General features: G+C 51.8%; 82 protein-coding genes (2 of these 82 only partly in view). 39 read left to right on the top strand and 43 right to left on the bottom strand.

Going from position 1 to position 115,343, the window contains the following annotated elements; translation table 11 throughout:
• The 6 genes in view from ACO08I_RS09345 to ACO08I_RS09320 are tightly spaced (at most 56 nt apart) and all read right to left on the bottom strand, a layout consistent with a single transcriptional unit that may run on beyond the window.
• Nucleotides 1-424 carry the 5' portion of a DUF1697 domain-containing protein gene (locus tag ACO08I_RS09345; protein ID WP_421949150.1) on the bottom strand. It extends 128 nt beyond the left edge of the window, so the window shows 424 of its 552 coding nt (coding positions 1-424); the start codon lies at nucleotides 422-424; its stop codon lies off the left edge, out of view.
• A 6-nt stretch (nucleotides 425-430) separates the two neighbouring features.
• Entirely contained in the window at nucleotides 431-2,671 is a 2,241-nt protein-coding gene (gene bglX / locus ACO08I_RS09340) for a beta-glucosidase BglX (protein WP_421949149.1), read from the bottom strand.
• Between the two features lie 16 nt (nucleotides 2,672-2,687).
• Nucleotides 2,688-3,731 carry a hypothetical protein gene (locus ACO08I_RS09335; protein WP_421949148.1) on the bottom strand — a complete coding sequence of 348 codons (1,044 nt, stop codon included), beginning with the start codon at nucleotides 3,729-3,731 and terminating at the stop codon, nucleotides 2,688-2,690.
• A 3-nt stretch (nucleotides 3,732-3,734) separates the two neighbouring features.
• Complete coding sequence (locus ACO08I_RS09330; protein ID WP_421949147.1) at nucleotides 3,735-4,409, bottom strand: tetratricopeptide repeat protein; 675 nt, start codon at nucleotides 4,407-4,409, stop codon at nucleotides 3,735-3,737.
• 56 nt (nucleotides 4,410-4,465) lie between these two features.
• On the bottom strand, nucleotides 4,466-5,323 hold the full coding sequence (locus ACO08I_RS09325) for a mechanosensitive ion channel family protein (RefSeq protein ID WP_052516038.1): 858 nt from the start codon (nucleotides 5,321-5,323) through the stop codon (nucleotides 4,466-4,468).
• Between the two features lie 21 nt (nucleotides 5,324-5,344).
• Nucleotides 5,345-6,373, bottom strand: coding sequence for an ATP-grasp domain-containing protein (locus tag ACO08I_RS09320; RefSeq protein ID WP_282780730.1), 1,029 nt, complete (start codon nucleotides 6,371-6,373; stop codon nucleotides 5,345-5,347).
• 203 nt (nucleotides 6,374-6,576) lie between these two features.
• Here ACO08I_RS09320 and ACO08I_RS09315 point away from each other — a divergent pair, with 203 nt between their 5' ends.
• The gene (locus ACO08I_RS09315; RefSeq protein WP_345894643.1) at nucleotides 6,577-7,794 is read left to right on the top strand and encodes an MFS transporter; all 1,218 of its coding nucleotides are present in this window, start codon (nucleotides 6,577-6,579) and stop codon (nucleotides 7,792-7,794) included.
• Nucleotides 7,795-7,807: 13 nt separating this feature from the next.
• Here ACO08I_RS09315 and ACO08I_RS09310 read toward each other — a convergent pair whose 3' ends face one another.
• Nucleotides 7,808-9,130, bottom strand: a complete 1,323-nt coding sequence (locus tag ACO08I_RS09310) for a serine hydrolase domain-containing protein (protein ID WP_421949146.1) — start codon at nucleotides 9,128-9,130, stop codon at nucleotides 7,808-7,810.
• A gap of 241 nt (nucleotides 9,131-9,371) precedes the next feature.
• Between ACO08I_RS09310 and ACO08I_RS09305 the strand changes: the two genes are divergently transcribed.
• On the top strand, nucleotides 9,372-10,523 hold the full coding sequence (locus ACO08I_RS09305) for a PDZ domain-containing protein (RefSeq protein WP_421949145.1): 1,152 nt from the start codon (nucleotides 9,372-9,374) through the stop codon (nucleotides 10,521-10,523).
• On the opposite strand, the gene ACO08I_RS09300 is transcribed toward ACO08I_RS09305, so the two are convergent.
• Genes ACO08I_RS09300 through ACO08I_RS09280 form a run of 5 tightly spaced genes read right to left on the bottom strand, consistent with a single transcriptional unit; the run spans nucleotide 10,524 to nucleotide 14,617 of the window.
• Nucleotides 10,524-11,516 carry a YihY/virulence factor BrkB family protein gene (locus ACO08I_RS09300; RefSeq protein ID WP_282780724.1) on the bottom strand — a complete coding sequence of 331 codons (993 nt, stop codon included), beginning with the start codon at nucleotides 11,514-11,516 and terminating at the stop codon, nucleotides 10,524-10,526.
• Nucleotides 11,503-11,919: an acyl-CoA thioesterase gene (locus ACO08I_RS09295; RefSeq protein ID WP_421949144.1), complete on the bottom strand. Its 417-nt coding sequence runs from the start codon at nucleotides 11,917-11,919 to the stop codon at nucleotides 11,503-11,505. Before ACO08I_RS09295 ends, ACO08I_RS09300 begins: the two co-directional genes overlap by 14 nt.
• A gap of 14 nt (nucleotides 11,920-11,933) precedes the next feature.
• Complete coding sequence (locus tag ACO08I_RS09290; RefSeq protein ID WP_421949143.1) at nucleotides 11,934-12,800, bottom strand: fructosamine kinase family protein; 867 nt, start codon at nucleotides 12,798-12,800, stop codon at nucleotides 11,934-11,936.
• A 3-nt stretch (nucleotides 12,801-12,803) separates the two neighbouring features.
• Nucleotides 12,804-13,538, bottom strand: a complete 735-nt coding sequence (locus ACO08I_RS09285) for a LytR/AlgR family response regulator transcription factor (RefSeq protein ID WP_044222596.1) — start codon at nucleotides 13,536-13,538, stop codon at nucleotides 12,804-12,806.
• Nucleotides 13,535-14,617, bottom strand: coding sequence for a sensor histidine kinase (locus ACO08I_RS09280; RefSeq protein ID WP_044222598.1), 1,083 nt, complete (start codon nucleotides 14,615-14,617; stop codon nucleotides 13,535-13,537). Before ACO08I_RS09280 ends, ACO08I_RS09285 begins: the two co-directional genes overlap by 4 nt.
• 220 nt (nucleotides 14,618-14,837) lie before the next feature.
• Here ACO08I_RS09280 and ACO08I_RS09275 point away from each other — a divergent pair, with 220 nt between their 5' ends.
• From ACO08I_RS09275 to ACO08I_RS09260, 4 genes are all read left to right on the top strand, one after another.
• Complete coding sequence (locus ACO08I_RS09275; protein WP_044222600.1) at nucleotides 14,838-15,248, top strand: 6-pyruvoyl trahydropterin synthase family protein; 411 nt, start codon at nucleotides 14,838-14,840, stop codon at nucleotides 15,246-15,248.
• Between the two features lie 59 nt (nucleotides 15,249-15,307).
• Nucleotides 15,308-15,904, top strand: a complete 597-nt coding sequence (gene folE / locus ACO08I_RS09270) for a GTP cyclohydrolase I FolE (RefSeq protein WP_044222602.1) — start codon at nucleotides 15,308-15,310, stop codon at nucleotides 15,902-15,904.
• Nucleotides 15,905-15,955: 51 nt separating this feature from the next.
• Complete coding sequence (fabD, locus tag ACO08I_RS09265) at nucleotides 15,956-16,834, top strand: ACP S-malonyltransferase (RefSeq protein WP_421949142.1); 879 nt, start codon at nucleotides 15,956-15,958, stop codon at nucleotides 16,832-16,834.
• Nucleotides 16,835-17,068: 234 nt separating this feature from the next.
• Complete coding sequence (locus tag ACO08I_RS09260) at nucleotides 17,069-17,626, top strand: YqgE/AlgH family protein (protein WP_421949141.1); 558 nt, start codon at nucleotides 17,069-17,071, stop codon at nucleotides 17,624-17,626.
• A 104-nt stretch (nucleotides 17,627-17,730) separates the two neighbouring features.
• On the opposite strand, the gene ACO08I_RS09255 is transcribed toward ACO08I_RS09260, so the two are convergent.
• Entirely contained in the window at nucleotides 17,731-19,095 is a 1,365-nt protein-coding gene (locus tag ACO08I_RS09255) for a peptidoglycan DD-metalloendopeptidase family protein (protein WP_282780713.1), read from the bottom strand.
• 333 nt (nucleotides 19,096-19,428) lie between these two features.
• Here ACO08I_RS09255 and ACO08I_RS09250 point away from each other — a divergent pair, with 333 nt between their 5' ends.
• The 3 genes from ACO08I_RS09250 to ACO08I_RS09240 all read left to right on the top strand — a co-directional run bounded on the left by ACO08I_RS09250 (nucleotide 19,429) and on the right by ACO08I_RS09240 (nucleotide 21,784).
• Entirely contained in the window at nucleotides 19,429-20,610 is a 1,182-nt protein-coding gene (locus ACO08I_RS09250; RefSeq protein ID WP_421949140.1) for an AIR synthase-related protein, read from the top strand.
• Between the two features lie 116 nt (nucleotides 20,611-20,726).
• Complete coding sequence (nth, locus tag ACO08I_RS09245; RefSeq protein WP_282780709.1) at nucleotides 20,727-21,371, top strand: endonuclease III; 645 nt, start codon at nucleotides 20,727-20,729, stop codon at nucleotides 21,369-21,371.
• A gap of 89 nt (nucleotides 21,372-21,460) precedes the next feature.
• Nucleotides 21,461-21,784, top strand: a complete 324-nt coding sequence (locus ACO08I_RS09240) for a DUF3817 domain-containing protein (protein WP_282780707.1) — start codon at nucleotides 21,461-21,463, stop codon at nucleotides 21,782-21,784.
• On the opposite strand, the gene ACO08I_RS09235 is transcribed toward ACO08I_RS09240, so the two are convergent.
• On the bottom strand, nucleotides 21,772-24,297 hold the full coding sequence (locus ACO08I_RS09235; RefSeq protein ID WP_421949139.1) for a BamA/TamA family outer membrane protein: 2,526 nt from the start codon (nucleotides 24,295-24,297) through the stop codon (nucleotides 21,772-21,774). The genes ACO08I_RS09240 and ACO08I_RS09235 overlap by 13 nt on opposite strands.
• Before the next feature lie 30 nt (nucleotides 24,298-24,327).
• Between ACO08I_RS09235 and ACO08I_RS09230 the strand changes: the two genes are divergently transcribed.
• Entirely contained in the window at nucleotides 24,328-25,083 is a 756-nt protein-coding gene (locus tag ACO08I_RS09230) for a TrmH family RNA methyltransferase (RefSeq protein WP_421949138.1), read from the top strand.
• Nucleotides 25,084-25,339: 256 nt separating this feature from the next.
• Here the strand turns inward: ACO08I_RS09230 and ACO08I_RS09225 are convergent, their stop codons facing one another.
• Nucleotides 25,340-26,458, bottom strand: coding sequence for a peroxiredoxin family protein (locus ACO08I_RS09225; protein ID WP_421949137.1), 1,119 nt, complete (start codon nucleotides 26,456-26,458; stop codon nucleotides 25,340-25,342).
• Between the two features lie 1,254 nt (nucleotides 26,459-27,712).
• On the opposite strand from ACO08I_RS09225, the gene ACO08I_RS09220 reads away from it, so the two are divergent.
• The 7 genes from ACO08I_RS09220 to ACO08I_RS09190 all read left to right on the top strand — a co-directional run bounded on the left by ACO08I_RS09220 (nucleotide 27,713) and on the right by ACO08I_RS09190 (nucleotide 37,252).
• Nucleotides 27,713-28,540, top strand: a complete 828-nt coding sequence (locus ACO08I_RS09220) for a transposase (protein ID WP_421946533.1) — start codon at nucleotides 27,713-27,715, stop codon at nucleotides 28,538-28,540.
• Between the two features lie 54 nt (nucleotides 28,541-28,594).
• Complete coding sequence (locus ACO08I_RS09215; protein ID WP_421949136.1) at nucleotides 28,595-29,152, top strand: reprolysin-like metallopeptidase; 558 nt, start codon at nucleotides 28,595-28,597, stop codon at nucleotides 29,150-29,152.
• A gap of 6 nt (nucleotides 29,153-29,158) precedes the next feature.
• On the top strand, nucleotides 29,159-30,037 hold the full coding sequence (locus ACO08I_RS09210; RefSeq protein WP_421949135.1) for a hypothetical protein: 879 nt from the start codon (nucleotides 29,159-29,161) through the stop codon (nucleotides 30,035-30,037).
• Between the two features lie 12 nt (nucleotides 30,038-30,049).
• A complete protein-coding gene (locus ACO08I_RS09205; RefSeq protein ID WP_421949134.1) occupies nucleotides 30,050-30,898 on the top strand; it encodes a tetratricopeptide repeat protein in 849 nt (282 codons plus the stop codon).
• Nucleotides 30,899-30,917: 19 nt separating this feature from the next.
• Nucleotides 30,918-31,574 (top strand): SprB repeat-containing protein, encoded by a 657-nt coding sequence (locus ACO08I_RS09200; RefSeq protein WP_421949133.1) that lies wholly within the window; start codon nucleotides 30,918-30,920, stop codon nucleotides 31,572-31,574.
• Nucleotides 31,575-31,865: 291 nt separating this feature from the next.
• Nucleotides 31,866-34,994 carry a gliding motility-associated C-terminal domain-containing protein gene (locus ACO08I_RS09195; RefSeq protein ID WP_421949132.1) on the top strand — a complete coding sequence of 1,043 codons (3,129 nt, stop codon included), beginning with the start codon at nucleotides 31,866-31,868 and terminating at the stop codon, nucleotides 34,992-34,994.
• A 545-nt stretch (nucleotides 34,995-35,539) separates the two neighbouring features.
• A complete protein-coding gene (locus ACO08I_RS09190) occupies nucleotides 35,540-37,252 on the top strand; it encodes an FG-GAP-like repeat-containing protein (protein ID WP_421949131.1) in 1,713 nt (570 codons plus the stop codon).
• Between the two features lie 440 nt (nucleotides 37,253-37,692).
• Here the strand turns inward: ACO08I_RS09190 and ACO08I_RS09185 are convergent, their stop codons facing one another.
• The 4 genes from ACO08I_RS09185 to ACO08I_RS09170 form a co-directional block, all read right to left on the bottom strand.
• Entirely contained in the window at nucleotides 37,693-40,566 is a 2,874-nt protein-coding gene (locus ACO08I_RS09185) for a T9SS type A sorting domain-containing protein (RefSeq protein ID WP_421949130.1), read from the bottom strand.
• Nucleotides 40,567-40,621: 55 nt separating this feature from the next.
• On the bottom strand, nucleotides 40,622-47,476 hold the full coding sequence (locus tag ACO08I_RS09180; protein WP_421949129.1) for a LamG-like jellyroll fold domain-containing protein: 6,855 nt from the start codon (nucleotides 47,474-47,476) through the stop codon (nucleotides 40,622-40,624).
• Nucleotides 47,477-47,518: 42 nt separating this feature from the next.
• Nucleotides 47,519-48,703 carry a hypothetical protein gene (locus ACO08I_RS09175; RefSeq protein ID WP_421949128.1) on the bottom strand — a complete coding sequence of 395 codons (1,185 nt, stop codon included), beginning with the start codon at nucleotides 48,701-48,703 and terminating at the stop codon, nucleotides 47,519-47,521.
• Nucleotides 48,704-48,858: 155 nt separating this feature from the next.
• Entirely contained in the window at nucleotides 48,859-52,917 is a 4,059-nt protein-coding gene (locus ACO08I_RS09170) for a response regulator (RefSeq protein ID WP_421949127.1), read from the bottom strand.
• 158 nt (nucleotides 52,918-53,075) lie between these two features.
• Between ACO08I_RS09170 and ACO08I_RS09165 the strand changes: the two genes are divergently transcribed.
• The 7 genes from ACO08I_RS09165 to ACO08I_RS09135 all read left to right on the top strand — a co-directional run bounded on the left by ACO08I_RS09165 (nucleotide 53,076) and on the right by ACO08I_RS09135 (nucleotide 68,008).
• Nucleotides 53,076-54,155, top strand: coding sequence for a hypothetical protein (locus ACO08I_RS09165; protein ID WP_282774605.1), 1,080 nt, complete (start codon nucleotides 53,076-53,078; stop codon nucleotides 54,153-54,155).
• Between the two features lie 383 nt (nucleotides 54,156-54,538).
• On the top strand, nucleotides 54,539-56,428 hold the full coding sequence (locus ACO08I_RS09160) for a hypothetical protein (protein ID WP_421949126.1): 1,890 nt from the start codon (nucleotides 54,539-54,541) through the stop codon (nucleotides 56,426-56,428).
• A gap of 491 nt (nucleotides 56,429-56,919) precedes the next feature.
• Nucleotides 56,920-64,266 (top strand): GLUG motif-containing protein, encoded by a 7,347-nt coding sequence (locus ACO08I_RS09155; RefSeq protein ID WP_421949125.1) that lies wholly within the window; start codon nucleotides 56,920-56,922, stop codon nucleotides 64,264-64,266.
• A gap of 93 nt (nucleotides 64,267-64,359) precedes the next feature.
• Entirely contained in the window at nucleotides 64,360-64,716 is a 357-nt protein-coding gene (locus ACO08I_RS09150; RefSeq protein ID WP_282774112.1) for a hypothetical protein, read from the top strand.
• Nucleotides 64,717-65,174: 458 nt separating this feature from the next.
• Entirely contained in the window at nucleotides 65,175-65,615 is a 441-nt protein-coding gene (locus ACO08I_RS09145) for a quercetin 2,3-dioxygenase (RefSeq protein ID WP_421949124.1), read from the top strand.
• A gap of 198 nt (nucleotides 65,616-65,813) precedes the next feature.
• Nucleotides 65,814-66,971 (top strand): hypothetical protein, encoded by a 1,158-nt coding sequence (locus tag ACO08I_RS09140; protein ID WP_421949123.1) that lies wholly within the window; start codon nucleotides 65,814-65,816, stop codon nucleotides 66,969-66,971.
• Nucleotides 66,968-68,008: a nucleotidyltransferase family protein gene (locus ACO08I_RS09135; protein WP_421949122.1), complete on the top strand. Its 1,041-nt coding sequence runs from the start codon at nucleotides 66,968-66,970 to the stop codon at nucleotides 68,006-68,008. The genes ACO08I_RS09140 and ACO08I_RS09135 overlap by 4 nt, the downstream gene beginning before the upstream one ends.
• Before the next feature lie 361 nt (nucleotides 68,009-68,369).
• Here the strand turns inward: ACO08I_RS09135 and ACO08I_RS09130 are convergent, their stop codons facing one another.
• The 5 genes from ACO08I_RS09130 to dusB all read right to left on the bottom strand — a co-directional run bounded on the left by ACO08I_RS09130 (nucleotide 68,370) and on the right by dusB (nucleotide 74,719).
• Nucleotides 68,370-69,890: a glycoside hydrolase family 32 protein gene (locus ACO08I_RS09130; protein WP_421949121.1), complete on the bottom strand. Its 1,521-nt coding sequence runs from the start codon at nucleotides 69,888-69,890 to the stop codon at nucleotides 68,370-68,372.
• Between the two features lie 97 nt (nucleotides 69,891-69,987).
• On the bottom strand, nucleotides 69,988-70,866 hold the full coding sequence (locus ACO08I_RS09125; protein WP_421949120.1) for a carbohydrate kinase family protein: 879 nt from the start codon (nucleotides 70,864-70,866) through the stop codon (nucleotides 69,988-69,990).
• An 11-nt stretch (nucleotides 70,867-70,877) separates the two neighbouring features.
• Complete coding sequence (locus ACO08I_RS09120) at nucleotides 70,878-72,197, bottom strand: sugar porter family MFS transporter (RefSeq protein ID WP_044222660.1); 1,320 nt, start codon at nucleotides 72,195-72,197, stop codon at nucleotides 70,878-70,880.
• A gap of 87 nt (nucleotides 72,198-72,284) precedes the next feature.
• A complete protein-coding gene (locus tag ACO08I_RS09115; RefSeq protein ID WP_421949119.1) occupies nucleotides 72,285-73,706 on the bottom strand; it encodes a CCA tRNA nucleotidyltransferase in 1,422 nt (473 codons plus the stop codon).
• Nucleotides 73,707-73,723: 17 nt separating this feature from the next.
• Nucleotides 73,724-74,719, bottom strand: coding sequence for a tRNA dihydrouridine synthase DusB (gene dusB, locus ACO08I_RS09110; protein WP_282781248.1), 996 nt, complete (start codon nucleotides 74,717-74,719; stop codon nucleotides 73,724-73,726).
• A 150-nt stretch (nucleotides 74,720-74,869) separates the two neighbouring features.
• On the opposite strand from dusB, the gene nhaD reads away from it, so the two are divergent.
• Nucleotides 74,870-76,279, top strand: coding sequence for a sodium:proton antiporter NhaD (nhaD, locus tag ACO08I_RS09105; RefSeq protein ID WP_282781246.1), 1,410 nt, complete (start codon nucleotides 74,870-74,872; stop codon nucleotides 76,277-76,279).
• A 344-nt stretch (nucleotides 76,280-76,623) separates the two neighbouring features.
• On the opposite strand, the gene ACO08I_RS09100 is transcribed toward nhaD, so the two are convergent.
• The 6 genes from ACO08I_RS09100 to ACO08I_RS09075 all read right to left on the bottom strand — a co-directional run bounded on the left by ACO08I_RS09100 (nucleotide 76,624) and on the right by ACO08I_RS09075 (nucleotide 80,208).
• Nucleotides 76,624-77,661 carry a helix-turn-helix domain-containing protein gene (locus ACO08I_RS09100; RefSeq protein WP_421949715.1) on the bottom strand — a complete coding sequence of 346 codons (1,038 nt, stop codon included), beginning with the start codon at nucleotides 77,659-77,661 and terminating at the stop codon, nucleotides 76,624-76,626.
• Nucleotides 77,662-77,871: 210 nt separating this feature from the next.
• The gene (locus ACO08I_RS09095) at nucleotides 77,872-78,396 is read right to left on the bottom strand and encodes a DNA-3-methyladenine glycosylase I (RefSeq protein WP_421949118.1); all 525 of its coding nucleotides are present in this window, start codon (nucleotides 78,394-78,396) and stop codon (nucleotides 77,872-77,874) included.
• Nucleotides 78,397-78,402: 6 nt separating this feature from the next.
• Nucleotides 78,403-78,924, bottom strand: coding sequence for a hypothetical protein (locus tag ACO08I_RS09090; RefSeq protein ID WP_282781242.1), 522 nt, complete (start codon nucleotides 78,922-78,924; stop codon nucleotides 78,403-78,405).
• A gap of 10 nt (nucleotides 78,925-78,934) precedes the next feature.
• The gene (locus ACO08I_RS09085; protein WP_044223170.1) at nucleotides 78,935-79,318 is read right to left on the bottom strand and encodes a RidA family protein; all 384 of its coding nucleotides are present in this window, start codon (nucleotides 79,316-79,318) and stop codon (nucleotides 78,935-78,937) included.
• 104 nt (nucleotides 79,319-79,422) lie between these two features.
• Entirely contained in the window at nucleotides 79,423-79,617 is a 195-nt protein-coding gene (rpmF, locus tag ACO08I_RS09080) for a 50S ribosomal protein L32 (protein WP_044222668.1), read from the bottom strand.
• 39 nt (nucleotides 79,618-79,656) lie between these two features.
• Nucleotides 79,657-80,208: a YceD family protein gene (locus ACO08I_RS09075; RefSeq protein WP_152605088.1), complete on the bottom strand. Its 552-nt coding sequence runs from the start codon at nucleotides 80,206-80,208 to the stop codon at nucleotides 79,657-79,659.
• Nucleotides 80,209-81,226: 1,018 nt separating this feature from the next.
• Here ACO08I_RS09075 and ACO08I_RS09070 point away from each other — a divergent pair.
• Nucleotides 81,227-88,819, top strand: a complete 7,593-nt coding sequence (locus tag ACO08I_RS09070; RefSeq protein ID WP_421949117.1) for a gliding motility-associated C-terminal domain-containing protein — start codon at nucleotides 81,227-81,229, stop codon at nucleotides 88,817-88,819.
• 379 nt (nucleotides 88,820-89,198) lie between these two features.
• On the opposite strand, the gene ACO08I_RS09065 is transcribed toward ACO08I_RS09070, so the two are convergent.
• From ACO08I_RS09065 to ACO08I_RS09055, 3 genes are read right to left on the bottom strand one after another with little or no spacing between them, the layout of a single operon-like run.
• Nucleotides 89,199-90,980 (bottom strand): hypothetical protein, encoded by a 1,782-nt coding sequence (locus tag ACO08I_RS09065; RefSeq protein WP_421949116.1) that lies wholly within the window; start codon nucleotides 90,978-90,980, stop codon nucleotides 89,199-89,201.
• A 60-nt stretch (nucleotides 90,981-91,040) separates the two neighbouring features.
• The gene (locus ACO08I_RS09060; RefSeq protein WP_421947395.1) at nucleotides 91,041-92,126 is read right to left on the bottom strand and encodes a hypothetical protein; all 1,086 of its coding nucleotides are present in this window, start codon (nucleotides 92,124-92,126) and stop codon (nucleotides 91,041-91,043) included.
• Nucleotides 92,126-92,779 carry a hypothetical protein gene (locus ACO08I_RS09055; RefSeq protein WP_421949115.1) on the bottom strand — a complete coding sequence of 218 codons (654 nt, stop codon included), beginning with the start codon at nucleotides 92,777-92,779 and terminating at the stop codon, nucleotides 92,126-92,128. Before ACO08I_RS09055 ends, ACO08I_RS09060 begins: the two co-directional genes overlap by 1 nt.
• Before the next feature lie 302 nt (nucleotides 92,780-93,081).
• On the opposite strand from ACO08I_RS09055, the gene ACO08I_RS09050 reads away from it, so the two are divergent.
• The gene (locus ACO08I_RS09050) at nucleotides 93,082-93,864 is read left to right on the top strand and encodes an enoyl-CoA hydratase/isomerase family protein (protein WP_421949114.1); all 783 of its coding nucleotides are present in this window, start codon (nucleotides 93,082-93,084) and stop codon (nucleotides 93,862-93,864) included.
• Nucleotides 93,865-93,956: 92 nt separating this feature from the next.
• Here the strand turns inward: ACO08I_RS09050 and ACO08I_RS09045 are convergent, their stop codons facing one another.
• Entirely contained in the window at nucleotides 93,957-94,952 is a 996-nt protein-coding gene (locus tag ACO08I_RS09045) for a UPF0236 family transposase-like protein (protein WP_081969018.1), read from the bottom strand.
• Nucleotides 94,949-95,176, bottom strand: coding sequence for a hypothetical protein (locus ACO08I_RS09040; RefSeq protein WP_044220747.1), 228 nt, complete (start codon nucleotides 95,174-95,176; stop codon nucleotides 94,949-94,951). Before ACO08I_RS09040 ends, ACO08I_RS09045 begins: the two co-directional genes overlap by 4 nt.
• A gap of 119 nt (nucleotides 95,177-95,295) precedes the next feature.
• Between ACO08I_RS09040 and ACO08I_RS09035 the strand changes: the two genes are divergently transcribed.
• The 4 genes from ACO08I_RS09035 (at nucleotide 95,296) to ACO08I_RS09020 (ending at nucleotide 98,563) form a co-directional block, all read left to right on the top strand.
• Nucleotides 95,296-96,888, top strand: a complete 1,593-nt coding sequence (locus ACO08I_RS09035) for a GMC family oxidoreductase (RefSeq protein WP_421949113.1) — start codon at nucleotides 95,296-95,298, stop codon at nucleotides 96,886-96,888.
• 99 nt (nucleotides 96,889-96,987) lie between these two features.
• Nucleotides 96,988-97,731 carry an outer membrane beta-barrel protein gene (locus tag ACO08I_RS09030; RefSeq protein WP_282775541.1) on the top strand — a complete coding sequence of 248 codons (744 nt, stop codon included), beginning with the start codon at nucleotides 96,988-96,990 and terminating at the stop codon, nucleotides 97,729-97,731.
• 195 nt (nucleotides 97,732-97,926) lie between these two features.
• Nucleotides 97,927-98,346: a hypothetical protein gene (locus tag ACO08I_RS09025; protein WP_044222685.1), complete on the top strand. Its 420-nt coding sequence runs from the start codon at nucleotides 97,927-97,929 to the stop codon at nucleotides 98,344-98,346.
• 25 nt (nucleotides 98,347-98,371) lie between these two features.
• Nucleotides 98,372-98,563 carry a CsbD family protein gene (locus ACO08I_RS09020; RefSeq protein ID WP_044222688.1) on the top strand — a complete coding sequence of 64 codons (192 nt, stop codon included), beginning with the start codon at nucleotides 98,372-98,374 and terminating at the stop codon, nucleotides 98,561-98,563.
• Between the two features lie 69 nt (nucleotides 98,564-98,632).
• Here the strand turns inward: ACO08I_RS09020 and ACO08I_RS09015 are convergent, their stop codons facing one another.
• From ACO08I_RS09015 to ACO08I_RS09000, 4 genes are all read right to left on the bottom strand, one after another.
• On the bottom strand, nucleotides 98,633-100,972 hold the full coding sequence (locus ACO08I_RS09015) for a hypothetical protein (RefSeq protein WP_421949112.1): 2,340 nt from the start codon (nucleotides 100,970-100,972) through the stop codon (nucleotides 98,633-98,635).
• Entirely contained in the window at nucleotides 100,917-101,939 is a 1,023-nt protein-coding gene (locus ACO08I_RS09010; protein WP_421949111.1) for a hypothetical protein, read from the bottom strand. Before ACO08I_RS09010 ends, ACO08I_RS09015 begins: the two co-directional genes overlap by 56 nt.
• 31 nt (nucleotides 101,940-101,970) lie before the next feature.
• Entirely contained in the window at nucleotides 101,971-102,840 is an 870-nt protein-coding gene (locus ACO08I_RS09005; protein ID WP_282780228.1) for an alpha/beta fold hydrolase, read from the bottom strand.
• Between the two features lie 78 nt (nucleotides 102,841-102,918).
• Nucleotides 102,919-103,914 carry an NYN domain-containing protein gene (locus ACO08I_RS09000; protein WP_044222701.1) on the bottom strand — a complete coding sequence of 332 codons (996 nt, stop codon included), beginning with the start codon at nucleotides 103,912-103,914 and terminating at the stop codon, nucleotides 102,919-102,921.
• A 300-nt stretch (nucleotides 103,915-104,214) separates the two neighbouring features.
• On the opposite strand from ACO08I_RS09000, the gene ACO08I_RS08995 reads away from it, so the two are divergent.
• The 8 genes from ACO08I_RS08995 (at nucleotide 104,215) to asnS (ending at nucleotide 111,638) form a co-directional block, all read left to right on the top strand.
• On the top strand, nucleotides 104,215-104,985 hold the full coding sequence (locus tag ACO08I_RS08995) for a Bax inhibitor-1/YccA family protein (RefSeq protein ID WP_052516048.1): 771 nt from the start codon (nucleotides 104,215-104,217) through the stop codon (nucleotides 104,983-104,985).
• A 121-nt stretch (nucleotides 104,986-105,106) separates the two neighbouring features.
• On the top strand, nucleotides 105,107-105,442 hold the full coding sequence (locus tag ACO08I_RS08990; protein WP_421949110.1) for a TraR/DksA family transcriptional regulator: 336 nt from the start codon (nucleotides 105,107-105,109) through the stop codon (nucleotides 105,440-105,442).
• Between the two features lie 370 nt (nucleotides 105,443-105,812).
• Entirely contained in the window at nucleotides 105,813-107,189 is a 1,377-nt protein-coding gene (radA, locus tag ACO08I_RS08985) for a DNA repair protein RadA (protein ID WP_282780232.1), read from the top strand.
• Between the two features lie 33 nt (nucleotides 107,190-107,222).
• Nucleotides 107,223-107,627, top strand: a complete 405-nt coding sequence (locus ACO08I_RS08980; protein ID WP_282780233.1) for a thiol-disulfide oxidoreductase DCC family protein — start codon at nucleotides 107,223-107,225, stop codon at nucleotides 107,625-107,627.
• Nucleotides 107,628-107,630: 3 nt separating this feature from the next.
• A complete protein-coding gene (locus ACO08I_RS08975; protein WP_421949109.1) occupies nucleotides 107,631-108,524 on the top strand; it encodes an RluA family pseudouridine synthase in 894 nt (297 codons plus the stop codon).
• 160 nt (nucleotides 108,525-108,684) lie between these two features.
• Nucleotides 108,685-108,960 (top strand): hypothetical protein, encoded by a 276-nt coding sequence (locus ACO08I_RS08970; RefSeq protein ID WP_282780237.1) that lies wholly within the window; start codon nucleotides 108,685-108,687, stop codon nucleotides 108,958-108,960.
• A gap of 252 nt (nucleotides 108,961-109,212) precedes the next feature.
• Nucleotides 109,213-109,881 carry a porin family protein gene (locus tag ACO08I_RS08965; RefSeq protein ID WP_421949108.1) on the top strand — a complete coding sequence of 223 codons (669 nt, stop codon included), beginning with the start codon at nucleotides 109,213-109,215 and terminating at the stop codon, nucleotides 109,879-109,881.
• Nucleotides 109,882-110,183: 302 nt separating this feature from the next.
• Nucleotides 110,184-111,638, top strand: coding sequence for an asparagine--tRNA ligase (gene asnS / locus ACO08I_RS08960; protein ID WP_421949107.1), 1,455 nt, complete (start codon nucleotides 110,184-110,186; stop codon nucleotides 111,636-111,638).
• A 63-nt stretch (nucleotides 111,639-111,701) separates the two neighbouring features.
• Here asnS and ACO08I_RS08955 read toward each other — a convergent pair whose 3' ends face one another.
• From ACO08I_RS08955 to ACO08I_RS08940, 4 genes are all read right to left on the bottom strand, one after another.
• Nucleotides 111,702-112,190: a DUF4199 domain-containing protein gene (locus ACO08I_RS08955; RefSeq protein WP_282782203.1), complete on the bottom strand. Its 489-nt coding sequence runs from the start codon at nucleotides 112,188-112,190 to the stop codon at nucleotides 111,702-111,704.
• A gap of 62 nt (nucleotides 112,191-112,252) precedes the next feature.
• Nucleotides 112,253-113,341, bottom strand: a complete 1,089-nt coding sequence (locus ACO08I_RS08950) for a hypothetical protein (RefSeq protein ID WP_421949106.1) — start codon at nucleotides 113,339-113,341, stop codon at nucleotides 112,253-112,255.
• 95 nt (nucleotides 113,342-113,436) lie between these two features.
• Nucleotides 113,437-115,149 carry a sodium:solute symporter gene (locus ACO08I_RS08945; RefSeq protein WP_421949105.1) on the bottom strand — a complete coding sequence of 571 codons (1,713 nt, stop codon included), beginning with the start codon at nucleotides 115,147-115,149 and terminating at the stop codon, nucleotides 113,437-113,439.
• Between the two features lie 67 nt (nucleotides 115,150-115,216).
• A protein-coding gene (locus ACO08I_RS08940; RefSeq protein WP_421949104.1) for a hypothetical protein crosses the window boundary here: on the bottom strand, nucleotides 115,217-115,343 show its 3' portion. Its footprint extends 143 nt past the window's final position; 127 of the gene's 270 nt are visible here — the last part of the coding sequence; its start codon lies beyond the right edge, outside the window; its stop codon occupies nucleotides 115,217-115,219.

The following is a 115,343-nucleotide window of genomic DNA, read 5'->3' as shown; positions in this document are numbered from 1 at the left end:
GGCAGTGCAAGTACACGGCTTTGCCCTTAAGCTCGAAGTGCTCATCGGGGAAGGACAGTCTGGTAAAGGCCTTAGCCGCCTCCGCTTCCGGGACAGTCTCCAAAAAGGTCACCAACATACGGGCAGGATCAGCGGCCGCAGCTTGCGGAAATGGGTTGCCCACTGCCACATGTTGCAGCTCCTCTGAGCTGACCACCAGCGTAGGGACCTCAAAACCGTATGCTTCCAGGATTTTCCCCTTAATCGCAGCAGCGAGGTGTCCATCAGGGGCAGCCGGGCTTTCGAACGTAATATTCCCACTTTGGATGTAGGTTTGCACGTCGCCCAGCTTCAGGTCGCTGAGGTGTGCCCGCAGGTCAGCCATCTTGATTTTCTTTTGCCCGCTGACATTAATGCCACGCAGCAAAGCGATGTACTTCGGCATAGCTGGTTATTTCCATTCAATAGTCGTCTGTAGCAGGTCACTGGAATTCGGGCCCACCATGATGTCAAAAGTGCCAGGCTCGGTGACAAATTGGCCATCAGGCATGTAGAAGCCCAGCTCTTGTGGGGTCAGCCGGAAGGCAACCGTTCGGCTCTCGCCGGGTTGGAGCATCAGTTTTTCAAACCCTTTCAGTTCCTTGGTGGGGCGCACCACGCTTGCCGCCCGGTCCCGGATGTAGAGCTGAACAACCTCTTCCCCGGCCCGGTCGCCGGTATTGGTTAGCTTAACCGTTACCTCTACGGATTGCCCACGCAGATTTGTCCGGAGGTTATCGTAGGCAAAGGTAGTATAGCTTAGCCCATAGCCAAATGGGAAAAGCGGGCTCAGGGGCGAGTCGATATAATGGGTGTAAAAGACATCTCCCTTAGTATTGGGGCGGCCGGTATTGTGCATGTTGTAGTGGATGGGGACCTGTCCGAGATTTCGGGGGAAGGTCATTGGCAGCTTGCCACTCGGGTTGTAATCGCCGTAAAGTACCTGGGCGACGGCATGGCCGGTTTGAGAACCCAGTTGCCACGCTTCCACAATTGCCGGGATGCGCTCTGCAGCCCAGGGAATGGTCAGTGGGCGGCCATTGTTGAGCACCAGCACAACGTTGGGATTGTTTTCGTAGACTTTTTCCAAAAGCTCCTGCTGCAGGCCCGGCAGGCTGATATCGGTACGGCTGCGGGCTTCTCCGCTCATAAAGCCATGTTCACCGAGTACCATGATGACGACATCGGCATTTTGAGCGGCCTCAATCGCTTCCGCCATACCGGTCCGGTCGGTGGTGTTAACTTCGACAGGGGTGACGAAAGTGGGCTCGTTGGCCCAGAGCTTTGGCCCCTCTGCAAAGGTGACTTCATTGCCCTCATAGGCAGAAAGCCCTTCTAAGACGGAGACAGCGGTGCCATCATCGGAGCCGATGCGCCAGCTGCCGAGGGGGCTGGTTTTGTCATTGGCGAGCTGTCCGATCAGGGTGATTTTAAGGCCTTCCTTTTTCAGGGGGAGCAGGTTGCCTTCGTTTTTGAGCAGTACAATCGACTTCTTAGCCATATCCAGGACTGCTTCCTGATGAGCCTCATTGTAGAGGAGTTCTTCTTCCCGCTCCTCGTTACAATACCGGTATGGATCTTCAAACAGCCCTAGCTTATACTTTGCGCGAAGGATACGGCGCACGGCGTCATCAACCAGGGATTCGCTAACGGCACCGGACTCCACGAGGTCCTGCAAGTGATTGATGTAAGCGTAGGACTCCATATCTATGTCGGAACCTGCCGTGACAGCTTGCTTGGCTGCAGCCTTCAGGTCTTCAGAGTAGCCATGTTCTTCCATCTCGGCAATAGAGGCCCAGTCCGAGACCACCACCCCATCGAAACCCCAATCGCCTTTCAGCAAATCCCTTTGCAGGTAGCTGCTGCCGGTCACCGGCTGTCCGTTGAGGAGGTTGAAGCCATTCATAAAGCTGCCCACGCCTGCCTCGACGGCGGCCCGGAATGGAGGCAGGACGGTGTTGTGCAGGGTTGCCGTACCTATGTCTGCGGTGTAATAATCCAGGCCAGACTGGGCAAACCCGTAGCCGGCAAAGTGTTTGGCGCAAGCCATGATGGTGTTGTTGGCGCTGAGGTCTTCGCCCTGAAAACCCTGGATTCGCGCGGCAGCAATAGCACTGCCGAGGTAGGTGTCTTCCCCACCGCCTTCCATGACTCGGCCCCAGCGGGCATCACGGGAGATGTCCATCATGGGGGCAAAGGTCCAGCTGACGCCGGTTGCTGAAGCTTCAGTGGCAGCCATACGGGCGGAGGCTTCAATGGCTTTCAGGTCCCAGCTGGCGGCTTCTGCCAATGGGATGGGGGCCAGGGTCTTGTAGCCGTGGATAATATCGGAAGCGAAAATTAACGGAATACCCAGGCGGGACTCCTCAACGACCAGCTTTTGCATCGCCCGGACTTCCTCCACGCCCCGTACATTCAGTACGGAGCCTACCCGGCCATTGCGGAGGTCTTCGTATTTACGTTTGGCATTTCCGGCGGAAGGGGCAGGCCCTGTGGCTTCCCAAAAACCGCTGTATTGATTCATTTGCCCTACCTTTTCCTCCAGCGTCATTTTGGAGAGCAGGTCCTCGATAAATTGATCCATATTGTCGGTTTGTGCCTGTGCAGCGCATAGCCATGCTGCCGCCAGTATAGATAGGAGTGTCTTTTGCATAGAAGTAACCTGGTTTTTATGAAATTGGTATTAGAGCCGATGCGGCGAGTAGTTTTCCTGAACTTTTATGCCATACTTCAATCCGGCACTTTATGTTTTCCGGATTGGGTAAAGCAGTGATGGGTAAAGATAGTGACAGCGGCTTAGAGATCGGGAATTGGTGAAATTTATTCCCTGAAATAACGCCGATTAATTCCCGGCGGACTTCTACCCGGCCGCTATCATCAGTATAGTCTGAGCGGGGGGGCAGTAATGGTTGGCCAGCGGGATCATAGAACCGGGCTTTTACAATCGTCCGGGTTTGGTTGGTGATTTGCCCGGCAATGGAAATATTTAAATATACGGTGCCATCCCGGAAAGAACGGGAAAAATTAACCTCTTCAAGGCGTGCTTCTGCACTGGCAACAGGGGGCAGAAAAGCTTTGGTATTCAGCTTGTCCGTGGAAAGTTTCAGCGATTGAGTTGTGCGCTGTGTGGATTGCCTGGCAGGAAGGCTAAGCTCTGCGGAGACCGCATCGAGGATTTGCTGGGAAATTTTGAAGTTTTTTAAACCGCTGATGATTTCTTCTTTGGAAGCCAGCTGGCCGATATCTGCGTATGCTACTCCTGTGCCAGATTGCGGTATAATAGCAGCGGGCTGATCGTTGTCTTCTGTTTCGAGAAGTTCATAGCCTGCCACAATACCGGTTGCGAGGAGGGCGCCAAGGACAGCGGCATTTTTGGGGTTGCGCAAAGCCGTTTTTCCATACTGTGCCAACTGCCGCATTTGGGCAGGCGTAGCGTTTTTGGAAAACCGGATCGCCAGTTGGGTATTGGAGCTGATTTGCCCTATCCGCTGCAAGTCATCAGCAGAAGAAATGACCGTCCGCCTAATGGCCTGATTGCCGAATGGGCTGGCGTTGTTCACTACAATGGCTTTGTCGCTTTCTGCTGTGACGATATACCGGGCCAGGTCATCCATGTTTACCGGGCCAGGCGGGGCTGCTGTTGGGGCTCCACCGCCACCGCTGCAAGCCTGCAGTAGGAATGCCGTAAGCAATAGTAAAAAGGGTAGTCGCATAGGTTATCGGTTTTTGCAATACTGTTCGATTAAGGCATCGGCAACAGGGAAGCCCATCTGCTGTACCTCTTTCCAGTCTGCGCAGGCCTGATGTAGATCCTGGTAGAAGTGGACATACAAATAGCCACGGTTCGTAAGTGCCAACGGGTGGTTGGGGGAAATGCGCAGGGCTGTATTCAGGTCTTCGAGGGCTTGCTGCCAGTCCGGGGCAGGCTGCTGCATGAGCAGGGCGGCCCGCTCAACGTATGCCTCTGTGAATGCCGGTTCTTTTTGAATCACCTGAGTGAAAACGCGGATAGCCTCCGGAGCTTTGCCTTCCCGGCGCGTTTTGATGCCGAGGAGGAACAAGTCGATTTTCTCCCGGTGAGCGGTATCGAAAGCTTTGGCCTGTCCGTCAGGGTCTTTTTCCCAGGCTTTGAACTGTTGCAACAGCTGTTCGGCTTTTCTGGTGAGCTGTTGCCGTTCCACTTCCAGTGATTCAGCATCGGGCCTGGGGGCTTGCCAGATTTCTCCATCCAGTCCCCGGACTTCGGCACTGAGCTGACGGGCGGCAAAGGCAACCGGCAGCCATTGCTGTTGCTCGGCACTGAACTGTAACCGCTCAACGGCCTCTTTCAGCCGGCCATCTCCAAGGATAGCCCTGATGGTTTTTGAATTGGGAAGGTTGGGGCTTTGCATAGCCTGTATTTTGCATCGCCATAATACAAAATTCCTGGTAATTTTTAGTGCCCTGTTCAGGCTGTGCCTTTGATATAGTTGACGACCCGCCGTACCGTTTTGCGGCGGATTTCCCGCTCCAGGTCCCGGTTGATCTCGCGCAGAACGTACTGGAACTTCAGGCTCACGCTGTCTTTGCGGATATCCACGACCTTGAGGTTGTAACTCTGGGGCTCAATATGGGCTTCGTATTCCTGAATAGACCGGATGAGGTCTGACTCCAGTTCTTCTACGGTCTCAATGGCCGCCGTCAGGACTTCAAACTCGATGCTTACCTTTTTGATTTCGCGCCGGGTGTAGTTGACAATTTCGCTGGAAAAGACTTTGTTGTTGGGAATGAAAATCACATCATCATCTTCATTGAGCAGAGCAATTTTGGTGAGGTTGATATCTATAATTTTCCCCTTGTGCTCTCCGATTTTTACATAATCGTCGATGGTAACCTCCCGGGAAAAGCTGATAATAATACCGCTGATAATTTCCGACACATAGTCTTTAGAGATGATGGCAATGGCAGCTGCCACAATACTCAGGGTCGTAAAAAGGGTCTTCAGGTCAATATTCCAGAAACCCAGAATAGTGATCATAGCCGCGCCGGTGAGCACGATGTAATAGATGTTGCGTAAGCCCAGCAGGACGTTATCGTTCTTAGAAGAGGGGAGTTTTTTGTTGCGGCGGTACAGGTAACTCAGGATAGCTACGGCAAGGCTTGCACTCAGAGCGAAGACAATGAACCCCATCACCAGGCTGGCATGGGCTGCCCACGGATCATCCAGGTAAGATGCGGCAGGAAGGTTGATCCGAATAGCAATAAGTGCAGCAAGCAGCAGAGCTCGAAGTGTTACCTTCAACCCTCCCTTACTAAAAAAGGGCATAATCAATTAATTGTGATACCCTTAGAACGTTGCCGTCTGCGGTTGAGTTGTGCTTGCCTGCATGTATCGGGCCAACTGATGAGCAGCCCGCCTGACCATGGGCTTGCCAGAGAGGTCTTCCATAGGCTTAATTCCACCGATGCTCAGGGTATTGACTTCCGATAATACCCGCAGGCCTTCATCGTTGACCAGGGTATCCATGCCAAACATAACGATGCCTTTGGGCAGCAGCACTTTGGATAGCTCCCTGGCCATCCGGCGCTCCCGCTCGTCCGGCTCTGACAATACTGCCTGTCCGCCCTGAGCTGCATTACAGAGCCAGGAACCCTTGGGGGGCATACGGAGCACCGCGCCCAAAATCCGCCCGTTGACGACTACAATGCGTTTGTCGCCCTTTTTGACGTTTTTCAGAAAGCGCATGCCGAGGAAGCCGCCCTGTTCAAACCCGGCTTCCAACACCTGCCGATAGGACCGCAGGCTGACCGGTTTAGGCTCATTGTAGACCTTGCCGTTCTTGATTTTGAGAATGCCTTGCCCGCCGTAGCTATGCAGGGGCTTCAGTACGATAGGGTAGCGCGACTGCATTTCCCATACGTCTTCCATAGACTGGCAGAGCTGTACATCCGGGCTCCACTGCGGGAATTGGGTCAGAAAAGCCTTGGTACTGGTCTCCATGATACCGGAAGGGCGGTTGAAGATGCGTTCTTCAGGATACACGGAGCAAAGGAATTCAAAGAAGCCCTCGGGGATAGGGTGAGGCAGCCGCAGCCATATCCAGTCATAGTCATTGAGGTCGGCGGGAACAGTCTCCTGCTGAAACCGATAGGCAGCATGATCAAAGTGCATCTCCCCGTCTAATGCCCAGGCGCGGACCTGAGTGGAAGTGTAATCGTTGAAGAAAGCAGCATTAGCCGAATTGCCCCGGCTGGCCACGTGGACGTGAGCAATGCCCGATTGCCGGCGAAGGGCGCTGCACAGGGCGTAGACGGAATTATGCTCCGTGTGGTTGCGGTGATCGGTGAGGACCAGCACGCTTAGTTTTCTGTTCATTGTTATCATTTGCGCATTGATCACGCAAATCGGGGTCAAATTGTATTACTTTCCGGAAAAAAGCAAGCAAAAAACACAAGGAATTAGTTAGGGTAGAGCATTAACAGGAGAAGGCTTTTGCCATACCTTTGTCAAACCTGCCTTGCCACCGCTCTTTCAGCGGGAAGGGCAGTGGGTTTCGTTAGGCCAAAAACTCCAAACGGATTCAAATTCCGTACCTTTCACCAAAAGGGAAATGCATGAAGCAATCGCCACTACTCGTTTTGTTTGTTACCATTTTTATAGACCTGCTGGGCTTCGGGCTGATCATCCCTATCCTGCCAATTTATGCCAATGAATTGGGGGCTTCGGGTATGGTTATTGGTCTGGTAGCAGCGAGCTTTTCCTTTATGCAGTTTCTGGTGGCTCCCTTTTGGGGGAATCTGAGTGACCGCAAAGGCCGGAAGCCCATCCTGCTCATCAGTATTTTTATCACCGGATTGGGGTATGTGATCTTTGCGCACGCTGCCAGCCTTTTTCTGCTTTTTGCCGCTCGTATTATTGCGGGTATTGGCTCAGCAAACATTTCCACTGCCCAGGCTTATATCAGTGATATCACACCGCCCGATAAGCGGGCGAAGGCCTTTGGGATTATCGGTGCAGCCTTTGGGTTGGGCTTTATTTTCGGGCCGCCCCTGGGTGGTTTTCTGAAAAGTAACTTTGGGATTGAATACGTGGGCTACGTTGCCGCCGCGCTTTCCGCTATCAATCTGCTGATGGCCTACTTCCTGTTGTCAGAAAGCCTGGAGGAGCCCAAATCTGAGACGGGCCCGCTATTCGAGAACCCGCTGTCTGATTTCCGCTATGGATTAAAAAAACCGGTGGTCAATGAGCTGCTGATCATTAATTTTATTTTCATCACGGCCTTTTCGCTCATGACGGTTTCGGTCACCCTGCTGTGGGAGGAACACTACGGGCTGAATGAAGAGCAGGTGGGGTATACCTTTGCTTTCCTGGGGGTCATCACAGCCATCGTTCAGGGCGGACTGGTCGGCTGGGCCTCGAAGACCTTCGGCGACCGCACTCTGCTGGTTGCCGGGTATGTACTGATGTTCTTTGGGCTGACGTCTTTACCCTTTGTACCCGTTCAATACTTTATCCCTCTTGAACTGTTGGCCATCGTACTGATTGCGCTGGCGAATGGCGCACTGACACCTACCATCACCTCCCTGTTATCGAAGAACTCCTCGGAAAAAGAACAGGGGCGTATTCTGGGGCTGGGGCAGTCAGTGGGTTCCCTCGGTAGGGTAGTAGGCCCATTTCTGGGGGGATGGCTGTACGGGCTGCATTACCAATACCCCTACATCGGCAGTGGTTTCCTGATGATCCTTTGTTTGCTGCTGGCCGTGCGGTTGGTCCGGGGGCGTTTGTCGCCAGGGTAACGGTTCACCGTGTTCATTGCTTAATGCCCATGTTTTCCCGGTCGCCTTCTATTCCGAAACCGATGACCTCTTCCTGCTCATTCAGGAAAAACTCCCAGGACAGGTTCTGGCCTTTGAAGTAGAAGGTCGTGTCAGAGGAAGGGATGAGCTCCTCTTTTCCCGGAATCGCGTCAGGCCTTAGAAAAAGCCTGCCCTCTGAAGTGGAGATATGGATGAGCCCAAAATTGGAAAGGTAGCTTCCGATATACTTGTCGTACAGAGCGGTATCAATATTATACCTTAATCTTTTTTGGGGCAACACGTAGGGCTCCCCTTTGCGGATAGCCCGGACTATTTCGTACACCGCCTGATGGTAAACATTTGATCCCACATGCAAATAAATGAGGGTTTGCTGGTCGCTTAACTGGCGCTGAAAGCTTGCCCGCATGCCCGGGCCGTCACCTACGTGATAGACCTCCTGTAGCGTATCGCAATTCACGATCCGCCATCCGAAGCCATAGTTGCTGTAACTGCCGTCTTTCAGCCTCATGCATTTAAAGCCTTCCTGTAATTGTGCCTGACTTAAAGGTTGCCCGTTATATAGTGCCTGATCGTAGAGGAATAAATCTGTGGCTGTAGTAGCCACCGTCCCCGTACCATATGGCCGGAAGAAATGGTCTGCGGTAATCGGCTTCCCTTTTAGGCTGTCCGGTAAAAAAGGCGCTGTTTCTTGGGTATGGCGCATACCAATGGGCTGAAAAATCCTTTGTTCCAAAAAGGTCCCGAAGGGAAGGCCTGAAACGCTTTCCACGATTGTAGCCAGCAGAATGTAATTGGCGTTATTGTACTGAAAGTTGACACCCGGCGCACCTGCTTCCGGCTGATGCCGCGCGACAAGGTCCAGAATGCCCGGATTGCTCATCACCGTGGTGGTGTCTGCATATTTTAGTGCAGTTTCTAAAAAACGAGGCAGCCCACTCGTCATGGTGAGCAGGTGCCGTATGGTCACACTTTCATACGGGAGCTCAGGTATGAATTTGCGGACAGGGTCCTCATACCGAAGCTTCCCTTCGGCTTCAAGGAGCATAACCGATAGGGCGGTTAAGGATTTGCCCACAGAGAACACAGGTAGGGCCGTATCTTCAGTTAGGGGTTGACTTTCTCCGTCTACGTGCAGGTCTCCATAGGCCTCATTGAACAACACTTTGCCTTTTTCAGCAATCAGTATTTGTCCGTCAAAAAAGTCTTCTTTGGCAAGGAGGTGCATAACCGAATCGAGCGCTACGGTCCAGTCCTGCGCGATAACTCTGGTGCCTCCAATCAGTATACAACCTAGTAAAAGAGCTCTGTACATCATTTCCACTGTTCGTCGTTTTAATTGTATTCCGCCTTTATGGATGAGAAACAGTGGCTGTTTGGCGTGTAAGCGATACTTTGCCTGTGCCTGAGAGCAGGACAAAACAGCTGGAGGACATTAGAAGCCTTCTTAATCAAGGCTGAAATGAAACACTGGATTTTGCAGCAGAATCAGGAAGCGAGGGCTTTGCAACCTAAAATAAATGGCCCTGTCTTTCGATTATGAAGACAATTTAAAAACTATGAAAACCGCTACTACCCTTCAACTCATACTGACCCTTTGCCTGCTGACCCTGCCTTCCCTAAATGCTCAGGGCACTCAATACCGCCTGAGCAACCGTTATGAGGCAATGGGGCCGGATAATGACGCCTACATGGGGGTTTACCTGAATTCGATTGGGCCGGAGAAAGCCCGGGCGCTGGGCTTTGAAAACCTGTACGGCAGCTACATTCGGAAAGTGATCGCTGGTACGCCCGCCGACCGGGCCGGGCTGCGGGCACTGGATTACATTTATGGTGTGGATGCCTATCGTACAGGAGCAGAGCAATCCCTTTCCGATATTCTCGACCGCTATAATGCCGGCGATCGGGCCAAGCTATACGTACAACGGGGCACCGGCCGGGTCAGGCTGGATATTATTTTCGGCAACCGGAATGAAGAACGCCGAAGTATCTCGGTTACCCCCTGCCAGGACCCTTTCCTGGGCGTGATGAAAATGAGCAAAGCGCCTCAAAAGGATGGAATTGTCATTCAGGTGGTAAGGGGCTCCACTGCAGATGAGATGGGGCTGGAAAACGGAGATGAAATTCTGCGCATCAATGGCTATAAAATCCTGGACTGGACCGATCTGACCTACGCCATCAATGATACAGAAGTAGGCTCGGATATTGAAATTGTAGCCTGGAGGGGCAGAGGCCGGATCGAACGTTCTCATCCCATTCAGTCGCGTTGCGCTTATGAAGAAAACAAGGCCACAGCTACCGTACGTACTACCGAAAAGCAGGAGAATAAGTACTTCGACACCTACATCAAGGACAGGAACGGCCGTAAACTGCTCAGTCAAAGCATGGACCGCAACGATGTGCAACAGGCCAACCGGCAGTATGGGCTTGGTCTTAAAACAGATCAGTCCCTGCCGGTCAGTAACTTTTACTTTGGTGCCGATTTTGATCAGAAGGTACTTGAGCTGAGCTTCGAATTACCAGGTAGCGGCCCAACTCGGGTAAAGGTATTCAATACAAGGGGGCGGGTCGTATACGATTTCGACCTGGGCAGCTTTTCCGGAACCTTCAGGGACCGGATCAACCTCCTGAAGAATGGCTCTGATAATTACTTCCTTGAGGTCACGCAGGGTGGGAAAAGTCAGGTCAGGAAGATAGAAATCCGGCAGTAATCACACCTCTTTGGCCGGGATGCGCTTTTTTAGGTCGCGGTTGACGGCAATGCTCGCATTCAGCTCAAAGCCAATGAGCAGGATGAGGGAGTTGATTTGTATCCAAAGCATCAATGCGATGATGGCACCGAGCGAGCCGTAGAGCTCGTTGTAGGTGTTGAATTCATTGACATAAAAAGAAAAGGCCAGAGATGAGATGATGCATAAAATAGTCGCCAGCGTAGTCCCCGGCGAAAAGATGGCAAACCGCCGTTTGGCAGCGGCCCCATACCGGTAGATCAGCGCAATGCCCATGTAAAATACCAGCAGAATTGCCAGCCAGCGCAGCAGCTGAATGGTGATATTGGTAAAGCTGTCCAGAGCGATAAAGTCATTCAACAGCCCAAGCAGGAACTCGCCCAGGATAATCAGTACCACTGCAGCAATCAGCAGCACACCGATCAAAAAAGTCAGGCCTATTGCGATGAAGCGCTTTTTGAAAGCATTCCTGCTTTTGAAGGTTTTGTTGTAAGACTTGTCAAAGCCGCGCATCAGCGCAATCATTCCGTTGGAGGCAAAGTAAATGGCAAAAATAAAACCAATGCTGAGGAGCCCAAACCGTGGATTATTGGTGATGTCGTCCACGAAGGAGAATAGGCGTTCACCCGTCACACCGGGCAGGATGCGCTGAATCTCGGTACGCAGATAAATATCAAAATTCTCTCCCTCCGGCAAGTATTGTATCAATGCCCATTTGAAAATAGGGATGAGGGTGAAGAATGCAATCAGGGACGGGAAAATGGAAAGAAAGAAGTTATAGGCAATGGCATAGGAACGGGTAAACAGGTCATTGCGCTTCAGCTCATTCTGAATGAATACAATCACATCGTACAGGGGGACCTTAAAAAACCCCGGTAGAGAGTTGTGCTGCGACCATTCGATCACCTGCTTGACGATGGGCAGGTTGAACAACCATTGCTGTATGGCTTCTATGTCTATTTTAGGCTTCTTCAAAGTAAGGCTTCAATTGGTTGACCAACAGTTCAGGTGCCGGAATGGTTTTGCCCGACTTCGCATCCACAAAGCACAGCTTTACGGTAGCCCCGTTGACTAGCTTGCCGAGCTCATTGAACAACTCCATGTGAAAGGTGATGAAGCGCTCCGGTCGTTGCCGCAGCGTTGTCCGGATGGTTAGTAGCTCATCGTAATGGGCTGGCCGTACGTAGCGGATGTTCATGGTAACGACTGGCATGAGTATGCCTTGTTCTTCTTCCATAGCTTTGTAGGTCAGGCCAAGGGACCGCAGCATTTCCACCCGGCCTATTTCGTAGTATTGCGGGTAGTTGCCGTAGTAGAGGTAACCCATCTGATCGGTTTCGCCGTAGCGTACCCGCTTTTTGAATTCGTGGCTGTACATGTTTTTGTCGTGCATTAGCGGGCCCATCGGTTGACAATTTCCTGCACCGAGCCGGTATAGCTGCGGCCAAACAAATTGACATGGACCAGTAGATAGTAAAGTTGGTAAAGGCCGGCGCGTTCCCTGAATCCGGGAGCGGTAGGGTAGGCTTGCTCGTAGGCTTCGTAAAATGCCGGAGCGAACCCGCCAAACAGCAGCGACATGCCCAGGTCCATCTCCCGGTGGGCATAGCTGACGGCCGGGTCAATCAGGACCGGGTTGCCATCGGCGGCGGTAAGAAAGTTGCCGCTCCAGAGATCGCCGTGGGTCAGGGCAGGTGGCTCCTGGGGGCAAAGGTCGGGCAATCGCTCGTACAAGCGGCTGAATTGCGCCTCGGCTCCCGGCCATAGCAAATATTGCTGTGTAGCTGTCCGGACTTGCGGGCGCAGGCGTTCTTCCCGGTAAAAGTCGGCCCAGTTGGCATGCCGTTGGTTGCGCTGCGGCAAGCTGCCGATGAAGTTGTCCCGGTCAAGCCCAAAGGTGTCGGCGGTATGTTGATGCAGCCTGGCCAGCCCTTCGCCAAAGGCCTGCCAAAAAGCCGCAGTAGCCTTTCCTTCCTCAATGAACGCCAGCAAAAGATAGCTTTGCCCGTCCACCGTGCCCTGCCGGATCACTTCCGGTATGCTCAGCGGGCCCGCCTGCCTAAGCAACTGTAATCCATAGGCATCGGCAGCCATCATGGCACCGGCCTGAGGGGCATCATTGACCTTCAGGAAGAAGTGGCCCTTTGAGGTCTCCAGGCGGTAAGCAGCATTAATACTCCCACCACTCACCGGCTGGCTGCGCTCCACTGGCGACCCGGTAGCTTGAATACAGGCTTGCAGAATGGCATCTGACAGCAAAATCTACAAGCGGTTTTTATTGACAATATCGAGCAGTTCGTCCCGGTAGTTTTTGCCGATAGGGAGATGCTTAGCCTGTCCCTTCTCCACCACTTCCACCATATTGCCCACCACGGCATCAATGCGCTCGATGTTTACGATGTAGCTTCGGTGAATGCGCTTAAAGGTGCCCTGAGGCAGTTTGTCTTCCAGGCTCTTCATGGTCTGCAGAGTGATGACCCGGGAATTTTCCTGCCGGATGATGACATAGTCCTTTAGCCCCTCGATGTAGATGATATCCTGGTAGTGGATTTTGACCAGTTTCTTATCGGCTTTAACGAAGATGTAGCCGGGGTCATCGGCAGCAGCGGGTGCCGTTTCGGCCGCATTGCCTTTTCGCTTCAGTTCAATCTGCTCGATGGCTTTGTTGGTGGCTTTCATAAAGCGCTCCAGGGAAATAGGCTTCAGCAGGTAGTCCAGTGCATTGAGCTCAAACCCTTCAATAGCGTAATTAGGATAAGCGGTGGTGAAGATGACGACCGGTGGTTTGTTCAGCGTTTTCAGGAAATCCACGCCGGTAAGCTGCGGCATCTGAATATCGAGGAACATGAGGTCAACGTCTTTAGACTTTAGTGCTTCGTTGGCTTCCAGGGCGTTGCTGCACTTTTGGACAAGGGTTATTTCCGGAATCTTTTCGATGTAGGTCTCCAGCACGTCCTGTGCCAGCGGTTCATCATCGACAATGATTGCATTGATCATACTTCCAATTTTTTGGTATGAGGCTCGATGTCGAGCATGAGGTTTACAGCGTAAGTGTTGGGGCTGTCTTCTATGTCTAGTTCGTAGTGGTCCGGGTACAAAAGCTTGAGGCGCCGGTGGATATTCACCAGGCCGATGCCACCACTGGGGCGGCTGGGGTCCCGGCTGGGCGGCGCATCCGACTTGCTGTTCTCAATGTAGAAATGTACGTTATTTTCATCAACATTCAATACGATATTCACAAAGCCTTCGTCAATGCGGCTGCTCAGCCCGTGCTTAAAGCTGTTTTCCAAAAAGGGGATGAACATCAGGGGCGCGATCTTTTGGTCGCTGATGCGCCCGTTGACTTCAAAGTTGATTTGGGCGTTTTTGCCCTGCCGGATGCGCTCCAGGTCGAGGTAGTTACGAATGTAGGAGACCTCCTTGCTCAAGAGGACCTGCTTTTCGTTGCACTCGTAGAGCATGTAGCGCATCATTTCCGAAAGTTTCAGCACAATTTCCGGTGCCTCGTCCGACTTTTTCAGGGTCAGGGCATAAAGGTTGTTGAGGGTGTTGAAAAGGAAGTGCGGGTTGATCTGCGACTTTAGAAAACGCAGCTCAGACTGCATGGTTTGGGTCTGCAACTCTTGTTTTTCGCGCAAGTGCCGCAGCCAGTCGGTGATGATTTTAAAGACGGTTGAAGAACCGGCAATGAAAAAGGTCAGCAGAAAGTACCAGTTCATATTTTCCAGCAGGTCGGCCTGCAGTTGAGGCAATTTGCTGAATTTGAAGTAAAATACGAGCACTTTCAGGGGGGTGATGATCAGCGTGGCAAGGATAAGCAGCCCGCTGTAGGTCAAAAATTTCTTTTTGGTCAGGTAATTGGGGATAAGGTAGAGGAGGTTGAAGTAAACGATGACACCATAAAACAGGATATTGATTACTTCATTACTTAGCGTAAACCAAAAGCCTTGCCGGGTATTTTCAAACACCGTCAGCAGCAGCAGCACCATCAGCCAAAACAAGCTGTGGTATACTTCACGCCGTGTGAGTACCTGGTAGATACGGTCAGCTCTGGAGGTCTGGAAATGTTTTTCCATAGTTATTGCTGCAAGTCTGCTGGTCGTTATGCTTTCCGAAAATGCATTGCCAATATACGGCTAATGCCCGTTTGGCATCAAAAAATGTAGACAGATTAAGGCTGGTCATCGACTTTGTGCGGGCAGGGCACTAAAGAAACAGAAATATTTGTACTTTTGCGGTTCTGTTTCAACAGGCTTTGAATGCCGCTGAAAATCGATAAAAACTGCAAAAGCCACTATGGTTTATCTGACTAGAAGAGAGCGGTTTAATGCCGCCCACAAACTATGGGTCGATAGCTGGAGTGAGGAGAAAAACCAGACGATGTTTGGCAAATGCTCCAATAAAAACTGGCACGGTCATAACTACGACCTGTTCGTAACCGTCAAGGGTAAACCGGACCCGGTCACCGGATTTATCGTGGATGTCAAACAGCTGAGTAAGCTCATCAAGTCGTCGATTGTGGATAAAGTAGACCACAGCAACCTTAACCTTGATGTTGATTTCATCCCCGAAGGTATGCAACCAACAACTGAGAACCTCGTCATCCTGTTCTGGCAGCAATTGGAGCCCCTGCTGGAAGGCTGTCAGCTGCACTGCATCAAGCTGTACGAGACCGAAAACATCTTCGCTGAATACTATGGCGAGTAGCCTTGCAGACAACCCTTTGCTGTTATCGGCGTTCTTCTTAGGAATCAACTCAAACAGGCATGTCTTTTCACAAATCAGAGGAATACGATCAAGCAACTACCGAAGCCCTGACTGGGCTTTACCAGGCTGCCATTGGGCAATTGGGGGAGGATGTAAGCCGCGAAGGGCTCGTCAAGACTCCGGAGCGGGCTGCCAAAGCTATGCAGTTTCTCACACAGGGCTATGAACAGGACGCAGAACAGATACTGAAGTCTGCTATGTTCCGGGAAGAATACAGCGAAATGGTCCTGGTAAAAGATATCGAACTGTACTCCCTGTGCGAGCACCATCTGCTGCCATTTTTTGGAAAGGCGCATGTGGCGTATATTCCCAACGGCTACATCGTGGGATTAAGCAAAATTCCACGGGTGATCGATGTGTTCGCCCGGCGGCTGCAGGTACAGGAGCGCCTGACGGATCAAATTCTGCATTGCATACACGAGACCCTCAACCCACTGGGCGTCGCTGTAGTGATTGAAGCCCGCCACATGTGCATGATGATGCGCGGCGTACAAAAGCAAAATTCAGTAACGACCACCTCTGCTTTTACCGGCGAATTCCAAAGGGCGGAGACCCGGGCAGAATTTTTAAACCTGGTCAGTGCCGATTTGCATTGAAAGAAGGCTCCTTCAGGAGCATAATCAGAAAACTTCAAAACGAAATCAACCATGAAAGCCTACGTTTTCCCCGGCCAAGCTTCCCAGTTTGAAGGTATGGGCAAAGACCTGTACGAAAGCAGCGACCTGGCTAAAGAACTGTTTGAGCAAGCCAACGATATTCTTGGTTTCCGCATTACGGATGTAATGTTTGAAGGCTCCGCTGAAGACCTGAAGCAGACGCGGGTGACTCAGCCTGCGGTGTTCCTGCATTCCATTGTGAAAGCCAAAATGGCAGGAGACGAGATGGACCCTGGTGCAGTAGCCGGGCATTCCCTGGGCGAGTTTTCTGCCCTCGTAGCCGCCGGTGCCCTGAGTTTTGAAGAGGGGCTCAAGCTGGTACAGGGGCGTGCCCAGGCTATGCAAAAAGCCTGTGAAATGCAGGAAAGCACGATGGCTGCCATCATTGGTATGGAGGACGAAGTCGTAGAGCAGATTTGTGAGGGTATCGATGAGATTGTGGTCGCGGCCAACTATAACTGCCCTGGCCAGCTGGTGATCTCCGGCTCTGTGGAAGGTGTGAATCAGGCGGTGGAGGCACTGAAGGAAGCGGGGGCCCGCCGGGCGCTCGTACTGCCGGTAGGTGGGGCCTTTCATTCTCCACTAATGCAACCCGCGCAGGACGAACTGCAGGCGGCTATAGAGGAAGCGGTCTTTCAGCAACCGGTATGCCCCATCTACCAAAATGCCACCGCTACTGCCACAACCGACCCGGAAGTCATCCAAAAAAACCTCATCGCTCAACTGACAGCCCCCGTACGCTGGACGCAAACCATGAAGAACATGATCGCGGATGGCGTCACCGAGTTTATCGAGGTCGGTGGGAATGGAAAGACGCTCCAGGGTTTTGTAAAGAAGGTAGACCGGCAGTTCCCTACAAGTGCTTTGTAGTATTTAGAGCCTGTTTGGACTTTAGTAATCGGGCTACGAACAGCACTTTTTTTCTTATACTTCGTTCCGAAAATCCTCATCCGTACGGACTCCGGTTTTCGTACCTTGTCTAACCAAAAAATTGCAAGTTCTCGCCTAGAAGACCAAAATCCCAACAGGCTCTTAAAAAAAATGAGTCCCGGCTGAACCAATTCCCGTCTCCAACGGGTTCTTTTGTAACGAAAGCACAATTTTATGGTTAGCAATCAAGTGAAAAATGGCCAGATCCTACTGGCAGAGCCCTTCATGTTAGATCCGAATTTTAAGCGCGCTGCGGTGCTGCTCTGCGAGCATGGCGAGGAAGGCAGCGTGGGGTTCATCATGAATAAGCCACTTGATATGCAGATTGATGCTCTGGTCGAATCCTTCCCGGAATTCGACTCCCGTGTTCTTTACGGTGGGCCGGTGCAGCGCGATACCATCCACTACCTGCATACGGTTGGGGATTTGCTGGAAGGCAGCCGCCCGGTCGGTAACGGTATCTACTGGGGCGGTGACTTTGAGAAACTGAAGTTTTTAGCGACTTCTCAGCTCATCGAGCCTAAAGATATCCGCTTCTTCGTTGGCTATTCTGGTTGGTCGGAAGGTCAGCTCGATGATGAAATGACCCTCGGCTCCTGGGTGGTGGCAGACATGCACGCCAACTACCTCTTCAATATGAATTCCGGCAAGGTATGGGAGCAGGCGATGTACAATAAAGGTGATGCATACACGGTCATCGCCAATATGCCGGAGTTTGTTAGCTGGAATTAGCCTCTTTTACTTACACCCGCCTTCCCTAAAAAGAATAAGCCCCCTTCGGCTGCCAAAATGGTACTGAAGGGGGCTTCGTTTTGTTTTGATGGATCTTGTTTTTCTTACGGGTTATCCGCACCGGTTGCTTCATCGGTTTCTTCTGAAGCCACCTTATTCGGTTTAGCATTGATCAGCAGTTCCATGTAGCGGTCGCGCTGCAGCCCAAACTGAGACAGCTCTGAATCCGGCAGTGGCTTAGCAGGTGGGAATTTCATATTCAGGTGGTTGACCTGCTTGCCGTCCTTCCAGAAGCGGAAGCAAACGTGAGGGCCTGTAGCCAGACCGGTAGAGCCCACATAGCCAATGACCTGCCCTTGCTTCACATGTGTGCCCACACTGATACCTTTGGCGAACTTTTGCATGTGCAGGTACTGCGTTTCGTAGGTTTTGTCGTGCTTGATCTTTACGAAGTTGCCATTGCCTTTGGTGTAGGAGGCACGGGTAACCACACCGTCACCCACCGCGTAGATAGGCGTGCCGTAAGGCGCAGCGTAGTCGGTGCCATAGTGCGGGCGGCGGCGCTTCAGGATAGGGTGGAAGCGGTTGAGGTTGTAGTAGGAGGAAATCCGGGAGTACTTCACCGGCGACTTGAGGAAGCCCCGCTTCATCGGGCGGCCTTCCAGGTCATAGTACCCTTCGTGTGCCCCATCTTCGCTCTTGTAGTAAATAGCGTGGTATTCGTTCTCGCCTGTTTTGTAGTAAGCTGCGTGGACGGCCCCGATGCCTACTTCTTCGCCATCGATAAACTCGCGGTCAAAAACGAGTTTGAACTCATCGTTTTTCTGCAGGTGGTGGAAGTCAATCGACCATTGCAGCGCGCCTTCCATTTTAGCAGCCAGCTCGTAGCTCAGCCCCTGTCCGACGATGGCGTTCCAAAGGGAAGACTCCAGCTTGCCAGCTACAGAGCCCTGCTGCGTTTCCACAACACGCTCCTTACGCTCCACCTTGTAGTCACCGGAGAGCTCGAACACCACATACTCGTAGTCGTTGGGCTCATAGACCATGTAAAGCGGCTGCTCTGCGCCCGGCTTGGAAAGAATTGTATAAGGTTTGCCTACCCGAAGGTGGCGAACATCAAAAACATCCTCCATATTGGCGACCAGCTTCTCAATCGAAGGGTAATCGAGCTGCTGACCCAGGAGGATGTCGGCTAAGAATTGTCCGGATTGAATGGTGTTTTCCTGCAATTGCAGCGTATCAATAGCAAAGCCGTACTTCATGGTAGGGACTACTGCCGGGAAAGCGCTAAGCTCCACCGGTGCTTCCGCTGAAGAAAGCGAAGCCCGCAGCCCTTTTTTGCTATTCAGTTGAGTAGCGGCATAAAAAATAGCCGTGCCCGCGAGGAGGACGGCAATTGAGATCGCTGAAATATGTATAGTGCGTTTATGCTGTCGGTAAAAGTGGTTAATCGATTCTGTTAGATCCACGATGAAGTAGGTTTGATGAATAAATGGTGTGCTGTAATTACGGCATACCAAGCCAGTATTGGGGGTGAATACGGTAAATAGCTACTAATTTTTGGGACGAGAACCATGGGATCAAAAGGTGCTGAATATTTTTTGCACCTGCAAATATAGAAGCGGCGGCAAGTTACGCCTAATATTAATTGTTAAAATTACAAAAAATGGAACTTTTTGTTCAGCTCCCCGTATAAAAACTTTTGCGCCACTTCTTTTTCTCCAACTATTTATATCCTTTTTGAACGCTTTTCTAATCATTTCTACGGAATTCCCTACCTTTGCGGGAAATTACCAAACCGGATGGCAGACCAATCGAAATACGGGCTACGGGGCGTCTCAGCAACCAAAGACGAAGTGCACGCCGCCATAAAAAACCTGGACAAAGGCTTATACCCGAACGCTTTCTGCAAAATCCTGCCTGATGTGGCAGCCGGTAGCCCGGAGCATTGCACCTTGATGCATGCCGATACCGCTGGCACCAAAGGCAGCCTCGCTTACCTCTACTGGAAAGAAACCAGCGACCTCTCCGTTTGGGAAGGTATTGCACAGGATGCGATGGTAATGAACCTTGACGACATGGGCTGTGTCGGCTGCACCAGCAATATCCTGCTCTCCTCAACGATTGGCCGGAATAAAAACCGGATTTCGGGCGATGTCATCAGCACCATCATCAACTTTACCTCCGCTTTTGTGGAGGAGATGCGCAGCCACGGCGTAGACATCCACCTCGCAGGCGGAGAAACAGCCGATGTCGGGGATATCGTACGCACCATTGATGTGGGCTATACGGCTTTCGCCCGGATGAAGCGCAGTGACCTGATTGTGAATGACATTCAGCCCGGCGATGTGATTGTTGGCCTCGCCTCCTACGGCCAGGCTACCTACGAAAAATCCTACAACGGCGGTATGGGCAGCAACGGGCTCACAAGTGCCCGCCACGATGTTTTCAGCCACCGTTATGCTTCCAAATACCCGGAAAGCTACGACCCCACACTGCCTGAAACCGTCGTCTACGTGGGCTCCAAGGGCGTGACGGATGAAGTCAGTATCGGGAACGGGCAAAAGATGACAGCCGGCAAGCTGGTCCTGTCGCCTACCCGGACCTACCTCCCCGTGATCGCTCAGCTGTTGAAGCATCTGAAGCCTTCCATACACGGCATGATCCACAATACCGGCGGAGGGCTGTCCAAGGTGGTCAAGTTTATTAATAACGTGCGGGTCATCAAAGACAACCTGCTTCCCTTACCGCCCCTCTTTCAGATGATCCGCGAAGAGTCCGGTACCAATTGGAAGGAAATGTATCAGGTCTTCAATATGGGGCAGCGCCTGGAAGTCTATCTTCCGGAAAGCGAAGCTCAGGCGGTCGTCGATATCGCCAAACAGTTTAATATTGATGCTCAAATCATTGGGCGTGTTGAAAAGGCCGATCAGCCAACGGTAAGGGTGGAAAGCCCCTACGGTACTTTTGAATACGACCATTAATGGATAACACCAACCCCAAGATCCTCAAATGCCGAAAGATTTCAGGTAGCGGGCAAAGGCGAAAATAGAATCGAAGCGTATTTGCCGCTACTAAAACACCATCACTTTGAACAGGCATGAGAAGAGTTACTAAGCAACAGAAAGTCAAAGCTATTACAGAGATTCTGGAATCTTACTACCCTGAAGTTCCAGTCCCCCTCGATCACAAAGACCCCTACACCCTCCTGGTAGCCGTATTACTGTCGGCTCAATGTACCGATGAACGGGTTAACCGCATTACGCCCTTGTTGTTTGAACGGGCGGACAACCCCAAAGATATGGCACAGGTGCCTGTCGATGAAATCCGGGAGATTATCCGCCCCTGTGGCCTTTCTCCCCGCAAATCAGCGGCCATCAGCGAACTGTCAAATATCCTGGTAGAAAAATATGGAGGAGCGGTGCCCGAAGAGATGGAGGCGCTGGAAGCATTGCCCGGGGTAGGTCACAAAACGGCCTCCGTGGTCATGTCCCAGGCTTTCGGAGAGCCTGCCTTCCCGGTCGACACTCACATCCACCGCCTGGCTTATCGCTGGGGGCTGAGCACTGGTAAGAATGTACAGCGTACGGAATATGATCTCAAACGACTTTTTCCGAAGGAGCTATGGAACAAGCTGCACCTGCAAATCATCTTTTTCGGAAGAGAGTACTGCCCGGCAAGGGGGCACGACCCAAGGGAATGCCCGATTTGCAGTCAGTACGGCCGCAAAACCCTGTTTAAGTAAAAGTTAGCGATTGCAATAACCCGGTCATTTAGGGCATAGGGTAGTAACCAACTCCGGGCTTGGCTGTTATTGTGGAAAAAAGAGATATCATGTTCAAAAAATATTTCGGAACCACCATACAAGCCCTTCGCATATTGGCTTTATGGGAAGGCGTTTCCTTCCTGCTGATCTTGTTTTTTACTATGCCGCTTAAGTATATGGCGGGTATCCCTGAGCCCAATCTCGTGGTTGGAATGGCACATGGCTTCCTTTTTATTGGCTACATTACGATAGTGATATTGGCCCGGTCAGAATACAGGATGAGCCTGGGGCAGACTTTTTGGTCGCTGCTTGCTTCCATTGTGCCATTCGGGACCTTTGTGGCGGACAGCAGAATCTTCAAGCCCATACAGCAGCAGGTTCAGAACGGGTAGCCAAAGCCAAGGTTGAAAGCCACGATATCCCCAAGGCGCAGGTCCACGCGGTTCCCGTCCGCCCGAAAGTCCCGGAACCAGTAGTTCTGCCAGTTGGCAGAGCTGCCGGGCTCGTTGGGGAATGGGGCGGCATGCCGGAGTTTTACGCCCATGTCCAGCCGCAGAATGAAGTAGGAAAAGTCGAGCCGCAGCCCAAAGCCACCGCCTATGGCAATTTGCCGGTAGAAAGGTTCATTAGTATAGGAAACCCGCTCCCCGGATTCCTGGTCCATACAGGTATAGGTTGTGCCCCTTAGTAAAAACTGAGAACCGCAACGGTTAGGGTCCCGCCGGAGCGTCCACACATTCCCGGCATCCAGGAAAAATGCCCCGTTCATCAGCCAGAATATTTTGAACCGGTATTCCAGGTTGGCTTCCAGCTTGAAGTCGCCGGTCTGGTAGAGCCGGGTGTTATTCGCACTCCGCACCGCCAGCGTATCTTCATAAGCACCCGGGCCCAGCCCGCGTGGTGCCCATGCCCTTATGCTGTTGGGCCCTCCGGCAAAGAACTGCTTTACATAAGGTACATCGGTGGTGTACCCAAAGGGCCGGGCTACACCAATAGAGAAGCGGGCAGCAAAACTGTGGCTGGGCCGGCTTTGCCAGTACCGCCTCAGGTCAATCTGCGTACGGGCGTATTGTGAAAAATCCACGCCCTGCCCACCGCCCAAATTGAGGCGAAGGGTGTCCGGCTCAAGGGAAAAGCTATTGTAAATCGCATTGCCTGCCCAGATTTCCGCACCCGCCAGCTCCAGATTAAAGCCCAGGTAGTAAGAATTGCCCCGGCGGTTGGGCCGGGAGTTGTACACGTAGTTCATGTCCCGGAAGAGCAGGCTGACAAACAGCTGCTCTCCAAAGGAGCGCTCCAGGAAGGGGTTGAAGGCGAGCAGGGAGTCAAAGTTCGCTTCAGTCGTAGGCAGCAGATAATCAATACCCACATGGTTGAGGATAAACCGCTTGTTGGTGGCTGGTTGGTGGTCAAAGCCGTAGGTGCTTGTGAAAAGGTTGTACTGGTAAAAATCCAGGATGAGCAGATAGTTGTAGTTGGCGGATACGCGGGTGGACGCATTCTCCTGAAGCGATTGGTAAAAGCCTTCCCTGAAAAAGACCGACGATTCCTTTTTGCCCAGCCGGGCCCGGTCGAGCCGCCGCCAGATGCTCAGGTAATCAATAAACCGGGGCAGGTAGAGGTTGGTCTGCAAGCCGAGGTCCACCGTATTCCAAAACTGCCCGGCAGAAATGGCTTGGGGAGCCGGGTTGAATTCCACACCGGCGTTGAAGTCCGTGATCAGGAGCTCCGCCCCTCCAAATACATTCCGGTGGCGCAGCGATGGGCTGACCGTAGTGCCGATAAGGTTGCCAATGCCCGTAGCACTCCGGCTGGCGTAGTTGAACTCCAGGTCGGCACCTACTTCCAGGCGCTTGTTTTGCGTCAGTTCAATGCGGATGTCCAACCGGTCCGGATAGAGCGAATCAATGTTTTGCTTGATCCGGACGAAACGGAATACCCCCAGGCTGTTGAGCTGTTTGTTGGTCAGGTCATAATCGTCCTGACGATAGAGTTTGCCCTGCTTCAGGTAGATGGATTCCACAACAGTGCCCGGGTCTACCCGAAAGTAAGGGTGGGAAGTGCGCAGGTGAATGTTGTTGATCAGGGTATCCATTAGGGTGGAGTCGCCCTGTCCGGGGATGTAGTCGAGAAAGACGCTGATATCGTCAATATGATATTGCTGATGCACCGTATCTTCTGCGGGGGGCAGGACTTCCAGCCGGAGCGCTGCCCGTTGCCCTTCCACCGTGGTATCTGCATCAAGGGGCGCAAAGTAATTGCTGAAAAAGTAGGCATAACCGTGATTGCGCAGGTAGCTGGTAATGCGCTTCCGTTCCTGATCGTACAGTTGCCCGTCAATTGCAGACCCCGGCTTCAGGTAGCTGCGGGGGGCTATGGAGCGCAGGATGCTGTCCACCGTGGGGTCTTTACAGGCAAACACAATAGTATCTACCCGGTACTGCTCATTGGGGGTGACGTGGTAGGTAATGTACATTTTTTTGCGCCTGACCAGTGGGTCAGAATAGACCTCGGCATCGAAATAGCCCTTGTACTGCAGGTAGTACCGCATAGATTGTTCGGTGGCTTCACGCAGGGATGGATCGTAAATCGCCGGGGGCTCGCCGATCACCCGCCGCAGCAGCCGGTCAAACTTGGTCGTATCGCCGGGCCCGTTGGTGACGAAGTAAAACCACTCCCGCGGCATGAAAAAGAACCGGTTGTTTTTGGTCTGCTTGTACAAGGTGGACAGCTCGTACTTCATATTGCGCTCCCGTTCCAGCTTGTCATCCGCATGCAGCTTGATGCTGTTGCCGCGCAGCAGGTATTCATCCGCCGCCAGGTACCTGGAGGAGTTGCAGGATGAAAAAAACAGCAGTGCCAGAACGGCACCGATTAAGTATATTGTGCTTTCACTGCTACGCATGGGCATTTTGATCAACAGCCAAAAAACGTTATGCCGGTTTCTAAAAATACGATCAAATATATACAATCACTCCGCCAGAAGAAGTTCAGGCAAAAGTATGATAAATTCGTTGTAGAGGGCGATAAGATGGTCCGCGAACTGCTGGAACACCGCTCTGAATGGGTGGAAACCCTCTTTGCGCTGCCCAATTGGATGGAACATTTGCCCCCGCAGCAGTGGCCGCCCGCCCTGCAAGCCATCACCGTCTCTGAAAATGAACTCAGTCGCCTTTCCCTGCTCAAAACACCGAATCAGGCGCTGGCGCTCGTGCGGCAGCCTCAGTATGAGCTGAATGCTGATGCCCTCAACGGTCAGTTAGCCCTGTTTCTTGATGACCTACAGGACCCCGGGAATATGGGCACACTTTTGCGCCTGGCCGATTGGTTTGGTATTTCAACGGTGATTTGTTCGCCGAATTGTGTGGAGGTCTTCAACCCCAAAGTCATACAAGCATCCATGGGGGCATTTTTGCGGGTCTCCACCATCGTCGCAGACTTTGGAGCCGTTCTGAACGCCGCACCCGACCTAACGATCTTCGGCGCGGATATGGAAGGGGGAAATATTTTTCAGGCCGATCTGCCCAAAACCGGCGTCCTGGTCATCGGTAATGAAGGCGCAGGCATCACTCCGGCAGTGATGGAAAAGGTGACGCACCGGGTGTCTATCCCCAGAGGAAAGGGCGGTGGCGCAGAGTCGCTCAATGCGGCGGTGGCAGCGGGGATTATTATTGGTGTGCTGCTGAATTAGGCGGGGGCGGCTGGGAAAGGCTAAGCCGGCGGCTGAGGTTCAGGATAAGGTTGAGCAGACCAGGGGAGGGCCTTCATAGGGAACGACCGCTTTGCGATCGACTCGGGGTGCTGCCGGATAGCATGCTATCCACCCTCTGAAGCCACTGCTTGGTACTCAACCTCAACCTGATCCTTAACCTGCTCCAACGCACCTCCAAAAAAAGCCATCCAGGCAATACCCGAATGGCTTTTATCCAGACTAAATTACAGCCTGCTTACAGGAGTTTTTTCAATTCCGCTTCGATTTGTTCCGCACCACGGACGCTGGTAGAAACAATCCGGCCCTCCTTGTCAATCATGAAGGCACGCGGGATGCTGCGCACATCGTAGAGGGCGGCAGCATCAGACTCCCACTTTTTCAGGTCGCTCACATGGTACTCCCACTTCAGGTTGTCCTGTTCGATGGCTTGCACCCAGCGTTGCTTCTGGTTTTGCAGGTAGGTTTCGGCCTCCATTTCGGAATTCAGGCGGCTGCGGGTACGGGAATCCAGCCCGTCCAGAGAAACGCTAAAGACCGTAAAGCCCTGATCCTTGTACTTGTCGTAAACGGCCACCACATTTGGGTTTTCCCGGCGGCACGGGCCACACCAGCTTGCCCAAAAGTCGAGCAGGACGATCTGCCCGCGAAGGTCGGACAACGCATATTCTTTCCCGTCCGGGCTCTTCATTTTGATGTCCGGCGCCATTTGGCCCACCTGAATCAGTTCCTGTGCCTGCTGCTGCATGTACTGACGCTCCACGGCGGTGAGGAAAGCACCGTAGTTGGCACCCATCTCCGAGTTGGGGATGGCTTCATTGAGGCGGCGGAGGGCATTCTTTTGGGTATCCAGAAACTGCCCGTTGGAGCCCAGCGAGCGGTAAGCGACAAAAGCGCCCAGCACCGGGTTGGAAACGGAATCGACGAAATTCTCAATATCCGAAGCCTGATACTCCCGCTTGAAGAGGCTGTTCATGGTATGCGCCAGGATTTTGGAATCCGGAGCCCCCTCAATATCGAAGTTAAAGGTTTGGATATCGTTGAGGTCGCCCTTGAGCGTGACCTGCTTTTCGCTCCCGTCAAAGACGAGGTTGAAATTCTTGGCACCAATGCGCATTTGGTAAACCCCCGCCTCAATGCCTTCCGGGAATTCCATTTTGAACTGCCCGTTGGCATCCATATCCGCTTTCGCTAAAACATTACTTGCTTTGCCGATCTTCACCTGATCGAGGTAGACCTGCATATTCGCTGCATTCTCAATCTGCCCGTCGATAACGGTACCTTTGACCTCAGGGGCACACTGCCAGACGGCCAGGGACAGGAGGGTTGCCATTAGGGTAATTCCAATATTCTTCATGCTCGGTACGAGTATTTTGATTCGGTAATAATTACTAGCTTGCGTTGAGGCTTTAGGCTGATTTTCAACGCCACAAAGATAAAAATAGTATGGAAAATTGGGATTATGGGCGGATAAATCGGTGGGGTGGGGGGCTGCTCGTGTCATCCGGCTGAAATCCAAATGAACGCTAACCACCATAATGATAATGGCATTGAAGAATGGTGCACCTTTGGTCTGGTTTTTTTTTGTTCAGTCTCTATTTGGCTTTCAAGTCATAAGCAGAGCGGGCTTGAAACGTTCCCTTTTCGCTGACCAGAAACCAATTAATGCCTGAAAGTGTAAGAGCCACAATGTTTTTTTTGAAAAAAACACTCAAAAATTTTGGAATCTCGCGGGGGGGGGGGTAAATTTACCATTGTTAGTAAACTACATAGAGTTACAGAAGCAACTAAGACTTCTGTCTCCTGTATGCACAACGCATATTCGCGCAAGCGCTTAATCATCTATTGCACATTTTTATCTGGGGAACAAAATCGGTAAAGGGTATGGCTTCTGTCGTCAGCATGGTTTACTATGTCTGATAAATGTCTGCTCGTTCAATAAGAGATAGGATTACCTGTTCGCGGGTATAAAGCTTATCCTTTTGGCTGATGCATTTAGAAGCTGTCTTGATGGTTAGATTGGTTTGGAATAAAGCATCAATAGCGTGCCTCTGGGTACGGTATTTGTTTGATCCGTTGATGCCCTACTTTGAACCTTTCTGCCAGGGTTAGCCGTTCAGGTCTAGGGTAAGATTTCTATGCCTGGAACCTTAATAATTCGGTTCTTACATGGATAGATGTGTACCAATGTTAGGGTTGTCAGATGGTGAATTAGATTAGCATTATTTGTACGGTAATCCCGGCACAAAGATTAAGTATAAGGTTCAGAAACGGTCTTCCGTAAGGACTGAACTGTTAATGCGTCCCTGTATGCACAAGTTGGTGCATACCTGACATAATATGGGCGTAAACCAAGTTGTCGCAGCTGACGTGGATTTTTTTAGGTAAATCTTTCGATCGATAAGTGCGACCCCGCTGGGGTCGATTCCAAGATCTAAGCTTGTTTTTACTGATGTACGACCCCCAATAGGGGTCGAATATTAATGCGAATCAAGAGCAAACTAAAACGTAGAAGCAAGTTGATTAAGTTTGTGGAATGCGACTTCTACAACTTATCGAGCTATACTTCTACGTGTGCGAAATATACGAACAAAAACTACAATGGTACTGTATGCGGCACACAAAAAACCAGTCACCGCCTAAGTTTACAGACTCTGAGCTTTTATGCAGCTACCTTTTTAGCCTTGCCTACGAGCGCAAAACAAGGGTTAAGGACGCCTATGAGTATATAAAACACCATTGGGCTGACTGTTTTCCGGAGCTTCCAAGTTACCAGGCTTATAACGCCCGGCTTAACCGCCTAGCTAGTGCATTGCCTCATTTGGTAGCCCATTTAGCTGCCCGTTATTCTTTTGCCTGCACAAAAGGCAGGGCTTCTTTTTTGCTTACTGACTCCATGCCTATCATAACGTGTAGTGGCAAAAGGGCTGGCAAGGTAGCCAGAGAGCTATGCGACAAAGGCTATAATTCGACCAAAAAGATGCACTACTTCGGTGTTAAGCTGCACGGGCTTGGTTTTTCACGCTCTGGTGCTCTACCTGTAATAGAGTCTATGCAAATTGGGCCGGCTTCAGAACATGACTTACAAGCACAGCGGCAGTTGTTGGAACAGTATGCCCATTTCCCAATTTTTGGGGACAAAGCCTTTAACGACAGCGAACTGGAGCTAATTTGCCAAGACCAGGGCGGAGAGTTGATGTGCCCAGTCAAATATAAGCGAGGGCAACCTCAGCAAGACAGGCAGCGCCACAAGGCGGCTGACGACCTTTATTCAAAAGCTGTTTCTAAGATTCGGCAGCCTATTGAATCCTTTTTTAATTGGCTTATCGAACATACTGATATTCAGAGAGCTAGCAAAGTTCGGTCATTGTCAGGGCTTATCGTCCACATCTTCGGCCGTATCGCAGCAGCTCTAATTTTGATAACTCAGCTAAATTGACATTTAGCTCTTGATTTGCATAAAGCATATGTTTTACCTTTAAATCTAGGAATAATGGCTAATAAACAATCAGTATCTCCGTTTCAGGCAAGCTTATTAGAATCCAGCATGATGGAAAGTTATTATGTGGATCATGCTAATATGTATGAATTAGAAAAGGATACTATTGCTGATGCTGTTGAAAAAGTATGGATTACCTATTGTTTAGCTGCGTTTCAAACATACGTCTGGAGAAGAGATAATGATCCAAAATCAGAGGTAGACAAAGACACTGAGGATCATCCTGGCTTTAAATATTCAGGTTTAAATCTAGGCATAACTAGAGGTGACTCCTCCCTTGATAGCTTAGCTGTAGGTGGGGAGGATAGTTACATTCCTTTTGAAACATTAAGGGATTATGGTTCAAGTGGAGCGGTTAACTTTGACTTATCAGAATATACTGGCAGAAGTATTGCTCACGAAATCGGGCATCAATTTGGGTTAGGTCATTCTGGGAATTCGAGTCTAATGAATGCTTCTTTGAATGATACCAACAACGATGGTGAATTCTCTTCTAAACATATCAACTTAATCAGAAGCCGGAAAAATAGCCCTGGTACCCGGCCAAATTAAAAAAAAATGACTTTGTACTATCTTGTTGGTTTTTGTGTTTTAAATTTAAATTGTTCAATTATGAATTTGGCTCGCATTCTTTTTGCAATATCATTTTGTTGCACAATAATTATTGGATTTGGTCAAGATGGCATCAAAATTGAATTAGAGTTACCTGAAGAGGTAGGTTATCTGGAAAACCTCCATTTGAAATATAGCTTTTCTTATACAGGGGTCGAACCAATTAGCATAAATAATCCTGTGTATAATTGGGAATTGTTTATTAAGGATGAGACATCTTCAGATGAATACTTGATCTTTACAGGTAACAATTATAAAACTTCTGATGAGGGAGCCAACACAGGTATTAGTAAGTATAGCAATGGATATATTTATAGCGATGTTTTCGAGGCAGATTTGCTAGGTGTCTTCAATAAAACCGGTTTAGACATTTGCCCACAAAATGATAGGTTTACTTTAGAACCAGGTAATTATATTTTGAAACTAGTTTATTATCCTTCGGAAGATGAGAGCGAAGCCATCATTAGACAAGAGGAATTAATCGTCATAGACTATAAAGAGAGTAAGGAAAAGGAAGCTGCTGCATGGTTGGAGCGATTACCTCATCCTTTGTTTCTTACCAAAAGACAATTATCTGCATGTCGATTCTGCGATTATGAAGCTATTCTTCTAGCTGAAAGTTTTATCAAACGGTTCCCAAATTCGCGTTTTGTAGCATATGCACATTGGCTTATTGCTTTCAATACGGGAGCAATATACCGTAAACTTAGAATCGCTATAGATAAGACTAATAAAGATAAAATAAAATACCATAGCGAACAAGCAATAAAGAAAGAAAAAGGCTTCTCACGAGAGCTTATGGTGACGAAGGTTTCTATTCTTTGAAAAACGATAATTATGTACAGGAGGAATTTTGTCATACTGTTAATACTGTTACCATTTGCCACAATTGCACAAAAACTAGTTGTTAAGCTTGAATTACCTGAAGAGATAGGGTATTTAGAGCCAATAAATTTGAAATATTCCTTTTTGTACAAAGGAGAGGAAGCTATCAATATAAACAGTCCTTACTACAGTTGGGATGTGTATATCAGGCGAGAAGATCACGATGCGGAATGTTTGATTTATTCGGGGGGGAACCTTCTTATTGGTGGGCAAACCATTTCTTACGTGAATTGTGAGCCAGGTTTATCTTTTACGCACATATTTGAAGCAGACTTGGTGCATTGTGATTTCAAAAAATCAGGGTTAGACGTTTGCCCCCCAAATGAAGGATTTACCCTAAAACCAGGGAAATATGTATTGAAGTTGGTTTACTACCCCTTACAAGAAAAAGAACAAGCAATTGTCAAAGAAGAGGGGTTGATAGTTGTAGACTATAAGGAAAGCAAGGAAAAAGAAGCTGCAGCATGGCTGGAAAGCTTATTTCATCCATTGTTTCTGTATGAGAATGGATTGCCAGGTTGTCGCTATTGCGATGATCAGGCAATTGCCTTGGCAGAAGAGTTTATTCGGCGTTTTCCTGAGTCGCGCTTTGCTGCTGATGCCCACCTTAGAATAGCGGCTAAAACGGAAACATTCCATAGGCGATATGATATAGAATACAGCAAAGAGGATTACGATGAAATCATCTACCACTACGAGCAAGCGGAAGCTAAGAAGACTGGAATCATGAAAGAAGTAATGATAGAAAGAGTCTCTGAAAAACTACGAAAGCTCAAGTTTTTACGTAAGCGCGACTACTAAACCACCAAAATAATCCACCATGCCAATCTCTAACGCCAACCTCGTTTTTATTTTTATTTTGCTATTATCTGGCAGTACACTTAGGGCTCAGATTAACGTGTCGTCTAGTGATATCTGCGTCTGTGATGGGGCTCCACAGCAGCCATTTTCTGTTGCGGCAGAAGGAAGTGCGGGCCCGTTTTTTTTCATTTGGTCAGGGCCTGATGGTTACGCTTCCACCTTTAAAGAGCCATCTGATATTACAGCACCTGGACCTTATGAGCTGAAGGTGTATAATGCCTTTGGCTGTTCATTTTCCTATCAGTTCCTATTGGAGGCCTGCCCCGGCCCCACCTTCCAATTCGATATCGCCCCCCCTTCTGATTGCGGAGTAGACGACGGCCATATAAATCTTACCCTTACCGGGGGCACACCACCATTCACCTATCAATGGTATGTCAATGGCAGCCCTTCTGTGACTTCGGAGGATTTTGAGGATGCGGAAGAAGGGCAGGCTTACAGCGTAGAGGTCACGGATGGAAATGGTTGTGTGCATTTCGCGGAAACACCCGAGGTAGAACAGTTGCCGCCGCTTTCTTTAGAACTGTCATCGGTGTCAGGCGCCTGTCCAGGGCTGAGCAATGGTGCTGTTGAGGTAGCCGCCAATGGCGGTGCGCCACCCTATCAGTTTCAGTGAAGCAATGGGGCAAACACCACAGTAGGAGAATTGGAGGGACTGCTGGCAGGCAGCTATTCGGTGGCTGATACCGATGGCGTTACCTCACAAAAGGAAAAAGCCTTCGCGCTCCTTTGCAGAAACTCGGTTTGACCAATTGTGGCAAAATCCCGCCTTGCCGTATCGCCACGGAAATACTACCTTTACGCTGCATTGTTGATGATGCCCTTTCGCGTAAGCGCTCCTGTATACGGGGTTAGAATTGTGCTGTGCCAAGGGGCACAAATTTGTCAAGCAAAAAACTTTACCTGAATGATTCATTTTTACTACCACACTCTCTTGTTTCAAAACCTTCGTAAAGCCCTGCTGCCCTGCCTCCTATTGCTCATCGCCCTGAGCCATGGGGTAGGGCAGGTGCCGGAGTTTAGGGTGTTTACTTATAAGGGAGGGGAATCTACACCATTCTTTGTCTCTAGTACCCAGTTGTTTTACATGGATTTGGATGCCTGCAATGAAGGACCTATTCTGACCACAACAGAAGAAATTGTTTCTGCATTAACACCTAACCAGAATACCAATATTTACGCATTTGCTAGTGGATATATGCTAGACCCTTTTATCTATCAAGAGGATCGGACGCGGATGTATATTACTGGGACCAACTGGGAAATGGGAAATATGGGTACTTACACAGCAGATTGGGGCAATGACTCCTCCATCCACGCCCTGGCATCCGGCCTGGACTCCATTGTCTACAGCGGCGGCCATGCTCTAAAGGCTTACAGCCCGATGGACGGCACGGAGTGGGATATTGGCCCGTTCCCTCCTTTTGTCGGGCAGGCCCGGAGCATGACGCTACGGGAAGGGGAGCTTTATATGACGACTACGGAAAATGACCTGGTCCGCATCAACCGCACGGCCCCGGAGCAGAGCGAGCTGCTGCACAGCTTCCCGGACAGTGTGGGGCGCATAGAGTCGATGTCGACTTACCCTTTTGCCTGCGACAGCATCGTCACCTATGCTTTTGAGCACATTGGAGATGATTTTGGCCCCTCGGTGCTGCATGTGCTGGACTTTACAGACTATTCCCTCAGCCCCGTTTGCACCATAGGTTATTTCATCACAGGCACTGCCCTGCCAGAGGAAGTCATCATGCCCCCCTGTGATCTCTACGCAGATCTGGATATTGACGACAGCAGTAGTGAGGGGCTGGACTTTGCGCCGGCGCCTTCCTGCCGTGGCCCCATCCCTTTGGCCGATACGGACCTGCAGGTGTACGGGCAAATCCCTATAGATTCTATCACGTTGCGGTTGTCCGGCGTACTGGACCCCGGTCAGGAGTACCTGCAGGGCAGCCCGGCGGCACCGGTTACCGTAGCTGGCAATGGGGGCACCGTGCTCACCCTGCAGAGCAACGGGGCAACTTTCGCATCGCTGGAGGCCGCCCTGAGCGCGCTGGCCTACTACAATGATGCCCCTGCGCCTACCTACGGGCCCCGCACGGTTGAAATCATTGTGCATGCCTCCATTTACCGGGGCAGCCCCTCTTATGTCTACCTACAGCTGGACGATGACTTCCTGGAGGTAGCTGCAGAGGTTTCCCCGGCCTGCTTTGGGCAGAGCGATGGCATGCTTGCCCTGTCCGCTTCCAATGGGGAGGCCCCTTACGCCTACGCGTGGTCGGACGGCGGCAGCGGCGCATCACGGGCGGGCCTTGCCACGGGCGCCTATGCCTACACCCTGAGCGATGCCCGGGGCTGCACCTCGGCAGATACCCTCCTAGTCCCGGAAAACGATAGCCTTTGGGCAGAGATTAATGCCGCTTCGGACTTCGTCTGCGGCGAAAACGGCCTGCTGGAAGGCAGCGCAACGGGAGGTACCGCGCCCTATACCTACGCGTGGGAGGGGGCTTTTACAGGGCCGGTGCTCGAAAACGTAGGCGCAGGCACTTATACCTTGCAGGTCGAGGACAGCCTGGGCTGCCTGGCGGCCACGGCCTATACACTCGCCGGTGCGGACACGCTTTTCACTTTTGATACGCTTACGGCCTGTGCCGGAGGCGAGCTGGCCTATGAGGGGCAGGTATACACCACAGATACCGTGCGCTGCGACAATAGCATTTCTTCATTTGGCTGTGATTCCATACACTGCACCAGCCTCGTCTTTCGGGATACCTTCCGCTTTGCCGAGGCATTCACGCTTTGCCCGGGCGATGCCCTGGAATGGCAAAACCAAACCTTCACCACCGACACCGCCCTCTGCCTCACCTACACCACCCAGTACGGCTGCGACAGCACCCACTGCCTGGAGCTGCGCTACGAGCGGCGGGAAGGGAGCCTGCAGGCGGATATCTGCCCCGATGGGGCCTACGCCTTCGGCGGGCAGCTGCTCACCGTGCCCGGCACCTACCGGGATACGATTAGTGACGGGCAGCCTTGCGACAGTGTGGTGGTGCTGGAACTGGGCCTTCATCCGGAGCCGGCTTTGTCCATCAGTCAGTCGGGCAGCCTCTGCAACGGCGGCAGCGCAACGCTTACGGGCAATGGCAGCGGCACCTTCATTTGGAGCGATGGCACCGCAGGGCCTGCACTGAGCACCACGGCCTCCGGCACCTACGCCGTCACCCTCACCGATGCCAATGGCTGCACCGCTTCCGACAGCCTGAGCCTTTCGGAAAACAGTATAGACTTCACCTTTACGTTGGGCTATCCGGGCTGCCCGGAGCCCGGTGCCGGTCAGTTGCGGGTGGACAGCATCTGGGGCGGTGCGCCGCCTTACAGCTATCAGCTCAATGATGGCCCGGTACAGCCGGGCCCGGTATTTTCCAACCTGTCTGCACAGCCTTATACGATTACGGTAGCCGATGGCAGCGGCTGCGCCCGTGCCCGTCAGGCAGCCCTGCCGGCAGCCACGCCCCTGCAGGTGAGCCTGCCCGCCGATACGAGCATCCGCCTGGGGCAGGAAGTGCGCCTGCTGGCCGCTACAAATGCCATCAGCTTTGACATCGCCTGGGACCCGCCCACGGGCTTGTCCTGCACCGATTGCCCGGTGCCCCTGGCTCAGCCGCCGGCCACCACGGCCTACACCGCCACCCTGACGGACAGCCTGGGGTGCACCGCCACCGCCCGTACCACCATTTACGTGGATGCGGCTGCGCCGGCCTACCTGCCTAATGCCTTTTCGCCCAACGGCGATGGCCGCAATGATCTGCTGACGGTCTATGCAGGCACGGGCGTCGCAGAGGTCCGCCTGATGCAGGCCTACAACCGCTGGGGCGGTCTGGTCTATGAGGGGCAAAACTTCGCTCCCGGCTCAGGAGGCTGGGACGGCGTTCATAAGGGCGAGTCTGCGCCTTCGGGCGTTTACCTTTGCCGCCTGCGCCTGCTGTTGCTGGATGGGCGGGAGGTGGAGATTGGGGGGGAGGTTTTGTTGGTGCGGTAGGGGAGGAAATGTAAAACTGCAAAACGCGAAATGCAACCCATACGGGCCTTCGGAAATGTAAAAGTGGCGAGCGGTGCCGGTCGGCTGGGCTTTTGGGAGGCGGCCGCAAAGCGGCCGTGCTTTTGGGAGGCGCAGGCTGGTGCTCGACCTTAACCTGAGCCTCAGTCTTTTCCTGGCAATCTGAGGTTGAAATTGGTCTATGGGCAGTCTGTGCGAGGATTAGGTTGAGTCCTATGCGTTGCCTTCTCAGCCCGACCGTAGACGGTCTCCTGCCTGGAGGCGAGCAGTGCCGTTGGTTCAGTCTTGGATATTGAGCAGTGCCGGTCGGTGGCTCTGCCGGGAGGCGGTCGCAAAGCGGCCGTTGCTCTTGGGTGGCGCATGCCGGTGCTCAACCTCAGCCCTTTCCTGGGCGGTGCAAGGTTGAGGCTGGTCTAAAAACGTCAAAAATCGTATCGCACGAGTCAAAATGTAGGGTTTTGAGCCTAATGGATATCCTTTCATTAACGAAGTTTTGCTACTTTTCAGAAAAGTGAAATGCAGGACTTATGGTTCGTTTATGTTTTTTGCTGCTTGCTTTGATGGCAAGGCTGCTGCCTGCGCAGCCCATTTTCTTTGATGGGTCCGTTGGTGCCGGCATTGGGCACCCTGGCCGTAACTTTGGCGTCGCTTTTGGTGATTACGATGGGGATGGGGCCGATGATATCTACATCTCCCGCCACAATGCGCCCAATCTGCTTTACCAGGCTATCGGCAACGGACAGTTTGCGGAAGTGGCTGCGGAGGCAGGCATTGCGCATGTGGGGACGACCAATGTGAGTGCCTGGGGCGATTTCGATAATGACGGGCACCTCGATCTTTACCTGGGTAACCGGGATGAACCTAATATTTTGTACCGCAATAATGGCGATGGCACCTTCACCGATATTAGCGTAAGCGCAGGGGTCAACTCCGGGCATCGCACCCGGGCGGTCCTCTGGGGAGATGTGGACCGGGATGGGTATGTCGATTTGTACGTAGCCAACCTTGCCGCGCCCAATTACTTGTACCATAATAACGGTGATGGGACCTTCACGGATATTACAGTGGCTGCCAATGCTCAGGATTTCGGTATCGCCATGGGCTCTCTGTTTTTTGACTACGATAACGACGGTGACCTCGACCTTTACCTCACCCACGATGCCAATCAGCCCAATATCCTGTACCGCAACGACGGCACCGGCCACTTCGAGGACGTCTCAGTGTCTGCCGGGGCCAATATCGCTGCTCAGGGCATGGGCGTAGATTTTGCGGACATCAACCACGATGGCTTCTTCGACCTTTACATCACCAATCTGTATGAGAACGTCCTGCTGCTCAGCGATGGGGATGGCACCTTTACGGAAATCGGCAGTCCGGCCGGAGTGGATGACCTGGGCATGGGCTGGGGGACGGTCTTCCTGGATTACGATAACGATGGCCACAGCGATATTTATGTGTCCAACGATACCTACTTCGCCCCATTCGATAATCTGCTGTACCGTAATCTGGGGAATGCGACTTTTGAAGTCGTCAGTGAAGGTACGCCCCTGTCGAGCCCGATGGCTGGCTACGGCGTCGCTACGGGTGATGTCAACTCCGATGGGAAACCAGATTTGCTGCTCGTCAATGCCGGGTCTCAGGACGGCAATCAGCTTTTTCTGAACAGCACCGAAAACGGGCACCACTTCGTCAAAGTACGCCTGCGGGGTACGGAAAGTAATGCCGCCGCTATCGGCGCGCGGGTCACGGTGGAAGCCAACGGGCAGGCGCAAATGGATGAAGTCTGCGCAGGCATGGGCTATGCCTCCCAAAACAGTTTCACCTTACACTTCGGGCTGGGGGACGCCACGCTTATCGACCGGTTGTCCATCCGCTGGCCGAATGGGGCAGTAGAAACTTATGAAGGGCTTGCGGTTGATCAGCATTACCACATTACAGAAGGGGAGGGCGTAACAACATCCGCCTTTGGTCGAAGGAAGGCTATACCTGGACTTCGGGCGTGGCCTAATCCTATACAAGATGAGTTTTGGATAGAATACGCTATGCCCAACCGGTCCGGAATATTGCAAATGCAAGTTCTCGATATTCAGGGGCGATGTATAGCCACCTTGCCATCGTCGCATACTGGCGGCTCAACCGGGCGGTTTCAGGTATCGGCATCAGGCTGGCCGGCTGGCTTATACCTTATTGTATGTTGTAGTGAAGAAGGGGTAGCGCTTAAACGGATTGTGAAACAGTAAGTGTATGGTAGTCAGCTGTAACGCCATAAAGGGACAGAAGCGCACAGAGGTCTCCCGAAATAATTGAGTACACTTAGATCGGTTTGCTTCGTATTCACGGGGAAAAGGAGCCGCAGCAATTTTTTGGTTACTGCAGCTCTTGAAAATTCCCCATAAAATTAGCTTTAGGTAGTAGTGGGCTGATAGCCCATTGGTTAAGCATAGGGGGGATTATGGAGCAGTAGTGCATGATGTACCAGTGATATGCACCGGTGTAATCCAATCTTTTTAGTAAAGCACTTTTCGCTTTTTTCGGTGTGACAAATTTACGGTCCGGGCCTTCACAGCTAAAGGAACTGAGGGGGGAGAATGGATGCAAAACGAGTGAATATTGGAGCAATGCAGGTATTACCAGTTTTTGATTTCCTGGTAGTACCTGCATTTTTAGCACCTCTGAAATCTTACCGGCTAATCATCAACCGCTTTGCATCCGGGTACCCATCAATTTTTAACCAGTAAATGCCTGCGGGCAGCCCGTCCACATCCAGTTGATGCTGCGTATCTCCATGAGGCAGTGCCCATGCCCTCACAGCCCGCCCCAGCCCGTCCATCAGGCGGGCCTGCGCCGGTGCTTCCAGCGGGGCGCCCAGCGATAAAGTAACTGACCGGTAAGCCGGATTGGGCCAAAGCGCCAGCTGCCCTGTGCCAGAAGCACCAGTAAGCTCCATGGCCGGGCTGCCCCCAAATTCGGTGCTGTTAGAAGCGCCTATGGTGCTCACCGGGCCAATAACGGCGGTAGCCGCTCCGCCAGGCGTGCTCGTGAAAGCCCCAAAGCCCACTTCCACGCACTCCTCCAGGTGGTCCTGCATCTGTGTGATCAACTGCCAGCCACTCCCGCCGGGGATGCGATAGAAAGCCTGTAGCAGGCCGTTGTGCCGCCGCATGCCCAGCGTTACCGGGGTTGCTACCGCCTGAAAGGGCGTAAAGCTCTTGCCGCCGTTCGGCTGCAGGCGGCTCTCCCAGCGCAGCAAAGGCGTCAGGTTGGTAAACAGCCCGGCCATGGGCGACCCGGCCGCGCTGCTGTTGCGCATGAATATGCCCGCATACGTACCCGGGCCCACCGACTGTACCTCCGCGCGGATGCCGGACCCTTCGCACAGCTCCTGCACTACGCCCGCCAGCTGGTCCGTATTTCCGGAAATGGGGTTGTAGCCCGGGCTGTTGAGGGTGAAATGCCCTTTGGACGGGTCGCCCGTGGCACAGGGGTCGTAAGCATAACTGCTGCTGCCCGGCACCATGCCGATATCGGCTGTGCCCCAGGGCGGCGGGATGCTCTCGCTGATGAGCACTTCCACCTGCGCCGTGCAGCTGCTGCTGTTGCCATGTATATCAGAAGCCGTCAGCTCTATACTCTGTATGCCCAGGCCGCTGCAGTCAAAAGCCGTTTGGCTGATCATCAGCGTGCTGTAGTCCAGCCCGCAGTTGTCGCTGCTGTTGGCAAAGTCCAGCACCTCGTCGGCCAGCAGCTCCCCGGTACCGTCGTAGCTCAGGGCTACTTCTACATCAAGGCAGGCCAGCTGCGGCACTTCCTCGTCCGTTACAATAAAGGTGTAGGTGAAATCCTCCGCGTTGCCATAATCATCGGTGGCAACGACTTCCAGCTCATAGGTGCCCTGAGGCACGGTGAGGTAGAGGGCATACTGCCCGGTGGCCGCATCAATCAGCACCGTTTCCAGCTGCCCGGCCGAAGGGCCGTCCTGGTTTTCCAGGGCAGCCTCTACCGTCACGCCCGAGCAGTCTTCTATGGAAAAAGCCCGCCAGATGGCTGAGTAGTGGCAATCGCCGGGATCAGTGCCCACTTCCAGCACGCCTTTGCTCGTGAGCGTGTCCCCATTGCTATCCAGCACGTGCAGGGGCGGCGCTTCAAAGTCCGGGAAGCAGGGGTCGAAGGGCGCCGGGTCGAGCGTATTGCACAGCCCGTCCTGATCGCTGTCGATATCGTAGCACAGCTGTGTGGACACCGTGTCCTGCAGCGCCTCCGGGTAATCGCAGTCCGCGGCCAGGAAGGTGTACGGGTGCGCCCCCCGGAAGGCCGTGTCCTGTGGCGTGACGCCCAGCTGCCCGGCTTCGTCCAGCTCAAAGAAGAAGGGGGAGAAATCAAGCAGCAGCGGCTCGTCCGGGCTGCCCAGCTGCCCGTTGCCGCCAAATCTGAGCGTGACAGGCAAGGTGAAGAGGGCTTCGTGGGCTGCGCTGTAGTAGCGCACCTCCATTTCCCCTTCCGGCATGGCATGGTACACGGTGGCAAAGTAGTACGCCTGCCCGTTGACCAGCTCCGGGGCCGCTGTGCCGCTCAGCTGGCCGTTGATGAAGAAAGCCAGGCGGTCGGCTTCATCGCCCAACGGCAGCCAGGGGGTATACTGCGCCCGGGCAGAGAGGTTCATGCTGAACGGCTGTTGCAAAAGAGGAGTGCTCCAGCTGGCGGGCAACTGTGGCTGGCTGCCTGCCGTAGCCAGTACAGGCGTCAGGCTGTAGTCCAGGCAGAGGCCACCATAGGCTGCCTCAAAGCCGGGCAGGCTCAGCAGCTCAAAGCCGGCCTGCGGCTCCGCGCTCTGTATTGGGATATCCTCCCACTGCGGCCCGGCGTAGGCTTCCTCAACGGTGACGCTGAGTGCTGCGGTGGCAAAGTAAGCGTTGGCTGTCTGCTCGGTGGCGCGCACTGTGACTGTGGTGGAACCAAACCAGGCGGGGTCTGTTGGGATCAGCGTCAGCTCTGCCCCGTTAAAAAAAGTCAGGACGTGCGGGTTGAAATCCGCCGACCAGGTAATACCGTCGTTGTCCTGCCGCTCCAGAAAAGGCTGCAGGCCCAGGGGCGCGAAGGGCACGCCCTGCAAGGTCTGTTGTGCCGGCAATGCCTGAAGCCCGATGGGCGCGTCACCGTCTGTGAAGACTTCAATTTCGTAGGGCGCATCAAAACTGCCGCTCACGCCCTGATGCACAAAAGCGTAGGGCTGCTGCGCGATGTAAACCGCATCGGTAGCCGCATGGTAGACCCGCACCTGCAGCTCCTCCCCTATAGCAGTATTGGAGAAAACCGTAGACAGGTGGAAGACCTGATCGCCTATGCTTACCGGCGTGCTCACGCCCCGCAGCTCCCCGCCAGCGAAGAAAGCGATGATGTCATTGGCATTCGCCGTCAGCGCTCCATCGATGACCAGGGCAGCATTGATGCTTGCCGAGTAGTCGTAGCCCCCGGGCTCCGGCGCCGCCCAGTCGGGCGGGCCTGCGGATGCCCTAAAGGCCGCCGCCATCAGCAGCGTGATCAATAAATATCGCATGGATTATATTTTGAGCCGTTGAGGGTGCCGGCCTCCGGCACCCTCAGCAGGCTTGTTAAGGCTGTAGATTCAATTTCGCAGACTGTACCGGGCCGTTGCCGTGCAGGGTAACGAAGTACAGCCCGGCCGCGAGACCATTGGGGCGCCATTCCAGCAGGTTACTACCGGCAGCAGCTTCTGTCTCGATACGTGCCACTTCCCGGCCGGTCGCATCTGTGACGACCACGATAATCTCAGCAGCAGCCGGCGCATCGAAGCTTAGGTACACCCGCTCTGTGGCCGGGTTGGGGAAGAGCTCGAAGCGGGGCGCCGTGCCGGTAAGGGCAGCAGCATCCGTCACGCTCTGCAGCGTCAGCGGCTCCGGCAGGTTGACCGTGCCCAGGATGTCGTTGGCGATGAAGACAAAGGACTCTTCCACGGCCTTGATTTCACCGTCTGTACCGTCGTAGTACTTGAAGGTGACCGTCCCGCCCTCGGCGTTGCCGTAGACGGTCATAAAGAGCAGGTAAGCATCCACCGCCTCAACGTAGATCGGCTGCGCGGTGCCGCGTACCTCACCGTTGATGAAGGCGCCGACCTCGTCCCCTTCGTGCAGCAGGTTGCCCGTTTCGGCATCCGTAACCACTGCGATCAGGTTCATGCTGTGCTCGTAACCGTGCGGGTCCACTTCCCACTGCGAAGCGCTGCGGCCTTCGATGCCGTCATTGCCCCGGAAGGCTTCCTCATTAGGCCCGTTGAAGCTCTCCGGGTAGGTGAGGGTGCCCGCCTCGCCCAGGTTGATCAGGTAGCCGTTCGGGGAGCTCATGAAGTCCAGGTTGCCCACCCAGCCTATGCCGGCAACGTACTGGGCAAAGCCAGCCTGGCTCTTGATGATATCGCCATTGAGCGGGCTGAGCGATGCCAGGGCCTGATTGACCGGCATGCCCGCCTGCGGCAGGTAGCCGATCCAGTTCCAGCCCGCGGACAAGCTCATGGGCGTAGCCGGGTCTATCGGGTTGCCCAGGATCACCAGGCTGTCGAAAGCGGTGCCGTTGTACTGGTACATCGTCAGGTGGGACAGCGCCGTCAGGGAGCCGGCCCAGACACTGCCGCCGTTGAAGTACTGGCTGAAGCTCGTCTGCCCCTTGATAGTGGCATCCTCCGGGCGCGTCAGGCTCGAAAGGGCCGCATTGATGCTCGGGTCTGGCAGCTCCAGGTTGTAGGAGATCCAGTTCCAGCCCGGGAAGATCGGGATCTTCCGCAGCAGCAGGTTGTTCGTATGGATGGCCTGCGGCACGATGGGCGAACCGATGAGGTCGTCGGCTACAAAATCGAAGCTTTCGTTTGTGCTGCCGTAGAGCAGACATTCCATAGCGTCCCAAATCTGGAAAGTCACCGTCTCCCCGACTAGGTTGTTACTGTAAACTGTCAGAAAAGCAAGATATTCTTCTACTTCCGGCACGTACTCCACGGCTGCCACGCCGCGCAGCTCGCCGCCGACAAAAGCGCCTATCAGGTCGAGTTTATCAGTCGAGATTTCCCCCTCAATATCGAGTTGAAGTGTCATCGTCATGGAATAAGCCCATTCCATAGGGTTGATTTCCCATTCTGGCTGCGGGCATACAACCTGAACATTGATATCCAGGGGTTCATCCCCTTCGGCAGTCATCATAGGCAGGATTTGCTCGTAGCTGCCAGTAACCAGGTCTGAGGGAAAAGTAAAAGTGACCGTCTCGAAGGAGCCCGGAGCTACTGTGCCGGAAAGAGGGCTGGCTTCCACCCATGCAGGCAGGTCAGTAAGTGTAAAATTAGCGGCGGCTCCCCCCTGATTGCGGATGTCGCGGGTGATTACCAGTGCATCGCCTTCCGGGATGACCTCCTTAATTTGATTGACCTCCCAGTACAAAGTGGAGCGGTTGACGAAAAACTCCCAGCTGACGGGTTCTTCCAGCAGGTTGCCAACCTGGTCTTCCACACCTTCCACAACTACGCGCAGAATCTGGTTTTCAATAAATTGGTTGGGCACATTGGGGACCACAATGATTTTATCTTCGCTACAGCTGATCACCGCATCGATAAGCTCGCCGGTTGCGGTATTGTACAAGCCGATGTTATTGTTGTTGAAAACATCTGCCTGTAGGAGCAGGTCGCAGCGAATAGGCTCATTGAAGGTGATACTGATCTCGTCTCCCGGCGAAAGGACGCCATCGGCAGGCTGAGGCAAGCCGAAGAGGCGGGGAGGGGTACGTTCTATTTTGCCTTTTACCACCTTTGAAATACCTGGGTTTTGTGCCCCGAAGCACTGAGTGACTGCCCGGGCTTCATAAAGCCCATCCTGTAGCCCTTGCGTATTCCAGGGGACGATAGTGAATACATCTCCCAGCTCTTCTTTCTCCAGCTCGGCGATGTTAATCCACGCTCCATCGCCCTGAGAGCGGCGGTACTGCACGCGGATGAGTTCCAGGTCGGGATCGCTGGTATCATATCCATTAGCAGTGATGTTGAGGATGTTCCCACTTTCCGGTGTGAGCACCCAATCTTGCAACGGGAAGCCCAAGTCCACTTCACTGCAAGGCTCCAGGAAGTATACATCGAGTTCCACTTCTTTATAAAAACGTTCGTCTACGCCTTCGCGTGGAATCCCCAGCCAGATAGCGCGCTCGAATTCACATCCGGACCGGAGTGCAATACGCAGATTCTCGTAGGTATACTCCACCGGGCCGCGCTCTACAGAAATGGTAACCGTTAGCGAACCATCGGGGGGGATTTGGTAGATCAGTTCGCTGGCATTGATTTCGACGCCATTGGCTTTTACGATAGCCCCATCGGGATTGCTTTCCGGAACGAGCTCCAAGATGTAAAACCCTGCATCCCCTGAAGGAGCAGTGTTACCAAGCGTGAGTTCAAAAATAGCAGCTTCGTTAGCTGTAACATTTGTTGCTACGAAGCTATTACTGGTAAGTTGCACCTCTTCGCGGGGCTGCGTATTGGGCTCCCAGGGGCAGGCTGACTGGCCGCTGACTACGTCAAATACAGGGGTGCCGTAAGCTGGGTCTGTTTTGATGTTGACGGTAAAGTTGTCCAGCCCATCATCATCAGTGAGTACAAAACCTGTGGTCCGCTCGGTAGAGGTAGTGCCAGAAGTAGTGGAAGTGGTTTCTGTAGACCAGGACATCGCCAGCCCTGCTACCACACCAATACCATTAACATTGACACCAAACTCTGATGAGAATCCGTTGCTGAAATCCTGCGTCCAGGAATGGGTAATGGTTTTGGTTACTTCGGATGTTTGTGATTCTTCGTAAACTACTCCGGCATCAAAAGTGATATTACGGTCGAATATGGCTTCCTCCTTGAGTTGAGTATTCAGGTCAATGATCCCCTGCCATCGTTCAGCGCTCACTGTATCGCCAATATTTAGTAAGCTGGGGATGACGAGGTCTGTAATTTGCCGCTCAGAGTAAATAAATGTTGTGGCAAACCCTTCCGGAAAGATGTAGAGCCCTTTATCAAGCAGATAGCTGCAGGAGGCCGTATCGTAGAGGAGCTCATCCGTAATGCCATAAATAAAGTTCATAGCGCCACCGACATATACGTCTCCGCCCATATCGCTGCCTACAATAAATTCATTGTCATCTGTGGCAATATTCTTCGTTATCGTCAGGCAGGTTTCCATTTCGTTGGAAGTGTAGGAGGTGGTACTCGCCTCCAGCTGATACCCCAGATCTGCAGTGACATCTACCTGCAGGGAGGTGGCGAAAAACGGAGTCCCCATCTCTGTCTCGATATCAGGGCCCAGGGATACAGTCACGCCTGCCTCCGTATTCATGGTACTGGCTGCTTCAAAACTCCAGTTTTGGCAGGTGGTCTCTCCGGTTTCCAGATAAGAATAGCTGCCATCGCCCGGCGGGTCTCTCAAAATGATGGTCGGTAGTTCAGGCGCGGTGGAAGTGAATGTTGTTTCCCGTGGCCGCCTGCCCAGTACAACAGCACTCTGGGCTTTGGTATCCTGTTCGTCGTGTGCCTCGGCAGTTACCTGAAGGGTTTTGAGAAAGGGCGGCACAATATTAGGCGCATCAGCCCGGAACCGGTGTACAAGGCTCCCTTCCGTCATGAGAGTGTCGAACTGGGCAAGGTTGGCAATTTCATTGTTGATGGTAATCAGAGCGGTGTCGAGGTAGCATACGCCCCCATCGTAAGCCTCAAACACCCGTATGGTGGTTTTGGCGGTTTGCAGCTGATTGAGCATGGGGTCGCCGCAGGAGTTGGTGTCCAGTTGTGTCATTTCTACCTGTGGGGGCGCCAGATAGATGAAATCAACGGTATCGCTTTTCATACGCAAATCAAGTGTGCGCCCGCCCTGATTCTGAAAGTAATCATAGATAACCGGATTGGAATGCTCAATCACAGCTATGGTGAGGGAGTCCGGGGGTACATTGGAGAAGGTGAATTTTCCATTCGGGTTTTCCAGGCGCTGGGTCTCTTCGTAGCAGCCATCGAGGGTAGACAGTTTAACGCGGACGATGCTGCCATCGGGAATGATAGACCGGCGGCATTTGCCTCCTGCTAATTGCCCTGTGACCGTTCGCTTGGTCTGATCCTGGAAAAGTATACCGGATACCGGCACATTCAGGTTTTCCAGTTCCCAGAAGGCTGGGAAAAAGGTGTGGTCTTCAAATACCGGAGTAAGCACCACATCCGCACCGGGCTCGAAGTCTGCCACGAATTTGCCATTTTCATCTGTCAGAATTTTGGGTACATTCGACTGTCCGTTAACGAGGATCTCAATGCCTTCAGGAAAACAGGTGGTACCCTCATAACGAACAAAGCCACTAACAGGAATAGTACTTTGGTCCACGAAGTCAATCTCGTCCACGCTTGTATTACTGGGGTTGAGAGTAACAAGGCGGCTGGCAGGGGTGAATTCATGCGCAATGGTCTCCATAATGGAAGAAACGGTAGACCAGGTAGCACCAAAAAGGGTGCCTTGCCCTGTAAATGCAGGCCCGGTGTCTTCCAGCTGCATGCCTTCGCCTTCGTTGAGCCCAAACATTGACTTCAGGAAGAGGTTATTCACATCTGTGCCGATATTGGCATACTCCTGTATTTGCGGAAGCGTAAGGGTGGAGTCGAAGAAAACTACTTCGTCGATCAGGCCGGTAAAAAAACTCCGGTGGCTACTGGCCCCATCGGCTTTGGCGCCGATCTTCCAGGGCAGCCCTGCCCAATCGGTGGCCACGCCGCTGAAACTGTGGGTACCCATTAGGTTGCCGTTTTTGTAGACTTCTGTGGACAGTATGCTGCCGTCTTGTATGAGGTTGACGGCGATGTGATGGAAGCCCATTTCCAGCGGGCCGAAAGCGTGGGAAGTTTCGTTGAGCACAAGCTCAAGCTGCCCTGCATTGAGACAGAGGGCAAACAGGTTGTTGCCGCCTGCATCTGCTTTGCTAAGTACCGCCTGATTGCCGCTGAAGTCGAAAGCCTTAACCGTTGTGGTAATGGCAGAAGTGTCTTTGAGGTCAAAATCTGTCAGGTCAGCATAACTGCCATTGACGCCATTGAATTCGAGGGACTGATTCAGATAGAAGCTTTTGGAAGGACGGGCCGTAAACGTTTGCCCGCTGCCGTAGTTGATCCCGGCAATTTCGTAAAAACCGCTCTCATCTGTGATCCCGGAATTGACCACTTCCGGGCGGTCATCCGACCATTCTGCACCGCAAAAGTAAAAGCGGGCTTTCAGTGCGCTCTGATCAAATGCTTTGGCCCCAACGCCCTCATCAAATTTCCAGTAGCCGGTTAACCCTGGCGCATTGCCTTGCACCGTGCGGTTCATGAACATTTGGATCTCCGTTTGAGCCAGTTGCCGGTCGAAGAAGCGCACCTCGTCAATACGCCCGTTAAAAAAACCAGTATCATCGGCCTTTTTACCCAGGAACAGCGGGATGCTATCCGCCTGTATAGTACCTACGGCCGTTTCGATCAGTTCTCCATCCACATAAAGCAGCAGAGATGCGCCATTGTAGCTTGCTGCCACGTAGTGCCATTCGTCCTCGTTTTCGCTCAGGAAGGCGTAGTCCAGCTCGGTGACATCACCGGCATCCCGGCCGATGCCGAAGCGGATACCTTTACCGGAAGAGGCAGGAAGGGTGTGCAGCCACCAGTTTTTGCCGATGGTGCTGCCGAAGTCTATGATGCCTGCATTATCGTTGCCGTCCCCCAGCTTCACCCATGCAGATACCGTGAATTCGTCACGGGGGAAAGCCGGGTTGTATTCGGCGAAAGCCATATCGTCTGCCCCGTTGAAGGCAATTGAATGTCCAAGGGTAGGCGTGAGGGTGACTATAGCTCCCGGTACCGCGTTGCCGCTGAAGGTTTCCACCTTGCCCGTTACCACGCCATTGGGATTGAGAAAGCCGAGAGAAGAACCGCGTTTCCCCTCTCCAAACGTATTGACTCCACTAACCTCATAGGTATAAAATTTTCCAGCGAGGACGTTAAAGTCCAGAAAGGAGAAGGTTTCTCCATCTACTGTAGCCAACAGGGAGCCATTGCGGTAGATTTTGTAGCTGGATGGGGCAGGGCTCAATGGGTCAGGTGCCCAATCAATTTGTACCCGGTCTTCGAGGTCGCCCTCACTAGCCATGACGGCAGGCGCGGCGGGAGGGAGCAGAAAGCGGGACCAAAAACCATAGACACCTTTGTGCGTTTGTCCGAAGTAGGTACCCACTACGGGCTGCCCAACGGTAATATTGGCCCGGTTGGCGGTATTAAAAGCATTGGTGGAGCTGCCATAGTTGAAAAAGGCACGCCCGGTGAGGAAGTCATCGTCGCTGACCGTCTCGCAATTGGGGCTGTTTTGCCCGTATGCATTGGCCAAGCTGATGATAGACAATAAGCTTACCCATAGGAGTTGCTGTAATGTATTTTTCATGAGTATGATTTAAGGTTATAGCTTGGTGGGGAGTAGAATAGCCTATCGTACCCAGATTTCTACATTGCTAATGCCATAGGATTCATCATCCGCGCTTTGGTCTACATTGGAGCTGACAATTAGCCAAAAGGTATCGGCATCAGTCTGAGCCATCATTTCTGCCCTCATGTTGTAGTCTGCCAAAGTGTTATTGGGAGGATATAAGTCGACATATCCTGTCCCTCCAAATCCTACCGCATCAACACGTCTGTGCACCCATCCTATCTGAAATTGCCCATTATCGCTGCCTTGGGCAGGAGTAGGAGAGGTCGCAAATGCAGCATACCCAAATTCAGAACGGTCTCCGCCCCAAGTCTCAAAGAAGTGATAGGTGAAAACTACTTTCACTTCACTGTGAGGTATGCCAGAGAGGTCAAATTGCTTTTTCAAAGCATGAGATCCAAAATCTGTAGGCCTCAGAATGTAGCCCTGACTAAAGGGTGTGCCAGGCGAAAACCGCTCAAAGTTGCGTGAGTCGCTTTCACGCCAGCTTCTCTGGCATACCCAGCCTTCGGTATCTTGGCTAAAGTCATCGACTTCCACCAGTCTCCAGTCGTTCTTACCATTGTACGAAATACTTTGCCCCGTGGGTAGCTCGATACCATTGCCGGCGGAGACTGTACCTTCAGCACTGATGTTTGCGGAGGTGTTGATATCAGAAGTGATGTTTTCAAAGTCTACTTCTATGCCGGTTACGGTGCCTGTGATTTCCAGGTCGCCTTCCAACTTGGTATTGCCAACGACGTGCAATCGTTGTTGGTCGTCCGGCTCAGTCGTTCCTATGCCTACCGTACCACTTGAAGGGAAGGTATTGTCCTGCCCGATCAGCGAAAGGGCGTAAGGCGCAGAAGTCAGCCGTGCCCGGGGTGTGAGCTCCGTGCCCCCGTCTACGGACACGCCGAGGAAGTAGGGCTGATCGAAAGGAGCATCAAGCGGTTCGGCTTCCCCCAATACCACACTGTAAACACCACCAATGACCTCCACGGCGTCCTGAGTTTCTTCCCAGATGGGGGTGCCGCCGGCATCGGTTTCGTATAATCGGAAGGTAAGGCTGTAGTTGCCGTCGTCAACGGCTGCCCCGAAGGAACGTTGGATGGTACCTTGTACACTTAGGTTGGCTTGGGCAAAAAGAGTTGCAGAAGTGGAGACGAGCAGCCCCCACAATACCAGGAAACTTAGTCTGTTCATTGGATGTGATGATTTGTTATTAGAATTAAATCAATATAAAGGCAAAGCTAGCGGAGGCGCACGGTTTATAGCGCATCTGGCAAGGTGGAAGATCGGAGCAATAAGCAGGAATAAAGGAGCAAAACCGACTGTTACTAGCTTTTCGAAGCTGTCAATTACTGCAAATAGTACGATGGTGGCTGCCCAAACCGATCTTTAAACAATTTGGAGAAATACTTGGGGTCCCGCATGCCGCAAGCCTCTGACAGTTCGGCCACAGAGCCCACCTTGCTGTCCTCGAGCAATCTACGGGCATAATCGAGCCTTACCTCCTGAATGTATTGGGAGGTGGTAAGCCCGGTGTGCTGCCGGAGTTTCCGGTTGAGGGTGTGTCGGCTCAGCCCCATTTGCGCTGCTACGAAATCTACGGAGAACTGCTGTTCGGACAGGTGCGCTTGTACGATGGTTTCAGTTTTTTCCAGCCAGGCCTGTCGGGCTGTGGCTTTTTCGGGGGCAACGGCGGTGCGGTTATCCGATAAGGTATCTTCTTCCGGCCGAGGTAGCCGCATTGTAGCGTGCCGCAGCAGGTTGCGGATTCGAGTCAGGAGCTCCTCTTCTACAAAGGGCTTAGTGAGGTAGTCATCCACACCAATGCGCAAGGCTTTCAGCCGGTCGGCCATTGCGGACCGGGCGGTCAGCATGACGACCGGGATGTGGCTGAAGGTATCGCTCTGTTTCAGGTAATACAACAGTTCGTACCCGTCCATTTCGGGCATCATGACATCTGAGAGTATAAGGTCAGGCGGAGCGGCCGACTGCTCCAGGTAGGATAGCGCTGCCCGGCCATTTGAGACCGCTTCCACTTCAAAGCGGGACGACAGAAGCTGAAGCAGGTAGTTACGCATGTCGTAGTGGTCTTCTACGATTAACACGCGATAGCTGGTCTGCGGGTCGCTGGGGGATATGAAGGCAATACTTGAATTCGTGCCAGTACTGCTACCTGAGGCGAGCGGGTTTACCGGTTCTGCTTCTACCCAGGGCAGTTGCAAAAACAACCGGCTGCCTGCCCCGGCTTCGCTCTCTGCCCATACCTTTCCGCCGAGTAGGGTAGCCAGTTCCCGGCTGAGGGCCAGGCCCAGACCGCTGCCCCCTTCCACGGCTTTGAATACCCTGGACTGATAATAGCGCTCGAAGATGTGCGGCAGGTCAGCAGCCGGTATCCCCCTGCCGGTATCATGGACTTCAAAGTGCAGCGTGTCCTCCACTTTTCGGGCAGATAGAGTGATTTGGCCTCCCCCGGGTGTGAATTTGATTGCGTTGGCAAGATAGTTGTACAGGATCGTTTCTGTCTTTTGCGCATCCAGTTGCAGGCAAAGAGACTCTGCTAAGCCATAGTCCAGCTCCAGCCTGATCGCTTCCCGGCTGGCGTGCAGCTCGAAATTGCTTGTCAGTTGCTTTAGCAGCGGCAGCAAAGGAGTGGCTGCGTGCCGGACTTCGAGCGTGGTGGATTCCAGCCGCGCCAGATCCATGATGTCATTGACCAGTCGCAGCATTTTACGGCTTTGCTGATGAGCAAGCTCAATGAGCGGCCGCAGAGCGGGGCGGTTTTCCTTTTCCAATAATTGAGACAGCGGGCTGAGGATAAGCGTAAGCGGAGTGCGTAACTCGTGGGAAAGGTTGGCGAAAAAGCGGGATTTGAGTTCATCTAACTGCCGTAGCTCGGCCGCCTGTTCCCGGATGAGCTCCCGGTCTCTGGCGATCGTTTCCGTACGTTTTTTGACTTCTGCTTCCAGTTCCTGATTGCGGCGGTCGAGTGCCCGGGTGCGCAGGTAAAGGACAAGCAGCCCGATGGCCACTACCAGCAGGAAAAACCACCAGCGCAGGTAGAAAGGCCGCTCCACTAAGATGGGTACTTCCAGCGTTTCAGTAGTCGGTAGGCCATTCTCCAGTATGGCTTGCACCAGTAATGTTTGTCGCCCGTAGGGCATCCGCCCCAGGGTAATCGTTTGATCAGCAACAGTTTCCCAGGATTCTCCTTCCCTTTTGAGCTTATAGCGGTATACGGTCCCCGGGCCGAGCCGGACATCTTCCATGCCCAGTATAAGCGTCAAAAAGCGGTCTTGAGAATGGAATACGATCTGCTGCTTTTCCAGGAAAGCTGCTGTTACATTGACCGTCTTATTCGCAGCATCCAGATACTGAAGGATTTCCACCACCTGAGGCCGGGCTTCCACGGTAGCTGATAACTGATCTGTGAATGATTCCGGGTGAAAGTAGGTCACGCCATCCACACTGCCAAAGTACAGCGTGCCGTCTTCGTCCTGAAAGTGAGCGATACGGTTAAACTCGTTGGTATTCAAACCATCCCGGGTGGAATAAATCCGGGAATTCCCCCCCTGTGGGTCGTATTGTATGATGCCTTGTTCACTAGACAGCCAAAGTATCCCATCTGCATCTGCATAGACGCTATGCAATACCAGGCTTTTTTCACCTTTGAAAAAAATGGACTCTGACTCATTGGTACTGCGGTCCCAGCGGACCAGCCCCTGTTCTGCCGTTGCCAGCCAGAAAACATTAGCGCTTTCATCGTGGTATACATGCCGTACATCCCGGGCATGCAGCTTAAACCGGCCCTCTTCGTTGGGTGCATAACGCTGTATGGCTCCGGAATAAGGGTTGAGCAGGTATAGCCCGGCCGTACTGCATAACCAAACGCTGTCAGGATGTGCTTCGTAGAAATGGTAGACGGTAGCGTTATCCAGCTCGGGGAAAGAGGAAATGCTGATTTTTTCTGTAACCCCACTTGCAGGGTCAAAACGGTAGAGCCCCAATTCACTCATCCAAAGCCGCCCCGTGGTGTCCGCGTACAGCGACCATATTTCATGTAAGGGGACATTGAAGCCTTCTACCGCCTTTGAGGCCGGGGCGTATGAATACAGACGAGTATGATTGCCTGCCCATAGCCGACCCTGCGGGTCTACAGCCGAAGACATGGAAGCAGGAAGTATCGGAGCGGGCTCACGCTTGTCTTTTTGCCTAAATGGCAAGACTCCGTCCTGACAGCTAAAATAAAGCTCTTCCCCAAACCGCAGTATATCCCGAAAGCCCGTTTGCCGCTTCAGATTTGTAAAAGCGGTATTGAAGTCGGTCTGCTGCAAATCTATCTGATACAGCCCGCTGTGGCTGCATTGCCAAATGGTTTTATCTTGCATAAGGACGCTGCGGCGCCAGGAAGTCAGGTGCTGAAGCTTCTCGTCATTGATAACCTGCAGGTGCCCATCTTCAAATAGCAGCGCAGCTTCAGCACCCTGAGCAAGCCAAAATGCATGGTAATCGGGAAGGTAAACCAGTTCGTTGAAACAAACGTAGCGGTCTACAAAACTAACCTTCTCCCTAAACTGCATGAGGTCCGTTGAATCTTTTCTGACGTATAGCTTACCTTTATGTTCCCAAACGAAAAGCAGCTTTGGTGTTTCCGGAAATGAGGTCAAAAACGCAGTCGTATCGCCTCTTTGTACTGGCATGGGCCGGATATACTTCGTATTTGGCAGCAGCGTTTGAGCTGGCTTAGACGAAGGCTTTAGCTGATCGTACCTCCGAAGCACAGTGCCGCCGTTCTCCTGCTGCTGAGTCCAGTAAAGCCCCGCTGCCTCATCTGCTGAAAGCAAGTGCTCCCCGGCGGATAGCTCCAGCAACTGCCATTTGTCCTGCCCGGGATGATAAAGGTAATAAGCTCCATTAGCCAGGAAGAAACCCAGCTGAGCCGTAGGCAAAGGGGTACAATACTGAACCTGATTCCAGTCAAATGGTGTGGCTCCCCCAGAGTACGCCTCAAAGGAGACTACTGCCTCGTCGTAAATATCAAAAACATCAATTAGCGGGGAAAACTTCTCAGAGGAGCTCATACGGTGCAACAACAGAAGCTTCCTGCCTTTGGGGATGATCTTCCAGATGGTTTCCTCTCTTAATCCATTAGACCGGTCAAACGATTTGAAGTGGTGCCCATCGAAGCGGCTCAATCCTTTATTGGTGCCTACCCAAATGATACCCCGCTCGTCTGCTGCAACGCTGTATACTGAATTGTCGGGAAGCCCGCTGCGGACGTCATAATGGCGTATAGCGGTGGAAACCTCTCTGATGGTGGATTGGGCTCCCAGAGATAAGGAGACAAACATCAAACTCAACAATCCGAATCTATAGATCAGCCTGAACAGAAAAGGTGGTGTTGATATCATGGTTATCCTATCTCGAGCCCCAAATTTACAAAAAGCATAAAGGTATCTGCAAGAGCATTCTAAAGAAGGCAAAAGGAGAAAACTTTTTATTCTCACTTTAACACCACACGCAAAGCCGTATTATTGCGTTTCAAATGGCAGCAAACGCAACCAAGCTTATGTACAGAACGCTACTCTTCCTGACGGCAGGGCTTTTGCTCGGCTTTTCCGGTCAGGCACAAAAATACAGCAACGAATTTCTCACCATCGGAGTGGGTGGCCGGGCGCATGGTATGGGCACCGCCGTTATCGCCAGTGTGGATGATGTGACCGCAGGTATGTGGAACCCCGCCGGCCTGGCTACCTTGCAACCAGATGATGGCTATCAGATTGGCGCCATGCATGCCGAGTGGTTCGCAGGTGTGTCCAATTTCGACTACCTTGGTTTTACCACGGCCCTGGCTAATGGCAACCGCATTGGGCTGTCTCTCGTGCGCTTCGGCATTGACGGTATTCCGAATACCCTCTCCCTGTACAATAGTGATGGCACCATCAATTTCGACAACGTCACGGAGTTTTCCGCTGCCGATTATGCCTTTATCCTGAGCTATGCCAAGCCCTTCAAGGTAAAAAAGGGGCAACTGCTGGGCGGAGCCAACATTAAGGTCATCCACCGGCGCATTGGGCCTTTTGCCAATTCCTGGGGCTTCGGGCTGGATGCCGGGCTGCAGTACCGCATCAAAGACTGGAACTTCGGCCTGGTCGCCAAAGACGTCACCTCCACCTTCAACGCCTGGTCCTTTAGCTTTTCAGAGGACGAACGGGAGGTGCTGGAACTCACCAACAACGAAGTGCCCATCAACAGTGTGGAAATCACCCGCCCGCAAATCCTCCTCGGTGCTGCCCGCCGCTTCCAGTTTGGGAATGTAGGACTTATGCCAGAGGCGAATTTCATCTTCACTACCGATGGCGCCCGCAATACTCTGCTCTCTGCCGACCCCATCAGCATGGATATTGCCGGGGGCGTGGAAGCGGATTATAAGGAATTTGTTTTCCTGCGGGCCGGGGTGAGCCAATTCCAGCAGATCACCAATTTTGACGGTGGCGAAAACCTGAAAGTACGCCCCAGCCTGGGTGTAGGCTTCCGGATATCCAGCCTGACGGTGGACTATGCCTACACGGATTTGGGTGCGGAGGAGAGTACTTACTCGCATATCATCTCTTTGCATTTGGCGATCCGGCCGAAGGGTAGCCGGTAGCACGCTGGCAGGGTAGGGGTATCCGTTCTTGTGGTGTACACCGTTGATTTTCAGGTATATTAGGGCGCGCTGTATCCGGTTGGGAAGTGTTAGGGTAAAGTAAAAAGTTGCAAACTCCGTTTAGGATATTTTCTCTGTCCTACTACTTTAGTATACTTTTACGATCAACCGGCAGGTACACCTTTAAACCTTATTTACCAACTAACATCATTTGTATGTGCCCTTTTAGACATGATAGGGTCGGGCAGCTATACTTGGAACGGAGAGGTTTGGGCGTAAGGCACAAACCCGATGCACGAGTATATACCGACACGAAGTCGTGTTTGGTCCCAAACTACTTCGTCGTCGGTATATCTTCAGATTCCAACCTTGTTCCGGCAAGTGTGGCTTCGCAGAGGCGGACATCAGGCAACGTAAGCCTGCCCCGCAACAGGCAGCAACTCAATAAGCATGCCATTCGGTTTTACGGGATTTTACTCCTATTGCTTGGTACGTTGCTCCTCCCTTTACAAAACACCTACGGTACCCCTTGTGCTAATCGCCCGGAATACTACGGTGAAGAGTTGGCCGATTCCACAAGGCTACAAGTTACACCGGATAACGAGCCGCGCTCCCCTGGTTGGTCCGATTTAGAAGAAGGCGATAGTGCACGAGTGCTGCGGGAATTCGACCGTGCAGAAGCAGCCTATCAGGAAGCTATAGTCAAGGCCGGACTCAGCCGGGATACGCAGTTATTGTTTAGGGCTTACATGGAACAAGGGAAAATACCTTATTTCAAAGGCGACTATCATAAAGCGGTTTCGGTATGGAAGAAAGCCCTGTCGCTTACCGGAGCAGCAGCGTTGAGCCCTTCCGCCGAAGGGCGTATCCGTGCTAATTTAGGAGCGGGGTACATTGCTATACAGTATGCTCAGTCCGCTTTTAAGCACCTGAGCCGGGCTTATGAAATTCTAAAAGACGAACCGGATGCCACTCCTTTTCAATTGGGCATTACCCGCCTGAACATAGCCGTAGCACTTCAGCATATGGAGGCTTATGACTATGCCTGGCAGATCCTTCGCGAGCTGGAGGCAGAAGCAGAAAACCCCTACCTGAAGTCCCTGGTTTATGCGAACCTGCTTGCCATAGGAGGGGCACGAGAAGAAAAAACACAGTTTTACCGCTATCTCGACTCGCTTTATGTTTATGAGGACGGACAGCTGACGGGCCATACGCTGCAAATTATTGCTGAAGGAGGCCTTGCGTTTGCTGACTGGCCGTTGGTAAGGGAGCAACTGGCTCAAATTGCTGCTGCGGCGGCGGCAGACCCTGATGTCCGCTATATCCATGCTTTGCCGGAATTCGAGGCTTACTTCACGGAGCAGGGCGTGCTCTTGCTGGATACACAACTGATCAACCGCTGTGTGGAGCGAAATACAGACCGTAAAACACCCCGGCAGCTCTATGAATTGCTGCACCTGAAGAGTGAAATTGCTGCCCGGCAAAGCGATTGGGAAAAAGCCCATAAATGGCTTCGGGAGGCTGATCAGGTGGGGGCGATTTGGCAAGACAGCCTCCGAAATTCACAGTTTGCGGATTTTGCAGAGCAATATCGCAGCAGCAGTTTGAAAAAAGAGGTCGTGTCTTTGTCGGAAGACCTACTCGATAGGACGAACGAGCTGCGCAGCAACCGGATCATTACTTTTACCCTTTGCGGGTTGTTGCTGGGGAGCCTGGGCGTTGGGTTCCTGTTTCTGTTTAATCTCCGCAAAGCCAGGAAGCTGGCTATTGAGGAAAAGGCCCTTCGGGAAGAAAGTAAACAGGTTGCTGCCCAAAAAATGGCATTGCTGGAGGACGAGCTGTCCAAAAAAGAGGAGAAGCTGCACTTTACCCTTACCCAGCAATTGCACATCCGTCAATTGTTTGAGGAGGCGGTGGCCTTTGCACAAAACTCGTCCGTGGAGCAAGATCAGGAGCGCTTCCTCAACCATCTTCAGGTGGAGCAGGAGCGTCTCCGTGCCCTCCGCCAAAGCCAAGATATGGAAACTGAGCTCAATGAGCAACTGCCGGTATTCATGGCACGGCTCAACGAGCGTGCTCAGGAGCCCCTCACGCCTTACGAAAAGGCGGTGGCTGCGCTCATCCGGTCGGGCTATACAACCAAAGATATAGCTGCTCTTCTTGATAAGTCTGTCCGGGCTATTGATAATGCCCGCTATCGGGTCCGTCAAAAGCTGGGCCTCAATCGTACCGATCATTTGCAGAGCTACCTGGAAGCGATTCGTAACCGGTAGGAGGGGATTTTTTGGTGTTCTGGTTTTCCTGGCGTTGGTACTTTAACCTTGGAAGCTTTATCCTTTATTCAGGTGTTTTGGTGTTCCTGGCTCTGCCTCTGCTAAGGCTAAGGTTGGCCCGGGGCTGCGCCCAGCCAGGGCAGGCTAAGGATGAGCCCCTCCGTGGCCCTCCGCCGGAAGCGACAGCAAGCTGTCGCCCCCAGGAAGACCAAGCTTCGCCCCTCAACCTCAACCTCAACCTCGGTCAAGCCCCCGTTCAAGACCAACCTCAACCTGCCTCCGCCCTTGCCAAGCCCCTCCAAAGTAGCAATGTATTAAATAAAAGTTTAATAAGATATTTTGAGAGTTGAGCCGTAAGTAGCTGCAAAACAAAGTGTTAAAGCATTTGAGAGTTTTAAAGCATTGTACCGCTACGCTAATATGTCGTGTTTTGCGACTGTATTCGCTTTCGACGGATATTATGTGTTAAACTCAAAAATGCACAAGCAAATATGTACTTACTTCAACCTCATTCGTACGGTCGTACGGCCGGCAAGCTCTTTATTTTATTCTTAATGCTCACCCTTGGAGCCCGGCAGGGTTTCGCGCAGTACGGTGGCGGTGCAGGTACTTCCGGCGATCCCTACCTGATATCGACCTCAGCTCACTTAGTTACCTTGTCGCAAACCAGTGCAGACTGGGATAACTATTTCCGTCAAACGGCAAATATAGACCTGAATGGGGTCGTATCCCTTAATCCTATAGGAAACCAAACAACGTCCTTTACTGGGGAATACAATGGTCAAAACTACACCATCAGCAACCTGACGATCAATCTGAGCGGCTCTGACTATCAGGGGCTCTTTGGGCGGATTGATGATGTCGGCAGTAATGGCGGTGTGGTGGAAAATCTGGTGATCGATAATTTTAGTATCACTGGGCAGAATTATGTCGCTGCCGTGGTTGGTTCTGCCTTGGGAGGCTCCGAAGTTTCCAATATAATGGTGACCAACAGCACGGTAAGTGGAAACTTTGACACCGGAGTCCTGGTCGGTGAGTGTAATGGTTGTTCTATATCCAATAGCACCGTGGATGCCAACAGTAGTATAGCAGTGCAAAACACTGGCGGCGCTGGTATAGCTGGGAAAACAGCTGGCATACTACCAGTAACCATTTCAGGTTGCACCTTTGCAGGCACAGTGAGCAGCGGCTCGGCAGTAGGGGGTATGGCTGGTGAGGTGTTTGAGAACTTAACTATAAATAACTGTACGTTTAGCGGCACCATCAATGGCTCGTATCATGCGGGTGGTATGATCGGGCGGCTGAACGGTAGTGCCACCGGTACTATAACGGATTGCGGCAGTACGGGGACGGTGGACATTACGGTGAATGACGCTGGAGGTATAATAGGAGTTGCATCGGGTACGGCAACGATCTCCACGTCCTATTTTTCAGGAACGGTAGACGCCAATAATTATGCTGGTGGACTTGTAGGTGTATTTCAATCCAATGGAAATGGCAACTCCTCCATCACCAACTGCTACGCCACCGGCTCGGTAGATGGCGGATGGTCCGGTGGTTTTATTGGGGAGGAGAAGGATGGTGGTCAGACCTCCCTTACCAATTGCTACGCCGCAGCGGTTGTTACGGGTAATTCTGATTCCAGAGATGTCGTATCCAGTGGTGGTTCGGCAACAGTGATAGCTACAGATTGTTTTTATGATTCTAATATTAATTCCCTAAATGCTCAAAGTATAACCGGAATAACCGGCAAGACCACCGCCGAGATGAAGGACTACCTTACCTTCCTTGATGCCGGCTGGGATTTAGTCAGTGAGACGACCAACGGCACCGCTAATATTTGGGATGCCGACCAATTGGGCACCGTTAACAACGGCTACATGATACTCAGCTGGCAGGACGGCTCTGACAATGTGTTGCCAACAGCCAGCTACTCCGGTGGGTTGGGTACGCAAGGTGACCCTTTTCAGATTGCAACTGCAGCTGACTTGGTTACTTTGTCAGGCAGAAACGCGGATTGGGGAAGATACTTTATTCAGACTGCTGATATTGACCTGACAGGAGAATCGGCCTCTTTTGCTCCTATAGGGAACGGAGGAGTGTCCTTTACGGGGGTTTACGATGGGAACTCACATACGATCAGCAACCTAACGATCAATCAGGGCAGCTTTAACGATCAGGGGCTCTTTGGGAGTATTAGGGATCTTTATGATAGGGGGATATTAGTGAAAGATCTGACCATAGATGGATTCGATATCACCGGACAGAATAATGTCGCTGCCGTGGTTGGTTTTGCCTGGGGAGGCTCTGAAATTGACAATATAACGGTGACCAACAGCACGGTAAGCGGAATCTTTGACACCGGAGTCCTGGTTGGTGAATGTAACGGTTGTTCTATATCCAATAGTACCGTTGATGTCAACAGTAGTATAGCAGCGCAAGAAGAAGGCGGCGCTGGTATAGCTGGGGGATTATCTAATACAGTAGTCATTTCAGATTGTACTTTTGCAGGTTCAGTGACCAGCGGATCAAGAATAGGAGGGATGGCTGGTAGATTATATGGTAACTTAACTATAAGTAACTGTACGTTTAGCGGCACCATCAATGGCTCGTCGAGTGCGGGGGGTATGATCGGGTGGCTGAGCGGCAGTGCCACCGGTACTATAACGGATTGCGGCAGTACCGGCACCATTACGCTTACAGGCAATGAAGCTGGTGGCATGGTAGGGCTCGTTAATGATAATGGCACCGTGGCTATTAGTGCATCCTACAGCTCCGCCAACATCTCAGCTAGTGCTTTTGCTGCTGGTATGATTGGGAAGGTAAATGCGAACAGCGGTGGGCCATCCAGCCTGACCAATTGCTATGCCAAGGGCATGATTAACTCGGGCTGGCCGGGTGGCCTTATTGGTGAAGAAGGGGATTCTGGCGCTACTCTGCTGACCAATTGCTATAGCGCAGCATCAATTAATAATGACGGCGCAGCAGGAGATATAGTCTCCACGGGAGGCTCTGGGTCCGTCACTGCAACTCACTGCTTCTACGATGAGGATGTCAATACTTTCACGAGCCAAAACATAAGCGGAATAAGCGGCAGGACCAGCGCCGAGATGAAGGACTACACCACCTTCACCACCGCTGGCTGGGACTTCGTCAGCGAGACCACCAATGGCATCGCTAATATATGGGACGCCGACCAATTTAGCACGTTGAATAGCGGCTATCCGCTGCTCAGCTGGCAGGATGGCACAGATGACATCTTATCGTACACCTACTCCGGTGGGGCAGGAACGCAAGGCGACCCCTATCAGATTGCAACCGCAGCCGATTTGATTGCTTTGTCAGGCATAAGCGGGGACTGGGATAAGCACTTTAGGCAGACTGCTAATATTGACTTCGGTGCAGACGAGACTGCAGTAGACTGGGATAATGATGGTAGTCCGGACGGTGACAGCCCTGCCGGTTTCTCGCCTATTGGCAATCTTGCAACCGAATTCACCGGCTCTTACGATGGAGATGGTAAGACCATTTCTAATCTATTCATCAATCGGCCGCAATCCTTTTATTTAGGGCTATTTGGGCAGGTGGGCCTTTCTGGCGAAGGAATATCAGATTTAGGATTGCTTAACGCAGATATAACGGGATTTGCATTTGTCGGTGCTATAGTTGGTAGTATTGCCTCCAGTTCGACCGGCAGCGTTAGTGGTTGTTACAGTACAGGTAGCGTTGTGGGAAGCAATAATCAGATTGGAGGATTAGTTGGCTCAGTTGGCAATAGCCTGACCTCTAGAATAGAGAATTGTTATTCCAGGTGTAGTGTGAACGGCGACACCAGGGTCGGAGGCTTGGTCGGCACAATGGAGGCTGTTAATACTACTACAGCTATATCGAATTGCTACAGCACTGGTGCTGTAACAGGAACAGGAGTTGATGTAGGAGGCTTGGTAGGCGCGAATCCAAATGGCGGCATCACCACCGACTCTTTCTGGGACACCCAGACCTCCGGCCAGGCAACAAGCGCCGGCGGCACCGGCAAGACGACTGCGGAGATGCAGGACTACACCACCTTCAACACCGCCGGCTGGGACTTTGTCTCGGAGACAGCCAATGGCTCAGCTGATGTATGGGACATGGACCAATTTGGTACTGTCAACAACGGCTACCCCCTACTGAGTTGGCAGGATGGCGCGGACAGTGATGTATTAGCTCCCTACTCCGGTGGGATGGGTACGCAAGGCGACCCTTATCAGATTGCAACCGCAGCTGATTTGATTCAATTGTCAGGCAGAAGCCAGGATTGGGACAAAGACTTTATTCAGACTGCGGATATTGACTTCGGTACAGATGAAACAGCGGTAGACTGGGATGGGGATGGTAGTGCAGATGGTATCGGTACTGCCGGTTTTTCGGGTATAGGGGAGAGCACCCAGAACGGATTCACTGGTAACTACAATGGACAAGGGCATACCATTTCGAATTTGTTTATTAATCAAGCCGGAGATGTTAGTAGTTATGGTATGTTCCGAGTCTTAGTAACAGGGGGTAGCGTGTCACAATTAGGACTGTTGAATGTTAATATTACCGCTGCTACATTAGTTGGTGCACTTGTTGGATACAACTTTGGTGGAGTGGTTTCCAGTTGTTACAGCACTGGTAGTGTAAACTCTAATGGAGTAAATAGTTCATCAACTGCTTATGTTGGGGGGCTAATCGGCATAAACACTGGCATTGTAGTCGAAAATAGTTATTCCACTTGTAGTGTCGATGCAGGGAGTAAACAAAGTGCAGGGGGGCTGATAGGTTATCTAACGGGTGGCACAATGTATAACTGTTACAGTGTAGGTTCGGTAAGTGGGGCTGGTGAGCTAGGGGGCTTTATTGGCTTTGCTCAAGGTGGCGACAGCAATGGCGGGACCAACTTCTGGGATACTGAAGCTTCTACTCGAAATAATGCCTTAGGGGGGGGGGCAGCAAGTAACGTTACCATCACCGGTAAGACAACTGCGGAGATGAAGATGACCTCCACTTTCTTGGATGCCGAGTGGAGTGAGGTTTGGTATATTGACCCCGGCACGAACGATGGCTACCCCAACTTGCAAGGCATTGGAACATTGATATTAGAAGGACCGTACAATAACGGTGCCGGCGCTGGTACGGAGATGGACCCCCACCAAATCGCAAGCATAGATGACCTGATCCACCTGTCGCAGACTTCAGCAGACTGGGGGTTGCACTTTATACAGGTCGTTGATATTGACTTCGGTGCGGATGAAACAATGGTAGACTGGAATGGTGATGGCATGGTAGATACGGATGATAGTGCCGGCTTTACCCCTATCGGAGAAGAGTCTGGTACTGATTTCACCGGCTCTTACGATGGAGATGGTAAGACCATTTCTAATCTATTCCTCATCGTGGATGAGAATACGCAAGGGTTCTTTGGTGCTCTTATTGGCGCAGAAATAAAAAATTTAGGAATACTCAACGCAAATTTAGATGTAGTATCGTCTTCTTTTATTACGGGGTTCGGTGTCCTGGCGGGCAGGGCTTCTTCATCCACCACAATAAGCAATTGTTACACTACGGGTACCGTACAGACTCAATGGAACGTAGTTGGGGGATTAGTTGGGATCAATTCTGGCTCAACAATTAGCAATTGCTACTCGAGCTGTAGCGTAACACAATCTGGAGGAGGAAATTTATGGCAATTAGGAGGCTTGGTCGGATCTAATACCACCGGCGCCACTATAGAGAACTGCTACAGTACTGGCAGTATCAATGTTCAATCTGGAACTAGTTATATCGGAGGCTTGGCCGGAGTTAATAGCAGCGCCACTATAGAGAACTGCTACAGTACTGGCAGTATCACTGGCGGAAGTAGTAATATCGGAGGCTTGACCAATAATATAAACAGCGGCACTGTCACCAACTCCTTCTGGGACACAGAAACCTCCGGCCTACTCGCAAGCGGCGGCGGCACCGGCAAGAGTACAGCGGAGATGAAGATGACCTCCACTTTCACGGATGCCGGGTGGAGCACCCCCTGGTACCTCGATGCGACAGAAAACAACGGCTACCCCAACCTTTCAGGAGTAGGGCTTCCGCTGGCAAGTTACGGCACGGACCTGACGATTGTCTCCAGTGGTGGCGGCACACAGAATACAGACTGGGCTGTAAGCGAAGGGATGCTCTATGGGTTATCTGGCGGAGCGGTGAGTGTCAATGCCAGCGATTTGAACAACCAACTGTCAACTGGCGATCTGGAGCTCTTTGGCAACGGCCTGACGGTAAGCGAAAATATCGCACCGGGCAGTGGTACGCATACCCTCACGCTTGGTTTCTCCAACGGGGTAACGGTATCTGCAGGCAAAGGTATTGACCTCGGCGGCAGCCTGGTCAATAACAGCCCGCTGACGCTGACCTCCACCTCTACCAGCTACTCCAGCCTGAAGGTACTGGGTACGATCACCGGCACCGGCAGCATCAGCTACGAGCGCTACACCAATCAGGTGGGCACGGGCAGCTCCGGGGGCAACGACCTGGTGGGCACGCCATTCACGGGTCAGACTTTCGGCCCTTTTGCCGCTGCCAATACGAATTTAGCGGCTTCCGGCAGCCTGCGGGCGTTCGGCCCCTGGGACAACACGGGCACCGGCTTTATCAACTATGATGTGACGGCCAATGCGGGCACTACGCTTACACCGGGCACCGGCTACCGGGCGGCGACTACAGATGGCTCACCCGTGACCTTCACCGGTACGGTACAGACCGGCAATGTGACGGTGAATATCACCGATGCTGCCAGTCAGTGGAACGCCGTGGCCAACCCCTACCCGGCTTATCTGAGCATGGCGGACTTCCTAAACTACGACCACGGCCAAGACGTGACCAACCAAAGCCTGATGGTAGAGACCGCTGCCGGCATCTACGGCTACGACGGCAACAGCACCGATGGCTGGACCGTCATCACGCTGGCGAATGCAAGCACGAGCCTGATGGCGCCCGGTCAGGGCTTCTTCGTAGCGGCAGACGCTGCGGATATTGATGCCTACGATCTGACGTTTACGCCGACGATGATGCGCACGGGAGACAGCGACGACTTTATCAATGGTTTCGCGCCGGTCAATACGCCGGTTTATTTCAAGCTTCAGGCCTTCACCGACAGCCGCAGCTACGGCACAAGCGTCTACTTCAACGAAGCGTCTGCTACAGGGCTGGACGTAGGGTACGATGCGGTGCTATGGGGCGATGCCATCCCGGACTTTGCGGTGTACACCCATCTGGTATCGGAAGACGAAGGGGAGCCCTTCGCCTTGCAGTCCCTGGGCTTATCCGACCTCGATGACCCGGAGCTGGCCATCCCGCTGGGCCTGGAGGCCGCCGCCGGCATCCCGCTGACGCTTGCGATTACGGAAGAGGAACTGCCTGCGGGCATAGAGGTGTACCTGCTGGACTCCCTGAACGGGGAGCGCACGCTGCTGAGCGGGCTGCCGTACACCTTCACGCCGAATGCAGCGCTGAGTGGCGCGGGCCGTTACTACCTGGTTTTCAATGCAGGCCAGGTTGTCAGCACCTCCTCAGAGACGGATGGTGGCGATTTAAGCGCGCTGGTCATCTACGCCCCACAGTACCGGGACGAGCTGGTCATTACCGGCGAGCTGCCGGGCGCAGCGCAGCTGTCGCTTTACGATGTACAGGGCCGTAAGCTGCTGGGCCGGGCACTGTCGGCGGGCACTACGCAGCAAACGGTTGCTACGGGCCATCTGCCGGGCGGCATCTACCTGGTGCGCATTGAGAGCCCGCAGGGCGTACGTGCCGAACAGCTGTTTATCCCGTAAAAGATTTCCCCAACAAGCCTTCTCCCCCCCCCGGTGCAATACGGCGCCGGGGGGATCCAACTCATATCCATCAACGAATACAAATTTAAGGTCATGAATATTGACAATAAGCATAAAGACGCTTCAGAAGCACCCTTAATCAGCCGTCAGGAGGCAATCCGGAAGCTGGGCAAATACGCAGCGGCTACTGCTGCAGGGACATTTCTGGTGCTGAGCCCGAAGCAGGCGCAGGCGAGCTCGCCGGTCCCCGACCCCGGTGGCGACCCTTTTGGCGGTAGTGGCCGGCCTGGGGATTACAGCCCTTCCACCCATGAATTTGAGACGGACCGGGGCCGCGGTGCTATATGGGGCGATGACGGTAACGCCGCCGATACTTATCGCAACCGCTCGCGGGGCAGTCAGCGCGGCGGTATTTGGGGCGGCTCGGATACGGAAAGGCGCAGCCGGTAGGAGAGGCGCTTGCCAGGTATTGGCTTGGAGGTTGGTTTTGTGGTGGTTTGGTGTTCTGGTGTAGCTTAGGCTGGGCCAGGGCAGGATGTTGGTGGGATCCTCAGGAGCCTTCCGCAGGAAGCGACAGCAAGCTGTCGCCCCCAGGAAGACCAGGCTGCGTCCCTCAACCTCAACCTCGGTTAAGCCCTCGTTGCAGACCAACCTCAACCTACCTCCGTATTGGGTAGGATACAGCAAATAAATTACGCTAATGTATTGTGTTGGGAGTATTTATACTCGGAACGGAGAGGTTTGGGCGTAATGCACAAACCCGACGCACGAGTATATGCCGACACGAAGTCATGTTTGGTCCCAAACTACTTCGTCGTCGGTATAAGAGTGTGGGAGTAAGCTCGCGTGGACCTCCCACACATTTCTCCCTGCTCCGGACCTGAATTATTATCAAAAAATACAAAGACATGCAAATGAACCTATCTCCCAAAGTGCTCAAAAAGGGCGAAGGGGAACTACTGAAAGTGCTACAGGATAACATTACGGTGAAAGTAGATGGTAGAGACACCTACGGACAGTTCACTGTGGTGGAAACCAACAATGAGGTGGACGCCGGCGTACCGCCTCACTACCACGAACGCGAAGACGAGTGTTTCTACATCATTGAGGGTGAAGCGGAGTTTACAGTAGGGGGCGAGACGTTTACTGCCAAGACGGGTGATACAGTATTCGGTCCCCGTAACGTACCGCACAGTTACCGTTTTCTGAAACCCACAAAAATGCTGGCCACTATCAGCCCTGCCGGTTTTGAGCGTATGTTTCGTGAGGTGCATAACATGGAAGACCAGTCTGATCTTGGAGCAGTGGAGCGTATTTTTAACAACTACGGCGTTTATCTGGTGAAATAAGCTCAAATGGATGAGCGCAAAAAAAAACAGCTCCGGTTTCGAATTTTCCGGCAGGTGCCCGGAATCCTTGAGGAGCTAAAGGTGCCTTTTTTATAGTGGGCAGAGTGTGGCGGTTAAAAAAAATGCCGCGCTCTGCTTTTTATTTTCCAGAGTGTCTGTGCTGTTTGGTTTTTTTCCGAGCCTTATTTTGAGTAAAATATGGACTTAACTGAAGTTTACAACGGCCCTTTTAATGCCCCATCAATGGTTTGTCCGGTTGGTAGAGATTGGCTGCTATGGTTTGAAGCCCTCAACCGATATGTCATTTTGTCCCCACCACAAAAGGCAGTACTGGATTTATACTATGCTGTGGAGGGAGATGTTGAAACCTTTCGCCAACTGCTGTTGGAAGGAGCCAACTGGCAGCAGGGGCAGGCCTTAGAGGCACAACGAAACATCAGCGCCCTTCTGCAAGAGGTTGCAACTTCACCAGGAAGCTTGCCCATTGCGCCGCCTGTTGCGTACGAGGAGGGCTCCTTTGCGGTTCGGCAGGATTTTCAGCTGGGCAACCGGCACGTACGGGTGGAAGGGCAGGAAAAGGGTGTGCTGGAGCTCCTTTGTCCCGCCCTGGCTCATCATTCTATTCCTGCAACCGGCACCGCCGATGTCGTCTTCCAATTGCAAAAAGCAGCGGGGCATCTCTATCTGTACAAAAATGGCGTGCTCCTGCAGGCCGTGCCCGAACAAGACTATCATTACATCACCGGTAAATTCCTCATGCACATCATTGTTGCGCAGCATCAGATACCGGAGGCGGGTTGGATTGGTACACTGCACGCCTCCACGGTAGTCCGTCGTGGTCAGGCGATTATGCTTACCGGGCAGTCGGGGCAGGGCAAAAGTACCCTGTCTACCCTGCTTTGCAGCACCGGCTATCAGCTGCTGGCTGATGATATTACACCACTAAGGGCGGATAACCTCGAGCTGGGGCATAACCCAAGCGCGGTTTCCGTAAAAACAGGGGCCTTTGATATCATTGGGCGCTACTTTCCCGGGTTTAGGGATTTGCCCGAAATCTACCTCAATGCTTTCAAAGGGAAAGTCAAATACCTTCCCCTGCCTGCTCCGGTTGAGCCAAGCTACCCTTGCCAGCATTTGGTGTTGGTGCAGTATCAGCCCGGTGTTAAGGCAAGGCTGCAGCCGGTAGCGCCGTCCGTAATCCTGAAAGCGCTGATCCCGGATTCCTGGATTGCTGGCGACCGGGGCCATGCAGCTGCATTTATGGAATGGCTCAGCAGCCGGCGTTATTATCAGTTGACCTACAGCCGATTGGAGGAAGTGGTACCTTTATTCAATGTGCTTACCCACTATCCATGAAAGATACACTACGGTATTACCAACTCATTGCAGCCCTGCTCGATCCGGCTAAGGACGGTGCAAGTGTCCGGAAACTCCTGGAGGTAAACTCTTTTCAGTGGGAGCGTTTCGTATATATTAGCAGCAATAACCTCGTTGTTCCGGCACTTTATCTTCAAATTCAGCGTAAAGGGCTAAAGGCATTTTTTCCGGAAGAGCTCACCGTTTATATGGAAGAGATTACCCGGGCCAACCGGGAGCGGAACCTGGCGATACTGCAGCAGATGGAGCGGCTGTCGGAGTGTTTTGCAAAAGAGGGTATTGTGCACGTTTATCTAAAAGGGGCTGCAATGATCGGGGGCAGCTATTACCAGGATAATACAGAGCGTATGCTCCGGGATATTGACGTGCTTATTGCCCCCGGAGATCAGATCAAGGCTTATCAGCTTTTAAAGGAACGAGGTTACGTAGAGGTCTTAGCTGCAGGGCTGCAGTACAAAACGCTTAGCGATTATGAGAGGGCAAAGCACCTTCCGGCTCTTCGTCACCCGCAGGAGATTGCTGCTGTTGAGTTGCACAACTATCTTCATAATACCTTTCAGCGCGAACGGCTAAAAACAGAGCGTGTTATAGATAACCGGGTGAATGGTGACATCGCTCTGCCCGCCCCAGAGGATTTGCTCCGGCATAATATTTATAACTGGCATATCAATGATTTTGGAGGGATCAAGCTGGACATACATTTCCGGTCTGCTTATGATACCCTGGTACTGCTGCATAAGGAAAAAGGGCTGCAGCCTTTGCTGCATACGGATGGTGCAACCCGGCAGTATGCTGCTTTACTAAGCCCGTTTTTTGATGGGTTTTATGCCCGATTCAACTGGCGTGTGGCCCTGATGAAAGCCAAATTACAACGCCCGCAGTTCAATCAGTTGTGGTACCGTGTGGTCTTTGGCAGCATTCGGTTTTTCCAGATTTTACCATCCCGGCTACGGCTTTTCGCGAAATCCGGCGTATACAGAAAACGGGTCCTGCAGGTCCTGCAGAAAGGAAGGTAATTTGCAGGTAAAGATTCAGGATTAACAAGCCCGCTCTTTTGCAGCGCCTTTATTATCCCTATCTTTGTTCTGATCACTGGCTGAAAAGCCGCGCTGCACGCGCGACAGGGGCACTGCACAGTCATCCTCTGCCCGGCAGCGTGTACTTCTCAGGAAGTTTGGTGGTCAACCGTACAGGCATCAAAAGTTTTGACTCTACATTTTTAACTATATTAGGGTACGACTTGGTGTGACTAGGGCGGGCCTCAGTCTCGGTTTTACCGGGACTCGCTTCGGCGACAAGGGGATTACTGAACCACACCGGCGGCCTTAACCATGTCTTATCGAGGGTCCAAAACCATCCCGGTGTTTGTGCGGTTTTTTATTGCCAAATAGAGACGGCCCTTCCAATCTTTCCGCTTTCAAGCTCAATGGCACCGCCTTCCACCTCAAGAGTAACCTGCGTAAAGGGCTCACCAGGGAAGAAAATCTCCGTCAGGTTAGTCGCACCGCTATCGGCAAAAAATTCTACCGAGGCGACATCCAGCCATATTTCCACATCCAGCTTGTTCTTATCGGACCAGCGCGGGGCGGTGGCTACACGGCCAAAACCTTCCTCAAAGCCCGTTTTCCCGGCGTTGCTGCGGTCAGCATAGAAGGTGTCGCCTTTCAGCGTAATGCGGTAAGATTCGCCCTTTGTATTTGAAAAGATCAGACCGATTTCTTCCGGCTGCTCACCGGCGGTCCAGGATAGCTGTAAATCCAGGTGCAGGGTGGGGGAGGGGGTGTCCAGGATGCCGGTGAGATCGAGCTGTCCGGAGACTGTTTGGCCCGGGATAGCCGTTTTGTCTTGTACGATAGCCTTCGCTTCTTCTACCGGTTGTGCACAGAGCAGTTGGCCCTTGGGTGTATTCCGCAAGCTCAGAGTGCGGGGCAGGGTCATAGCGCTCCGCCAGCGGTCGGTCGGTACGACGTTGGCATAGTTCCAGTTGCTCATCCAGCCGATGAAAATACGCCGCTCGTCTTCTTTGGGCACATCTGACCAGGTCACCCCGGCGTAGTTATCCCGCCCGTAGTCGATCCAGAACGGATTGCCGGATGCTGTGTCTGCCGCTACCTTTTCGGCGAAAGCCGGGTGCATGCTGAACGCCTTACCATCAAAATCGCCGAGAAAGTATTGCGTACCGGAACCCCCGTTTGGCGCGCCGGGATTGATGCTCAGCAGCATGACCCAGGTCGTGTCCCCATCCACTTGCAACGGGAAAAGATCCGGGCATTCCCAAACACCTCCGTGCCCGCCAATGCCCTGCCCAAACTCACTTTGGTAAGTCCAGTCGATCAGGTTCGGGGAGTCGTAGATCTTGATGTGGTCACCCGCTGCGAAAATCATAACCCATTTTTCTGTGTCTCCGTACCAAAAGACTTTTGGGTCACGGAAATCTGTGATACCAGGATTGGGCAGCACAGGGTTGCCTTCGTACTTGGTCCAGCTCCGCCCCTTGTCCAGGCTGTAGGCAATGCTTTGGTACTGGTAATCATGGGTTCCGGCATCTGCACCTACCGGGTCGTGGTGGGTGAAAATGGCAATCATTGGTGGCCGGCCCGGTTCGCCCAGCCCACTCGTGTTGTTCCAGTCGATAACTGCGCTGCCGGAGAAAATGTAGCCCAGGCTGTCCGGGTACAAGGCAATGGGGAGGTGCTCCCAGTGGATGAGGTCTTTGCTCACGGCGTGCCCCCAGTGCATAGGGCCCCAAACGGTGCTATCGGGGTAATGCTGATAAAACAGGTGGTACTCACCCTCGTAGTAGACCATGCCATTGGGGTCGTTCATCCACATACTGTCCGGAGAGAAGTGGAACTGCGGGCGGTGGGGCTCCTGATAGTAGGTTTCTTCGGTTCCCATGGGTGCTTGGTTTGTAGGTGTGCCGCAATGCGATAAGGCGAGCAAAAGTAGGCTGCTCAAGCCAATTTTGTATAGTAATCGGTGCATAAATTCGGGTTTAGCGGGCCATGAATAGATCAAGGTCTTTGGGCGACAGGTTGGGCGTACCGCCTTCCCGGGTGGCCACCAGAGCTCCTGCGGCGGCGGCAAATTCCAGGCAGTGCGGCAACGGTTTTTGTTGCAGGTACTGACTGAGGAAGCCCGCCAGGAACGCATCGCCACTGCCTACGGTATCTGCTACCTTCACCGGAAATACGGGCTGTTGCAAACAGGTGCCATCCGGGCCCATCCATGCGGCGCCATCGCTGCCCTTGGTTACAATTAGCCCCTTCAGTTGGTGGGCTTCGAGGATGGCCTTCATTTGAGCTTCCTCTCCGGTCTGATTGGTATACCATGCGGCGATAATGGCGAGTTCCTCCTCGTTCATTTTTACCAGGTGGGCACGGCTGAGCAGTTCCCTTAGGCGTTCGGGCGTATAGTGGGGCGGGCGTAGGTTGACATCGAATACGGCCAGAGTGGCTTGCTCCAGCAAACGCAGCAAAGTGGCACGCGTGCCTTCCCGCCGCGCAGCCAGGCTGCCAAAGACCAGGGCTTCTGCTTCGGATACCGCCTGCGCTGCCGCATCAGAAGCAGTGATGAAATCCCAGGCTACAGGCTCTACAATTTCATAGGAGGCATGCCCCTCTTCATCCAGGGTGACCTGAACGGTACTCGTGGGCTGTTCGGCATCTTCCTGCACCAGGCTGTGGTCGATCCCCTTGGTATCCAGAAAAGCTCTCAGTTCTTCGCCCAGCGCATCCTGCCCGATCCGGCTAATGAGTTGGGTCTGAAACCCGAAATTCCGCAGGTGGAAGGCAACGTTCATAGGTGCACCACCCGCTTTTTTGCCGGCAGGCAGCATATCCCAAAGTACTTCTCCAAAGCTGACAACACTCATAAAAGGTAAGGTTATTTCTTCATCAAACGTTCCTGTAGCTCTTCAAGAGAGATCCCCTTGGTTTCGGGCATCATGAAGGCTACGAATAACAATTGCAGTACCATAAGCCCGGCAAAGAGACCAAAAATAGCGAACTCTTCCATTACCCCGGTCAGATAAGGGAACGTACCGGCAATGAGGGCCGCAAAGACCCAGTGGGTGCCGCTGCCCAGGGAGTTGCCAAAGCTGCGCACTTCGTTGGGGAAAATCTCGGAGATAAACACCCAGATCACCGCCCCCTGACCAATCGCGTGGGAGGCAATGAATACAAACAGCCAAAACGGCACCGTATATCCACCGGATACGCCGCTGTAGAAAGCATACGCCACGGCGGACAACGAAATGATGTAGCCCAGGGAACCGATGTACATCAGTTTGCGACGGCCGAAACCATCAATGAGCGACATACCGATGAGGGTGAAAACGAGATTGACCGTACCAATACCTGTACTCGCCAGCAGGGCGGCACTTTCCTCCAGCCCCGCCAGCTTGAAGATACGCGGAGCATAGTAAATCACGGCATTGATGCCAGATACCTGATTGAAAAAAGCAAACAGGAATGCGAGCAAAATAGGGCGGTTGTAGATACCCGACAGGAAGGCTCTGAGCCCTCCGGCCCGGGCATTTTCGTGTGCGTGTTCGATAGAAGCCAGTTCCTGTTTCGCTGTTTCCGGATTGATGCGCTGCAGGACCTCCAGGGCCTCATCGTGCGCATCCCGTTTGACCACCAGCCAGCGCGGGCTGCGGGGTACTTTCAGGATAAGCAGCACAAAAGCCAGGGCAGGCAGGGTTTCCACACCCAGCATCAGCCGCCAGGAGCCACTGCCGATGAGCCAGTTGGAGACATAGGCGACCATAATGCCCAGCACGATATTGAATTGAAAAAAGGCGACCAGCCGGCCACGCTGCTCCTTGGGGGCCACCTCTGTGATGTACATGGGAGCCACTACAGAAGAAGCACCCACGCCCAGCCCGCCAATAAAGCGGAAAAACATGAGGCTGTAGACATCAGGGGCCAGGGCCGAGCCGGCGGCAGAAATCAGGTAAAGCACGCCAATCCAGAACAGGCTGGTTTTCCGGCCAAAGCGCTCGGCAGGCCAGCCTCCTAAAAGGGCACCGATAACCGTACCGTACAGCGCCATGGCGACCATCTGCCCGACCATAGTATTGCTAAGCCCCCATATCTTTTGGATAGCGCCTTCTGCCCCGGAAATGACGGCGGTGTCAAACCCAAATAAAAAGCCGCCAAGGGCCACGGTAAAGGACCAGAAAATAACGTTTTGGTTTTTCATACACTGCTTTGATTATAGACCCGGATAATTTTGGGAATGCAGTATAAGAAAATTTAATCGGGGTTGGATTGGGGTTGCGCCAATTTATTATTGGTTGGCTACTGTCAGGCCTAATTCTGCACCTTTATTGAGCATAAACTGATAGGCTTCGTCGTAGTTGTTGCTGACATCTCCATCCAAAATCGCCTCCCGAATCGCATTTTTGATGATGCCCACTTCCCGGGAAGGGGCAATGCCAAAGGTTTCCATAATGGTCTCTCCGGAAATAGGGGGCTGCCAGTTGCGGAGGTGGTCTTTCTCTTCCACTTCCTGCAGGCGCTCACGTACCATTTCGTAGTTTTCCAGGTAGCGCTTTACCTTTTTTGGGTTCTTGGAGGTGATGTCGGCCTCGCAGAGCTGCATAAGGTCGTCAATATCATCACCAGCTTCAAACAGCAGGCGGCGGATGGCGGAATCGGTAATGTTTTCTTTCGTCAGGCTAATGGGGCGCAGGTGCAGGCGGACCAGTTTCTGCACGTACTTCATCTTGTGGTCGAGCGGCAGGCGCAGTTTTTTGAAAATCCGGGGCACCATGCTCGCCCCCAGTGCCTCATGCCCGTGGAAGGTCCAGCCGTGCTGTGGGTGAAACCGCTTGGTGGGCGGTTTGGCGATATCGTGGAGGATGGCTGACCAGCGCAGCCAGAGTTTGTCGGTCTTGACGCAGAGGTTGTCCAAGACTTCCAGCGTGTGGTAAAAATTATCTTTGTGGGCTTTGCCGTTGCGGACTTCCACACCCTGCAGGGCGGCCATTTCGGGGAAGAATTTGTGTAGCAGACCGGTATCAAAGAGGTGCTTAAACCCAATTGAAGGCTTGTCCGCAAGGATGATTTTATTGAGCTCTGTGGTGATCCGTTCCTTGGATACGATGCTGATGCGGCTGTGGTACTGCTCAATGGCGCTAAGCGTTTCCGGGTCAATGGTAAAGCCGAGTTGGGTGGAAAACCGGATAGCGCGCATCATACGCAGGGGGTCATCAGAAAAGGTCTTGCCCGGTTCCAGCGGGGTTTTGATCAGTTTGGCTTCGAGGTGCTCCAGCCCGTTGAAGGGGTCGATTATGGAGCCGTAGTCACGCTCATTAAGGCTGACCGCCAGGGCGTTGATGGTGAAGTCGCGCCGGTTTTGATCTTCTTCCAGCGTGCCTTCCTCAACGGTGGGCTTACGGGAGTCGGACCGGTAGGATTCCTTGCGGGCACCCACGAACTCGATTTCCATATCCCGGTGCTTGAGCATAGCAGTGCCAAAACGCTTGAAGACGGTGATTCTGGGGATGGGCCGAAGACGCCCGGCAACAGCCCGTGCCAGATCTATACCACTGCCCACGCAGACGATATCCATATCCTTGGAAGGGCGGGCCAATAGTCGGTCCCGGACGTATCCGCCGACAACATAAGCCGGGAATCCCAGTTCCGTGGCAGCCTTGCTGATCAGCTCAAATATTTTCCGCTCGTGTGGCTCAATATTAAAAACCAATGGATTGCATTTTGGGGTTAGACCAGTGCTTCTTCGTTGCCGTAAACGGCTTCGATTTCATCGAGAATAGCATAGAGGTCAGCCGGGTTCTCTTCAGTAACGAGGCGTTTGCGGTACTCTTTGATGTTGCGGAAGCCCCGGAAATAATTGGTGTAATGGCGGCGCATTTCCAAAATGCCAAGCTTGACCCCTTTCCAGGAAACGGAGTGCTCAAGATGAGCTCTGGCAGCAGCCACACGCTCTTCTACTGTAGGTGGGGGCAGTAGCTCACCGGTAGCGAAGTAGTGTTTGATCTCCCGGAAAATCCAGGGATAGCCAATAGCTGCCCGGCCGATCATGATGCCATCCACGCCGTAGCGTTCCCGGTATAACTTCGCTTTTTCCGGGCTGTCGATGTCGCCATTCCCAAAAATAGGGATGTGGATACGTGGATTTTCCTTGATTTTGCCGATGAGCGACCAGTCTGCTTCGCCTTTGTACATCTGCTTGCGGGTACGCCCGTGTATGGAAAGGGCTTTGATGCCTACATCCTGCAGCCGCTCGGCAACTTCCTCAATGTATTTGGTATTGTCATCCCAACCCAGGCGGGTCTTTACTGTGACGGGCAGGCTGGTGGATTTGACGACATCATCGGTGAGTTGGACCATACGGTCAATATCCTGCAGAATGCCGGCGCCTGCCATTTTGCAGACCACCTTCTTCACGGGGCAACCGAAGTTGATATCCAGCACTTCCGGCCTGGCTTCTTCTACGATTTCCGCCGCCCGCATCATGGAATCGTGCTCTGCTCCGAAAATCTGAATGCCGATCGGGCGCTCATAATCGTAAATGTCGAGCTTTTGCACGCTTTTGTCTGCGTCGCGGATCAACCCCTCTACTGAGATGAACTCCGTATACATCATGTCGCAGCCCTGAGCTTTGCAAAGTGCCCGGAACGGCGGGTCGCTAACATCCTCCATGGGTGCGAGCAGCAGCGGAAATTCACCAATATTTACATCACCAATTTTAACCATCTTTCTGCCTTTAATGCTACAGCCTGCAAAAGTACGCAATTCCTGTCCGTTTCGACAAACGATGCCCGTTAATAATAAGTTCGGGATTATGACCGGGGGCTCAAAAGAAAATCATAAATTTACGCACACTAAGAACCAACTAACCTTTACATGGATTCGGCAATTATCCTGGTATTTTTTCTTGGCTACCTGGCCATTGTATTTGAACATCCACTCCGGCTTGACAAAACCGTACCCGCGCTCATCATGGCGGCAGTCGCCTGGGCACTGCTTGCGCTGGGCTTTCACTACGGGTTACTTTCAGTTGTTGACACCCACGAGCATATCTACAGCCTGGTAGGCGCGCACGATGCCCACGGCGAGGGGCACCACCTTGCTGAAGAAGGCTTTAACAACACTTTGCTCCATCACTTAGGGAAGACTGCAGAGATTCTTATCTTCCTGATTGGCGCGATGACCATCGTAGAGATTATCGACTTGCACCGGGGCTTCGAAGTACTGAAAAGCTACGTAAAAACGAAGAGTAAGCGGAAATTGCTCTGGATTGTGGGCATCCTCGGGTTTATTCTTTCCGCTATAATTGACAACCTCACTGCGACGATTGTACTGGTAACGCTGCTGCGCAAGATTGTACCGGATAAAAAGGAACGATTGTGGTTTGTGGCGCTGATCGTGATCGCTGCCAATGCAGGCGGTGCCTGGTCGCCCATTGGTGACGTGACCACCACCATGCTCTGGATTGGCAATAAGGTGTCGGCGGCTGGCCTGATTGAATACCTTGTGCTGCCTTCTATCGCCTGTTTTGTGGTTCCCTTTGTCATCGCTGCCTATTTCATGAAGCCATTCCGGGGTGAAATTACCCTGGATGTGAATGAAAATATTCAGGCGGGTAAGCTGCTTAGCAGTCAGACGATGCTGTTCCTGGGCCTGGGCGCTATTGTGTTTGTACCGGCTTTTAAGACCATTACCCATTTGCCTCCCTATCTCGGCATGATGCTTTCCCTTGGCGTAGTCTGGCTGGTTTCTGAATACATCCACCCGGAGGAGGATTTCTCGCATTCCCGCCGGGAAATGTACTCGGCCCATAAAGCGCTTTCCAGGATAGAGATGTCCAGTATCCTTTTCTTCCTCGGTATCCTTATGGCGGTTGCTGCGCTGGAAAGCCTGGTCTACGCTACGGTTATCCGTGACGGCGCAGAAGTTCAGGTAGGTACGCTTCGTTATGTGGCAGAGGTGCTCGATCGCTTTATCCCGAATCAGGATGTAGTTGTTATATTGCTCGGTTTCGCTTCAGCGATTATCGACAACGTACCACTTGTGGCTGCCTCCATGGGGATGTACGAAATGCCGATGGACTCCAAACTTTGGCACTTCATCGCCTACTCTGCTGGTACCGGTGGTAGTATGCTGATCATCGGTTCGGCTGCGGGCGTGGCGGCAATGGGTATGGAGCGTATCGACTTCATCTGGTACCTCAGGAAAATTGCATGGCTGGCACTGGTCGGCTTCCTGGCGGGTGCTGCGGTCTTCCTTGCCATCACTGCGGTCTTCCATTCGTAGTGGGAGGGCATATAACCGCGTAAAAAAGCGCTGCCAGGTTATTTTGCTGGCAGCGCTTTTTTGTTGAGAGATTTGAGGGCAGCTGGGAGGAGGATTCTGATTCTGAGCAATTGGCTTTTCTCGTGTCTCAGGTATTCTCAGTTTTTTCAGTACATTTAACACACTCTGCTTATTTAAAGGAAGATTTTACTTAAGATTTAGGTATGTCCTGCTTTTCGTCTAAAGTTCATCTAATTATCTTTTAGTAAACCTGACTAGACGGCTTTTGGGTGCTGATAATCAGTTGTTTGTGATTTAATCTTGTCAGGAGCGTCTAAATTTCGTCTAAAATCCACTTTCTATTATCATTGAGTTCTTAGATTCAACAAATAAATGCAACGGCATTTATTTGTTGAATCTAAGATATTTAAACTTACCATCGCATTGGCTAAAAACGGATTGCGGTAGTTCGTCTCAGGCGTATCTGCTTCGATTACTTTTTCAATGCTCTCCGGAATGAAGCTTCCTGAATTGGCAAAAGTCAGCCTGCCGTCTTCATGTTCCACTACGTTGATTTTACCGCCAAATGTATAGTCCTGATGGGCAATACAGTTGTTCAGTGCCTCACGAATGATAAAGGGGTCGTACTGATCTGCCTCATCAGGAAATAAGGTCTGGTCCTTGATATAACGGTACTTAAGGTTTCTGATTTTTGCCTTTACGCTTTCGACCTGTAGCAACAGTGGGCAAGTAAAGTGTTCGTAGTCTTTTTCCAAATTGTCCCTATCCTTTAATATCCACGAAATTTTTGAAGATGCAGGTGAAATGAAGTGCTCTGATTCCGCTTTACCCAGCAGGAGTATAGCAGTATGGGTAACTTGACCTTTAATCAAGACTTTGGCCTTATTTAGAAATGTGGTATCATCCCACGTCTGTATTTGATCTTTCAGCCTTGGGTTTTTTACGGTAAACATTTGCCTTGCCTTGGCGATGGCCTCTTCATTCAAATCGTGTATGCTTGCACCTGCTATTATTTGAGCACTCCAGTCACTGGCCAAGCCCTGATTCCTTATGCGCTCAACTTTTTCAATATTCAAAGCGGTCAGGCTCTCGCCGTTCCTCGCGTAGTAATGTCCCTTCCACGCAATAGGCATGCCCTGAGGGGCCGCAGGGATTTCAAAAACCAATACCTTCCCATCTTTGGTATCAATGGGGCTAACCTTCACAAAGCCGATATTTGGAGAAGTATGGGCGGCTATTTCCTGTTTGTATTCATTGACTTGTTTATCGGAGATTTTTGTTCCGGAGATGGTTTTATCGTTGTCAACGCCTAAGAGGAAGTACGCTGCTTTCAGGCCCAGCAGGTTCGCCTCATTGCTGAGCGCAGAGAAATACCGACCCAGCTTGTTCTTGTCAAACTAGTTTTCGGCCCGTTTAAATTCCAATACCTCCGTTTCTGTTTCGGATGCCAATAATCTTTGTAGTAATCCTTCCGTCATGGCTTACTGTTTTTTTGGCTTTTTATTCCGTCTACCAATGTAGGAAAGATCTCAGGAAAATACATACAGCAGATATATGAAATTAAGACCATAAAACATTGAGTCGGATCCAGGCTAAGGTATCACCAGCGACTGCCCCACCGGACAGCCCATATCATGCGCCCCGGGCAGATACCCGGTGCTTATCAGGAACTCGCCGGTGATTTCTCCGCCGGTAAACTTGAAGGTCTTTTTAAATAGCTTCACCCAATCCGCTTTAGGCATGGGGTGGTGGTGGTCCAGCCAGGCTTTGAAGCTGCCAAATTCTGCCTGTAGATGTTGTATTTGCTGAGCGTTGTGAATGGCGGCATTTACCTTGAGCTTGTTGCGGATGATGCCCGCGTCCTGAAGCAACCTTTTCCGGTCTTCATCTGTATAGCCCGCCACTGTATCAATATCAAAATTGGCATAAGCCGCTCTGAAGTTATGGGCTTTTTTCAGGATGAGCTCCCAGGACAGCCCGGCCTGATTGATTTCCAGGATCAGCCTGCCGAACAGCTCGTTATCGTCGGTCAGCGGGAAGCCGTAGTGGTGGTCATGGTACTGCCGGTGGACGTTGCCTTCCGGCAGATCACGCACAAATTCACAATAAGACGCCATAATGGTTTAATTGCCAAAGAACCAGCTCATATACTTATTGGCTTCATCATAAAGGTAGCCTTCACGGGCATCGAGGATGTCCTTGCTGACAGGGTGGACCTGCCAGGTCTCGTCCGTCCAGTATTCCAGTTTGCCGCCAATAAAAATAAAGTGAGCAAAAGGCTGGGAAGCGTAGAATAAGTCTGGCCCGGCAAAGTAAAAGGTGGACAGCCCAGTCATTTGGCCACTGTCATCGGGCTCTGTGACTGTGAGCTTGGTGGCTTGTTCGTTTTCAAGCCAGAGCTTGATGATACGGCCGCTCGCCATGCCTGCTTCGGTGGGTAGAGTGTCCACGATGGGCTCTGCCGTGACAAGACGCTCGTCAGTCGCATCTACGATGCGCTTGACCTTTGTGATCATGCGGTTGGCCAGTTCTTCTTCCGTTTTCGGGACCGATTCCTCTGAAGGAGCTGTGGAAGAAGTGCCGGATTTAGGATTACAGCTGAACAGCAAGAAGGCGAATGCAAAAAGGGGAAGTGCAGTCTTCATAGCACAAGTTTTAGTCAAATGCCGCGATGGCAGAAATTTCAATATTGACAAATTTTGGGAGATTAGCGACTTCCACTAACTCTCTGGCCGGAGCGGTTGCTTCATCAAAATAAGTGGCATACACTTCGTTGATTCGGCCGTAGTTGTTCATATCCGAAACGAAGATGCTGCATTTGATGACATCCTCAAAGGTCAGATCTGCTTCTGCCAGGATTGCCCGGAGGTTCTCCATGACCCGGCGTGTTTCGGCTTCGATATCGCCGGTCACCAGTTCGCCCGTTGCAGGGTCGAGGGCAATCTGTCCGGAAATGTAAAGCGTACCGCTGTGGATAATCGCCTGATTGTAGGGGCCTACCGGTGCAGGCGCTTTGTCGGTCTGAATGATTTTCTTCATGGTGGGTACAGGTAAAACCAATAAAGCTCCTCATCGCGTCATTCGGATGGGAGCTCTATGGTATTGCTTAGATAAAGCCGTAGGGGCTTAAAACCCCGGGCTGTTTACTCTTCGATATCTGCCTTAATGAGCATCTTGCCGCGGTAGTACACGTTGCCGTCAAGGTCGGTGTACGAGCGGTGCAGTTGGTGCTTTTCACCAGTCGTTGCGCAGGTAGCGATATTAGGCATTTTCGCTTTCTTGTGCGTTCTGCGCTTGTGCTTACGCTGCTTCGAGATTCTACTCTTAGGATGTGCCATCGTTATAACATTTTGAAAGGCGTTACAGCCCTGAATTTATTAATTGTTGTTGCCCAGTTTCTTCAATTCGTCCCAGACCGGATTGGTCGTAGGCTCTTCTTCGGTCAGGTCCTCTGCAGCGCCGAGGCGGTCGAGCATCTCGTCATTGCAGGGGCGTGGCGAATCAGAGTCACAGTCGTAAATCTTAATCATAGGGAGGGCCAGGCACAGGTACTCGTACACAAAAGGTGCGAGGTTGAGCTTAGGCAGCTCCGGATGGATAAAGATCACGTCCGGGTCGTCTTCATCTTGAACGACTTCGTTTTCGACCACTTCGCTAACCTTGGCAATCAGTTGCTGTTCACCCCCGATGGGCAGGCTGATTGGAGCCAGGCAGCGGTCACATTCGGTATCTACTGTCCCTTCAAAGTCAAAGAGGATAGTCAGCAGCCCGGGGCGTTTGTTCAGTTCAACGTTGAGTTGAATCTGGCTTTCGCCAATAGGGGCATTTTCGAATGCGTCGAAGAACGCGCGATCAATCTGGAAGTCAAATTGATGGATACCTTCGTGCAATCCACGTAAGGGGATTGAAAAATTGATTAGCGGATCCATGTCAGTTGGCTTTTTAACAGTGCCAGCTCTTTTGCCTGGCCCTGCATCATTCAGTAAAAAGCGGATGCAAAGGTAAAGTTTTCCATTGAAAAACAAAAAAATATCTACTGAAATGCACCAGTGTGATTCGTTTTTAAGATAAGGAAAACCTGGGACAATCAAAAAGGGGCAGTAGGTTGTTTATGTGCCCTTTCATTAATTAATTTGTAGTTAACACCGCTTGGGCTGTGGCGCTTGCGATTAATGCCTATTTTTGTAACGCCCTTTTGAAAGCAACGACACCCCAAATTATCACTGCATACATTGACTTCCTTCCTTTGTGTGAAGGGTTAACTTTTTTTGAAACTGCTTTATGAATAACTCTACTGTTTATCACAAACTGAGGCTTTTTCAGGTATTTTGTCTGCTTTTCTGTTTTTTGTCGGCCTCCTCGATTCATGCGCAATGCCCTATTTTAGAAGCGATTATGGTTGATGCCTGTGGGGTAGAACCGAATGATGAATTCATTATCCTTAATTCGGGGGGAGGGTTTAATGTGAATGATCTGTTTATTGATTTTGATACTAATAACAATAATGGTGGCACTCAGAATGATGATATCAATTTAAGTGGGACCTCCTGTGGCTGGTCTATGGGGACATCTGGTCTCATTTCAGGTTGCTCAAATGTGGCGTCAGTAGGACCTGGTGATGAAGTTCCTCCTAATGTGACTGTTATTGTTCAAGTAAGCTCTGTCGCATCTTTTTCGTACGATTTTTCTGGCTTATGTGGTGGAGGTCAGTGCGTTTATGTTCTTAGAAGTTCTTGCGTGAGAAGTAGCGGGGCTTTTACAAATACTGGAAGCGGACTTCGTACAACTACAATAGGATTAAATTCCTCTTCTTGTTCTATTCCCTATACGTATGATAGAGGTTCATTGCCTGGTGGAGATGGAGATTATTTCATACCTCCTTCAACATATGGGAATAATGGCTGTATTTCACCTCCTGTGACAGCTCCGCCTATTCCGACACCAATCTTGGATCCGATTGGTCCCTTTTGTGAGCAAGATGGAATAGTCAATTTACCTACAGAGCAGGATGGCTACACGGGGACCTGGTCGGGTTTAAGCTTAGTGGGTAATACATTTAACCCCGCAAATGGAGCAGGTAGTTATCCTGTTACCTTCACTCCCAATCCCGGCACCTGCGCTTCCCCTGCATCGACCACCATCACGGTAACGCCCGCTGCAAATATAAACCTGACAGCTCCGGCACCTTTCTGCGAAACTGATGCCAGCTTCAATTTGCCACCGAGCCCTTCCGGTATTACCGGCACCTGGTCCGGCCCCGGTGTCACCGGCAATACCTTCGACCCTGATGCACCAGCCACAGGTCCGGGTAACTACACCCTGGCCTTTACGCCCAATCCCGGTGAATGTGCAAACCCTGCTACCGTAGAGGTGACCGTTGATCCCGCACCATTGGTCAATATACCAATGTTTGGCCCTTACTGCGAGGGCGATCCAGCAGTAGGCCTGGGGACATCCTTTGGCGGAATAAATGGTGAATGGACGGGTACCGCAATTACCGGAGATGATACCTTCAGCCCGGCTTCCTCAGGGGTGTTTTCGGTCGTTTTTGTGCCAGATGCCGGGCAATGTGCGCAGCAAACCCAGGTGAGCATTACTGTTCAACCAGGCACACCGCCAGCTTTAGACCCTCTTGGGCCTTATTGTGCAGATTACCTGCCGGTCAACCTGCCGGCTACCCAGGGAGGCGTAATGGGGACTTGGTCCGGTCCTGGTGTAACAGGCGCCCAATTCGACCCTGGAAACGCAGTACTAGGAGACAATATTTTGACTTTCACCCCCACGGGCGGAGGCTGCAGCGCTCCAGCCACAATTGAGGTACAGGTCCAGCCCGGCGCCAACGTGAATCCGGACCCGATCGGGCCCTTTTGCCAGTCCGATGGCCCACAATCCTTAACGAATCCAGATGGCTTATCTGGTCAATGGTCGGGTACGGGCGTAAGCGGGGCTACTTTTAACCCGGCCTCTGCAGTTACCGGTTCGAATACACTGACCTTTACTCCGGACCCCGGGCAATGTGCAATGAATGGTACGCTCGTTGTTGATGTTAACCCATCCGTAACACCTGCCTTGGATAATCTCGGCGGGCCTTACTGTTCTGCTGACGGTTTATTACCGTTAGATCCTATTCAGGATGGTATCATTGGCACCTGGTCCGGCCCAGGCGTGGCAGGTGGTAATTTCAATCCTGCCCTGGCCAATCCTGGTAACAATACCCTGACCTTTACACCCAACTCTGGTGTTTGTGCCGCCGCCGCAACGACTTCTGTGACCGTCAATGCCGGCCCTACGCCGAATCCGCCCAGCGGCCCCATTTTGGTCTGCATAGAAAGTATCTTCCCGCCAGTCTGGACCGACAATTTTACCGACATAAGCAATCAAATCAATGGCGGTACGGGCCAAATCATTACCTGGTACCTCGATGCAGCCGGCACGAACGAAATCGATCCCGCAACCTATATCCCTACAGTCATTGCTTCCGGTGCCACACAGACCATCTACGCGACAGTCACAGATGGCAGTGGGTGCGAGTCTGCTACGGTACCGGTAACGGTGACCTTTGAATTCACCCCCGATGCCAACCCCATACCGCCAATTAGCGAGTGTGAAGTGCCGGGTGGTACGATTGACCTCACGGTATATAATAGCCAAATCAGCCCGGGCAACACCGTCAACTGGTATCAGGATGCCGGGACGAATATCCCGGTTGGGAATCCATCGGCTTATCCGGCTGTGAATGGCGGTAGTGTTTGGGCAACGGCTTCGGGCGGGCTTTGCGAAAGCGACCCCGTGCAAGTTACGTTCAATCTGACCCCGCAGCCGGTCATCAATCCGATTACTCCGGTGACCGCTTGCGGAAGCTATACTTTGCCGCCCATTGCAGGTTCCAACCTGTCCGGAGGCGCGGCTTATTATAGTGGTCCCAATGGTACGGGTGCCTCCTTCAGTCCCGGGCAGACGATTACTGCTTCCGGCACCTATTATGCCTACGACAGTGCTGCCCCGGGTTGCGAAGATGAAGTAGCCTTTCAGGTGACCATCACACCGGCACCCGATATCTTCCCACCTGCTTCACCGGTCACGAGCTGTGGTCCCTACACCCTCCCTGCCATCACCGGGACGGGGCTGAGTGGCAATCAGGCTTACTACACGGGCTTTAATGGGACCGGGCAACAGTTCGCGCCGGGCTCATTGGTCACCACCTCCGGCATTCTGTTCCTCTACGATGGCACACCCGGCTGTGACGATCAGGAGACCCTCGAAGTGATCATCGAAGAGCCACCGGTCGTCTTTCCGGTTTCGGATGTGCTGGTTTGCGATAGCTATACACTGCCCCCCATTCAGGGAGTTGGCATAGGCTCCAATGCTTTCTACTACACAGGCCCCAATGCCACCGGCAGTATCCTCACGCCCGGGCAGTCGGTGACCAGTAGTCAGCTGCTGTATGTGTATGCCGGCACGCCCGGTTGTTTTGATGAAACCTCCTTCCTGGTGACCATTGTGCCCGGCATTGAGATTACGCCTCTACCCGATCAGTCCGCTTGTGCTTCTTTTACCTTTCCGCCCATCAACGGAAGCAACCTGACCACTTCCGCCGCCTACTTTACCGGACCGAATGGTACCGGCACCAGTTATGCGCCAGGTGAGGTGGTGACTACAGGTGGGACGTTCTATATTTATGATGACAATACCATTTGCAGTGACGAAGTGTCTTTTGAGCTTACGATTACCGATGAGCCGGTCCTGAGTTGCGGGGAAGATACGCCAGCTTCCGGGCTCGGCAATGCGGATGGTATTGGAAGTGTAGCTATCACTGGTGGTGCAGCGCCTTTCCTGGTAGAATGGAGTGGGCCGGCCAGCGGTAATCTGAGTACCAGTGATGTCAATGTGCTGATCGACAACCTTCCGCAGGGCGCTTACAGTGTGACCGTAACGGATAATAGTGGCTGTTCAGCTACTTGCACCTTTACCATAACGGCACCGGATTGTGTGCTGAACTTTGATTTTGATGTACAGGGCGCGACCTGCCCGAATGCCTCTGACGGAGCTGCAGCCCTAACCGTTACGGGTGGCGATGGGAATTACACCTACAGCTGGAGCAATACGACTATGGCAAGCTCCATCACGGGCGTGTTGCCCGGAGCGTATACGGTCACGGTCACGGATGAGACTGGCTGTCAGGCAGAAGGTGAGGTGGTCGTTGACACCCTGAACCTCGCTCCGCAATTGTCGGTCATGCCTGCAATGTACACCATTTGCGAAAGTAGCTGTGTGGATGTGGACTTTAGCTTCACCGGCACTCCGCCGTTTAATCTATCCTATGAGGTGCGCTCCGGCTCAGATACCCTGTCTTTCAGTCTCTTTAGCACCACCGCTGACACTACAGTGGTTTTCTGCCCTTCTGACTCCCTGGCGGAGCTGCAGGATCTTATCTGGCAGTTTGGCGCCATTTCTGATGCGGTTTGCGCCGATACGTTGACGCTGCAGGATACCATTGTCGTGCAGCCTACGGTAAGAGATACCCTTTCCGAGACTTTGTGCCCTGGTGAAACCTTAACCGTAAATGGTACCCTCTACGATGCGGGTAATCCAATGGGGGCAGATACTCTTTCAGCTGCTGCTATATCGGGTTGTGATTCCATTGTGGTGGTGATGATTGATTTTTTCCCAGCGGATACCAACTTTGTCGTCCAAACGCTTTGCACAGGCAGTAGCCTGACAGTGAATGGCACGATCTACGACGAGGGGAACCCCAGCGGCTTCGAGGTGGTCCCGAATGCCACGGTGAATGGCTGTGACAGCCTGATCAGCGTCAATCTCACTTTTGAAAACGCTGTGGTGAACGATATCGTGGACACCCTTTGCCCGGGCGAGAGCCTGACGGTGAACGGCACGCTTTACGATGCCGATAATCCTTCCGGGGCCGATACCCTGCTCAATGGTGCAGTGAGCGGTTGCGACTCCATTATTAACGTAATGCTGGCTTTCTTCCCGGCAGACACCAATTTTATCGTCCAAACGCTTTGCACGGGCAGTAGCCTGACGGTCAATGGCACGGTCTACAATGAGGGGAACCCGAGCGGCTTCGAGGTCGTCCCTAATGGTACGGTAAATGGCTGCGATAGCCTGATCAGCATCGACTTGTCTTTTGAGGACGCTGTGGTCAGTAATCTTTCAGAAGCCCTGTGCCCGGGCGAGAGCCTGATGGTCAACGGTACGCTCTACGACGCAACCAACCTAAGCGGTTCAGATACGATTGTGAACGGCTCGGTAAATGGGTGTGACTCCATTATTAATGTATCCATCAGCTATTTGGTGGTAGATACGAACTTTGTGGTGGAAACCCTGTGCCCGGGAGATACACTTTTATTGAATGGCAATACCTATGATGCGGTCAACCCAACCGGTACAGAAACGCTGCCCGGCGGCGCTGTTAATGGGTGCGATTCTGTGATCCTGATAGACTTGGCTTTCTTCCCGGCAGATACCAATTTCATCGTTCAGACCTTGTGCACCGGAGATGCGCTTACCGTCAACGGCACCGTCTACGACGAGGGGAACCCCAGCGGCTTCGAGGTGGTCCCGAATGGCACGGTGAATGGCTGTGACAGCCTGATCAGCGTCAATCTCACTTTTGAAAACGCTGTGGTGAACGATATCGTGGACACCCTTTGCCCGGGCGAGAGCCTGACGGTGAACGGCACGCTTTACGATGCCGATAATCCTTCCGGGGCCGATACCCTGCTTAATGGTGCGGCGAGCGGTTGCGACTCCATTATTAACGTAATGCTCGACTTCTTCCCGGCAGACACCAATTTTATCGTCCAAACGCTTTGCACGGGCAGTAGCCTGACGGTCAATGGCACGGTCTACAATGAGGGGAACCCGAGCGGCTTCGAGGTCGTCCCTAATGGCACGGTAAATGGCTGCGACAGCCTGATCAGCATTGACCTGTCCTTCGAGGACGCTGTGGTGAATACCATCGCTGAAGCGTTATGCCCGGGCGAGAGCCTGATGGTCAACGGCACGCTCTACGACGCAACCAACCTAAGCGGTTCAGATACGATTGTGAACGGCTCGGTGAATGGCTGTGACTCTATTATTAATGTGTCCATTAGCTATAACCTGATAGATACGAATTTCGTAACAGCAACCCTCTGTTTTGGCGAGAGCCTGATGGTCAACGGCACGACATACGGCGCGGGTAATTTGAGTGGGGTAGAGGTGCTTTCCGGTGCGGCTGCAAATGGCTGTGACAGCCTCATCAGCATCAGTGTGGAAGTGCTGGATCAGGCCGTGGCCGTTTTCGAGCCCACCCTTTGCCCGGGCGAGAGCCTTACCGTAAATGGTATAGTATACGACGAGCTTAACCCAGGCGGGCAGGATACCCTCTTTGGTGGAGCAATCAATGGCTGTGATTCCATCCTTCAAATCAACCTGAGTTTTGATACCCTGGGGACCAACATGCTCATGCAAACCCTTTGCCCGGGCGAAAGCCTAATCATCAATGGCAACGTATACGATGAAGGCAATCCAACCGGATCGGAGTTGCTGCCCGGTGCGTCCGCAAATGGTTGCGATAGTGTCATTATTGTAGCGCTGACCTTCCTGCAGGCAGATACCAATCAGATCGCATCTACCTTATGCCCGGACGAAAGCCTGACCATCAATGGGACCCTTTACGACGCTGCCAATCCAACCGGATTTGAAATCATACCGGGTGGAAGCGAAAACGGTTGCGACAGCCTGATTAGTATTGACCTTACGTTTGAGGCTCTTGTCACAGCAACCTTATCACAAACCCTCTGCCCGGGTGGCTCTGTTACCGTTGGCGGAACGGTTTATGATGCCGCCAATCCGGCAGGTACCGAAGTGCTGCCCGGTGCAGCTGAGAATGGGTGTGACTCTACGGTCAATATCATGCTGAGCTTCTTCTCCACGGATACCACACAGTTGGTTCAAACGCTTTGTGCGGGGGAGAGCCTGATGGTCAACGGTACGGTTTATGACGTTGCCAATCCAACAGGTCTGGAGGTCCTGCCCAATGCCACTGTGAATGGTTGTGATAGCCTGATAATGGTAGACCTGAGCTTTGAAGAAGCCGCAGAAGGCACCTTGGCCCTAAGCCTGTGCGAAGGCGCAAGTGTGGAGGTGAATGGCACAGTGTATGACGAAGCCAATCCAAACGGCACAGAATTATTATCTGGCGCAGCCGAAAACGGTTGTGATAGTTTGGTGGTGATTGATCTGACTTTTCAGCCTGCTGTCACTGCAGAACTAAGCGCACCGGGCAGTATTTGTCCGGGGGACTCCCTGGAGCTTACCATCAATCTCACCGGTGCGGACAGTTTTGCCTTCAACCTGAATGATGACAATGGGGTGGTGGAAGCCTTTACCGGGGCAGGGAATTCTATTACGGTGACTGTCGCGCCTGCTGCCACCACGACCTACTCACTGACCAACCTTGCGGGCACCGGCAACTTCTGTCCCCCAATTCTGCCCGAGCCGCTGACTATCGAAGTCGCTCAAACAGGGGCAGCTCTGACTGCTACATCCGACTACAATGGCTTTGAAGTGAGCTGCGCGGATGCTGCGGATGGTGGAGTAGAAGTGGTTGCAAATGGGGGGACGCCGCCGTATACCTATCAGTGGTCCAACGGTGCGGTAAGCCCGGTCCTGGAAAGCCTCGCAGCAGGTGTCTACACCGTGACCATCAACGACGCAGGTGGGTGTGAATCAGAAGCGAGTATTGAATTGGTTGCGCCCTCAGGGGTACTGCTGGAAGCTGCCGCAGTTGATGCCAACTGTCTGCAGGAAAACAGCGGGCAAATCATCATTGATACGGTTTTAGGTGGAATCGCTCCGTACCAATATCAGTTAAATGACGCTACACCGGTTAGCATAGGCACGTTGCCGGTACTGCAAAGCAATCTTGCTGCCGGTACCTACGAATTACTGCTCACAGACGCCAATGGGTGCCAGGCAAGCCAGTCGTTGTTAGTCAGCCCGGCAGAACCCCTGTTCCTTGAATTGGGCGAAGATGAAGAAATACGCCTGGGCGAGAGTGTACAATTGTCGATTGACGTGCAGAATTTTGATATCGCGGGCTTTACCTGGCAACCGGACACCCTCAGCAGCCTGGAGCCGGTGGTTATGCCGGAGGAGACTACGACTTACCGGCTGACGGCACAGGACGCGGCCGGCTGTACCGCTACGGATTTCATAACGGTGATTGTGGAAAAAACACGGAATGTGTACGCTCCTAATGTATTTAGCCCTAACGATGATGGCCGCAATGATTACTTCACGCTTTTCGCCGGGCCGGATGTTGTGGGGCTGAAAAGCTTCCAAATCTATAACCGCTGGGGCGAGCAGGTTTTTGTAGGAGGCACACAAGCGCTGAACAACGAGCTGTTAGGCTGGGATGGCCGTCATCGGGGGGAACCTATGGACCCAGGTGTCTTCGTCTTTTATGCAGAGGTGGAGTTTGTGGATGGGCATGTAGAGCTGATCAAAGGAGATTTTGTGCTCATGCGATAGGAGAGAAAAGCAGCCTGCCTTGTCTGGAAACGGGGCAGGCTGCCATAAAAAATTACTCCTTACAAAAAACTTTGTTATAAAGTATTAGTGACAAAAATGTGCGTTTGGGAGCAATTGCCCTATCCTTTTTCAGCGAACAGGCTGTATGGCTCAGGGAAGGCTGGGCATTATTCAGTGAAAGGCTGATTGGCCGAAAGCCGGTATGTTGTCGTTTCAGAGCTTGTTTTGAGCCAGGTAGAATTTATACTTTGCAAACATGAGTGCCGCCATACCGGCTTTGTCAAAACCTCATCATAAGCTATGTTCAGGAAAAAAAGAGTGCCTGCCCCAGTATCGGAGCAGGCACTCTTTGTGTTCCCACGCAGGTTGTTTTTTATACTTACTGCTTTAGTACCTTAAGCACTTCGCGGTAGCCATCTTCAGTCTGCACTTCCAGCAGGTAAAGGCCGCCGGGGAGCGTATTGGCATCCCATTGCAGCTGCCAGGTACCTGGCTCGAGTTTACGCTGGCCAATAACCTGGCCAAGCTCGTTGCGAAGAATAGCAGTACCAGCTACCTGAGTAGCCTGCTCAAACTCCACCGTGAACTGGCTTTGTACCGGCGTAGGCCATACGGTAGCTCGCTGATGGATCGCCGGAGTTTCGGCTGTTGGCACATCGGGTACAGAGAAATACTGCTCAGAACCAGAAACTTCCACGTGGCTAAATGCTGCCATTGCAGGAGCGCCATTTTGGCTGGTTGCAAATAAGCCGACCTGAGCGCATTCACCCAACTCGAGGTATACCTGATGGAACAGTGACCAGAAACTGCCATCGCTGCTGTGGTAGGCGCGGATGTAATTACCAATCCGCTCCACGCGCAGCCAGTTGTCGTGAGGCGTGAAGAATGGTGTGTAGGATAGTTGGTCGCCCTCGTTGTAACGAGTGCCGTGGTAGATCACATCTATATTTTTCGAGGCGATCATGAACATTTTCGGGCTTGATTCTGAAGGGACATTCGCTGGACCTCCGTTGTTCCCACCTCCTTCTCCGTCACGGATCATAATGCCGCCAAAGCCATTGCTTACACCATCAAGACGAGCAGTAAGCATGCTGTTGCCGCATAAGGGTTGGTTGAGGAAAGCCACGTTATCGGTGGTTGCCCGGTGTCCCTGTCGCGAAGAAGTAGTAATGGTGATGTCACAGCCCAGCGAAAAGCTATCATTTTCGCCTTGGTCTCCGATGGAAGACTTCGTCCATTCCTCGTCAATTGGGTTAGGGCCGATGAAGAAAGGATAATCGGAAAGAATGTCTCCATCGTTATAGAAGTAGCCATCATTCACATGGTCACCGAACATTGGTCCGGGCCCTTCTTCAGGAGAGATTGGAATGTTATCTATAGATAAATCAATCGTTCCTTCATTTGACAGATAACCCTCATTGTAAATAGGGAACGGACCGTCAATATTGATTTCCGCACAATCTTTATTCTCGATCATTCCATCGTAGACAGTCACAAGAGAACCGTAGACAAGATAGTATTCTATTTGCTGTGGCTCTGGTTCTTCCGGAGAACCGAGGTTAAAGAAAAAGCCAATATCTACCAGGTTGTAATTTACAAACCGGCCATAATCTTCAGCATAGATGGCGCCATACAACTCGATTTCAGCGTCTGCCGCAACTTCAGGGTCTGGCGCTTCAGTTGGGTCAGGACCTTCCTCTAGTTCAGGAGCAGGCTCAACTGAACGATCACGAGGCGCTGGCAGCAAGTTTATTTCTCCATAGTTTTCAAAAGTGCCATCTGACTGCATGTAAATCATGTCAGAGAATACAAAGCCAATATTGATTTCTCCGTTTTGCGTGTTGGTGAAAATACCGTCGTCGACTTCTATGCCTTCACTATCAATATAGCTGATGTTAATCGTTCCATCATTGAGGAATTCGGTGTCATCATCATCCTGATCGATCGCATCTGATTCAACATACATGATTTCCAAGAGGCCCCGGTTGCGGAAAATAGCATCATTATCCATTTCGATGCCCTCATTATCTATTTCTGAAATGTAAAGGCTGCCACGATTGACAAAGAGTGCATCATCTTCCATGTCAATGCCATCTCCTTCCATATCAACGTGATGAATAGATAACTCTCCGCGGTTATAAACACGGGTGTCGTTATTCATTTCTATTCCATTTCCGGTATAGTCATCTTCACCGGGTGTGACGGATTTTTGATGTAATTATTAAGCTGCATACCGCATTCTCTTTTTCCAATATTGCTCATATCTGCCCGCAGACAGCTTGAGCGCACGGACGATAAGCATATCATCGGCATGCACATTAAGCCACCTCATGCCACTACCTCCCAAACGGGCTTTGATCAGCGTCTTGCACCCTGCCTCTACGGTGCCGGAACCGATAGGCAGCCCTTTTTCCTGCATTTGAAAATAATTCATCCGGTGCTGCTGGTTTTCCAGGTATACAACTTGCTGGCGGGCGATTTCGCGCCGCTTCTGCGTCTTGACACCCGCAGCCGCCTGACGCGCGCGCTCCACAACGAGGGCTGCGCCGCCCGGCTCGTTCAGCAGCGTACTCTTTTGCTGGCTTACCCACTGCGCACGTTTTTTGGAGGGCAGGGGCATTACTGCAGCCAGTTTGTAAAGCCGTTCAGTGACGTGGTAGTAGTCCGTTACCTGGTAGTCGGTTAACCGCTCCAGCTGTGTCCAGTTGTCGGGCGCCCCATCTGCAACCCCCACGTAAACCGGCCGTAGCCCAGCCTCTTCGAACTGTGCCTTAAGCCGCTCAGCCTCTTCTTCCAACAGATGGGTGAAAGCCCCTTTTTTCTCTTGCGCGCCAACCCCCAAGTAAATAGAGTGCAGCAACTTGCCCTCATGCCCGTAAAGGCTGATTACGCCGCACATCGCTTCCCGGTAGCCCGGTTTGCGCTTAGGCTTGCCAGGCAGGCCGTCAAGAAGGTGCACCATCGCACCGTCCCGGCTTATGCTCACTGAGCTGACCCCGCAAAGGCTTACCTCTTCCGGCATGGCGTAAGACCAGCGGCTTTCTACTTCTTTAGCGTGGCGGCTGATGCGCAGGCTCACATCACGCACAAGGTCTTTGCTCACTTCGACTTCATGGTGCTCCTTAAACCGGGCTGACACTTTCCTGGCTGAGCCCTCACAATAGTCGCTAGCCAGCAGCTTGGCCAGCCGTGGCGTCGATTTGCCTACTATGCCTGCCGTGCTGTCAGCTGGTACGTAGCTCACGCCGCCACAAACAGGCTGGTAGACGTGGCGCTTGACGCAGACTTTGCCGTAAGGTGTGGACATTAACTTTTTTTTCGCCCCTTGCTCGAAAGGCGCTGCCCTTTGTGGGTGATGGCAGTACCATCCGTATCGAAACGCTCGGCGGCAGCGCGCGTGGCGAGTTTACCTGCTTCGTTTAGGGCTAGCTGTATCGCTTCTTCCTGGCTCAGCATGCTGCCGTTAAGCTCCATATCAACCTCTATCGTGACCTTACCCCCATCTTGCTTTACTATTCGTGCGCTCATACCTTCTTTTTGCTTTAAGATACGTATCTTTCTGTACATCAAAAATCCGTCACACCCATCTTCACCGGTATGATGAATCTCCAGGGACCCCCAAATAACAAGGGTCGAGTAGTCATTCATATCAATGCCTTCTTCGTAAGAGTAAGCAACCGTTAACCCCCCCTCGCTTCGGATGAATAGAGTGGCGTCATCATCAAGTTGAATGGACATACATTCCGCGCCAGGTTCTGTAACCTGTACATAGGCATCACCACCAATTAGAACGTTGTCGTATTCATCAGGAACCTGATCATCTTCCCAGTTGTCCGGGTCTTCCCAGCGCCAGCCGTCTCCATCGCCGGTCCAGGCATTGGCCCCACTATCGGCAAGGGCGGTAAGGCTGCTACCTGCAAAAAATGCAAGCAGTAGCATAGTGTACATATTCGTCTTCATCAGAATTATAGATTTGAATTGGTTAGAAAATGCATATTTGGTAACCACTCTTACGATGTAAGCGTGGAAAAGTTACATTTTTGATTATCGGCTTTCGGATTGGAGGGAAAGAAATTTTATGGAGACGCAACAAATATATACTTTTTCTTTAAATGGGAAACACGTTTTCCGATAAATTATGACATAGTTTAGCTATTGAAAGTGGTGGTTGAGTTTTAGCTGGAGCCAGATAAAGCTTTAAATTTCCTAATTTCACGCGAAATCATTTTTAACCGTTTCCATTATTCTAAAGAATCATAAACATGCCCTACACCAACTTATTAATCGATGAGCAGGACGGTATTCTCATCCTCACGCTCAACCGCCCAAAAGCCATGAATGCCCTGAATACCAAGACCATGCTGGAGTTGCAGCACTTTTTTGCGGAGGACGCGCCGGCACGGGAAGGGCTCAAGGGGATTATCCTTACCGGTGCCGGGGAGAAAGCCTTTGTGGCAGGAGCTGACATTAAAGAGTTTCTGGCTTTGGATACCCAAAAAGGGCAGGATATGGCACAAAGAGGACAGGATGTCTTTTTTCTAATTGAGCGCTTCCACAAGCCCGTTATCGCCCTGGTCAATGGATTCGCGCTGGGCGGTGGATGCGAGCTTTCTATGGCTTGTCACTTGCGCATTGCTACGGAAAATGCCCGGTTCGGCCAGCCGGAAGTCAACCTCGGTATAATTCCCGGTTACGGTGGCACGCAGCGCCTGATCCAATATCTGGGTAAAACCAAAGCCACGGAACTTCTCCTCACCGGTGACATGATTACGGCCGATCAGGCGCTGGCCTGGGGGCTGGTTAATTATGTGCTGCCTGCCGGGGAAGCGATGGATAAAGCCAAAGCTATTATCGGTAAGATTGCGAAAAAAGGGCCCATCGCTATCGCCAAAACCATTGAAGCCATCAATGCGTATTTTCAGTATGATGAAGATGGCTTCGGCCGTGAGGTAAAAGCCTTTGGGCAGACGACTGGTACCGAAGACTTTAAAGAAGGTGCAGCTGCTTTTATTGAGAAACGAAGTGCCAACTTTAAAGGTAAATAAGCCAATCAGCTGCAACTGCAGCGCCTGCAGATTTGTATTGCCGACAGCAATTTAGTTGAGGCATTTTGCCGTGTGTATAACAAATTGCACAGCTATGCCGCTGCGACAAGTTGCTGGATCGTACTCCACGCTCCACTTTTACGATAGCACCGCAAATCCGCGATGGCTTGCGCCCCATCAACCGTCCAGCGTTGGCCGGATAATTTGAGCCGCTGCTGCAAGACACTACGATGAGCGGCCTCTACTGGTCCAGAGCCGATGAGCAGCCCTTCATCCCTGTAGGTTTTGTACTGCATACGGTCTTCATGCTCTTCGTAATAAGATAGCAGTTTCGCCTTAGCTTCCCGGGCTTCGTGATTTCTCGCTCTGAGGCAGCTTACGTTATCCACTACCTCGTGCACTCTATTGGCTGAGAGTACTTCACACTGGCCAGCCACCCAGGCTTTGCGTTTTTCATCTACTCTAAACTGATGTTTTGCAAAGAGCACCAGTTTTTCTTTGGCGTGATAGAAGTCTAATATTTGACGAGCCCCAGGGAAGTTGTCCTCGGCCCAACGCCATATCCATGGGGCTCCATCTCCCAAAATGACCTTTTTTTGATAGGGTACTAGATGGCGCTCCAGTTTAGGGAAAAACTGGTCGACACTGCCAAAATGGGACACATAGACGGATTGGCGTATTTGTCTGCGCTTGGCCGACAGTTGTACCACATCTTGGTGTTGAAATATGCGGCCGAGCTTAATTTCTTTCCAGCTCTTTTCCTCTCGTGTAGGGAGCATCATGCCATCCATCATCACATAAGTAGGCGCTTGCTCATCAGTAATTTCTAAACTGGGTATGGCCCCTTCCGCATCCGCGCTGACCAATGGGCCTACTAAACTGCCATAGTGCATACAGACACGCTGTATTTGCATACCAGATAAGTCTAGCCTAAGCAGTTCTTCCAGTGTCTCGCTAGCCTGCTCGTAAACACTGCCCTGTCCTAGCAGGCAGCACAGCTCCCGCAGGCGCTCACTGAGGGCAAAGCGTTTTGTGCCTTGGCATAGCACGTGGTTTTTAGACAGCGTAAGCTGCCCAAAACTTGTCAAGACTTTTTTTTAGCGTTGCGGCTCTTTGGCAGTGGCCCATCTTGTTGGGTAGCTACCTTTTGGGCAAATTGGCGGGCTAAATCTAAAACGCTATTCTCATAAGCTGACGATGAGGTCGCGTTGGCTTGAGATTGCAGAAAGTCGAGTAGCTCGGCACGCATGCCACTTAGTATCTCGTCGGCAACTTGTTCTAGCTCGCTCGGGGTGGGGGTTGGCTTCTTCATACTTTAAAGATAGCTAACTTGTGCAATTTGTTATACACACCATTTTGCCGGATAGCGAGCAAGTATTGCGAAATTTCGCTAATTTAATCCCGCTAAAGCCTTAACCAAATTGCACAGCCATGACTTTTGATTATATCATAGCAGGGGCGGGCTCCTCGGGTTGCCTGCTGGCCAACCGCCTGTCTGCACAGTCCAACCAACGGGTCCTCCTGCTGGAAGCCGGTGGTGAGGATAGCGATAAATCTATCCACATTCCACTGGCATTCAGCAAGCTTTTCCGGAGCGCCTTCGACTGGAATGATGATTCTGCTCCTCAGGTTCATATGAACAACCGGCGGATGTACCAGCCAAGGGGTAAGGTGCTGGGAGGCAGCAGCAGCATCAACGCCATGATTTACATTCGGGGCCATCGGGCAGATTATGACCAATGGGCGGCGCTGGGCAACAATGGATGGAGTTATGAAGATGTCCTACCTTACTTCAGGCGGTTTGAGCAGAACCTGGAGTTTGATGATGCTTACCACGGTACTTCCGGAGAGCTGACGGTGAGCCGGGGGCGTCACCACCACCGCTTAAGCAAGTTGTTGTTGCAGGCAGCAGCTGAAGCGGGCTATCCTTTGAATTCGGATTTTAATGGTGCTGTACAGGAAGGTTTTGGTTTCTATCAGGTTACACAAAGAGCAGGACAACGGTGCAGTGCGGCAAAAGCTTTTCTGGAGCCGGTACGTCATCGCAGCAACTTAACTGTAGCGACAACGGCAACGGCTCACCGGATCCTTTGGGAAGGCAAAAAGGCGGTTGGCCTGGAATACGAACAAGACCACCAACCGATAAAAGCCTATGCAAAACGGGAGGTCATCCTCTGTGCGGGCAGCTTTAACAGCCCTCAGCTCTTAATGCTCTCAGGCGTTGGCCCCGGGGAGGAATTGCAGAAGCAGGGCATAGAAGTCGTGCATCATCTGCCGGGGGTGGGGCAAAACCTGCAGGATCATTTGCTGGCAGGCTGTGTTTATCACACTCACCTGCAAAATACCCTCGACAGCGCAGAGCGTTTCCCGTGGTCCGTCAGGTACCTGTTGCAATATCTCCTTTGGAAGAAGGGGGTGCTGTCGTCCAACGTGGCGGAGTGCGGCGGTTTTCTCAGGAGCCAGCCTGAACTGCAAGCACCTGATTTGCAGTGGCACTTCTCTCCCGGCTATTTTCTGAGGCATGGTTTCGATAACCCGAAAACCGGAAATGGACTGGGCCTGGGGATGACGCTGATTTACCCTCACAGCCGTGGCAAAGTGCAGCTCAAAACGCCTGACCCCAAAGACAGGCCGGACATTGACCCTAACTACCTTGCAGATGAGCGCGATATACAGACCCTGATCAGAGGCTACCGCATCACAGAGCGAATTATGGCCCAACCGGCCTTTGCGCCTTACCTCAGGTCTCGTTTTATGCCACCGCCTGAGGTGGAGACGGAGCCTGCGGTGATCGACTATCTTCGTGAATGGGCTCAATCCCTTTACCATCCGGTAGGGACATGCAAAATGGGGCAGGATGAACTGGCGGTAGTGGATGAGCATTTGTCCGTCCGCGGCGTCCGAAACCTCAGGGTGGCAGATGCCAGTATTATGCCGGTTATAGTACGGGGCAATACGAATGCACCAGCTATGATGATTGCGGAGAAGGCAGCAGATATGATACAAAAAGCAATTACTTTCTGACACAAAACGAACATCGAAGTAGCTTGCTCGTTCCTTAATTGAAATCAGTCACGGGAAAACAACAGCATACGTTTCCCTCACTAAACCAAAAGCAGCACCATGAACAGCAGATACTTTTGTGTCGGAAGCTGGGCACTATTGTTATGCCTGGCAGTAAATACCCTAAGTGCCCAGGATTTTACTTCCCAGGGGAATTTTATGATGGGAGGTACAATTGGCTTTTCGACTGCCGATTCCAACGTCAAAATTGAGGCAGATGGAGCCTCTGTAGATAATGAGGGCACCCGGAGTACTCAATTTAATATCTCGCCCCGAATTGGTTACTTCGTCACAAATAACTTCGCGCTTGGTATCGGCATGGATTACACGCTCAACCGCCTGAGAGAGCCGGTCGACCTTTCTGATCCGCAAACGGATTATGAAACAGAATACGACAGTGACTTGCTTTTTGGTCCGTTTGGCAGGGTTTACTTCCCCATCGCTGAAGATAAAGCGTTTTTCCTACAGGGCAACTTTGGCTTTGGAAGTTCCCAGGACCGCATACGTGTGGGAGATGATCCTCAGACTACAAGTACGGATGTGCTGGCTGCCAGCTTTGGTCCGGGTTTTACCATATATAGTTCAGATGGTATTGGCATTGAAGCAATTGTCAAATACAACTGGGCGCGAAGCAATGCCAGTTTCGAATACCAAGGTACCCGCAACGAAACAACAACTTACACAAACCAGCTTGACTTCTCGATCGGTTTTCAGGTTTACTTCACACGCCTGCAGCGCGTAAATGCACCTGAGCCAGCAGTGGAACCTGCTGATGAGACTGATCCGGACAGCCGGTTTTATTAGAGCTTGTTGGGATTTTGCTTTTGGAGCGAACGTAGCCAAATTTTGTTCTGATCAAGGCGTGATGAGGGAACATAGCCTTAGCTACGTGACCGAAGAATAACGAAGAGCAGGACAAAATTTGGCAAGAGCAGCCCAAAGTGTAAAATCCAAATAAGCTCTTAATCCTCAATTGAAAACAATCAAAATCCAATTATTATGAAATCCATTGCAGTTTCAAAGATTTTCTTCGCCTTATTGCTGAGTTTCGGGCTGGTCGCCTGTGGTAGCGAAAGCAATGACACCATGGACGATGCTGAAGACTCGGTAGAAAATGCAGCGAATGACTTTGCTGACAATTTCCGGTCTGACAAGGAAGAAATGAGAGCTGAAATAGACCGTGCCCGTGAAGAGGTGAATGAAGAAATCGAAGAGCTGGAAAGCAATCTCGAAAATGCATCTGAAGATGCCAGAGCAGAGATGCAGGAAGAAATTGATGAACTCAAGGCCTGGAGCAACGATCTGGATCAAAAGTTCCGGAATCTTGGCAATGTAGCCAAAGATGGCTGGGATGACTTCAAAACAAATGTCAACTCTACTTTGGAAGAGATTGACCGCGAACTATCCGACAACGACTAATTTTTTTTAATCAAAACCAAATGATATGGGATCTACAAATGATAAAATCCGGGGTAACTGGAATGAGCTGAAGGGCAAACTTAAAGCCCAATACGGTGAGCTTACAGATGATGACCTTGCCTATCAGCAAGGAAAAGAAGATGAGCTTATCGGCCGCATTCAGAAAAGAATCGGTGAGAGCAAAGACGAGGTGAAGCGCATCATCGACAACCTCTAAGCATCTGTTGCACCGAATAGAAAATTATAGCGCTGCCGCCAGTACAACAACCTGGCGGCAGCGCTTTTTTTATTGGCTCACATAGTAATTCAGGTAGTTGCATTCCCGGATTGCCCGTTGGAAAAACCGGGTTGGCCGATATTGCTCTTCGAGCCGCTTGAAATAAGACAGATACCCCTGGACCTGCATTTTTCCCATCACCTGCTCAAAATTGGGCGTGGAACCTGACCAGTCGTCCATGATAAACTTATCGTACCAGTAATCTGCCTGGTCCATCTCCGCGAGCGATTTCACATAAAAGACTTTTTGCTGAGCTTTGGCAGCCATAAAGCATGCCTGAGCCGCACTTTCGGTATCCTGAGCATATTTCATGGCCTTATCATAAAAGCTCAATGCCACGCGGCAGTCGTAGAAACCCTCATAGGACACGCCGCTGCGGTAGTAGTTCATGATCTCGTAAGCCGGGCCAAAGTAAGTCATATTGTAGTAGGCATTGCCCAGCAGATAGTAATCGGTGGGGCTGTTGGTCTCCTGCGCGATCTGATAAATTTCTGCCAACTTGCGCACAAAAGTATTCCGGGTAAAGGAGGCAGCAGTGGAATAAGCGCAATGCACACAGTCATTAATGCTCATATTGAAGGGGTTTACCTTCAGCGGGAAGTCATACGAAGCCGGCAAGCTGTCAAACAAAGCTACGGCAGCCTCCAGTTGTTCAGGGTCACGCATCAGCAATCGCCCTTTAATATCCAAAACATCATAACGCACTGTGCTCAATGCCGCTTCCGGATTCCTTACAAAAGCAGACCAGGTGCTTTCATTGCCGGTGAAGTGCTTAAGGGCAAGCAGTTCCAGCTCACTGTGTGCAGGCTTGTTGATGAAAGCGAGAAGGCTGTCGACACCCGATTCTGTAGGGTCTGTTTTGGTGGAGCTAAGCACTTCCCGGGCGAGCAGGCGGGCCATAATGCTTTCGCCAGCATGTCGTTTGCGATAAGCAAGCAATTCCAGGATGAATTCCTGGTTATTTTGCTGGGTGGACCAATTGGCCATAGGGTCGGCAAAGAGCTCTACCAATTGAAGAGCAATGGTGTTTTCCTGCTCCTTTGACAAAGTTTCCTCCTGTCCCATCAGCTGAATGGCGAGCAGCAGTTCGCCCTGAATTCGTTGGTGTGGGCCATCCAGCGCTCCAGCCTGCTCCAGGGTGATTTGCGCAGTGGGTAGCCGGCCGAGCAACAGCTCAAGGTAGCCTTTAGCGAGTGCCCAGAAGCTGTCATCCCGGTTATTGTAGTAAGCCGTAGTGGCAAACCGGAGCAACTGTCCGGCATAATCTTCGTATTCCTCATTTTTAAGCAGGCTCTGTCCCTGGTCTACCCGCTGCATCAATTGCGCGATGGGCTGCTGACCGTAGTAGCTCAGGTTGTTGCTTTCCAGCTTGTTGATCTCCCTGGCCATCACGATGCGCAGCCATTCATGGTTGCCCATCAGGCCAAAAATAGACCGCATATCTTCCAGGCCCAACACTTCCTGCCGGGTCCCCCTGATAAAATGCATCAGCGCCTTCTCTTTCGGGTTTTGGCATTGCTTGTAGGTGGCAGCCCAGTCTTCCTCTGTGGAAATATTGAAGCTGTAGTAAGCACTGTGGCGGCGGCTAGGGGCTTGTTCAAAGACTTTCAGAAAGTGGTAATAGCCTTCACCGTTTGCACCGGTCTGCAGCAACAAGCCAGCGTAGTGGTCCATGGCCCAGTAACTGATCAGGTCTTTCTGTTTCAGGGGCGCAAAGTACTTTTTGTAAAACTGAATCGCTTCCTGTGCCTGACCGGTATAGCGGTACGCTTTTAGCAGTTGGAAAGCATAGCGGTTTTTCAGGAAGGGGAATTTTTCACGCTCGAGGGCTTCCTTCAGGCGCTGAATTAAATCCGCAGCAGCCTCCGGGCTGAGCTTTTCCTGCCCCTGATACCCCCAGGTGTCGGTGGGCCGGTTGGCCAGTGCTTCCATTTCCAGGGCGAGCAGCAAGTATTGTTTGGAGGCTTCCTGTCTGGGTATGGAGATGAGCGAGCCTTCAAAGAGCAGTGATTTCACCAGGACCTCCCGGCTAACATTTTCATACCCTTCAATCCAGCTGTCGTACAGCACTTTGCGGAGCGGTTCTTCCTTCAAAGGCTGCTCAAAAAACTGCTGCCAGCTCTGTAGGTTGGCATCCGGGTAGTCTGCCTCTGCCCAGATATGATAATAATCGTCTGCAGTATAGAAAGTAGGCTCATACTCATCACTGAACAGCCATTCCGGCACGAACAGGTTGAAATAATGGTACGAATCCTCATACGGGCCGCATGCGCTCAGGGATTGCACGCCCACACTAAGGAGTAGCGAGGCGGTCAGCCAAATGCTGTGGGAGGTTTTTCGGAAAAGCATTGGATAGGTTTTCGTCAAGGTGGTAAAAGAGAAGGTGCTCACAGTGGTTGTCAATCTGTTTTAGTTGATCGATGGCCGTCTCAAGGTCGGCTACCGTTGGCGCTTCGCAGCGTAGCTGATCGCCCCGGTTAAGATAATGATTCCCAAAATAGGCATTTTGCTGCATGCGGTACCGGTTGGGGCCGATTGCTGCTGCGGCTGCCAGCGTATCCAGCTTCTGGCAGGTGCCCTGATTGATAATGGCATGCAACTCACCAAGCCGGTAAGCCAGTACCCAGGAAAACATCGGCAGGGCATAATCCAGTGGCAAATCATATTGCATATCAGTTGTCAGGTAATTGGCAGCAGTTTGGGTATTGAGAATGCTGTTGGGTTCTTCAACGTTTTGCACATCTCCCATATTATAGTACATCAGCACCCCACGGTCCACCGGGGGCACACCAGTTTGCTCCGGATACCGCAACTGATGCAACCGGATAGTGGCGGTCAGTGTGTGGCCTTCTGCAAGCTGCCGGAACCGGTCTAAAAACCGGAAATAGGCCGCCTGAGTGGAGGGGCTCCAGTCACAGTCGAGCTGATAAACGGTAGGAGAGAGGTGGCCGGCAGTATTGATCTCTTGCAGGTATTTCCATACCCGTTCTGCCAGGTCTTCCGGATTGACAGCCGCCTGGAAGGTGCGATTGGTGATGAAAACACAAGGCACGATTTCAAAGTTCTTGTAGGTGGAGTCAGCAAACCGGACGGGGGCTTTGGGCACGGCCTGTCCGTTCTCGACATCCACATCAAGGTACTTGACGTAAAGGCGTTCCACCTTGTGTGCCTCCAGCCACTCCCGTTCAGTGGGGCTGAGTTTAAAAGCCGACTTCCAATAATAGAAGCTTACTGCCGGTGAGGCTGCTTCAGGCTGGCAGCCGGTCAGAAGGCTCGCGGTAAAAATAGTAATAAGCAAGAGGTAGTTTGAACTCATAGCAGTAACATAACGCAACCACGAGAAAGCGTTACAGGTTTTCCCAAAACGTCCAGCAATGTTCAAGGACCAGTTTGGGCATTTCGGTATGTGGGTAATGGCCGACTCCGGGCAGTAATTGAATGTCAGGGGTTCTGACGAGCTCTTTATAACGCATCGCCATATGCCTGCCGGAAATGGGGTCTGCTTCCCCAACGATGAGCCGGACCATGACCGGAGGCTCGAACATGGGCTTTACCCAGCGTTCCCGGTATTGCTCCCGCTCTTCCATATAACGGATGAGCAGGTGAAACACCCGCTGCCCGTTATTATAACGGATGAGCGACCACCACTCGTCTATTTCACGGGCGGATGGCCGGGTGTTGGGGCCAAATATTTTATCAAAATTCCGCTTTAGGGTATTCCTGGATAAAAATGGTGTGAGCCACTGTCCAATAGGGCTCAGCAGTAGCTTTTGAATAGGCCGGGGCTGATGGGTTTCGGGAAACAGTCCGCCATTGAGCAATATAATGGATTGTATCTTCAGGGGCGCATCGCTTCCCGACTCCCGTGCGAGCAATTCCTGAGCCACGGTGTCTCCGTAGTCGTGGGCAAGCAGGTGGTATTGGGTGACGCCGATGGAATCCAGCAGTGCCTCCACCAGGTCTGCCTGCTCTGAGATTTCGTAGTCATAATCTGTAGGCTTGTCTGAGTACCCAAAACCCAGGAAATCGGGAGCTATGAGGTGGTATTCCAGCGCTAGTTCCTCCCAGAGCGCCCGCCAGTCCCAGCTTGAGGTGGGGAAACCATGCAGCAAGACCAGGGTACGGGGCTTTTCCGTACTGGCTTCCTGGTAGAATATCCGGTAATCATCAAATTGGAAGTACTGTCCGGATTCGTACCAATCTTTCAACTGGAGCATGGGGAAAATAGGTTTGGGAAGGAAAACCGGGCGTAGCTATGCTCGGTTAGAATGCGCTACGCCCGGCTGGAAAGCAATTTATTCTTCATCATCTTCCTGCAGGTACACGTCGATAGCGATGTCCTGGCCAGTTTCCTGGTTCTTGCCCAGGCGGAATTCCACCCGGTCGTTGACCAGCAAGTCATTGAAATCACAGTTCTGTACTTCAGAATGGTGGAAGAACAGATTATTAGGTGGGTAAGCAATGAAGCCAAACCCTTCCTTAAGGGATAGTATGGTGCTGGAGTGATAGGCTCCGTCCTGAGTGATCATTACTTCTGTGACAGGTTCCTCTTCTTTTTCAGGCTGTTCCTTGTAGCTGTGATGATTATCTCCCCGATAATCCTTTTTGGTGTAATGGTCCGTTTTGGGGACAAAAAGGTTATTGACAATATGAGAGTCCCGGGTCACCCGGTTATCAATGATCTCATGCATTGCCAGAGGGTAGGTCACCTCCTCCAGCAAATCCTGTGAAGTACGGGTAGCTCTTTGGTTGCCGTAGTCATCGGTATACTCGAAGTCCCACGAGAGCACCATTACTCTTGTGCCCCGGGAATTGACCTTACGGATGAGGGGTACGTAGTCGCTGTCGGAAGCAATGAGCACCAGTACATCGAACTGCTTGTAGAAGACCTGCTCGAAAGCCTCGAGCGCCAGCAGCACATCTATGCCTTTCTCCGCCTTCCGCCCATAGTTGTTGTTGCGCAGGGGCAAATAGTGTGTGGTGACGCCTTCAGACATGAGGATGTCGTCAAAGACACGCTCGTAATACAGCTGCTTGCCTTTATGGCTCACCTCGGAAGCGCTCAGCCGGCCTCTGAAATAGTGCGCGTCAACAATCTGGCAGTGATTAACATTAGTCCCGTCTCCTTCGAGTTCTGCAACTTTATGGCGAATAAATTCGTGCAGCCCCTTAATGCTGATTCGGGTCTTGCGTTCGTGTACATAATTGTAGAAATTACTGACATGGTAGAAGTAATTTCCATCGTAAAAAACGCCAATCTTAATGAGTGGTATCCCGTTGGTATTTGTCATTTACTATTGAAGTGTTTTATCTTTTTCTGAATCTATATACTTGTAAAAAGTTGGTTGTTTGGAAGTTATCGTATAGGTGTATGGTTGGGAAATGAAATAGCTGGGAGAATATAAGGCACAATTTTTCTTTTGTATCCGCGAAAGTACGGAAAAATACGTACGATTGAGCTTTGTATCAGGAAAGAAACACCTTTAGATACGGGAGGTTCAATCCTGGCAGACAACAAAAAGCAGAATTAATTGTAGTTTTGAAGAGCGCGTTCTATATTAGAACAGCATTTCACTAACCTATGTACTAAAATGAGTAGAAAGAAAGGTTTTTTCCAATCGCGTAATCCTGTCATGAGTGAAAAGGCTTTCCAGAAAGCCTCCAATCAGGTCCTCGATGCTGATATGACACAGGCAGGCACTCAAACAGACCGGATGACAGTATCCGGTGCGGTCAACAAATCTTTATTATTGGGCGCATTGATGGTCGCAACGGCCGTACTCAGCTACGCTGCGGCTAACCCCCTGCTAATGTGGGGTGGTGCCATAGGCGGTCTGATCGTGGTGTTGATTGCCACTTTCAAGCTGGAGTATTCCCCGATTCTTGCCCCTATTTATGCAGCCCTTGAGGGCCTCTTTGTTGGTGGTATTTCAGCAGTATACGCCAGTGCCTTCGATGGCATCATTTTTCAGGCAGTTACCCTGACCAGTGCTGTGTTTTTCCTGATGTTGTTTTTCTATAAGACAGGCATCATCAAAGTGACTCAAAAGCTGCGTAGTGGCATCATCATGGCTACGGGCGCTATTTTTGTGGTCTATATGCTGAATTTCGTTCTCAGCTTCTTTGGGATTAATCTGCCTTATCTTCATGATGGAGGTATGATTGGTATCGGTATCAGCCTGCTCATTATTGGCGTAGCCGCCATGAATCTTCTGCTGGATTTCGACAATTTTGATAAGGGAGAGCAGTACGGTGCCCCAGCTTACATGGAGTGGTTTTCTGCCATGGGGCTGCTGATTACGCTGGTCTGGCTTTACATTGAAATCCTGAGGCTGATTGCCATTTTCTCATCGAATGATTAAAGCTAAAGCCTGAGGCAATGAATAGGAGGGTGGGCTTATGTTAGTCCGGCTGTCCTAAGCATGGAAACGTGGGTAGCGTGATGGCTTCCCACGTTTTTTTTGACACTTTTTAGAGATAGGTATGAAACGAGAGGAACGAAGCGCATTAAAATCGAAGATTGAAGCCGCAATTGTTAAAACTACTGCCGAATTGGAGCGGTTGGAAGAGGCGACTAAGCCTATTGCCCCTGAAAATGCTATAGGGAGAGTCAGCCGGATGGATGCCATCAACAACAAAGGCGTCTCTGAAGCGGCCTTACGCTCAGCAAGGCGGAAACTGACCAACCTTAAAATTGCACTAACGAAAATTGATGCGGAAAACTTTGGTATTTGCGCCCGTTGTAAGCGCCCGATTGCGCCTGCCCGCCTCATGTATATGCCAGAGAGTACCGAATGCGTCAGATGCGCAGACCGGTAAAAAAAAACAGGGTCACTGTACCGAAGTACAGCACCCTGTATAACCCCAAAAAACCAAATGAAAACAATCTACATATATCTTGGATTCTCTTACTTGGAAGTAAGAGCTGTTTGATCCCTGAAATTTACGTGTAATAAACGAAATTATTTTTACTTTCAGTCTAGGAATGAAGCCAGTTGTCTACCAGGCTACATTTTTATCGAAGTTACAAATTTCGCTCAGTAAAAGGTTAAGTTATCTTTGATAGTGTAAATGTAGTGAAAAAATAATTTTTTTTAAAAACACCATCTCAATTTTAGGCAACTCTTGTTTTCTACAACTCTATCTTAGCGCCTGAATTTGAACACTTAACATCAAAAATAGAAAAAGGTTGGCGAAGGTCAAAAAAATTTTTGCTTGCAGTAATTGTGGCGCCACTTCACCAAAGTGGATTGGGAAATGCCCACATTGTGGAGAATGGAATACTTACATCGAGGAAGTGATTTCCAGAGATACCGTAACGGAATCAAAGGACAAAAGCTGGCGGACTCAGGAAAAAGCATCAAAGAGCAAGCCCGTGCCACTGCCGGAAATAAAGGCCGGAGAAACTACCCGGCTCACTACACCGGATGCCGAGCTCAACCGGGTGCTTGGAGGAGGTATTGTGCCTGGTTCTCTTGTGCTTATCGGAGGGCAGCCAGGTATTGGTAAGTCCACGCTGCTTCTGCAGTTGGCACTGCATGTGCCGTTCACCATATTATACATATCCGGAGAAGAAAGTGACGAGCAAATCAAAATGCGCGCGGACCGGATCGGAGGGGAAGCGAAGAACTGCTACATCCTGTCGGAGACCAATACGAGCAAGATTCTGAAGCATGCCCAAAACCTGCGCCCCTCTTTGGTGATCATTGACTCTATCCAAACTCTGTCCAGCCCGCATATCGATTCTATGCCGGGAAGTGTGTCTCAGGTTCGGGAGTGTGCCGGTGAGCTGCAGCGGTTTGCAAAAGAGGAGCATATCCCCGTTTTTATCATTGGGCATATTACTAAGGAAGGTTCTATTGCCGGGCCTAAGCTTTTGGAGCATATTGTGGACGCCGTACTTCAGTTTGAGGGCGACCGAAACTATACCTACCGCATTCTTCGCACCATCAAAAACCGATTCGGGAGCACTGATGAACTGGGGATTTATGAGATGCAGGCCAGCGGGCTTCGCGAAGTCTCCAACCCTTCCGAGCTCTTACTTTCCCAAAAAGATGAAGACCTGAGCGGCAGTGCCGTGGCCGCTACTATAGAAGGCCTGCGCCCCATGCTGATTGAAACACAGGCGTTGGTGAGCACTTCGGTATACAGCGCACCTCAACGCTCGGCTACCGGCTTTGACCTTAGGCGTTTGGGAATGCTGCTGGCTGTCCTGGAGAAGCGGGCGGGGTTGTTCTTTGCCCAAAACGATGTTTTCCTGAATATCGCAGGAGGCATACGGGTGGACGATCCGGCCATTGATTTATCTATCGTCGCTGCACTGATTTCTTCTTTAGAGGACGTTGCGATCCCCACCGATGTATGCTTTGCGGGCGAGGTGGGGCTTTCCGGGGAGATACGGACCGTCAACCGGGTAGAGCAACGTATTCAGGAAGCCAACCGGCTGGGCTTTAAGGAAATCTACATCTCAAAGTACAATACCAAAGGGTTGGACACCGGGCGGTATGATATTGAAGTGAAAGCCGTGTCTAAAGTGCAGGAGCTATACTATGCCCTGTTTAAGTAAAAAACTCTGCTTTGGCAGATCTGTTATGAAAGTATGAATACAACCGAACATCCAGTACTGCTTTTTGATGGGGTTTGTAATTTATGCAATGGCTCCGTTCAGTTTATCATTGAGCGGGACCCCGATGCCCGTTTCCGCTTTGCTTCCCTGCAATCGGAAGAAGGGCAGGCCGTGCTTAGCCGCTTTGAAAACCGCCCATCGGACCTGAGCTCGGTGGTGCTGATTCAGGATGATCAGTTGTATGCACGGTCTGAGGCAGCGCTTCGGGTCGCCAGACAGCTTGGGGGCGGGTGGTCTTTGCTCTATGCTTTCATCGTGGTGCCCCGCCCCATACGCGACGCCGTCTATGACTGGATTGCCCGCAACCGCTACCGCTGGTTCGGGAAAAAAGATGCCTGCATGATTCCATCGCCCGATCTTCAATCTCGTTTTCTTTAAGTAGTGGAAGTTCTTGAAGAGCATATCGTACCACCGGGTGTTTCCCCGGTCAGGCTGAGCGACTACCTGCATCAGGTTTTTGAAACCCTCCCCAGCCGGAAAGGAGGCAAGAAAGCCATTCAGCGAGGTGCTGTACTTGTGGATGGAGAACTGGCAACTACGGCTATTTGGGTGAAACCCAGTATGCACATTGTTTTGCTTGAATTGGACCTGACGCCTCCAAAAGCATTTCCTTTTTCGATCCCTGTACTCTACGAAGATGATTTTCTGGCAGTTGTGCACAAACCTCCCGGTCTACCGGTAAGTGGCAATCATTACCGTACGCTTGTGAATGCTTTGGTCGGACAACTACAGCGTTCTCCTGTTGCAGACGCCCTGCCCTGGGGCATGCCGGTGCACCGGCTGGACGTACCCACTTCGGGCCCGGTCGTAATTGCAAAGACCCGTTCCGCGCAAGTCAGATTAGGAAGAACATTTGAAGAGCGGGAGATTGAGAAAGTCTATCAGGCCATAGTTTGCGGCCGTACGCCCACAGAAGGGCGAATAGAAGAGTCCTTAGATGGTAAAGCGGCACTGACTACCTTCAAAAAACTGGAAGAATGCCGTTCTCTGAATTGTGAATGGCTGTCATGGCTGGAGCTGCACCTGCATACCGGGCGCACCCATCAGATACGGCGGCACCTGGCTCACCTGGGCACTCCTATTCTGGGCGATGAAGCCTACACACCTGAAGACAAGCCGCTATTGCGCAAAAAAGGCCTTTTCCTAAGTGCGGTGTCCATCGCTTTTAATCATCCCTGCACCGCGGGCCAGGTGAAGGTGGGGTCCCCGCCGCCTGAAAAGTTTAGAGCTATAATGGAGCGGTCAGAAAGGTATTTTTTGAATAAAAACAAATAAATTGATATATTTTGTTTATATTGCGGCATGGTACCCCACGATATACTTTGGAAAGGGCTAATTGAAGATTTGGCAGAGGATTTTCCTACCCTTTCAAAAATCAGAATTTAGCTTTAAATTTGAAGAACAAGTCCGAGGTATCACAAAATCTAGAAAAGCTATGGGTATCGAAGAAGCGATCATACAGGAACTCAAAGCCCAGGCCATGAGGGAAGGGCGCAATACGGGTATTCAGAAAGGTCTTAAAGAAGGCCTTAAAGAAGGTCTTGAAAAAGGTCTTGAAAAAGGAAAATGGCAAAAGACACGCCTGTTTGTTTTCCGGGCAGACCGCAAAGGGATGTCTATAGCAGATATTGCAGAGCTCGTCGACCTGCCCGAGGAAGAAGTGGAGGCACTCATTCAAGAGGTCAGGCTAAATCCTCCGGAAGAACACTAGCGCCTCAAGCCATAAATCCTTGACACCCCAAGTTTCGTTCTTTTCCGCCTACTCTTCGTTGAAGAACCGCTCGTTTAGCTCGGGCTAAAGTCGCGAACCTTCGCCTTGATTAGTCGAAAAATAACTTCAACTTAAGTATCAGAGATCTATGACTTGAGGCACTAGCCTGCAATTTAACAATGTTAAAGTCTAGATAGGGTCGCGTGGTCGCCCAGGTTTTTTCGTTTATCAATCAACTAAATATTAAAAATCATGAGACCACTTATCCTAACCGCTCTGCTGCTCACAGCCGCGACTTCACTTTCCGCTCAGCTTCGTCCAAAGATTAGTCTTTCTGCCGGGGGGAATGCTTCAAATACCCATTGGTTTAATCAATATCAATTTCTGGGTCAGACGATGCCTTCTAACGAAGCCAATTTAGCTATTGCCGGATTTCAGGCTGGTTTGTCTTTTGAATTGCCCGTTTCCTCAACCTTTGGAGTTTTAGTAGCGCCTACTTTTTCTCGAAGAGGCTTCCGCGGCAATGAGGACTTATATGGAGTAAATTCAAGCGTGCGTCTTGATTATTTTGACCTTCCCGCACTGATCCGGTTTTACCCGGTCAATAATTTCTATGTTGAAGCGGGAGCGGCGGTCAGTTTTATGTTGAAGGCGGAATCTGTGGTCGACGGCGAACCCATCGGCAATGAAGACGTAATGGGCAGACTGTATAATGACACAGATTTATCTGCGGTGTTAGGTCTTGGTTACGCCTTTAATGATAGACTTTCAGTCAACGTGAGACTTTTTCATGGATTGCTGACTACATTAGATACTGAGTTTGCTGACCCCAATGGAGAGCCATTATCACCTGAAGATCAGCCCAAACTCCTCAATCAATCCCTGCAGCTGAGCGTACAATATGCTATTCTAAATCCATAGCATCAGAGCACCGAAGCCCTCAGAAGCTGTTTGAATTTGGTTTCTGGAATTTATTATGAGGCATTTTTTTGCCAGTCAAGGCGCCAAAACCGGAGTCCGTACGGATGAGGATTTTGGTAACGCAGAGTGGCGAAAAAAAGACCATAAGAAAACCTGAGGATTAAATTCAAACAGCTTCTCAATCCTGACAGAAGTTAAAGGCCCGCTACAAATCCCGAAAGTAGCGGGCCTTTAAATTTCCCCCTTTTTCCCAAAAGCCCTATTTTCGCGCATTCATTTGGTGGCACGCTAAAAAACGAAAGATGAGCAAGCGCACAGAGATTCAAACGATACTGGAAGATTTTAAGCCCCGCGTAGGGCAGGAGCTTACCGTTATGGGCTGGGTACGGGCCTTCCGTTCCAACCGTTTTATTGCCCTGAATGACGGTACGAGCATGGGCACACTGCAAGTCGTTGTGGATTTTGAGCAGATCCCGGAGGACGTACTGAAGCAAATCTCTTTCCACGCCTGCATCAAGGCTACCGGCAAACTCGTGGAGTCACAGGGCGCAGGTCAGGACGTAGAACTGCTGGCAGACACGGTGGAAATCCTGGGTGCTGCCAATCCGGAGGAATATCCCATGCAGCCGAAGGCACAGTCCCTGGAGTTCTTGCGCGAAAAAGCGCACTTCCGCATGCGCACCAATACTTTCAGTGCGGTATTCCGCATCCGTCATGGTATTGCCTATGCCGTCCATAAGTATTACAATGATAATGGCTATTTCTACATGCACACCCCCATCATCACGGGGAGCGATGCAGAAGGCGCCGGCGAGATGTTCCGGGTGACCAACCTGGACATCAGCAATCCACCGCGGACGGAAGAAGGCGAAGTGGACTTCAAGGAAGACTTCTTCGAAAAGCCAACTAACCTTACGGTATCTGGTCAGCTGCAGGCCGAAATCGGTGCCCTGGCCCTGGGCAAAGTGTACACCTTCGGGCCCACTTTCCGTGCGGAAAACTCCAACACTTCCCGCCACCTGGCCGAGTTTTGGATGATTGAGCCGGAGGTTGCCTTCTACGATATTTTTGACAATATGGATTTGGCGGAGGACTTCTGCAAGTACCTCATCAACCATATCCTGGAAAACTACAGTGCAGAGCTTGAATTCCTGGATCAGCGCATTCAGAATCTGGAGAAAAATATGCCTAAAAATGAGCGCCGTGCTATGGGGCTCATCGAGACCCTGCGGTTTGTGGTGGACAACGACTTCGAGCGGATCACCTACACCGATGCGGTCAACATCCTACGCAATTCCAAGCCGTACAAGAAAGGGAAGTTCGAATACGATGTGGAGTGGGGCAAAGACCTGCAGGCAGAGCACGAACGCTACCTGGTAGAAAAGAAATTCCAAAAGCCAGTCATTGTGCGCGATTACCCGGCGTCTATCAAAGCTTTCTACATGCGCATGAACGATGAGCAGGAAGGTGTGCCGGGCAAAACCGTAGCCGCAATGGACGTCCTCTTCCCGGGCATCGGGGAGGTGATCGGCGGCTCACAGCGGGAAGAGCGGCTCGATGTGCTAAAGGCACGTATGGCTGATATGAACGTACACGAGGAAGAACTCTGGTGGTACCTCGAACTGCGCAAGTTCGGCGGTGCGCCTCACGCCGGCTTTGGGCTGGGCTTCGAGCGCATGGTACAGTTCATCACCGGCATGGGCAATATCCGTGACGTGATCGCTTTCCCGCGTACGCCGGGTAACGCGGAGTTTTAGAGGAAAATCAGAAAGAACCAAAATCGAAGGGCTGCAGCATCAAAGCTGTAGCCCTTCCTGTCGTTAAGCAGTCTCCGGACTACGCTTTAGAAAAATGGCGACAACCGCTGAGGTCACCACTCCCATGATAATAGCACCAATGCCGCCCTGCATCATATAAGACTGCAAGTTAAAGTACTCGGCGGCGGCTTCGGGTGAGTCATGATAGCCCACCTCTACTGAATAGGCAATGGCATTGGAGAAGTACTCCGGAGAGATCAGCGCATGGGTAATCCACTGCGTGACCGGGCTTAGTAACCCGACAATAATGCTAATGATCAACCCGGACATAAACCCCTGCTTCCAGGTCATCTGCCCGCCCAGCTTTTCCCGCTTTTCCCGAAGCGCCAACACATAAATGACGATGGCTACCAGCCCGAAAATGTTGGTCATGTAAGGGTGCTTCTCAATTTTGGGGCCATGCCACCCCATTGCTTTCTCAAAGACCATCCAGACCAGGGCTGCCGCACAAAAGATCAGCGCCCATTTGATTTCTGTTGCGTATTTTTTCATGACTTAGGTATTTTGTACCTCCTAAGATAGGGAATAATCTATATAAACTGGGTAGAGATTTCTTACCGCAAACACCCGATTACCCTCCGTGCCAGTGCATCAATCAGTTCCTCCGCCAAATCGTCGTCATCTGGTAGATCGCTGAAGTGGGTCTCCGTGATGTGCGAGGGGATAGCCCGGGTATCTCCGGAAATCTCAATTTCCTCATCTTGTGCTTCCACCTGATCCGAAAAAGAGCAGCCAGACATGGTACACTGCCCACTCTGATTGATGATGTTCACCGATACGGAAAGGCTCGCTCGCTTATGATGCGTGATGTAAGATACGGTGCCTGAAACCTCTTCATGTACAGGTACTTCGTAGGTGTTGCCGCTCGTGTCGCGCTCCGTGTTGTACCCTGTGACAACCTGCTCCGTATAGTGCTCCTGACTACTGTCCTCCCATTCGTCAACATCCACATCACTGAAGTTGATCCGGATGACGCAGTCCGCCTCCGCAGGATTTAGATTATAGCTCAGCTGATAAAAGTCCCCGGCAGGCCCTGCAAGGTTGTCCAGCGCCCGCTCAGTATCAAAACGGTAGAAAAAGGGCGGATCGAGTTCCACACGGGCCTGAAGCGTTCCACCCTTGCGTGCTGCTTTTAACAGGGAGTCGAGTGAGGCTTCCACCGAATTGCCGGCATATTCCTCCGCATGCCTGAAGTCAAAATAGGCTGCCTGAGCCGTGGACTTGCGGCCGGTAGTGTCAAACTCCAGCATCCTTTGCCGGCCACGGTCAAGGTAAGCCTGATAGATCAAGGGCCGGGTGCGTTGGTATTCGTTTTGCAGCCCGTCCAGCTCAAATTGCAGGGTGCTTTGCAGGTAGGGTAGGGCGGGGGAGAGCTGTTCTTGCAGGTCCACATTGCGGTCGAGTGCTTTGGCCCAATCGGCAGGATCATCGGAGGCGTAAAGTTGGTCGCGTGCGTCGTGCTCGCGTTGCAAAATTTGCTCAGCGGACCGCCGCATAAGTGTCCGGAGTTCGGGGTCGCCCTGACCATGCTCAAACCGGTCATGGGCTTTTTTGAAGGCTTTGTCGTACTCACCGGCTTCGAAAGCTTGTCTTGGGGACTGACAGGCGGCGAGAAATAGCAGCAGGTAAATGTATTTTTTCATACCAAGGGGTTTGGCATTGAAAATACAAACCGCAGAGCATAGCATGGTCCGCTCTTACCTACTTTAGCTTGGTTTTAACGGTTATCAGGGAGCTTTTATGAAGCGCTTAACTTTTTCGGCAGCACCTGCTCCAAAATCCACGCAATGCCCATCACCAGCGTGCACCCGATCAGGTTCAGCCACAGATAGGCGATGTTGATGATCTCCATGGAGTTGAGGGTGAAGATGATCAGTACGATGGCTTCCGCAATCAGCGCGCCGATGAAGACCGCCCGCCCGCCTACTTTTTTCATAAAGAAGGCCACCACAAAAATACCCAGAATGGCTCCGTAGAAGAGAGAGCCGATGATATTGACCGCCTGAATGAGGTTTTCAAACAGATTGGCAGTAGCCGCAAAAACCAGCGCAATGCCGCCCCAAACTGCCGTAAACGCTTTAGAGGCATTCAGGTAGTGCCGGTCACTTTTGTCTTTGGCAAAGCTGCGCCGGTAGAGGTCAACCACCGTAGTCGTAGCCAGGGCGTTCAGCTCAGAGGCCGTGGAGGACATAGCGGCTGAGAAGATAACGGCAAGCAGCAGGCCTACCAGCCCCACCGGGAGGTACTCCGTGACGAACGTGATAAATACATAATCCGTATCCTTGATCTTGGAAGCCGGGTCGGCCTGCAAAATGAGGTCTTTCGTTGCCTTGCGCAGTTCGCTGTCGGTTTCCCGCAAAGTAGACAGCCGCTGCTGAATCTCTGAAATGGCGGGCTCATCGTTTTGGTCAATGGCACCCATAAGTGCCCGCACCTCTTCTTGTTGGGTTAGGAAAAGGGTGTTGTGTTGCGCCTGCAGGTTAGCGAGGTCGTCCGCATATTCGGTATTTTCCAGCTTTTCCAGGTTGGCCGAGTTAAAGTGGATGGGCGGCTGCTGGAATTGAAAGAAGACAAACACCAGGATGCCTACAAAGAGTACCAGAAACTGCATGGGGACCTTCAGAATACCGTTGAACAACAGCCCCAGCCGGCTTTCATTCAGGGATTTGCCGCTGAGGTAGCGCTGCACCTGCGACTGATCCGTACCGAAGTAAGACAGGAACAGGAACACCCCGCCGATCATGCCTGACCAAAAGTTGTACCGGTTGGATAAATCAAATTCGAAGTCGACAACGTTGAGCTTGCCCATTTTGCCAGCCACGCCCACGGCATCGCTAAAACCGACGTCCGGAGGTAACTGGAAAATCAAAATCATCGCCGCGATAAACATGCCCGACAGGATGACGATCATTTGCTGTTTTTGGGTCACGCTCACGGCTTTGGTACCGCCCAGCATGGTGTAAAAAATGACCAGCGCTCCAATAAAAAGGACAGTCCACCGCAGGCTCCAGCCCAAAATGGTAGACAGGATGATGGCCGGCGCGTAGATGGTCAGCCCGGCTGCCAGCCCCCGTTGGATGAGAAAAAGAACGGCCGTGAGCGTCCGGGTACGCAGGTCAAAACGCCCTTCCAGGTACTCGTAGGCGGTATAAACCTTGAGCCGGTAATAAATCGGCAGCACAAAGACACACAAAATCACCATGGCCACCGGCAGCCCGAAGTAGAACTGCGCAAAGCGCATCCCGTCCTCATAGGCCTGCCCGGGCGTGGATAAAAAGGTGATCGCGCTGGCTTGCGTGGCCATGACCGAGAGCCCGATCGTCCACCACGGCAGGTCGCGATCGCCCAACAGATAGCTCTGTACGTTGTCAACCTTGCGGGTGTACCATACTCCGTAAGCCACGATACTTAGCAGCGTGCCCAGCATTATTATCCAGTCCAGTGTTTCCATGTGCGCTTTGGTTAGTCTTTTTAGTGAGGATGGGCAACAGGTCGTGCCCCGGTGGCAGGCAACTGCCTTAGGAATAAGCTTGTGTAAACCAGTAGAATAAGGTGATGATGATGGCGTGCAGGATGAGCACAAACAGGTACATCCGGTTCCAGGTCTTCAGGATAGGCGGTGGCCCGTCATCGGGCAAAGGCTGT

Source organism: Phaeodactylibacter xiamenensis, from assembly GCF_965229835.1.
Lineage (GTDB): Bacteria > Bacteroidota > Bacteroidia > Chitinophagales > Saprospiraceae > Phaeodactylibacter > Phaeodactylibacter xiamenensis.
Note: the sequence above shows the minus strand (reverse complement) of the source record. Positions and strands in the feature narration are given on the sequence as shown.

What these genes read in the sequence shown, in the direction of transcription:
- bglX (WP_421949149.1), bottom strand. Translation starts at nt 2,671, where the DNA reads ATGCAAAAGACACTCCTATCTATACTGGCGGCAGCATGGCTATGCGCT.
- ACO08I_RS09335 (WP_421949148.1), bottom strand. Translation starts at nt 3,731, where the DNA reads ATGCGACTACCCTTTTTACTATTGCTTACGGCATTCCTACTGCAGGCT.
- ACO08I_RS09330 (WP_421949147.1), bottom strand. Translation starts at nt 4,409, where the DNA reads ATGCAAAGCCCCAACCTTCCCAATTCAAAAACCATCAGGGCTATCCTT.
- ACO08I_RS09325 (WP_052516038.1), bottom strand. Translation starts at nt 5,323, where the DNA reads ATGCCCTTTTTTAGTAAGGGAGGGTTGAAGGTAACACTTCGAGCTCTG.
- ACO08I_RS09320 (WP_282780730.1), bottom strand. Translation starts at nt 6,373, where the DNA reads ATGAACAGAAAACTAAGCGTGCTGGTCCTCACCGATCACCGCAACCAC.
- ACO08I_RS09310 (WP_421949146.1), bottom strand. Translation starts at nt 9,130, where the DNA reads ATGATGTACAGAGCTCTTTTACTAGGTTGTATACTGATTGGAGGCACC.
- ACO08I_RS09305 (WP_421949145.1), top strand. Translation starts at nt 9,372, where the DNA reads ATGAAAACCGCTACTACCCTTCAACTCATACTGACCCTTTGCCTGCTG.
- ACO08I_RS09295 (WP_421949144.1), bottom strand. Translation starts at nt 11,919, where the DNA reads ATGTACAGCCACGAATTCAAAAAGCGGGTACGCTACGGCGAAACCGAT.
- ACO08I_RS09285 (WP_044222596.1), bottom strand. Translation starts at nt 13,538, where the DNA reads ATGATCAATGCAATCATTGTCGATGATGAACCGCTGGCACAGGACGTG.
- ACO08I_RS09280 (WP_044222598.1), bottom strand. Translation starts at nt 14,617, where the DNA reads ATGGAAAAACATTTCCAGACCTCCAGAGCTGACCGTATCTACCAGGTA.
- ACO08I_RS09275 (WP_044222600.1), top strand. Translation starts at nt 14,838, where the DNA reads ATGGTTTATCTGACTAGAAGAGAGCGGTTTAATGCCGCCCACAAACTA.
- folE (WP_044222602.1), top strand. Translation starts at nt 15,308, where the DNA reads ATGTCTTTTCACAAATCAGAGGAATACGATCAAGCAACTACCGAAGCC.
- fabD (WP_421949142.1), top strand. Translation starts at nt 15,956, where the DNA reads ATGAAAGCCTACGTTTTCCCCGGCCAAGCTTCCCAGTTTGAAGGTATG.
- ACO08I_RS09260 (WP_421949141.1), top strand. Translation starts at nt 17,069, where the DNA reads ATGGTTAGCAATCAAGTGAAAAATGGCCAGATCCTACTGGCAGAGCCC.
- ACO08I_RS09250 (WP_421949140.1), top strand. Translation starts at nt 19,429, where the DNA reads ATGGCAGACCAATCGAAATACGGGCTACGGGGCGTCTCAGCAACCAAA.
- nth (WP_282780709.1), top strand. Translation starts at nt 20,727, where the DNA reads ATGAGAAGAGTTACTAAGCAACAGAAAGTCAAAGCTATTACAGAGATT.
- ACO08I_RS09240 (WP_282780707.1), top strand. Translation starts at nt 21,461, where the DNA reads ATGTTCAAAAAATATTTCGGAACCACCATACAAGCCCTTCGCATATTG.
- ACO08I_RS09235 (WP_421949139.1), bottom strand. Translation starts at nt 24,297, where the DNA reads ATGCGTAGCAGTGAAAGCACAATATACTTAATCGGTGCCGTTCTGGCA.
- ACO08I_RS09230 (WP_421949138.1), top strand. Translation starts at nt 24,328, where the DNA reads ATGCCGGTTTCTAAAAATACGATCAAATATATACAATCACTCCGCCAG.
- ACO08I_RS09225 (WP_421949137.1), bottom strand. Translation starts at nt 26,458, where the DNA reads ATGAAGAATATTGGAATTACCCTAATGGCAACCCTCCTGTCCCTGGCC.
- ACO08I_RS09220 (WP_421946533.1), top strand. Translation starts at nt 27,713, where the DNA reads ATGCGGCACACAAAAAACCAGTCACCGCCTAAGTTTACAGACTCTGAG.
- ACO08I_RS09215 (WP_421949136.1), top strand. Translation starts at nt 28,595, where the DNA reads ATGGCTAATAAACAATCAGTATCTCCGTTTCAGGCAAGCTTATTAGAA.
- ACO08I_RS09210 (WP_421949135.1), top strand. Translation starts at nt 29,159, where the DNA reads ATGACTTTGTACTATCTTGTTGGTTTTTGTGTTTTAAATTTAAATTGT.
- ACO08I_RS09205 (WP_421949134.1), top strand. Translation starts at nt 30,050, where the DNA reads ATGTACAGGAGGAATTTTGTCATACTGTTAATACTGTTACCATTTGCC.
- ACO08I_RS09200 (WP_421949133.1), top strand. Translation starts at nt 30,918, where the DNA reads ATGCCAATCTCTAACGCCAACCTCGTTTTTATTTTTATTTTGCTATTA.
- ACO08I_RS09195 (WP_421949132.1), top strand. Translation starts at nt 31,866, where the DNA reads ATGATTCATTTTTACTACCACACTCTCTTGTTTCAAAACCTTCGTAAA.
- ACO08I_RS09190 (WP_421949131.1), top strand. Translation starts at nt 35,540, where the DNA reads ATGGTTCGTTTATGTTTTTTGCTGCTTGCTTTGATGGCAAGGCTGCTG.
- ACO08I_RS09185 (WP_421949130.1), bottom strand. Translation starts at nt 40,566, where the DNA reads ATGCGATATTTATTGATCACGCTGCTGATGGCGGCGGCCTTTAGGGCA.
- ACO08I_RS09180 (WP_421949129.1), bottom strand. Translation starts at nt 47,476, where the DNA reads ATGAAAAATACATTACAGCAACTCCTATGGGTAAGCTTATTGTCTATC.
- ACO08I_RS09175 (WP_421949128.1), bottom strand. Translation starts at nt 48,703, where the DNA reads ATGAACAGACTAAGTTTCCTGGTATTGTGGGGGCTGCTCGTCTCCACT.
- ACO08I_RS09170 (WP_421949127.1), bottom strand. Translation starts at nt 52,917, where the DNA reads ATGATATCAACACCACCTTTTCTGTTCAGGCTGATCTATAGATTCGGA.
- ACO08I_RS09165 (WP_282774605.1), top strand. Translation starts at nt 53,076, where the DNA reads ATGTACAGAACGCTACTCTTCCTGACGGCAGGGCTTTTGCTCGGCTTT.
- ACO08I_RS09155 (WP_421949125.1), top strand. Translation starts at nt 56,920, where the DNA reads ATGTACTTACTTCAACCTCATTCGTACGGTCGTACGGCCGGCAAGCTC.
- ACO08I_RS09150 (WP_282774112.1), top strand. Translation starts at nt 64,360, where the DNA reads ATGAATATTGACAATAAGCATAAAGACGCTTCAGAAGCACCCTTAATC.
- ACO08I_RS09145 (WP_421949124.1), top strand. Translation starts at nt 65,175, where the DNA reads ATGCAAATGAACCTATCTCCCAAAGTGCTCAAAAAGGGCGAAGGGGAA.
- ACO08I_RS09140 (WP_421949123.1), top strand. Translation starts at nt 65,814, where the DNA reads ATGGACTTAACTGAAGTTTACAACGGCCCTTTTAATGCCCCATCAATG.
- ACO08I_RS09135 (WP_421949122.1), top strand. Translation starts at nt 66,968, where the DNA reads ATGAAAGATACACTACGGTATTACCAACTCATTGCAGCCCTGCTCGAT.
- ACO08I_RS09130 (WP_421949121.1), bottom strand. Translation starts at nt 69,890, where the DNA reads ATGGGAACCGAAGAAACCTACTATCAGGAGCCCCACCGCCCGCAGTTC.
- ACO08I_RS09125 (WP_421949120.1), bottom strand. Translation starts at nt 70,866, where the DNA reads ATGAGTGTTGTCAGCTTTGGAGAAGTACTTTGGGATATGCTGCCTGCC.
- ACO08I_RS09120 (WP_044222660.1), bottom strand. Translation starts at nt 72,197, where the DNA reads ATGAAAAACCAAAACGTTATTTTCTGGTCCTTTACCGTGGCCCTTGGC.
- dusB (WP_282781248.1), bottom strand. Translation starts at nt 74,719, where the DNA reads ATGGTTAAAATTGGTGATGTAAATATTGGTGAATTTCCGCTGCTGCTC.
- nhaD (WP_282781246.1), top strand. Translation starts at nt 74,870, where the DNA reads ATGGATTCGGCAATTATCCTGGTATTTTTTCTTGGCTACCTGGCCATT.
- ACO08I_RS09095 (WP_421949118.1), bottom strand. Translation starts at nt 78,396, where the DNA reads ATGGCGTCTTATTGTGAATTTGTGCGTGATCTGCCGGAAGGCAACGTC.
- ACO08I_RS09090 (WP_282781242.1), bottom strand. Translation starts at nt 78,924, where the DNA reads ATGAAGACTGCACTTCCCCTTTTTGCATTCGCCTTCTTGCTGTTCAGC.
- ACO08I_RS09085 (WP_044223170.1), bottom strand. Translation starts at nt 79,318, where the DNA reads ATGAAGAAAATCATTCAGACCGACAAAGCGCCTGCACCGGTAGGCCCC.
- rpmF (WP_044222668.1), bottom strand. Translation starts at nt 79,617, where the DNA reads ATGGCACATCCTAAGAGTAGAATCTCGAAGCAGCGTAAGCACAAGCGC.
- ACO08I_RS09075 (WP_152605088.1), bottom strand. Translation starts at nt 80,208, where the DNA reads ATGGATCCGCTAATCAATTTTTCAATCCCCTTACGTGGATTGCACGAA.
- ACO08I_RS09065 (WP_421949116.1), bottom strand. Translation starts at nt 90,980, where the DNA reads ATGAATAACGACACCCGTGTTTATAACCGCGGAGAGTTATCTATTCAT.
- ACO08I_RS09060 (WP_421947395.1), bottom strand. Translation starts at nt 92,126, where the DNA reads ATGTCCACACCTTACGGCAAAGTCTGCGTCAAGCGCCACGTCTACCAG.
- ACO08I_RS09055 (WP_421949115.1), bottom strand. Translation starts at nt 92,779, where the DNA reads ATGAAGACGAATATGTACACTATGCTACTGCTTGCATTTTTTGCAGGT.
- ACO08I_RS09050 (WP_421949114.1), top strand. Translation starts at nt 93,082, where the DNA reads ATGCCCTACACCAACTTATTAATCGATGAGCAGGACGGTATTCTCATC.
- ACO08I_RS09040 (WP_044220747.1), bottom strand. Translation starts at nt 95,176, where the DNA reads ATGAAGAAGCCAACCCCCACCCCGAGCGAGCTAGAACAAGTTGCCGAC.
- ACO08I_RS09035 (WP_421949113.1), top strand. Translation starts at nt 95,296, where the DNA reads ATGACTTTTGATTATATCATAGCAGGGGCGGGCTCCTCGGGTTGCCTG.
- ACO08I_RS09030 (WP_282775541.1), top strand. Translation starts at nt 96,988, where the DNA reads ATGAACAGCAGATACTTTTGTGTCGGAAGCTGGGCACTATTGTTATGC.
- ACO08I_RS09025 (WP_044222685.1), top strand. Translation starts at nt 97,927, where the DNA reads ATGAAATCCATTGCAGTTTCAAAGATTTTCTTCGCCTTATTGCTGAGT.
- ACO08I_RS09020 (WP_044222688.1), top strand. Translation starts at nt 98,372, where the DNA reads ATGGGATCTACAAATGATAAAATCCGGGGTAACTGGAATGAGCTGAAG.
- ACO08I_RS09015 (WP_421949112.1), bottom strand. Translation starts at nt 100,972, where the DNA reads ATGCTTTTCCGAAAAACCTCCCACAGCATTTGGCTGACCGCCTCGCTA.
- ACO08I_RS09010 (WP_421949111.1), bottom strand. Translation starts at nt 101,939, where the DNA reads ATGAGTTCAAACTACCTCTTGCTTATTACTATTTTTACCGCGAGCCTT.
- ACO08I_RS09005 (WP_282780228.1), bottom strand. Translation starts at nt 102,840, where the DNA reads ATGCTCCAGTTGAAAGATTGGTACGAATCCGGACAGTACTTCCAATTT.
- ACO08I_RS09000 (WP_044222701.1), bottom strand. Translation starts at nt 103,914, where the DNA reads ATGACAAATACCAACGGGATACCACTCATTAAGATTGGCGTTTTTTAC.
- ACO08I_RS08995 (WP_052516048.1), top strand. Translation starts at nt 104,215, where the DNA reads ATGAGTAGAAAGAAAGGTTTTTTCCAATCGCGTAATCCTGTCATGAGT.
- ACO08I_RS08990 (WP_421949110.1), top strand. Translation starts at nt 105,107, where the DNA reads ATGAAACGAGAGGAACGAAGCGCATTAAAATCGAAGATTGAAGCCGCA.
- ACO08I_RS08980 (WP_282780233.1), top strand. Translation starts at nt 107,223, where the DNA reads ATGAATACAACCGAACATCCAGTACTGCTTTTTGATGGGGTTTGTAAT.
- ACO08I_RS08970 (WP_282780237.1), top strand. Translation starts at nt 108,685, where the DNA reads ATGGGTATCGAAGAAGCGATCATACAGGAACTCAAAGCCCAGGCCATG.
- ACO08I_RS08965 (WP_421949108.1), top strand. Translation starts at nt 109,213, where the DNA reads ATGAGACCACTTATCCTAACCGCTCTGCTGCTCACAGCCGCGACTTCA.
- asnS (WP_421949107.1), top strand. Translation starts at nt 110,184, where the DNA reads ATGAGCAAGCGCACAGAGATTCAAACGATACTGGAAGATTTTAAGCCC.
- ACO08I_RS08955 (WP_282782203.1), bottom strand. Translation starts at nt 112,190, where the DNA reads ATGAAAAAATACGCAACAGAAATCAAATGGGCGCTGATCTTTTGTGCG.
- ACO08I_RS08950 (WP_421949106.1), bottom strand. Translation starts at nt 113,341, where the DNA reads ATGAAAAAATACATTTACCTGCTGCTATTTCTCGCCGCCTGTCAGTCC.
- ACO08I_RS08945 (WP_421949105.1), bottom strand. Translation starts at nt 115,149, where the DNA reads ATGGAAACACTGGACTGGATAATAATGCTGGGCACGCTGCTAAGTATC.